Annotated in this window: 96 protein-coding genes, 2 tRNA genes and 2 pseudogenes (2 of these 100 running past the window's edge); 41 read left to right on the top strand and 59 right to left on the bottom strand. The window is 73.2% G+C overall.

The annotated features are described in order from the left end of the window. The 8 genes from mreB to K4G22_RS16550 all read left to right on the top strand — a co-directional run. Positions 1-466, top strand: partial view of a rod shape-determining protein gene (gene mreB, locus K4G22_RS16585; protein WP_228081015.1) — the final stretch only. It extends 563 nt beyond the left edge of the window; only the last 466 of its 1029 coding nucleotides appear in the window; its start codon lies beyond the left edge, outside the window; its stop codon occupies positions 464-466. Positions 467-605: 139 nt separating this feature from the next. Continuing rightward, a complete protein-coding gene (gene lpdA / locus K4G22_RS16580) occupies positions 606-2015 on the top strand; it encodes a dihydrolipoyl dehydrogenase (protein ID WP_228081014.1) in 1410 nt (469 codons plus the stop codon). A 69-nt stretch (positions 2016-2084) separates the two neighbouring features. Beyond that, a complete protein-coding gene (gene sigJ / locus K4G22_RS16575; RefSeq protein WP_228081013.1) occupies positions 2085-3029 on the top strand; it encodes an RNA polymerase sigma factor SigJ in 945 nt (314 codons plus the stop codon). Between the two features lie 101 nt (positions 3030-3130). Beyond that, positions 3131-4309 (top strand): NAD(P)/FAD-dependent oxidoreductase, encoded by a 1179-nt coding sequence (locus K4G22_RS16570; RefSeq protein WP_228081012.1) that lies wholly within the window; start codon positions 3131-3133, stop codon positions 4307-4309. A 119-nt stretch (positions 4310-4428) separates the two neighbouring features. Then, on the top strand, positions 4429-5616 hold the full coding sequence (locus K4G22_RS16565) for a sensor histidine kinase (RefSeq protein ID WP_228081011.1): 1188 nt from the start codon (positions 4429-4431) through the stop codon (positions 5614-5616). After that, positions 5613-6293: a response regulator gene (locus tag K4G22_RS16560; protein ID WP_228081010.1), complete on the top strand. Its 681-nt coding sequence runs from the start codon at positions 5613-5615 to the stop codon at positions 6291-6293. The genes K4G22_RS16565 and K4G22_RS16560 overlap by 4 nt, the downstream gene beginning before the upstream one ends. A 94-nt stretch (positions 6294-6387) precedes the next feature. Further along, positions 6388-7305 carry an ABC transporter ATP-binding protein gene (locus K4G22_RS16555; RefSeq protein ID WP_228081009.1) on the top strand — a complete coding sequence of 306 codons (918 nt, stop codon included), beginning with the start codon at positions 6388-6390 and terminating at the stop codon, positions 7303-7305. Continuing rightward, positions 7302-8126 (top strand): ABC transporter permease subunit, encoded by an 825-nt coding sequence (locus tag K4G22_RS16550; RefSeq protein ID WP_228081008.1) that lies wholly within the window; start codon positions 7302-7304, stop codon positions 8124-8126. Before K4G22_RS16555 ends, K4G22_RS16550 begins: the two co-directional genes overlap by 4 nt. 18 nt (positions 8127-8144) lie before the next feature. Here the strand turns inward: K4G22_RS16550 and K4G22_RS16545 are convergent, their stop codons facing one another. After that, positions 8145-9080, bottom strand: a complete 936-nt coding sequence (locus K4G22_RS16545) for a SigB/SigF/SigG family RNA polymerase sigma factor (protein ID WP_228081007.1) — start codon at positions 9078-9080, stop codon at positions 8145-8147. A 192-nt stretch (positions 9081-9272) separates the two neighbouring features. Between K4G22_RS16545 and K4G22_RS16540 the strand changes: the two genes are divergently transcribed. After that, entirely contained in the window at positions 9273-9692 is a 420-nt protein-coding gene (locus K4G22_RS16540; protein WP_228081006.1) for a DoxX family protein, read from the top strand. Positions 9693-9844: 152 nt separating this feature from the next. Continuing rightward, entirely contained in the window at positions 9845-10990 is a 1146-nt protein-coding gene (locus K4G22_RS16535; RefSeq protein WP_228081005.1) for a MarP family serine protease, read from the top strand. Positions 10991-10996: 6 nt separating this feature from the next. On the opposite strand, the gene K4G22_RS16530 is transcribed toward K4G22_RS16535, so the two are convergent. From K4G22_RS16530 to K4G22_RS16510, 5 genes are all read right to left on the bottom strand, one after another. Further along, complete coding sequence (locus K4G22_RS16530) at positions 10997-11587, bottom strand: histone deacetylase (RefSeq protein WP_228084108.1); 591 nt, start codon at positions 11585-11587, stop codon at positions 10997-10999. 94 nt (positions 11588-11681) lie between these two features. After that, the gene (locus K4G22_RS16525; protein WP_228081004.1) at positions 11682-11915 is read right to left on the bottom strand and encodes a hypothetical protein; all 234 of its coding nucleotides are present in this window, start codon (positions 11913-11915) and stop codon (positions 11682-11684) included. Between the two features lie 191 nt (positions 11916-12106). Next, positions 12107-12961, bottom strand: a complete 855-nt coding sequence (locus K4G22_RS16520; RefSeq protein ID WP_228081003.1) for a fumarylacetoacetate hydrolase family protein — start codon at positions 12959-12961, stop codon at positions 12107-12109. Between the two features lie 180 nt (positions 12962-13141). Next, positions 13142-14485: an MFS transporter gene (locus tag K4G22_RS16515; RefSeq protein WP_228081002.1), complete on the bottom strand. Its 1344-nt coding sequence runs from the start codon at positions 14483-14485 to the stop codon at positions 13142-13144. 60 nt (positions 14486-14545) lie between these two features. After that, positions 14546-15340, bottom strand: coding sequence for a VOC family protein (locus K4G22_RS16510; protein ID WP_228081001.1), 795 nt, complete (start codon positions 15338-15340; stop codon positions 14546-14548). A gap of 191 nt (positions 15341-15531) precedes the next feature. Here K4G22_RS16510 and K4G22_RS16505 point away from each other — a divergent pair, with 191 nt between their 5' ends. After that, positions 15532-16719 carry a cytochrome P450 family protein gene (locus K4G22_RS16505; protein WP_228081000.1) on the top strand — a complete coding sequence of 396 codons (1188 nt, stop codon included), beginning with the start codon at positions 15532-15534 and terminating at the stop codon, positions 16717-16719. 271 nt (positions 16720-16990) lie between these two features. Next, the gene (locus K4G22_RS16500) at positions 16991-18994 is read left to right on the top strand and encodes a glycosyltransferase (RefSeq protein WP_228080999.1); all 2004 of its coding nucleotides are present in this window, start codon (positions 16991-16993) and stop codon (positions 18992-18994) included. Positions 18995-19000: 6 nt separating this feature from the next. On the opposite strand, the gene K4G22_RS16495 is transcribed toward K4G22_RS16500, so the two are convergent. The 6 genes from K4G22_RS16495 to K4G22_RS16470 form a co-directional block, all read right to left on the bottom strand. After that, a complete protein-coding gene (locus K4G22_RS16495) occupies positions 19001-19414 on the bottom strand; it encodes a hypothetical protein (protein WP_228080998.1) in 414 nt (137 codons plus the stop codon). 138 nt (positions 19415-19552) lie between these two features. Further along, positions 19553-20287, bottom strand: coding sequence for an aspartate/glutamate racemase family protein (locus K4G22_RS16490; protein WP_228080997.1), 735 nt, complete (start codon positions 20285-20287; stop codon positions 19553-19555). A 49-nt stretch (positions 20288-20336) separates the two neighbouring features. Next, positions 20337-20855: a hypothetical protein gene (locus K4G22_RS16485; RefSeq protein WP_228080996.1), complete on the bottom strand. Its 519-nt coding sequence runs from the start codon at positions 20853-20855 to the stop codon at positions 20337-20339. 146 nt (positions 20856-21001) lie between these two features. Then, positions 21002-22228, bottom strand: coding sequence for a helix-turn-helix domain-containing protein (locus K4G22_RS16480; protein WP_228080995.1), 1227 nt, complete (start codon positions 22226-22228; stop codon positions 21002-21004). A gap of 243 nt (positions 22229-22471) precedes the next feature. After that, positions 22472-22735 (bottom strand): hypothetical protein, encoded by a 264-nt coding sequence (locus tag K4G22_RS16475; RefSeq protein WP_228080994.1) that lies wholly within the window; start codon positions 22733-22735, stop codon positions 22472-22474. A 104-nt stretch (positions 22736-22839) separates the two neighbouring features. Beyond that, positions 22840-24321 (bottom strand): MFS transporter, encoded by a 1482-nt coding sequence (locus K4G22_RS16470; RefSeq protein ID WP_228080993.1) that lies wholly within the window; start codon positions 24319-24321, stop codon positions 22840-22842. A 75-nt stretch (positions 24322-24396) separates the two neighbouring features. On the opposite strand from K4G22_RS16470, the gene K4G22_RS16465 reads away from it, so the two are divergent. Continuing rightward, positions 24397-25380: a helix-turn-helix transcriptional regulator gene (locus tag K4G22_RS16465; RefSeq protein ID WP_228080992.1), complete on the top strand. Its 984-nt coding sequence runs from the start codon at positions 24397-24399 to the stop codon at positions 25378-25380. A gap of 221 nt (positions 25381-25601) precedes the next feature. Here K4G22_RS16465 and K4G22_RS16460 read toward each other — a convergent pair. The 3 genes from K4G22_RS16460 to K4G22_RS16450 form a co-directional block, all read right to left on the bottom strand. Beyond that, positions 25602-25678: transfer RNA gene (locus K4G22_RS16460), tRNA-Met, on the bottom strand. 43 nt (positions 25679-25721) lie between these two features. Next, positions 25722-26651: an SMP-30/gluconolactonase/LRE family protein gene (locus K4G22_RS16455; RefSeq protein WP_228080991.1), complete on the bottom strand. Its 930-nt coding sequence runs from the start codon at positions 26649-26651 to the stop codon at positions 25722-25724. 22 nt (positions 26652-26673) lie between these two features. Further along, a complete protein-coding gene (locus tag K4G22_RS16450) occupies positions 26674-27663 on the bottom strand; it encodes an EamA family transporter (protein ID WP_228080990.1) in 990 nt (329 codons plus the stop codon). A 188-nt stretch (positions 27664-27851) separates the two neighbouring features. On the opposite strand from K4G22_RS16450, the gene K4G22_RS16445 reads away from it, so the two are divergent. Next, positions 27852-28424, top strand: coding sequence for a MarR family winged helix-turn-helix transcriptional regulator (locus K4G22_RS16445; protein WP_228080989.1), 573 nt, complete (start codon positions 27852-27854; stop codon positions 28422-28424). 29 nt (positions 28425-28453) lie between these two features. On the opposite strand, the gene K4G22_RS16440 is transcribed toward K4G22_RS16445, so the two are convergent. Beyond that, on the bottom strand, positions 28454-28960 hold the full coding sequence (locus K4G22_RS16440) for a GNAT family N-acetyltransferase (RefSeq protein WP_228084107.1): 507 nt from the start codon (positions 28958-28960) through the stop codon (positions 28454-28456). 98 nt (positions 28961-29058) lie between these two features. Next, positions 29059-29667: a gamma subclass chorismate mutase AroQ gene (aroQ, locus tag K4G22_RS16435; protein ID WP_228080988.1), complete on the bottom strand. Its 609-nt coding sequence runs from the start codon at positions 29665-29667 to the stop codon at positions 29059-29061. Positions 29668-29798: 131 nt separating this feature from the next. Here aroQ and solA point away from each other — a divergent pair, with 131 nt between their 5' ends. Then, entirely contained in the window at positions 29799-30965 is a 1167-nt protein-coding gene (gene solA / locus K4G22_RS16430) for an N-methyl-L-tryptophan oxidase (RefSeq protein ID WP_228080987.1), read from the top strand. 52 nt (positions 30966-31017) lie between these two features. Here solA and K4G22_RS16425 read toward each other — a convergent pair whose 3' ends face one another. Beyond that, on the bottom strand, positions 31018-32511 hold the full coding sequence (locus tag K4G22_RS16425; protein ID WP_228080986.1) for a short-chain fatty acyl-CoA regulator family protein: 1494 nt from the start codon (positions 32509-32511) through the stop codon (positions 31018-31020). 421 nt (positions 32512-32932) lie between these two features. Here K4G22_RS16425 and aceA point away from each other — a divergent pair, with 421 nt between their 5' ends. After that, on the top strand, positions 32933-34240 hold the full coding sequence (gene aceA / locus K4G22_RS16420; protein WP_228080985.1) for an isocitrate lyase: 1308 nt from the start codon (positions 32933-32935) through the stop codon (positions 34238-34240). A gap of 91 nt (positions 34241-34331) precedes the next feature. Here the strand turns inward: aceA and K4G22_RS16415 are convergent, their stop codons facing one another. From K4G22_RS16415 to K4G22_RS16395, 5 genes are all read right to left on the bottom strand, one after another. Then, positions 34332-35384 (bottom strand): iron-containing redox enzyme family protein, encoded by a 1053-nt coding sequence (locus K4G22_RS16415; RefSeq protein ID WP_228080984.1) that lies wholly within the window; start codon positions 35382-35384, stop codon positions 34332-34334. Continuing rightward, complete coding sequence (locus K4G22_RS16410) at positions 35381-35617, bottom strand: CDGSH iron-sulfur domain-containing protein (RefSeq protein WP_228080983.1); 237 nt, start codon at positions 35615-35617, stop codon at positions 35381-35383. Before K4G22_RS16410 ends, K4G22_RS16415 begins: the two co-directional genes overlap by 4 nt. Next, the gene (locus tag K4G22_RS16405; RefSeq protein WP_228080982.1) at positions 35601-36242 is read right to left on the bottom strand and encodes a HemK2/MTQ2 family protein methyltransferase; all 642 of its coding nucleotides are present in this window, start codon (positions 36240-36242) and stop codon (positions 35601-35603) included. The genes K4G22_RS16410 and K4G22_RS16405 overlap by 17 nt, the downstream gene beginning before the upstream one ends. 196 nt (positions 36243-36438) lie before the next feature. Then, positions 36439-38394: an elongation factor G gene (locus K4G22_RS16400; RefSeq protein WP_228080981.1), complete on the bottom strand. Its 1956-nt coding sequence runs from the start codon at positions 38392-38394 to the stop codon at positions 36439-36441. A gap of 231 nt (positions 38395-38625) precedes the next feature. Then, positions 38626-41526 (bottom strand): AfsR/SARP family transcriptional regulator, encoded by a 2901-nt coding sequence (locus K4G22_RS16395; RefSeq protein WP_228080980.1) that lies wholly within the window; start codon positions 41524-41526, stop codon positions 38626-38628. A gap of 412 nt (positions 41527-41938) precedes the next feature. Here K4G22_RS16395 and K4G22_RS16390 point away from each other — a divergent pair, with 412 nt between their 5' ends. From K4G22_RS16390 to K4G22_RS16350, 9 genes are all read left to right on the top strand, one after another. Then, positions 41939-42625 (top strand): Crp/Fnr family transcriptional regulator, encoded by a 687-nt coding sequence (locus tag K4G22_RS16390; RefSeq protein WP_228080979.1) that lies wholly within the window; start codon positions 41939-41941, stop codon positions 42623-42625. Positions 42626-42824: 199 nt separating this feature from the next. Continuing rightward, a complete protein-coding gene (locus K4G22_RS16385) occupies positions 42825-43622 on the top strand; it encodes a nucleotidyl cyclase domain-containing protein (RefSeq protein ID WP_228080978.1) in 798 nt (265 codons plus the stop codon). Further along, entirely contained in the window at positions 43619-45937 is a 2319-nt protein-coding gene (locus tag K4G22_RS16380) for a hypothetical protein (protein WP_228080977.1), read from the top strand. The genes K4G22_RS16385 and K4G22_RS16380 overlap by 4 nt, the downstream gene beginning before the upstream one ends. Next, positions 45930-47174, top strand: coding sequence for a hypothetical protein (locus K4G22_RS16375; protein WP_228080976.1), 1245 nt, complete (start codon positions 45930-45932; stop codon positions 47172-47174). Before K4G22_RS16380 ends, K4G22_RS16375 begins: the two co-directional genes overlap by 8 nt. Then, positions 47174-49522 carry a vWA domain-containing protein gene (locus tag K4G22_RS16370; protein WP_228080975.1) on the top strand — a complete coding sequence of 783 codons (2349 nt, stop codon included), beginning with the start codon at positions 47174-47176 and terminating at the stop codon, positions 49520-49522. The genes K4G22_RS16375 and K4G22_RS16370 overlap by 1 nt, the downstream gene beginning before the upstream one ends. Positions 49523-49537: 15 nt before the next feature. Continuing rightward, positions 49538-53212 carry a tubulin-like doman-containing protein gene (locus K4G22_RS16365; protein ID WP_228080974.1) on the top strand — a complete coding sequence of 1225 codons (3675 nt, stop codon included), beginning with the start codon at positions 49538-49540 and terminating at the stop codon, positions 53210-53212. After that, positions 53209-55725 (top strand): hypothetical protein, encoded by a 2517-nt coding sequence (locus K4G22_RS16360; RefSeq protein WP_228080973.1) that lies wholly within the window; start codon positions 53209-53211, stop codon positions 55723-55725. The genes K4G22_RS16365 and K4G22_RS16360 overlap by 4 nt, the downstream gene beginning before the upstream one ends. Beyond that, positions 55722-57737 (top strand): serine/threonine-protein kinase, encoded by a 2016-nt coding sequence (locus tag K4G22_RS16355; protein WP_228080972.1) that lies wholly within the window; start codon positions 55722-55724, stop codon positions 57735-57737. Before K4G22_RS16360 ends, K4G22_RS16355 begins: the two co-directional genes overlap by 4 nt. 65 nt (positions 57738-57802) lie before the next feature. Further along, on the top strand, positions 57803-59557 hold the full coding sequence (locus tag K4G22_RS16350; protein ID WP_228080971.1) for a hypothetical protein: 1755 nt from the start codon (positions 57803-57805) through the stop codon (positions 59555-59557). Positions 59558-59653: 96 nt separating this feature from the next. Here the strand turns inward: K4G22_RS16350 and K4G22_RS16345 are convergent. The 9 genes from K4G22_RS16345 to K4G22_RS16305 form a co-directional block, all read right to left on the bottom strand. Further along, a tRNA-Thr gene (locus K4G22_RS16345) sits at positions 59654-59727 on the bottom strand. 35 nt (positions 59728-59762) lie between these two features. Next, positions 59763-59969 carry a zf-HC2 domain-containing protein gene (locus tag K4G22_RS16340; RefSeq protein ID WP_228080970.1) on the bottom strand — a complete coding sequence of 69 codons (207 nt, stop codon included), beginning with the start codon at positions 59967-59969 and terminating at the stop codon, positions 59763-59765. A gap of 21 nt (positions 59970-59990) precedes the next feature. Beyond that, entirely contained in the window at positions 59991-61583 is a 1593-nt protein-coding gene (locus K4G22_RS16335) for an alpha/beta hydrolase (protein WP_228080969.1), read from the bottom strand. A gap of 46 nt (positions 61584-61629) precedes the next feature. Further along, positions 61630-62832: a DNA polymerase III subunit delta' gene (locus tag K4G22_RS16330; protein WP_228080968.1), complete on the bottom strand. Its 1203-nt coding sequence runs from the start codon at positions 62830-62832 to the stop codon at positions 61630-61632. 107 nt (positions 62833-62939) lie between these two features. Then, positions 62940-65948, bottom strand: coding sequence for a dTMP kinase (gene tmk, locus K4G22_RS16325; protein ID WP_228080967.1), 3009 nt, complete (start codon positions 65946-65948; stop codon positions 62940-62942). A gap of 250 nt (positions 65949-66198) precedes the next feature. After that, entirely contained in the window at positions 66199-69033 is a 2835-nt protein-coding gene (topA, locus tag K4G22_RS16320; RefSeq protein ID WP_228080966.1) for a type I DNA topoisomerase, read from the bottom strand. A gap of 198 nt (positions 69034-69231) precedes the next feature. Further along, positions 69232-70758: a DUF7059 domain-containing protein gene (locus K4G22_RS16315; protein ID WP_228080965.1), complete on the bottom strand. Its 1527-nt coding sequence runs from the start codon at positions 70756-70758 to the stop codon at positions 69232-69234. Between the two features lie 23 nt (positions 70759-70781). Beyond that, entirely contained in the window at positions 70782-71507 is a 726-nt protein-coding gene (locus K4G22_RS16310) for a small secreted protein (RefSeq protein ID WP_228080964.1), read from the bottom strand. A 187-nt stretch (positions 71508-71694) separates the two neighbouring features. Continuing rightward, positions 71695-72324 carry an HAD-IA family hydrolase gene (locus K4G22_RS16305; RefSeq protein WP_228080963.1) on the bottom strand — a complete coding sequence of 210 codons (630 nt, stop codon included), beginning with the start codon at positions 72322-72324 and terminating at the stop codon, positions 71695-71697. A 172-nt stretch (positions 72325-72496) separates the two neighbouring features. Between K4G22_RS16305 and K4G22_RS16300 the strand changes: the two genes are divergently transcribed. Continuing rightward, positions 72497-73036, top strand: coding sequence for an NUDIX domain-containing protein (locus K4G22_RS16300; protein WP_228080962.1), 540 nt, complete (start codon positions 72497-72499; stop codon positions 73034-73036). Positions 73037-73058: 22 nt separating this feature from the next. Here the strand turns inward: K4G22_RS16300 and K4G22_RS16295 are convergent, their stop codons facing one another. From K4G22_RS16295 to K4G22_RS16285, 3 genes are all read right to left on the bottom strand, one after another. After that, positions 73059-73997, bottom strand: coding sequence for a phosphorothioated DNA-binding restriction endonuclease (locus K4G22_RS16295; protein WP_228080961.1), 939 nt, complete (start codon positions 73995-73997; stop codon positions 73059-73061). Between the two features lie 69 nt (positions 73998-74066). Further along, positions 74067-76442: a sodium-translocating pyrophosphatase gene (locus K4G22_RS16290; RefSeq protein ID WP_228080960.1), complete on the bottom strand. Its 2376-nt coding sequence runs from the start codon at positions 76440-76442 to the stop codon at positions 74067-74069. A 249-nt stretch (positions 76443-76691) separates the two neighbouring features. After that, positions 76692-77516, bottom strand: coding sequence for a helix-turn-helix domain-containing protein (locus K4G22_RS16285; RefSeq protein WP_228080959.1), 825 nt, complete (start codon positions 77514-77516; stop codon positions 76692-76694). 87 nt (positions 77517-77603) lie between these two features. Here K4G22_RS16285 and K4G22_RS16280 point away from each other — a divergent pair, with 87 nt between their 5' ends. Continuing rightward, on the top strand, positions 77604-78077 hold the full coding sequence (locus K4G22_RS16280; RefSeq protein ID WP_228080958.1) for a nuclear transport factor 2 family protein: 474 nt from the start codon (positions 77604-77606) through the stop codon (positions 78075-78077). 144 nt (positions 78078-78221) lie between these two features. Here K4G22_RS16280 and K4G22_RS16275 read toward each other — a convergent pair whose 3' ends face one another. Further along, a complete protein-coding gene (locus tag K4G22_RS16275) occupies positions 78222-78641 on the bottom strand; it encodes an ATP-binding protein (protein WP_228080957.1) in 420 nt (139 codons plus the stop codon). A 129-nt stretch (positions 78642-78770) separates the two neighbouring features. Beyond that, entirely contained in the window at positions 78771-79112 is a 342-nt protein-coding gene (locus K4G22_RS16270) for an STAS domain-containing protein (RefSeq protein ID WP_052847650.1), read from the bottom strand. Between the two features lie 139 nt (positions 79113-79251). Between K4G22_RS16270 and K4G22_RS16265 the strand changes: the two genes are divergently transcribed. Then, on the top strand, positions 79252-81639 hold the full coding sequence (locus tag K4G22_RS16265) for a DEAD/DEAH box helicase (protein WP_228080956.1): 2388 nt from the start codon (positions 79252-79254) through the stop codon (positions 81637-81639). 36 nt (positions 81640-81675) lie between these two features. Here the strand turns inward: K4G22_RS16265 and K4G22_RS31830 are convergent. The 7 genes and pseudogenes from K4G22_RS31830 to ssd form a co-directional block, all read right to left on the bottom strand. Then, positions 81676-82023: pseudogene (locus tag K4G22_RS31830) on the bottom strand (Rv3654c family TadE-like protein); the annotation flags it as partial. Continuing rightward, positions 81983-82354, bottom strand: a complete 372-nt coding sequence (locus K4G22_RS16255) for a TadE family type IV pilus minor pilin (protein ID WP_228080955.1) — start codon at positions 82352-82354, stop codon at positions 81983-81985. The pseudogene K4G22_RS31830 and the gene K4G22_RS16255, both read right to left, overlap by 41 nt. Further along, positions 82308-82508: a DUF4244 domain-containing protein gene (locus K4G22_RS16250; RefSeq protein ID WP_228080954.1), complete on the bottom strand. Its 201-nt coding sequence runs from the start codon at positions 82506-82508 to the stop codon at positions 82308-82310. Before K4G22_RS16250 ends, K4G22_RS16255 begins: the two co-directional genes overlap by 47 nt. A 190-nt stretch (positions 82509-82698) precedes the next feature. Continuing rightward, positions 82699-83313: a type II secretion system F family protein gene (locus K4G22_RS16245; protein ID WP_228080953.1), complete on the bottom strand. Its 615-nt coding sequence runs from the start codon at positions 83311-83313 to the stop codon at positions 82699-82701. Then, positions 83310-84167, bottom strand: a complete 858-nt coding sequence (locus K4G22_RS16240) for a type II secretion system F family protein (RefSeq protein ID WP_228080952.1) — start codon at positions 84165-84167, stop codon at positions 83310-83312. Before K4G22_RS16240 ends, K4G22_RS16245 begins: the two co-directional genes overlap by 4 nt. Beyond that, complete coding sequence (locus tag K4G22_RS16235) at positions 84164-85363, bottom strand: TadA family conjugal transfer-associated ATPase (protein WP_228084106.1); 1200 nt, start codon at positions 85361-85363, stop codon at positions 84164-84166. Before K4G22_RS16235 ends, K4G22_RS16240 begins: the two co-directional genes overlap by 4 nt. Positions 85364-85449: 86 nt before the next feature. Then, positions 85450-86523, bottom strand: coding sequence for a septum site-determining protein Ssd (gene ssd, locus K4G22_RS16230; protein ID WP_228080951.1), 1074 nt, complete (start codon positions 86521-86523; stop codon positions 85450-85452). Positions 86524-87006: 483 nt separating this feature from the next. Between ssd and K4G22_RS16225 the strand changes: the two genes are divergently transcribed. After that, positions 87007-87858 (top strand): HAD family hydrolase, encoded by an 852-nt coding sequence (locus K4G22_RS16225; protein ID WP_228080950.1) that lies wholly within the window; start codon positions 87007-87009, stop codon positions 87856-87858. A 54-nt stretch (positions 87859-87912) separates the two neighbouring features. On the opposite strand, the gene K4G22_RS16220 is transcribed toward K4G22_RS16225, so the two are convergent. Next, positions 87913-88803: a Fic family protein gene (locus K4G22_RS16220; RefSeq protein WP_228080949.1), complete on the bottom strand. Its 891-nt coding sequence runs from the start codon at positions 88801-88803 to the stop codon at positions 87913-87915. Between the two features lie 106 nt (positions 88804-88909). Between K4G22_RS16220 and K4G22_RS16215 the strand changes: the two genes are divergently transcribed. Further along, positions 88910-89893: an ATP-binding protein gene (locus tag K4G22_RS16215; RefSeq protein WP_228080948.1), complete on the top strand. Its 984-nt coding sequence runs from the start codon at positions 88910-88912 to the stop codon at positions 89891-89893. A 20-nt stretch (positions 89894-89913) separates the two neighbouring features. Here the strand turns inward: K4G22_RS16215 and K4G22_RS16210 are convergent, their stop codons facing one another. After that, a complete protein-coding gene (locus tag K4G22_RS16210; RefSeq protein ID WP_228080947.1) occupies positions 89914-91173 on the bottom strand; it encodes a polysaccharide deacetylase family protein in 1260 nt (419 codons plus the stop codon). A 261-nt stretch (positions 91174-91434) separates the two neighbouring features. On the opposite strand from K4G22_RS16210, the gene K4G22_RS16205 reads away from it, so the two are divergent. The 5 genes from K4G22_RS16205 to K4G22_RS16185 all read left to right on the top strand — a co-directional run bounded on the left by K4G22_RS16205 (position 91435) and on the right by K4G22_RS16185 (position 98044). After that, positions 91435-93885 (top strand): SulP family inorganic anion transporter, encoded by a 2451-nt coding sequence (locus K4G22_RS16205; protein ID WP_228080946.1) that lies wholly within the window; start codon positions 91435-91437, stop codon positions 93883-93885. Between the two features lie 203 nt (positions 93886-94088). After that, positions 94089-96050: an acetate--CoA ligase gene (acs, locus tag K4G22_RS16200; protein WP_228080945.1), complete on the top strand. Its 1962-nt coding sequence runs from the start codon at positions 94089-94091 to the stop codon at positions 96048-96050. A gap of 276 nt (positions 96051-96326) precedes the next feature. After that, positions 96327-96764, top strand: coding sequence for a phage holin family protein (locus K4G22_RS16195; RefSeq protein WP_228080944.1), 438 nt, complete (start codon positions 96327-96329; stop codon positions 96762-96764). Further along, positions 96761-97696 (top strand): alpha/beta fold hydrolase, encoded by a 936-nt coding sequence (locus K4G22_RS16190; RefSeq protein WP_228080943.1) that lies wholly within the window; start codon positions 96761-96763, stop codon positions 97694-97696. The genes K4G22_RS16195 and K4G22_RS16190 overlap by 4 nt, the downstream gene beginning before the upstream one ends. A gap of 159 nt (positions 97697-97855) precedes the next feature. Further along, positions 97856-98044, top strand: a complete 189-nt coding sequence (locus K4G22_RS16185) for a hypothetical protein (protein ID WP_228080942.1) — start codon at positions 97856-97858, stop codon at positions 98042-98044. Between the two features lie 68 nt (positions 98045-98112). Here the strand turns inward: K4G22_RS16185 and K4G22_RS16180 are convergent, their stop codons facing one another. The 3 genes from K4G22_RS16180 to nth form a co-directional block, all read right to left on the bottom strand. Next, positions 98113-99300, bottom strand: a complete 1188-nt coding sequence (locus tag K4G22_RS16180; protein ID WP_228080941.1) for a MarP family serine protease — start codon at positions 99298-99300, stop codon at positions 98113-98115. 31 nt (positions 99301-99331) lie between these two features. After that, on the bottom strand, positions 99332-100054 hold the full coding sequence (locus K4G22_RS16175; RefSeq protein WP_228080940.1) for an NUDIX hydrolase: 723 nt from the start codon (positions 100052-100054) through the stop codon (positions 99332-99334). A 69-nt stretch (positions 100055-100123) separates the two neighbouring features. Then, positions 100124-100966, bottom strand: a complete 843-nt coding sequence (nth, locus tag K4G22_RS16170; protein ID WP_228080939.1) for an endonuclease III — start codon at positions 100964-100966, stop codon at positions 100124-100126. A 329-nt stretch (positions 100967-101295) separates the two neighbouring features. On the opposite strand from nth, the gene K4G22_RS16165 reads away from it, so the two are divergent. Beyond that, positions 101296-101970 carry a Crp/Fnr family transcriptional regulator gene (locus K4G22_RS16165; protein WP_228080938.1) on the top strand — a complete coding sequence of 225 codons (675 nt, stop codon included), beginning with the start codon at positions 101296-101298 and terminating at the stop codon, positions 101968-101970. On the opposite strand, the gene K4G22_RS16160 is transcribed toward K4G22_RS16165, so the two are convergent. Beyond that, the gene (locus K4G22_RS16160) at positions 101967-102815 is read right to left on the bottom strand and encodes an MBL fold metallo-hydrolase (RefSeq protein ID WP_228080937.1); all 849 of its coding nucleotides are present in this window, start codon (positions 102813-102815) and stop codon (positions 101967-101969) included. The genes K4G22_RS16165 and K4G22_RS16160 overlap by 4 nt on opposite strands. Beyond that, positions 102812-103723 (bottom strand): NUDIX hydrolase, encoded by a 912-nt coding sequence (locus K4G22_RS16155; RefSeq protein ID WP_228080936.1) that lies wholly within the window; start codon positions 103721-103723, stop codon positions 102812-102814. Before K4G22_RS16155 ends, K4G22_RS16160 begins: the two co-directional genes overlap by 4 nt. A gap of 110 nt (positions 103724-103833) precedes the next feature. On the opposite strand from K4G22_RS16155, the gene K4G22_RS16150 reads away from it, so the two are divergent. Further along, a complete protein-coding gene (locus K4G22_RS16150; RefSeq protein WP_228080935.1) occupies positions 103834-104469 on the top strand; it encodes an HAD family hydrolase in 636 nt (211 codons plus the stop codon). A 21-nt stretch (positions 104470-104490) separates the two neighbouring features. On the opposite strand, the gene K4G22_RS16145 is transcribed toward K4G22_RS16150, so the two are convergent. The 3 genes from K4G22_RS16145 to K4G22_RS16135 are packed head-to-tail and all read right to left on the bottom strand — an operon-like array spanning position 104491 to position 107785. Beyond that, complete coding sequence (locus K4G22_RS16145) at positions 104491-105618, bottom strand: potassium channel family protein (protein ID WP_228080934.1); 1128 nt, start codon at positions 105616-105618, stop codon at positions 104491-104493. Further along, positions 105615-106934 carry a molybdopterin molybdotransferase MoeA gene (locus K4G22_RS16140; RefSeq protein WP_228080933.1) on the bottom strand — a complete coding sequence of 440 codons (1320 nt, stop codon included), beginning with the start codon at positions 106932-106934 and terminating at the stop codon, positions 105615-105617. The genes K4G22_RS16145 and K4G22_RS16140 overlap by 4 nt, the downstream gene beginning before the upstream one ends. After that, on the bottom strand, positions 106931-107785 hold the full coding sequence (locus K4G22_RS16135) for an NTP transferase domain-containing protein (protein WP_228080932.1): 855 nt from the start codon (positions 107783-107785) through the stop codon (positions 106931-106933). Before K4G22_RS16135 ends, K4G22_RS16140 begins: the two co-directional genes overlap by 4 nt. A gap of 347 nt (positions 107786-108132) precedes the next feature. On the opposite strand from K4G22_RS16135, the gene K4G22_RS16130 reads away from it, so the two are divergent. Next, entirely contained in the window at positions 108133-108609 is a 477-nt protein-coding gene (locus tag K4G22_RS16130) for an Lrp/AsnC family transcriptional regulator (protein ID WP_228080931.1), read from the top strand. 105 nt (positions 108610-108714) lie between these two features. Next, positions 108715-109329 carry a dihydrofolate reductase family protein gene (locus K4G22_RS16125; protein ID WP_228080930.1) on the top strand — a complete coding sequence of 205 codons (615 nt, stop codon included), beginning with the start codon at positions 108715-108717 and terminating at the stop codon, positions 109327-109329. Between the two features lie 28 nt (positions 109330-109357). Here the strand turns inward: K4G22_RS16125 and K4G22_RS16120 are convergent, their stop codons facing one another. The 3 genes and pseudogenes from K4G22_RS16120 to K4G22_RS16110 form a co-directional block, all read right to left on the bottom strand. Then, positions 109358-110566, bottom strand: a complete 1209-nt coding sequence (locus K4G22_RS16120; protein WP_228080929.1) for a nitric oxide synthase oxygenase — start codon at positions 110564-110566, stop codon at positions 109358-109360. A 113-nt stretch (positions 110567-110679) separates the two neighbouring features. Then, positions 110680-111258, bottom strand: a pseudogene (locus tag K4G22_RS16115) (TetR/AcrR family transcriptional regulator); the annotation flags it as partial. Positions 111259-111343: 85 nt separating this feature from the next. After that, positions 111344-111556, bottom strand: a complete 213-nt coding sequence (locus K4G22_RS16110) for a hypothetical protein (protein WP_228080928.1) — start codon at positions 111554-111556, stop codon at positions 111344-111346. A 354-nt stretch (positions 111557-111910) separates the two neighbouring features. Between K4G22_RS16110 and K4G22_RS16105 the strand changes: the two genes are divergently transcribed. Continuing rightward, a complete protein-coding gene (locus tag K4G22_RS16105; RefSeq protein ID WP_228080927.1) occupies positions 111911-112594 on the top strand; it encodes an HAD family hydrolase in 684 nt (227 codons plus the stop codon). A 337-nt stretch (positions 112595-112931) separates the two neighbouring features. After that, on the top strand, positions 112932-113339 hold the full coding sequence (locus K4G22_RS16100; protein ID WP_228080926.1) for a VOC family protein: 408 nt from the start codon (positions 112932-112934) through the stop codon (positions 113337-113339). Here the strand turns inward: K4G22_RS16100 and K4G22_RS16095 are convergent. Both K4G22_RS16095 and K4G22_RS16090 read right to left on the bottom strand, forming a co-directional pair. Continuing rightward, positions 113336-114079, bottom strand: a complete 744-nt coding sequence (locus K4G22_RS16095) for a TrmH family RNA methyltransferase (RefSeq protein ID WP_228080925.1) — start codon at positions 114077-114079, stop codon at positions 113336-113338. The genes K4G22_RS16100 and K4G22_RS16095 overlap by 4 nt on opposite strands. Further along, positions 114076-115343, bottom strand: the 3' portion of a protein-coding gene (locus K4G22_RS16090; protein ID WP_425336795.1) for an HTTM domain-containing protein. 61 nt of this gene lie beyond the right edge of the window; only the last 1268 of its 1329 coding nucleotides appear in the window; its start codon lies beyond the right edge, outside the window; its stop codon occupies positions 114076-114078. Before K4G22_RS16090 ends, K4G22_RS16095 begins: the two co-directional genes overlap by 4 nt.

The following is a 115343-nucleotide window of genomic DNA, read 5'->3' as shown; positions in this document are numbered from 1 at the left end:
CGAGACCATCGACCGGGCGCTCCTCCAACACCTCCGCAACCAGCACGAGTTGCTGCTGCCCAGCCAGGCCGTCAGGCCGCTGCACACGGCGCTGGCCAGCTCCCACGACCAGATCGCCGAGGTGCACGGACGGGATGTCGCCACCGGCCTCGGCCGCACCGTCAAGGTCGACCCCGAGTCGCTGCGCGCCGCGCTGCGCGCCCCCCTGACCGGGCTGCTGGACGCGCTGCGCTCCGTGCTGCACCGCTGCCCGCCCGACCTGGTCGCCGACCTCACCGACCGGGGCATCGTGCTCACCGGCGGCGCCGCCGAACTGCCGGGCCTGGACGAGGCGGTGCGGCACAACACCGGGGTCCCCGTCACCGTGGCCGCCGACCCGGGGCTGTGCGCGGTGCTGGGCCTCGGCGCGCTGCTCGAAGGACGGATCACCGCCCAGGTGCCCGCGCCGGAGCCCATCCCGGCCTGACCCCGGCGGCGGCCGGCCCCCTCCGTGCCCCGCCGGGAGGGGGCACGGAAGGGGCGGCGTGGTCGTGGTGTCATGGGGTGGGCAGAAGAGAACGTCAAGACCACCACTGTGAGAGCGCGAGAGAAGGCGTGAGGCTTTCATGAGCACGCACTACGACGTCGTCGTCCTGGGCGCGGGGCCCGGGGGCTACACCGCGGCCGTCCGGGCCACCCAGCTGGGGCTGCGGACCGCGATCGTCGAGGAGAAGTACTGGGGCGGGGTGTGCCTGAACGTCGGCTGTATCCCCTCCAAGGCGCTGCTGCGCAACGCCGAGTTGGCCCACCTGTTCCAGCACGAGGCGGACACCTTCGGCATCCGGGTGGAGGGCAGCGTCACGTTCGACTACGGCGCGGCGTTCCAGCGCAGCCGCGAGGTCGCCGACGGCCGGGTCAAGGGGGTGCACTACCTCACGAAGAAGAACGGCATCACCGAGTACGAGGGTCGGGGCACCTTCACCGACGCGAACACGCTGGACGTGACGCTGACCGCCGGCGGCTCGGAGACCGTCACCTTCGACCACTGCGTGATCGCCGCCGGCGCCACCACCCGTCTGCTGCCCGGCACCAGCCTCAGCGACCGGGTGGTCACCTATGAGGAGCAGATCCTCAGCGAGACGCTGCCGGGCAGCATCGTCATCGCGGGGGCGGGCGCGATCGGCGTCGAGTTCGCCTATGTGCTGCGCAACTACGGCGTGGATGTCACCATCGTCGAGTTCCTGGACCGGCTGGTCCCGTTGGAGGACGTGGAGGTCTCCAAGGAGCTGGCCCGGCAGTACCGCAAGCTGGGCATCAAGGTGCTGACCTCGACCCGGGTGGACGGCATCGACGACTCCGACCCGAACGCCCCGGTGCGGGTGACCGTCACCGACGGCAAGGGCGCCCAGCAGGTGCTCGAGGCCGACAAGGTGCTCCAGGCGATCGGCTTCGCGCCCCGCGTCGAGGGCTACGGCCTGGAGCGGACCGGCGTCCAGCTCACCGAACGCCGCGCCATCGAGATCGACGGCCGGGGCCGCACCAGCGTCCCGCACATCTACGCCATCGGCGATGTCACGGCCAAGCTGATGCTGGCCCACGCCGCCGAGGCCATGGGCGTCATCGCCGTCGAGACCATCGCCGGCGCGGAGACCATGGAGCTGGACTTCACCATGATCCCGCGCGCCACCTACTGCCAGCCGCAGATCGCCAGCTTCGGCCTGACGGAGGCCCAGGCCAGGGAGCAGGGCTTCGCCGTCAAGTCGGTGAAGTTCCCGTTCACCGCCAACGGCAAGGCGCACGGCCTGGGGCAGCCCTCCGGCTTCGTGAAGGTGATCAGCGACGAGACCCACGGCGAGCTGCTGGGCGCGCATCTGATCGGCCCCGAGGTGACGGAGCTGCTGCCCGAGCTGACCCTGGCCCAGCAGTGGGACCTCACGGTCCACGAGGTCGCCCGCAACGTCCATGCCCACCCGACCCTGGGCGAGGCCGTCAAGGAGGCCATCCACGGCCTCGCCGGCCATATGATCAACATGTGAGCACCGGGAGTTGGGGCTTCCCGTTCCGGCCCCGGCCGGAACGGGGGGTCGGCGGGTAGGCTCGGTTCCATGGCCCTCAGCGCGGGTGACGTGGACCGGTTCGAGGCCGCCAGGCCGCGCCTGGCGGCCATCGCCTACCGCCTGCTCGGCTCCTCGATCGAGGCCGAGGACGCCGTGCAGGAGACGTTCCTGCGCTGGCAGGCCGCCGATGTCGACCGCGTCGAGGTGCCCGAGGCGTGGCTGACGAAGGTCCTCACCAACCTCTGCCTCAACCAGCTCGCCTCGGCCCGCGCGCGGCGCGAGACCTATGTGGGGCAGTGGCTCCCCGAGCCGCTGCTCGCCGGGGACCCGATGCTGGGCCCGGCCGACACCGCCGAGCAGCGCGAGTCCCTCTCGTTCGCGATCCTCACGCTGATGGAGCGGCTCTCCCCCGGCGAACGCGCCGTCTATGTGCTGCGGACGGCCTTCGACTACCCGCACCGGGAGATCGCCGAGATCCTCGACACCACCGAGGCGGCCAGCCAACAGACGTTCCACCGCGCCAAGAAGCATCTCGCGAACGGCCGCGCGCGCGTCGAGATCGACGAGGCCGCCGCCCGGCGGATCGTGAAGGAGTTCCTCACCGCGGCCACCAGCGGCCGGACCGAGCCGCTGGTGCGGCTGCTCACCGAGGACGTCATCTCGATCGGCGACGGCGGCGGGAAGGTCCCGGCCCGCGCCAAGGCGTTCGAAGGCGCCCAGGCGGTCGCCCGCTTCATGTGGGGCCTCTTCCGGCCGGCCGAGGCCAAACGGGCCCGGGTCGGCGGCGCGCCCGAGGTCCATGCCGCCATCGCCAACGGCGACCCCGCCTTTGTGGCGGTGGTCGACGGCCGGGTCATCGGCGTCGCGTGCCTGGAGATCACCGCCGACGGCATCGCCGCGTTCCGCAGCCAGGTCAACCCCGACAAGCTCGGACGCGCGACCGAACGGTGGGCCGCGACGGAGCACGGCGAACCGCTGCTCATCGCGTTCTGACCCCGCCGCCATGGTGTGAGGTGCCTCACAACGCCTTCCTGTCAGGAAACGGCCGGCTGCCCGGTTCAGGTGGTGAACCTCCCCACGACAGGAGCAAGGACATGCGGCATCGCATCATCGTCCTAGGAGCCGGATACACCGGAGCCGTCGCGGCCGGGCGTCTCGCCAGGCGGCTGCACCGCGAGGACGTCGCCATCACCCTCGTCAACGCCGAGCCCGACTTCGTCGAGCGGGTCCGGATGCACCAACTGGCCGTCGGCCAGGAGCTCAAGCCCCGGCCGCTCGGCGTGATGTTCGCCGACAGCGGCGTCGAGCTGAGACACGCCAAGGTCACCGGCGTCGACGTCGAGGGGGCGAGTGTCGACATCACGGGCGACGGCGGCGCGGAGGCGCTCACGTTCGACACCCTCGTCTACGCGCTCGGCAGCCGGTGGCACACCCATGGCATCCCGGGCGTCGCCGAGCACGCCCACGAGATCGCCAGCCGTCCCGGCGCGCTCCGGCTGCGCGCACGCCTGGCCGGTCTTGAAGCCGGCCAGGCGGTGGTCGTCGTCGGCGGCGGGCTCACCGGTCTTGAGGCCGTGACCGAGATCGCCGAGAGCCGCCCGGACCTCGATGTCGCCCTCGCCGCCCAGGGCGGACTCGGCGACTGGCTCTCGGCCAGGGGCCGGCGCCATGTGCGGAAGGTCTTCGACCGGCTCGGCATCACCGTGCACGAGCACTCCGCCGTCACCGCCGTCGAGCCCGACCAGGTCAGCACCGCCGACGGCGGGTCCCTGCCGGCCGCCGTCACGGTGTGGACCGCCGGCTTCGCCGTCCACACGATCGCCAGGGCCACCGCCCTTGAGGTCGGCGACAGCGGTCAGATCGTGGTGGACGCGACGATGCGCTCGGTCTCGCACCCGAACGTGTACGCCATCGGCGACGCCGCCCTGGTGGCGGGCCCGGGCGACAAGCCGCTGCGGATGTCCTGCGCCTCGGGCGTCCCCACCGCCTGGCAGGCGGCGGACGCCGTCGCGGCGCGTCTGACCGGCGGAAGGATCCCGAAGACGCGGGCGCGCTACTTCAACCAGTGCGTCTCGCTCGGCCGCCGGGAGGGCCTGATCCAGTACGTCAGCGCAGACGACGTCTCCCACCGGGCGGCCCTGTCCGGGCGGTTCGCCGCGCTCTACAAGGAACTGGTCTGCAAGGGCGCGGCCTGGGGCGTCGCCAACCCGACGCTGGGGCTGCCCACGCGGCGCCGCCGGATGGTGCGGGAGCTGATCCCCCAGGACCACTGAGGGGAACCGTCCGGGCCGGCGGGGCGGCGGTTCAGGGGTTGGGCGGGTCAGGGGTGGGCGGGGCGCGGCTACTCCCCACGCCGTACGCGGGGGGCGGGCCGCGCGCCTACCGTGGTCGGGTGACCACCAAGGACCTGGGGCGGGACCTGGCGCTGAGCGTGGGCGTGGGCTGTCTCACGGCTGCCGACCTGGCGTCCAACGTTCCCGGCTCGCGCGAGGACGACCCGCTGAGCTGGACGCTGTTCGCCGTCTCGGTGCTCGGCCTGGCCTGGCACCGGCGCCGACCGCTGATCGCGGTGGTGGTCACCGGAGCGGGCTCGCTCGGCTGGACGCTGATCGGGCATCTGGGCGAACTGCTCAACCTGCCCTGGATGGTGGCGCTCTACTTCCTCGCCGCCTCGGGCGAGCGGCGGCGGACCCTGTGGGTGGGGGCGATCGCCGTCCTCGCCTCCGGCGCCGCCTCCGTGCTGGCCGGGCAGGAGGTGGGGCGGCCGGTGCCCTCGCCCGTGTTGGAGATGGGTATCCCGGTGGTGCCGCTGCTGCTGGGCGAAGTGGTGCGCGGACGGCGCGAGTTGACCGCCTCCTACGCCGAACGGGCGCATCGGGCCGAGCGGGAGCGCGAACGGGAGGCCGAGCGCCGGGTACGGGAGGAGCGGATGCGGATCGCCAGGGAGCTGCACGACATCGTGGCGCACACCGTCTCGGCGATGACCGTGCAGGCCGGGGTGGCGCTGGACGCGCTCGATCGCCGGCCCGAGGTGAGCCGCGCGGCGCTGCGGCAGGTCCGTGCCTCGGGCCGGGAGGCGGTCAGCGAGCTGCGCACCACGCTGAAGGTGCTGCGCGACGAGCCGGACGAACCGGTCTCGCCGGCGCCCCGGCTGGCGCAACTGCCCGAGCTGATCGGCAGATTTCCCGAGGATCGGCCCCGGGTGCGCCTGCACGGGGGCGGCCTGCTGGACGACGGCGACGCGGTATCCCCCCTTGTCCAGCTCGCGGCCTACCGGATCGTCCAGGAAGCGCTCACCAATGTGGTGCGCCACTCGCGGGCCCGGCGGGCCGCCGTCTCCCTGCACCGCGACGAGCTCGGCGGCCTCACCGTCGAGGTGGTGGACGAGGGGCCGGCGCGTCCGGGGGGCGGTTCGGCCGAGACCGGCTTCGGTCTGCTGGGCATGCGGGAGCGGGCGCACGCGGTCGGCGGCACCCTGGAGTACGGGCCCCTGCCCGACGGCGGCTTCCGGGTGCGCGCCACCCTGCCGGACGAAAGGCCCGGAGGCGAGCACGGGACGCGGGAAGGGCGGACGACATGACGGCGGACCGGACGCGGGTGGTGCTGGCGGACGACCAGACCGTGGTCAGGGCCGGGTTCCGGGCGCTGCTCGACCTGACGGACGACCTGGTGGTGGTCGCCGAGGCGGGCGACGGCGAACGGGCGCTGGACGCGGTGCGCACCACCCGCCCCGATGTGGTGTTGATGGACATCAGGATGCCCCGTGTGGACGGCCTGGAGGCCACCCGCCGGATCGCCGCCGATCCCGCGCTGGACGCGGTCAGGGTGCTGGTCCTCACCACCTACGAGGCGGACGAGTATGTCTTCGAGGCGCTGCGCGCCGGCGCCGCCGGCTTCCTGCTCAAGGACATCGAGCCGGACGCGCTGCGCGAGGCGATCCGCGCGGTGGCCACCGGCCGGAGCCTGCTGGCGCCCGCCGTCACCCGGCGGGTGATCGAGGAGTTCGCCAGGCTCCGCGCCCCGCTGGACGACGGCGCCCACCGGCTGGCGCCGCTGACCGGCCGGGAGCGCGAGGTGATGGCGCTGGTCGCCGCCGGGCTCACCAACGAGGAGATCGGCGCCCGGTTGCTGATGTCGCCGCTGACCGCCAAGACCCATGTCAGCCGCGCCATGACCAAGCTCGGCGCCAGGGACCGCGCGCAGCTGGTGGTCATCGCCTACGAGACGGGCCTGGTGCGGGCCGGCTTCGCCGACTGAGCACCGCCGGGCGCCGACGGCTGCTCCCTGTGGTGTAGCAGCCGACTCCCGGCGGCGGATGGCGGGGCGCGGCGCGCGGCCTAGCGTCGGTCAGGTGATCGAAGCAGAGCGACTCACCAAACGCCATGGCGCGGTGACGGCCGTCGACCGGCTGTCCTTCGCGGTCCGGCCCGGCCGGGTCACCGGCTTTCTGGGGCCCAACGGGGCCGGCAAGTCCACCACCATGCGGCTGATCCTCGGCCTGGACACGCCCAGTTCGGGCAGCGCCAGGATCGGGGGGCGCGACTATCGGGATCTGCCGGCGCCGCTCGGCGCGGTCGGCTCGCTGTTGGACGCCAGGGGCGTGCACGGCGGCCGATCCGCCCGGGCCCATCTGGCGGGGTTGGCCGCGGCCAACGGGCTGCCGCGCCGCCGGGTCGACGAGGTACTGGAACTCGTCGGCCTCGACCCGGCGACGGCGGCCAAACGCACCAAGGGCTTCTCGCTGGGCATGGGGCAACGGCTGGGCATCGCTTCCGCCCTGTTGGGCGACCCCGAGGTACTGATGCTGGACGAGCCGGTCAACGGACTGGACACCGACGGCATCCGGTGGATCCGCGATCTGATGAAGTCGCTGGCCGCCGAGGGCCGCACGGTCTTCCTCTCCAGCCATCTGATGAGCGAACTGGAGCTGACCGCCGAGCATCTGATCATCATCGGACGCGGCCGGCTGCTGGCCGACACCCCGATGCGGGAGTTCATCGACGCCCACTCCCGGCCCGCCACCCTGGTCCGCGCGGCGGAGGCGGAGCGGCTGCGCGAGGTGCTGGAGACGGCGGGCGCCCGGGTCGGCGCCGACGCCCGCGGCGGCTGGCTGGCCGAGGGGCCGACGGCCGAGGCGATCGGCGAACTGGCCCTGGCCCATGGCGTGGCGCTGAGCGAACTCACCCCGCACCGCTCCTCGTTGGAGGAGGTCTACACCGCGATGGCCGCCGCCGCCACCGAGTACCAGGGACGAGGGATCACCCCATGACGTTCACCACTCCCCCCGCGACCACCCCGTCCACCTCGAACACCCCGAACGCCGCCGCCGGCGCCGGGGGCGGGGCGCGGGCCGGCTTCCGGCAGGCCCTGGCCTTCGAGTGGATCAAGTTCCGCAGCGTGCGCTCCACCGTGTACACCACGGCCGTGATGGCGCTGCTGCCGGCGCCCGGCGCGGTCTTCGTGGCCGCGACGGACAGCCTCCAGCCGGACGACACGGTGCTCGGCGCCGGCCTCACCCTCGCGCTGCCGGCGCTGATCCTGGCCGCCGTGGTCGGCGCGCTGGTGATCTGCGGCGAGTACGGCAGCGGCACCATGCGGAGCACGGTGGCCGCAGTGCCGCGCCGAGGTACCGTGCTCGCCGCCAAGGCGGCGCTGCTGACGGGGCTGCTCTACGCGCTGATGCTGCCCTCCTGCGGGGCCGCCTACCTGGTCGGGGACGCGATGCTGGACGGCTCGCACGCCCAGGGCGATCCGCTGCCGGCGCTGTTCGGCGTGGCGGCGGCCTTCCCGGTGGCCGGGCTGCTCGGCCTGGCCCTGGGCACGCTGATCCGGCACAGCGCCGGCGCGATCACCTCGGTGGTGGGGGTGCTGCTGCTCCCCGAGCTGTTCGGCCCGCTCTTCGGCGACGCCCAGCGCTGGGTCGCCGGGCTCTCTCCCACGGCGGCGCTACAGAAGCTGACCCAGACCTCGGACGCCACGGCCGAGACGGTCGGCTCGCTGGGCGGCTGGCCCTCCCTGCTGCTGGTCGCCGGCTACACGGCGCTGACCCTGCTGGCCGCGGGGACGCTGCTGGCTCGCCGGGACGTGTGACGCGGGCGCCGGCAGCGCTCAGCCGGCCGTCCCACCCCCGGAAGCCGCGTCGTCCTGATCGTCGGCCGCCGCGTCGGAGTCGGTGGCCTCGGCGGATTCCGCGGCCTCGGCGATCTCCTCGCGGAGTCGGCTCTCGATGCGGGCCAGCAGCCGGGAGACCTGCATCTGTGAGATGTTCAGCCGTTCCGCGATCCCGGCCTGGGTCATCTCCCCGAAGTACCGCAGATACAGGATCTGTTGTTCGCGTTCGGGAAGGCGGCGCAGGGTGGGGCGCACCGTCTCGCGGTAGAGCACCCGGTCGAAGCCGGGGTCGGCGTCGCCCAGGGTGTCCACCAGGGTGTGGCCGTCGCCCGGCTGGCTCAGCTCGGCGTCCAGCGAGAGCGGACGGAAGCTGTCCAGCGCGGAGAGGCCCTGCCGGACCTCCTCGGTGGTCAGCCCGGCGGACTCGGCGAGGGCCGACTCGTCGTCGGGCCGGTCGTCCGGGTGGTTCTCCAGGCGGCGCTGCGCGGCGCGCACCCGCTGCCGCAACTCCTGGGTGCGGCGCGGGACATGGACGCCCCAGAGGTGGTCCCTGAAGTGTCGTCTGACCTCTCCGACGATGGTCGGCACCGCATAGCTCTCGAAGGCGTGGCCGCGCCCGGGGTCATAGCCGCGCACCGCCTTCACCAGGCCGAGGGCGGCGACCTGCGCCAGGTCCTCGGCGGACTCGCCCCGCCCCCGGTAGCCGCGGGCGAGCCGCTCGGCCATCGGCAGCCAGGCGCTGGTCACTTCCCGACGGAGTCGGTCACGTTCCACCCCATCCGGAAGTTCGGCTATGCGTTCGAAGTCACCTCGGGTGTCGGGGGCGTCGTCGTGCGGGTGGCCACGCCGGGAGCGCGGCGCGGAAGGCGGCCCGTTCACCCGGGTGGTGGTGCGGTTCCTGGCGCGGGGTCCGCGCTGGTCGGCAGTCCTCATATCGGCTCTCCAAGACGGTCGGGGCTCCCGAACTCCGCTCGGGAACGTGCCTTTTGTCCCGAGCACGTCCTATGCCCCTGCCCGACCCTCCCCGCCACAAACGGGACGGGCCACGCCTCTCGACGCCGCTCGTCCGCGTTGCCCGCGGTGCGGTGCGGAAGCAAAGTGAACCAAGGCGTCTAGGAGGTGCCCATGGATGTTCTCGTGCTGATCGGTCGCATCTTGTTCGTGCTCCTTTTTCTCAACTCGGCGATCGGGCATCTGACCCAGACCAAGGCGATGGCCGGATACGCCGGCTCCCAGGGCGTTCCCTACCCCTGGCTGGCCGTCTTCGGCTCGGGCCTGCTCCAGTTGGTCGGCGGGTTGATGGTGCTGCTCGGCGTCTGGCCGGACGTCGGCGCGCTGCTCCTGGTGATCTTCCTGGTGCCCACGGCGTTGCTGATGCACAAGTTCTGGACGGAGGACGACCCACAGGCGAAACAGAACAGCCTGGTGCAGTTCCTCAAGGACCTCTCACTGGCCGGCGCGGCGCTGATGCTCTTCGCCTTCTTCGCCCATGTGGGCGACGATCTGGGCCTCAGCATCGCCGGGCCACTGTTCGACATCGACTGACCGTCCCCCGCCGGCGGGGGTCATCGGCCGATCCGGCTTTCCCCTTCGCCGACGCGGCCACCGCGTGATCCCTTACCTTTGGTGACGGCCGGGAACCAAGGCGAGCGCCCTGCCGTTCCATAACCGACGAACGGGGCGAAGGGGGCTGCTCGGTGAATCTGCTCGATGTGCTGCTGCTCGTGGCGGCGATCGCGGCGGCCGTCTCCGGATTCCAGCGCGGGCTGATCGCCGGAGTGGTCTCGCTGGCCGGCTTCGTCGGCGGCGCGGCGCTCGGTGTCTGGCTGCTGCCCTTCTTCGTCGACCAGCTCACCGCCGGATCGGTCGCCGCCACCGTGGTCGCGCTGCTGGTGGTGCTGGTGCCGGCGGCCGTCGGGCAGGCGCTGGCCTGGCCGTTGGCGCTGCGGCTGCGCAACGCGGTCCGCTGGGCCCCCGCCCGCTGGTTCGACGGCGCGGGCGGCGCGGTCTTCAACGCGGTGGGCGTGCTGCTGGTGGCCTGGATAGCCGCCAGCGCGCTGGTGCCGACGCCCTCGCCCGGGCTCAACCGCGAGGTGCAGGGCTCGGCCCTGCTCGGCGGAGTCCAGGACCGGATGCCGGCCACGGCGCCCACCTGGTTCAGCCGCGCCACCAACGCGCTCAGCGACGCCGGATTCCCCCAGGTGTTCAACCCCTTCGAGAACGACCCCACGGTCGATGTGCCGCCGCCGTCGGGCGACAACGTCACGGAGGCCGCGGCGATCGCGGCCGAGCAGAGCACGGTCAAGATCAACGCCACCTCGGGCTTCTCCGGCGGCCAGGAGGGCAGCGGATTCGTCTACGCGCCCGAGCGGGTGGTCACCAACGCGCATGTGGTGGACGGCGCCAGCGTGGTCGCGGTGCAGGTCGGCGGCGTGGGAGCGCGCCTGGAGGCCACGGTGCTGCTCCAGGACTCCGACATCGACGTCGCGGTGCTCGCCGTCCCCGGGCTCTCCGCGCCCACCCTGGAGTTGGCCGACGACGCGCGGCGCGGCGATCCGGCGGTCGTCGCCGGCTACCCGGAGAACGGCGGCCTCGACCTGCGCGCCGCCACGGTCGCGAGCCGCACCACGGCCCAGGGCCAGGACATCCACGGCCGGAACGTCGTCAACCGCGATATCTACGCGGTGCGCGGCCTGGTCCGCCCGGGGAACTCCGGCGGCCCCCTGCTCACCACCGAAGGCCAGGTGTACGGGATGGTCTTCGCCCGCTCGGTCACCCACTCCGAGACGGGCTATGTGCTGACCGCCGACCAGATCCGCCCCCATCTGGAACAGGCCGGCTGACCCGCGTCACGCTTCGCGCCGGGTGAGGAGCCGGCGGACGGCCTCAGCCGTCCAACGCCCGGCCGCGCCCGGCCGGGCGGCCAGATAGCCGGCGGTCGAAACGGCCGACCAACCGTGCCCGGCCATCAACCCCGAGCCCAACATCCGCAGATAGGCGGCGGCCGGCGCGTTCCCCGCCACCGCGTCCAGGCGCCAGGGCGCGGTGAACGTCACCATGGGGACGCCCTCGTGCTCCCCCGCCAGCACCAGCGTCTCGTACCGGCCGGGGCCGAGAGCGGCGCGGCCCGAGGCGCCGAGCAGCGCCGGCAGATCCAGATCCCGTCCGGGAGCGCGGCCCATCTCCTGCGCGGCGACATCGGAGAACTGACCGACCGTCAGCAGATGCGCGACCGCCGGCGCCCGTCCCGGCGCGTCCGGATCGAGGAACGCGCGCCCTCCCGACCAGACCGCCGACTCGGTGGCGAAGTACAGCACGCCTGGCAGCATCACGGGGCGGGTACGCGGCGGCGGGCTCGGATCGCGGCACCCCGGGTGGGCGACGCCGCCACCGGGCGGAGAGCCGCCCCGCAGATAGTGCCCGAGCCGCTCGACCGACATGTTGGACCCATAGGCCGCATACCAGACCAACCCCGACCCCTCGTCAGCCACCGGCCAGCCCCTTCCCTCACGATGTGACGCCCACCGACGCGGGTCAGCCGCCGGAGGCGTCCGTCGGGAGGTCGTCGATCCAGGCGTAGCGGGTGCCGCCGCCCTGGGTGGAGCGGAGTTGGTAGAGGCCGGAGCCGTCGCCGGCACCGCGGCGGGCGGCCAGCATCAGGGGCAGCGGCACCTGCCCCGTGATGACCAGGTCGACGGACCGGCCGTGGCGGGGCCCACCGTCGAAGCGGACGCGGATCACATGGTGCGTCGAGGAGGTCTCAGCCATGCCGCCAACCTAACCGCGCACCACTGACAGCCATCGCCCGCGCCGATCCGGTCCGCACCGCCATGACCCCGCCGTTCTCCGCCACCGCCCCGAGGGCGACCGTCCCCGACCCCACTCGAAAGAGTGACGTGGGGAACGTCCGTAGCACCCCGGGGAACGGAGGCGGAGACACAGGCGGAGACGCAGACGGGTCAGGGCGCGGGACGGAGGACGGACCGCTGGCGGCCCAGGCCCTCGATCTCCAACTCCACCACGTCGCCCGGCGCCAGATAGGGGAACCGGCCGGAGAGCGCGACGCCCTCGGGGGTGCCGGTGTTGATGATGTCGCCCGGCTCCAGCACCAGGTACTGCGAGAGGTGGTGCACCAGCACGGCCGCCGAGAAGATCATGTCACCGGTCGTGGAGTCCTGGCGCGGCTCCCCGTTGACCCAGGAGCGGAGCCGGAGCCGCTGGGGGTCGGGCACCTCGTCCGGGGTGACCAGGGCCGGGCCCAGCGGGTTGAAGGTCTCGCAGCTCTTGCCCTTGGACCACTGGCCGCCCGAGTCGTCGAGCTGGTAGGCGCGTTCGCTGACGTCGTTGCTGACCGTGTAGCCGGCGACATGCGCCAACGCCTCGTCGACGGAGCCGAGATAGCGGGCCCGACGACCGATCACCACCGCCAGCTCCACCTCCCAGTCGGTCCGCAGCGAGCCCCTGGGGATGAGCACGTCGTCGGAGGGACCGACGACGGTATTGGGCGACTTGTAGAAGATGATGGGCTGCTTGGGCGGCTCGGCCCCGGACTCGACCGCGTGGGCCGCGTAGTTCTGGCCGACGCAGACCACCGCCGAGGGACGGGCCACCGGCGGTCCGACGCGCTCCCCCGCGATCTCCGTGCGCGGCAGCAGGGAGAGTTCCGGCAGCAGGCCCGGGTCCTCGCTCAGCGCGGCGAGGAAGGCCCCGTCGATGTCGTCGGTGACCGGTCGCAGGTCGTAGTAGCCCGGTCCGTCCGGCGCGACCAGCACCGGACGTTCCCTTCCCGCCTCGCCGACGCGCATCAGACGCATGATCAGCTGACTCCCCTGGTTGGTTTCGCTGGTTGGTTTCGCTGGTTGGTTCGCTCGTTGATCCCGCAGGCACTCTCTCCCAGCTCGGTCCTTCGCTCAACCGTTTGGGTGCGAGAAGCGGAGGGGGAAGCGGAGCGAGCCCTCTTCGTCCACAGGCTGTGGATAACGCAACGGCGGGAATCAGCCCAGGTCCCGGGCGAGTTCGCTGGCGGGCGGCTCGTCGCCGTCCGGGGACGAGCCGTCCGCGGGGCCAGTCTTCCCGGCGCTGCCCGACGCCCTCGGACCGCCACGCGCGCCCTCCGGCAGCGACCGACCGAACGGCCGCCAGGCGACCAGGGTCAGCGCGGCCATCACCGCGAAAGCGATCCAGAACGGCCCGGTCACCCCGAGGGCGACGGCGATGGGACCGCCGATCAGCGCGCCCAGGGCGGCACCGCCCATGGAGAACATCATGAAGACGCTCTCCACCCGCCCGCGCAGCGCGTCCGGCACCATTCGCTGCCGCAAGGTCCGCACCACCACACCGAAGACGGCGTTGTGCGCCCCGAACAACAGCAGGACCGAGATCACCAGCCACACCGTCTGGGCCAGCGCGAGGCCCAGATGGGTGAGGGACTCCAGCACCAGGGCCGCCCGCAGCAGCGCGCTGGTGCGGAACCGTTCCGTCAGGCGCACCGCGCAGAGCGCGCCCAGCAGCCCGCCGGCGGCGCTGGCGGAGAGCAGCAGGCCATAGCCGATCTCGCCGAGTCCCAGCCGCTCCCTGGCGTAGAGCACCAGGACGGAGAAGCCAGCCAGCAGCGTGATGTTCATCAGCGCCAACGTGACGGAGATCATCCGGATCGTCGGTTGGTTCCACAGCCAGCGCACGCCCTCGGCGATCTCCCCGCGCACGCGACGGCGCTCGCGCGCCGGCTCACGCGCTGGCGCCTCCCCGTTGTCGCGCAGCGTCGAGATCAACAGCGCGGCCAGCGCGAAGGTGACCGCGTTGACGCCGAACGGCAGGGCGGCGGCCACCACGAAGAGCGCGGCGCCCAGCGGCGGCGCGGAGAACTGGTCGATCACATAGAAGACCACCTGCATCCGGGCGTTGGCCCGTGGCAGGTCCTCGCTCCGCACGGTCGCGGGGATCATCGCCGCCGAGGCGTTGTCGCCCAGCGTCTCGCAGGTGCCCAACAGGAAGCCGGCGACATAGATCACCGGCACATTGACCGCGTCGCCCCAGACCGCGAGCGCCAGCCCGCCGATCACGGCGCCCCGCAGCAGATTGATCACCACGATCAGCCTGCGACGGTCGAGACGGTCCACATAGACGCCGCTGACCAGGGAGAACAGCAGCCAGGGCAGTTGCTGCACAAACACGGCCCAGCCGATCAGCGCGGGGCTGGCGGTGACGGAGGCGACCAGCAGCGGGGCGGCGGCCTTCACGATGCCGTCGCCGACGTTGGAGACGGCGGTGGCCGCCCACAGCGTGTTGAACGGCCGCCCAAGACCCGCCCGCCGGGCACGGCGGCCTCCTCGTCGCATCAGCGCAGGCTATGCGTCCAACGGAACGTCCGGCCAGGGCATTTCGGGCCGGTGGGCGCCTCAGGGTTCGAGCGGCGGCGGCTCGCCCTTGGTGGTGGAGAGGTCGATCACCGAGAGCCCCGCGCCCTGGGGATCGCTGATGGTCGCCATCCGGCCGAAGGGGCTGTCCACCGGCCCGGTGTGCACCGTGCCGCCGAGGCGCTCGACCGTGTCCACGGCGGCGTCGCAGTCCGGCACCGCGTAGTAGATGTCGATGCGGGGCGCCGCGCTCGGCGGTGCCTCGGGGCCCGGCGCGTAGCGGCCACCGACCATCTGTCCTTCGACGTCCCAGACCCGGTAGTCCATGCCGTCGTCGTCTCCCATCCTCCGTGCGCGGAAGGGGAAGACGGCCGGGAAGAACGCGTCGGCCGCCGCCGGATCGCGGGTGGCGACCTCGCTCCAGCAGAAGCCGCCCGGCTGGTCGCGGCGGCCGAAGCCGCGGTGCCGGCCCGGCTGCCAGGCGCCGAAGAGCACCCCGCCCGGATCCCAGCCGAGCAGCACGGAGCCGAGGTCGCCGACCTCCATCGGCTCGGCGAGCAGCTGGCCGCCGTTCTCCCTGATCCGGGCGGCCGTCGCCGCGATATCGGGCGAGGCGTAGTACAGCACCCAGGCCGGCGGTACCTCCTGCCCCGGCAGCTGTGGCGCGAGCCCTGCGACCGGATGGCCGTCGGAGTACGCCACGGTGTAGTGCCCGTACTCCTCGGCACCCTCGTCGAAGGTCCAACCGAACAACGCGCCGTAGAAGGACCTTCCCGCGCCCAGATCGGGCAGGGTGGCATCGGCCCAACAGGGCAGCCCCTCGGGGAACTCGGGCATCTGTAACGACCTCCTGAACGGTCCCGCGTGCGTGCGAACGTCCCCCGATCACGACAGCCGATCCGGCGGTTTGTCCCGACTTCCACCGAAACCAGCGGTGAGGCGATGATGTCACCCTCCCGGGCCGCGCGCCCCCGCGCGCCGCTCATACCCCGGTGAGCCGGGTCGCCAGCGCGAGGAGAATGGGCGGGATGAGCACCGTCACGCCATCGGCGACCCCGGCCAGCCTGCCCGAGCCCTTCACCGACGCGTTCACCTCGGCGCCGCACGCCGTGCTCGCCGAGCTGCGCGCGGCGGCCCCGGTCCACCACATCGCGCTGCCCGACGGCTCCCCGGTCTGGCTGATCACCAGGGACGCCGAGGTCAGGCCGCTGCTGGCCGATCCGAGGCTGTCCGTCAGCAAACGGCACGCCCGCACGCCGTGGCGCGGTTTCGCGCTGCCGCCCGAGTTGGACGCCAACCTCCTCAACCTGGACGGCGCCGACCATCTGCGGCTGCGGCGGCTGGTCTCGCACGGCTTCACCCCGCGCCGGGTGGCCGCGCTGCGCACCGCGATCGAGACGGCGGCCCACCGTTACGCCGAAGGGCTGACGACGGACGTGGTCGCGGAGTTCAGCACCCCGCTGCCGCTGACCGTGATGAGCGACCTCTTCGACCTGCCCGAGGAGGACCGCCGGCCGTTCGCGCGCCGGATCTCCACCATGCTGGCGCCGCCGAGCCCCCGCGCCGCCGCCGAGGCGCTCGCCGAGGTGCACCGCTTTCTGCTGGGGCTGGTCGCCGCCCGGCGGGCCGATCCGCGGGACGATCTGCTCTCCACGCTGATCGCCGCCAGGGACGAGGCCGACCGGCTCAGCGAGGACGAGCTGGTCTCGCTCGCCTTCCTGCTGCTGGGCGCCGGCATCGAGAACGTCCAACACACGTTGAGCGCCGGCCTGCTGGCGCTGAGCCGGGAGCCCGAGCAGCTCGCCGCGCTCCGCGCCGACCCCGCGCTGCTGCCGGGCGCGGTCGAGGAGTTCCTGCGCCATGGGCACCCCAATCTGATGGCGCTGCGCCGCTTCGCGACCGAACCGCTCAGCATCGCTGGCGTCACCGTCCCGCGGGGCGACACGGTGCTGCTGGGGCTCGCCTCGGCCAATCGGGACCAGGACCGCTATCAGGACCCGGACCGCTTCGACATCCGCCGCGCGGAGCCGGCCGCCCAACTGGCCCTGGGGCAGGGGGTGCACTACTGCCTGGGCGCGCCGCTGGCCCGGCTGGAGATCGACGTCGCGCTCAGCGCGCTGCTGCCGCGCCTGCGCGCCGGCTGCTTCGGCCGGCCGAGCTGGACCACGAGCTTCCGTTCGCACGCCCTGAACCGGCTTCCGCTCGCCGCCGGGTAGAGCGCGTCCGAGGCGGGGCGTGGGTCGGCGAGCCGGGTGTCCGTTCACCGGTACGGATGAACCGTGGGCGAGGCGCGCGGGGCGCGGCGCGAGCCAGGACTACGGCCGACCGGGGGGATTCGGGCGTCGGCCAGCACTCACCCCGGGTACGGGGGCGCGTTCCCTGTGTCACCATCTGCGGCGTTCGGCACATCGTCGGGCGGCTCACTCGTCCCTTGCCCGCGCGTCCGCACGCGGCGGCGCGGTCTCACCGGAACTCAGGCATAGAACCGTGAAGATCACCTTTCTGCTCAACAACGCCTACGGCATCGGGGGCACCATCCGTTCCGTGGCGAACCTCTCCGCCGCCCTCGCCGAGCGCCACAGCGTCACCGTCGCCAGCCTCTACTGCCACCGGGACACGCCCGGGCTCGCCTTCGACCCCCGGGTGCGGCTGGTGGCGCTGATCGACCAGCGCGAGGGCTCGGCCGATCCGGAACTGCCCGCCGCCAGACAGCCGAGCGAGTGCTTTCCCGACTCGGTCGGCGGGGTCAGCGCGCTCAGCGACCAGCGGATGGCGGACTATCTCGGGCACACGGACGCCGATGTGGTGATCTCCACCCGGCCGGTGCTGAACGTGTACCTGGCGCGCCATGGCGTGCCGGGGCGGTATCTGCGGGTGGGGCAGGAGCACTCCACGCTCCAGGTCAGGGAAGAGGCGGGGCATCGGGAGCTCCAACTGGCGGCGGTGGCCGAGCTGGACGCCTTCGCGCCCGTGTCGAGCACCGATGCGGCGGCCTACCGCGAGGCCCTGCCGGCGGCGGCCACCCGGATCCGGCACATCCCCAACTCCTCGCCGGCGCCGGCCGTGGCGCGGTCGACCGGGGAGAGCAAGCTGGTCGTCGCGGCGGGCCGGCTGGTGGCCCAGAAGCGCTATGACGTGCTGATCGAGGCGTTCGCCCGGCTCCGCCAGGACTTTCCGGACTGGGAGCTGCGGATCTACGGGCGTGGGCCGCTGCGGGATCCGCTGCTGGCGCGCATCGACGCGCTGGGGCTCGCGGGCCGGGCCCGGCTGATGGGGGCGGTGTCGCCGATCGACACCGAGTGGGCCAAGGGCGCGATCGGCGCCGTCTCCTCCTCCTGGGAGTCGTTCGGGCTGACCATCGTGGAGGCGATGGCCTGCGGGCTGCCGGTGGTCTCCACCGACTGCCCCTATGGGCCGAGCGAGATCATCACCCCGGGCGAGGACGGGGTGCTGGTGCCGATGGACGAGAACGCCGACGTGCTCGCCTCCGGGCTCGCCGAGGGGCTGCGCGGGGTGATGGCGGACGCGCCGCTGCGCCGGCGGATGGCGGAGAACGCGCTGCGCACCGCCGCCCGTTACGAGCCGTCCGTGGTCGCGGCGGCCTATGAGGAGCTGTTCGCCGGCAGCCCGCGCGGCCGGGGCCGGCTGCGGCTGCGCACCCTGCTGCGGCGGCGCCAGGACCGCCGGCTGGTGGTGGCGGCGAGCGCCGACCGGCCGGCCCGGCCGGCGGCGCACTGCGTGGCCACGCCGGACGGCGGCTTCCAGGTGTCGCTGACGCCGGCCGAGCCGGGGGATCTGGTGCTGCGGCTGCGGGACGATCCGGAGGAGCGGAGCGTACGGCTGCCGCTGGACCGCGAGGGGCGCGGCACCGTGGGGCGGGCCGACCAGCGGCTCGCCGAGGGCCGTTGGGACGCGTATGTCACGGCCTCCACGGCTGCCAAGGCCCGCCGGCTGGTGGCGACCAGGGTGGAACAGGCGGCGCTGGTGGACGCGGTGCCATCGGTGGGCGAGCGGGGCGTGGCCTCCTGGATCCCCTATGCCACCAAGGAGGGGAACCTCTCGCTCCGCAGCTGGCTGCGGCCGACCCACGCGGAGGTGCTGGACATCGCGCTGGCGGAGGACGGGGCCACCGTCACCGCGACGCCGCACGGCCCCGGGGGCGGGGAGGCGCTGGCCGTCCTCGAACGGGAGCCGGAGGTGCTGGACTTCGCCGTCCCGCTGCGCGTGCTGTCCACCGGGCGGGTGCTGTTGACCATCCCCTATGAGACGGCCCTGGCCCAACCGCACGGGCGGTGGAACCTGCTGATCCGCGCGGCGGACGGGACGCTGATCCCGCTGGGCCGGATCGGCGGCGACATCGTGGACCGCAGGAAGACCGATCTCTATCCGGCGATCGTCCGGGGCGAGAACACCCTCAGGATCGGCTACACGGCCGCCCACGACCTGGTCCTGACCACCTCCCCGACGCGCCCGCCGCAGGCCGCGCACTGAGAAGGGCTACCGCCCGGAGCCGCGGGCGCCCCGCGGCTCCGGGATCGCCTGGCGCGTCAGCTCGGCGGCACAGCCGTCGCAGAGCGCGGTGATCCAGACCTCCCTGGCACCGCCGCGGAAGCGCGGGCGGCCAGGGCCGCCGCATATCTCGCAGGTCCGCTCGGAGGCCGTCTCGGTGGCGTCGGTGAGCTGGGTGGCGAGATCCGCCCACTGGCCGTCGAAGTCGCCCTGGTCGTCGAAGCGGTCGGCGACGCAGATCCGCAGGCCGCCCAGGCCGCGCTCGCACTTTTCGATCCGGTAGTCCGGAGCGAGGACAAGCAGCTGTTGGTGCAGCCGGACCAGCAGGGCCGCCCAACCGGGCCCCACGGTCTCCGTCCACGCCGGAAGCTGCCACTCATCGTGGATGACGAGGTCTGTCATGCTCTCCATGCTGGACCATGGGTCTGACAATTCCGCCGACGCGGTGCGGCCCACTTCCTGACAGGCGGCAATTGGCCAGGGTCGGCAACGAGCGGTGAAATAACGGACATTCGCACCGGGGTCGCTGATCAGGATCGGTCACCCGGGAGGCTGTACCGGGCCGCCCCGCCACGCGGGGAAAGACGCCCGCCCCACCGCGACCTCGAAGGCCGCGTCGGCCAACAGCCGGGTGGAGTCCAGCAGCGGCAGCGGCGACATCTCCGGCGTGACCAGCAGCGGGATTTCCGTGCACACCAGCGCCACCGCGTCGCAGCCGCGCTCGGCCAGCCGCCCGATGACCGCCGCGAACGCCTCCTGGGAGGCCGCCTCGATCTCGCCGTTCAACAACTCGTCGAAGATGGTTCGGTGGATCAACGCCCGGTCGGCCGACTCGGGGATGGCCGCCTCGATGCCCAACCGCCCCAGCGCGGTGGGGTAGAGCGGGCCGTCCATCGTGTAGCGGGTGCCCAACACGCCCACGCGCCGACGGCCGTCCCGCGCCGCGCGCGCCGCCACCACATCGGGCAGGTGCAGACCCGGCAGCGCCAGCGGCTCGCCCGGCGCCTCCAACGCCATATGCGCCGTGTTGTCCGCGCAGACGAAGAACTCGGAGCCCGCGCCCGCCAGCCGGCGCACGCTCTCCGCCAGCACGCCGCGCACCGCCGCGTGGTCCCCCGAGTCCCAGCCCGGCATGCTCCGCGCGAGGGCGATGCAGTCAAGGGTGACGTCCGGATGCTGATGCTCCCCCAACTCGCGGAATCCGCGCTGGCAGAAGGCGCGGAAACAGAGCGCGGCCCCCTCGGTGCTGTGGCCCAGAATGCCCAGATGTCTCATCCGTGGACCCTCTCATCTCCCGCGGCCTTCTCGCCCGGGTGCGGGCCGCTCAGCGCTCGTGGCACGAGCAGTCGCAGGCCAGATAGATCACCGGGATCCCGACCGGCGGGGGCGGCGCCACCCCCTTGGTACAGGAGCGGTGCGCCCCGATATGGCACTCCACCGTCCGATAGGCGTCCGGAGTGCGACAGCCGTTGACGACGACCGTCAACACATCGTGCAGCGCCACCGGATCGGTGAGACAGAACCGGCGGGGCGGGATCAGCCAGCGCACCGCCGGGCCCTCCGTGCGGGACGGCGGCGGCACGGAGAGGCTCTCGTCGGCGCCGAGGATCACGATGCCGGGGAGCCGCCAGCCGTCCGCCGAGCCGACCGGGACCAGCCAGAACATCGCGCGTTCGGTGGGCAGATGGATCACCGGCCCTGTCCGCTCGCCGAGCCGGGCGATGGCCCTGGCGCCCTCGATGCCCGAGGCCCTGACCGCGTCGAACCACCGGCCACACGGCAAGTCCCTGGCGCCCTGACGAGCGGACGGCACCCAGGCCGGGTAGGGGATATCGATCTGCACCAGACACCTCCGGCGTCAACGACGAACAACCCGCTACCGAGCGTACCCGCGCCATTACTATCGGCATGATGAGAAGGAATACGAGCAGCTCAACACATCCGATTCCGGCGGCGGTCGGGGTGCCGGTGGCCTCGTCCAACGCCCGGTCACGCGCTCAGATGGAAGCGGGCCGACATCCGTCGGAGCTGCTCGCGCACCCCCGTCCGCTCCCCGTAGACGATGCGCCGCAGCGTCGCGCGGGCGATCGGATGGTTTCTGATCAGCTGGGGCGCGATCCGTTCCGCCGCCGCCAACTCCGTGAAGGCGCGGTCGCGTTGGCCCGACCAGAGATAGGCGCGCGCCAGATCCATCCGGTAGTGGCCGCGCCGGGACGCCGGCAGCGCGCCCACGACCTCGGGATCCAGCCGTTCGTGGAGCCGCAGCGCCTCGTCCTGCTGGCTCAGCTCCAGCGCCACATTGACCCGGTGGATGCCGACATTGCCCGCGCTGAACGTCAACGAGTGCCGGTCGTCCACGGGTTGGGAGCCCGCGGTCACCCGCCGGGCGGACTCGTCGGCCAACTTCAGCCGGTGTTCGGCCTCGACGGCGTTCCCCGCCCTGGCCGCCGAGACGGCGGCGCGGAGTTGGAGGGAGCCCCAGACGCGCAGCGCCGGCGCCTCGCCCCGCTCATAGGCCGCCGACACCCCGCGCAGCGCCTTGTCCCCCAGGGCCAGCGCGTCGTCCCAGTCGGCGGTGGCCCACATGTCCCAGGCCCGCATCCAGTCCACCACGGCGGGCAGCAGCGGATCGCCCGAGCGCTGGGCCGCCCACCCCGCGCGCTCGGCGGCCAGCGTGATCAACTCCGGGTGGCCCAGCGCGTGCGCCGAGGTGTGCCCGAACTTGCACGCCACCGCGTAGACGGCGTACGCCTCCTCGCGTTCACGCCCCCCGGCCGTCTCGGCCAGGGCGCGGGCCTCGCGCAGCAGGTCGGGGAGGAGGGTGAGGATGGCGGTGTTGTCGGCCTCGTCCCGCAGCAGGTGGAGCTGGCGCATCGCCGTCCACAGCTCGGCGGCCGACCTGGGGGCCCCTTCGAAGGTCGGCGCCAGATCGTAGCGCCGCAGCTCGCGTAAGGTCAGGGCCGCCGAGACCTGCCACTGGTTCTCCGCGGTGCTGCCGGTGAACGGCCGCTCGATCAGCTCGTTGGGGTGGATATGGAGCACCCCGGCCAGCGCGTTGATCACACTGGCCCGGTCCAGCTCGATATCGCCGCTCTCCACCTTGGAGACCCAGCTCTGGGTGCGCCGCAGCCGGGCGGCGACATCCGCCTGGGTCAGCCCGAGCCGCAGCCGCGCGCGGCGCATCCGTTGACCGAGCGTCTCGGTCTCGTCCGCCATCACCGAGCCGCCGCCCGGGTAACCGCCTGATGGCGCAGGGGAGTTGTCCGGTCCATCCAGGGCCTCCAAGGAGCTGTCCGCCAGATCGCACCCCGGACGCTACCGCCACCCGCCAGGCCAGCACCCTCCTCGTTCCCCCCAGCGACACCCGTTCGACCTGACACCCGAACTACGCGGCGGCGCCGTGGTGTTCGACCGTCCCGGCCACGCGAAAGCGCCCCGCGCGAGGCGGGGCGTCCCGGTTCAGCGGGCTGGTGCGTCGGCTGACTCGCCGGCCTCCGCGGTGTCGTTCTCGCCCTGGTCGTCGTTCTCGGACTCGGACTCGGCGCCCTCGGCGGGCTCGGGGAGCCGTCCCTGTTTGGCGGCCTTGGCCGCCGCGCGGCGCTGGGCGCGGTTGCCGTTGGGGTCGGGCGTGACCTCCTCGGGCTCGGTGATGGGGCGGAAGCCGCCCCGCGCGGCCGGGGACTGGGCCCCGTTGCGGGAGGGCTGGGGTGCGCGCTTGGCCATGGAAAGGTCCTCTCCTCGATGGTGCGACGCTCCAGTCTGACGGCAACGGCGCGGGTCCGCCGCCATATATCCCTGCCGAGGTGCGGAACGAGCGTTCCCGCGGTTCAGGCCAGCGCGGGCTCCCGCTGGGAGGGCTCGACCGGATCCGCCGGGTCGTCGCTCTCGCCGGGGGCCGGCGGTGTGGTGGCCTCCCGGGCGCCGCGGGGCAGCAGGAAGCCGAGCAGAGAGGCCAGCAGGGTCAGCCCCAGGGCGATCAGGGTCACCTGGCGGGCGGCCGTCAGATAGTCGTCGACCAGCGGGGCGATCCCCACCGTCGAGAAGAAGACCGTGCCCAGCACCGCGACGCCGAGGCTCGCGCCCAACTGCTGGAAGGACTCCAACAGGCCCGAGGCGGAACCCACCTCGGCGTCGTCGACCTTCGCCATGATGATGTCGAAGAGCGGCACGAAGATCATGCCCATGCCGAGCCCGTAGACCAGGAGCACGGGGGCCAGGCTCCAACCGCCCAGCTCGGCGCCGGCCCCGTCGATCACCAGGTAGGTGCCGACCAGTCCCACGACCATCAGCGCGAGACCGAGGTGCAGCACCCGCCGTCCCATCCTGGCCATCGTCGCCGCGGCGAACCCGGAGCCGAGGAACCCCCCGACCGCCCAGGGGGCCATCGCCAGACTCGCCCCCAGCGGACCGAACCCGAGACCCAGTTGCAGCAGCAACGACATCACCAGGGAGAAGCCGACGATGGCGCTGAAGAACACCAGGGTGAACCCCACGCCGGCGGTGTAGGAACGCTTGGCCAGCACGCTCAGCTCGACCAGCGGAACCCGACCGGCCGCCGACCGCGCCCGCTGCCTGACCACGAAGCCGCCCAACGACAGGAGCGCACCCACCGCGAGGCCCGACAGCCAAGCCGGCCAGCCCAGTTCGCGCCCCTGCACCAGGGGGAAGATCAACAGGAACATGCCCACGCTGGCCAGCGCCGCCCCGAGGCCGTCCAGCCGAAGCGTCCGGTCGCCCCGGCTCCTCGGCAGCACCCGGGCGCCGACGACCAGCCCGAAGGCGGCGATCGGCAGGTTGATGAGGAAGACCATCCGCCAGCCGCTGCCCAGGAGATCGGCGTCCACCAGCACCCCGGCGACGATCGGCCCCAGCACGGTGGAAAGACCGATCACCGGCCCCAACGCGCCGAACGCCTTTCCGATCTCGTGCGGCGGAAACAGGTCCCTGATCAGGCCGAACACCTGCGGCACCATCACCGCGGCGCAGAGCCCCTGAAGCACCCGCGCCACGATCAACGCCTCCGGCGACCAGGCGGCGGCGCAGGCCAGGGAGGTGAGCAGAAAGCCGGCCTCCCCGGCCAGCAGCACCGTGCGCCGCCCCAGCATGTCGCCGAGCCGGCCGCCGGTCAGCAGCCCGACGGCCATCGCGAGCGGGTAGGAGGCGGCCGTCCACTGGAGGCTCGCCTCCGACCCGCCGAGATCGGCCCTGATCGCCGGCCCGGCCACCGTCACCACGGTGGCGTCCAGCAGGTTCATCAACATCGCGGCCAGCAGCGACCAGAGGCCGAGCCAGCGCAGACGGGTTCCCATCGCGTTCTCCATGTCCCGTACCCTCACAGGGAGATAGGAACGGATCGTTCCTGTATCGCGCGCAGGGTGGATCACATGCTGGAAACATCGGCTCGCCTGCTCCGCCTCCTCTCGCTGCTACAGACGCCGCGCGAGTGGACGGGCCCGGAGCTGGCCGAGCGGCTAGAGGTAACGACCAGGACCATACGCAACGACGTCGACCGGCTCCGCCGGCTCGGCTACCCGGTGGACGCCATCCGGGGTTCGATCGGCGGCTACCGCCTCGGCGCGGGCAGCACCCTGCCGCCGCTGCTGCTCGACGACGAGGAGGCGGTGGCGGTCGCGGTGGGGCTGCGCACCGCCACCGGGGGCGCGATCAGCGGCATCGAGGAGTCCTCGCTCAGCGCGCTGACCAAGCTGGAACAGGTGCTGCCGCCCCGACTCCGGCGCCGCGTCGGCGCGTTGAACAGCTACACGGTGGCGATCCCGGCGCGCGAGTCGGAGTCCAGGGTCTCCCCCGAGACGCTGACCACCATCGCCGCCGCCTGCCGCGACCGGGAGCGGCTGCGCTTCGACTATCTGAACCACGGGGCGGACGAGCCGGTGCGGCGGGAGGCCGAGCCCTATCGGCTGGTCAACTGGGGGCGCCGCTGGTATCTGATCGCCTGGGACATCGCGCGGGAGGACTGGCGCACCTTCCGGGTGGACCGGCTCACCCCCCGCGTCCCCAACGGGCCCCGGTTCGCGGCCAGACCGCTGCCGGACGAGGATGTCGCCGGCTATGTCTCCCGTGGGGTCGCGGCGGCGCCCTGGCGGGTGCGGGCGCGGGTGCTGGTGCACACCTCGGCCGAGCGGCTGGCGGAACGGCTCCCCGCGTCGGTCGGCGTGGTCGAACCGGCGGGGCCGGAGAGCTGCCTGCTGCACACGGGCGCGGACTCCGCCCAGACGCTGGCCATCTGGCTGGGCATGCTGGACGCCGACTTCGCGGTCCAGGACAACCCCGAACTCGTCGCCCACCTCCGGGTGTTGTCCCGCCGCTTCGCGGGCTCCGCGGAACGCCAGCCCGAAGCGCCCGCATAGGGACGGCAGCCGAAAGCGGCATCCCGGGACGGGACCGCGAGCACCTGACCACCCCACCGCCCACGGCCCAGACGCTCGCTGGTCCGGGCAGGGCCACGGGACGGCGTACCGGGCGGTGTTGGTCCGAGCCCTGGAACGGGGGTGGGGCGGGACAGGACGGGGTGGGACGGGGTGGGGGAACGCCGATGGGCCCGGCGCTTTCGCGTCGGGCCCATCGGTGGTGGTAGCGGGGACAGGATTTGAACCTGCGACCTCTGGGTTATGAGCCCAGCGAGCTACCGAGCTGCTCCACCCCGCGTCGTGAGACCTACCCTACGCCATGTCGGGGGGTGCTCGCTCCCTCAGGCCCGCGGCTGCGCCGAGGGGAGGGCCGGGAGGCCAGTGACGCTCATCATCAGCGAGTAGATCGAGGTGGTGCCGGCGATGAACATCCGGTTCCTGCGGAGGCCGCCGAACCGGATGTTGGCCACCACCTCGGGGACCAGCACGCGGCCCAGCAGCGTGCCGTCCGGGTGGTAGCAGTGCACCCCGTCGTCCATGGCCGCCGCCCAGAGCCGGCCCGCGTCGTCGAAGCGGATGTTGTCGAACTTCCCCCGGGCGCAGCTGGTGAAGAGGCCCTCGTCGTCGAGCGCGCCGTCGTCCCTGACCCGGAACCGGCGGATGTGGTTGGCCACGCTGTCCGAGACATAGAGCTGGGACTCGTCAGGGGAGAAGACCAGGCCGTTGGGGCCGCTGAAGCCGTCGGCGACCAGCCGCACCTCGGCTGAGCCGGGATCGACGCGGTAGACGTTGCGGGCGCCGATCTCGCTGGGGGCGCGATGGCCCTCGTAGTCGCTGGCGATGCCGAACTCCGGATCCGAGAACCAGATCGAGCCGTCGGACCGCACGGCCGCGTCGTTGGGGCTGTTGAGCCGCTTGCCCTGGAAACGGTCCGCGAGCACGGTGATCGACCCGTCGTGCTCCGTTCTGGTGACCCGGCGGTTGCCCTGCTCACAGGTGATCAACCGGCCCTGGCCATCGAGGGTGTTGCCGTTGGGGAAGCCGGCCGAGGGGCGGAACACCCCGACCTGGCCCGTGGTCTCGTCCCAGCGCAGCAGCCGGTCGTTGGGGATGTCGCTCCACAGCAGATACCGCCCGGCCGGCACATAGAGCGGGCCCTCGGCCCAGCGGGAGCCCTGATGGAGCGTCTCCAGCCGCCGATCCCCCGCCCCGCACCTCTCGCTGCGGAACCGCTCGTCCAGGGCCTCGTACACCGGCGTTTGTGCGCTCACCGCTGACACCTCTCCGTCCTTGTCATCCTCGGCCTTTGCCACACACCCCATCATCCGCGCCGGCCGGGGCGTCGGCCGGATCGGCTGGATCGGCCGGATCGGCGAGGGAGGGGGAAGGCGGGCCGCCCCTGGCCGCGAGACGCGCCGGCGTCGTGCGCTGGCCCGCTCGTTGGCCGAGGAACACCCCGGCGAGGACCAGGCCGAGCCCCACCAGCTGCCAGGGGGTGAGCGACTGACCCAGCAGCACCAGCCCGGCAAGCGTGGCGACGACGGGGTTGGTCAGGCTGAGGAAGGCCACCGATGCGGCGGGCAGGCGCTCTATGCCCCGGAACCACAGGGCGTAGGCCAGGGCCGTGCCGATCAGCCCGAGATAGACATAGCCGGCGAGGTGGCTCGCTGTCAGGGCGGGCGGGGCGCCCTCGCCGAGCCAGGCTATGGGCGCCAGCACGAGCCCACCGGCCGTCAACTGCCAGCCGGTGAAGGCGAGCAGAGAGGCACCGGGCGGACGCCCCCACCGCTTGGCCAGCACCACGGCGAGCGCCATCAGCGCCATGGCCACCAGCAGCGCCACCACCCCTCCGACATCGAGCGCGGCATCGGCGCGGAGCACCATCAGGGCGACGCCGACCAGCCCCAGCAGCGCGGCCGGCACCGAGCCGCGCCCCGGGCGGACCCGCAGCAGCACGACGCTCAACCCGACCACCACCAGCGGGGAGAGCGCGCCGATCGTGGAGGCGACGCCGCCTGGGAGGCGATAGGCGCCGTAGAAGAGCAGCGGGAAGAAGGCCCCGAAGTTCAACAGACCGAGGACGGCCGCCTTCCACCACCAGGCGCCGCGCGGCAGCCGCCGCGTGAAGGCCAGGAGCAGCAGCCCGGCCGGCAGCGCCCGCAGCGCCGCCGCCAACAGCGGCCGATCGGGCGGCAGCAGCTCCGTGGTCGTGACATAGGTGGTGCCCCAGGCGGCGGGGCCGACGGCCGCCAGCGCGGCCACGCCCCAATGCCCCGCCGACATCCGCCTCTTCGCACCGCTCCCGACCATGGACCCCACCCCTCTCGCGCGCTCCGGACGGGCGACCCTCCGGAGCGGGTATTTCAACGCCGACCTTCTCAACGTTGAACTAGCTATCCGCGAGTCTGCCAGGTAGACTCTGCGAACGTCAAGTATCTGAGTGCTGAGTTATCTCGTCCGGGAGGACTGCGATGAGCGAAGGGCCCCGGCAGCGGGCGGACGCGGTGGCCGCCGAGGCAGAGCCGGTGCACGCCGTGGGCGCCGTGGACGCGGTGGACGCGCTGCGCGCCCAGTGGGAGCGGGAGCGCCCCGATCTGACCGGGCTGGACGCGATGGCGCTGGTCGGCCGGATCAACCGGGCGTCCAGCCTGCTCTCCAAGGGCATGAAGCCGGTGTTCGCCGAGCACGGCCTGGAGCACGCGGAGTTCGACGTGCTGGCCACGCTGCGCCGCGCCGGCACCCCGCACGAGCTGACGCCCAGCGAGCTGGTGCTCGCCTCCATGGTCACCTCGGGCGCCATCACCAACCGGCTGGACCGGCTGGAGCGGAAGGGGCTCATCGAGCGCCATCCCGATCCGTGCGACCGCAGGGCCATCCGCGTCCGCCTCACCTCCCCCGGGCTCGGCCTGGTCGATCGCGCGATGGTCGCGCATGTCGCCAACGAGGAGCGGATGCTGGCCGGGATGGCGCACGAGGATCAGGCGGTCCTCAGTGCCGCGCTGCGCCAGTTGTTGATCGCGCTCGGCGACACCAGGCTCGGGTGAGCGCGGTGGGGGGCTTTCGGCGGCGCCGGCTACAGCGGTCTGCGCATCGCGATCCTGGGCCAGCGGTCGAGGCCGAGTTCGGCCTCCTGACGGCGGATGGCGCGCAGTCCGGGCGTCAGCTCCGCCGGGGTCAACTCCACGAATCCGCAGCGCCGGTAGTAGGGCGCGTTCCATGGCACGTCGGCGAAGGTGGTCAGGGTCAGCGCCGGGCTGCCGGCCGCGCGCGCGTGCGCGGCCAGCCGGTCCAGCAGGGCTCTGCCGATCCGCCGGTGCGCGTGTTCGGGCCGCACGGACACCTGGGCGACATGGGCCTCGCCGTCCACCCACTCGGCCACCAGATAGGCCGACGGTCGGTCCGTCTCGTCCACCGCCACCCAGGCCATGCCGGCCTGCCGATAGCGGCGCAGTTCGGCGACGGCGGGCGGTTCGTCGTCGGCGATCGCGTCCATCCCCAGCTGCCGGAAGGGTTCGCCGGCCGCCCGCTCGATCGCGCGCAGCAGCGGCAGCTCGTCCTCCCGAACCTCCCGCGTCCGCACCGCGATCCCGGTCCGTTCGGGCCCTGGCGTTCGTTCCGGCGGCCCTCGCATCCGGTCAGTCTCGCATGGCCCAGCGCGGCCTGGCGGAGGTCGGGGAGTCAGCCGGCGGCGGGGCAGACGGAGCGGAGCGCGTGGCCCAGCGCGCGGGTGTGGAGCGGGTCGAGGCCGCGCCGGTCGCGGGTCTCGTCCAGGGCCAGGCCGCGCTGGGCCGGGCAGTCGGCGCCGGCGCGGCCCTCGGTGGCCTCCGTCAGCTCCGCCAGCTCTGCCAGCTCCGTCAGGAGATCGGCGTTGAGCCGGTCGATCTCGGCGCGGACGGCGGAGAGTTCCCCCGCGTTCCCCCCGTCCCCCGCGGCGGGCGGGGCGGTGCCCGGGTCGGCCTGCCAGCGGCCGTGCAGGGCCCGTTGGACGAGCTTGTTGGCGTCGATCTGGTCGCGGAAGACCCGGGCCACGACGTCCGGGTCGGTCCCCGCCCGGCGCGCTTCGGCGCGGGCCAGGCGGATCACCTCCCGTTCCCTGGCGGGGTCGTCGATCGGGTCACCGCCGATCCACTTGGCGGCGGCCACCCGGTCGGCGGTGGCCAGCCGCTGGGCGGAGAGCTCGGTCAACGCGCGCAGCGGCGAGGCGGGTTCGGGCAGGAGGGTGGCTCCGGTGGCGCCGAGGAGGGCGAGTGCCGCCAGGGTGAGGCCGAGCCGGCGAGGGATTCTCATGCCCGGAGAACGACCGCCGACGGCCGGCGTCGCGGCCCGGGGCGATCATCCCGACGGACCACCCCCCGAGGACCATCCGAGACGCCCCTGGACGGCCCCCGGGAACACGGCAGTGACGAGAGGAGTGACGGATGGCTCGCACCAGCTATGACGTGATCGTGCTCGGTGTCGGCGGGATGGGCAGCGCCGCCGTCCATCAGCTGGCGGCGCGGGGAGCGCGGGTGCTCGGTCTGGAGCGGTTCGATCCCGCCCATGACCGGGGCTCCAGCCACGGCGGTTCGCGGATCATCCGCCAGTCGTACTTCGAGGGGGCGCAGTACGTGCCGCTGTTGCTGCGCGCCTATGAGCTGTTCGCGCGGCTGGAGCGGGAGACCGGGCGGGAGCTGATGGTCTCCTGTGGCGGGCTGATGCTGGGCACCCCGGAGAGCCGGACGGTGGCCGGCTCCCTGGCGGCGGCCGATGCCTGGGATCTCCCCCATGAGCTGCTGGACGCCCCGGAGATCAGGCGGCGGTTCCCCACGCTGAGCCCGCGCGCCGGGGAGGTGGCGCTCTGGGAGGCGCGCGCGGGTCTGGTGCGCCCCGAGGAGACGGTCAGGGCCGGGATCGAGCGGGCCACGGCGTCGGGCGCCGAGCTGCGCTTCAAGGAGCCGGTCACCTCCTGGGAGGCGCTGCCTGGCGGCGCGGGTGTGCGGGTGCGCACCGCGCTGGGCAGCTATACGGCGGGGCAGCTGGTGATCTGCCCCGGCGCCTGGGCCCCCGAGCAACTGGCCGATCTGGGCGTGCCGTTCACCGTCGAACGGCAGATCATGTACTGGTTCCAGCCGAGTGGCGGGGCGGGGGTCGAGCCGTTCCTGCCGGATCGGCACCCCGTCTACATCTGGGAGCGCCCCGACGACGGGACGCAGATCTACGGCTTCCCGGCGATCGACGGGCCCGAAGGGGGCGCCAAGGTGGCGTTCTTCCGGCGGGCGGGCGGCGCGTGCACGCCGGAGACCATCGACCGCACGGTCCATCCGGCGGAGGTGGCAACGATGGCCGAGCACGCCGGACGCCATCTGCCCAGCCTGCCGGGCGCCCTGCTCCACGCCGCCACCTGCATGTACACGACCACCCCCGACGAGCACTTCGTGATCGCCCGGCATCCGGCGCACGAGGCGGTGACGGTGGCCTGCGGCTTCTCCGGGCACGGCTTCAAGTTCGTGCCGGTGGTCGGCGAGATCCTCGCCGACCTGGCGCTGACGGGCACCACGGACCACCCCGTCGAGCTGTTCCACCCGAGCCGGTTCGCCGGTGCCTGAGAACCGGTGCCGAGAGCCGGCGCCCGAGAACCAGCGCCCGAGCGCCGGCGCCCTACGTCTCGGGGCGGCGGCGCACCGGATAGGGGACGAAGGTGCTGCTGTGCTCGTCCACGGCGAGCGGGACGCCGGCGGGGGGCGCGGCCCGCTGGGGGCAGTCAAGGCGTTGGCAGCTGCGGCAGCCCATGCCGATCGGGGTGGCCACGGAGGCGTTGCCCAGATCGAGTCCGTCGGAGTAGACCAGGCGCGCGGCGTGCGGGATCTCGCATCCCAGGCCGATGGCGAAGGACTTGGCCGGATCGCCCCAGCCGCCCTGGCGGCGGGTGACCGTGCGGGCGATCCACAGATAGCGCTCCCCGTCGGGCATGGCGGCGATCTGCACATGGATGCGCCCCGGGGCGGCGAACGCCTCGTAGACGTTCCACAGCGGGCAGGTGCCGCCGGTGTGGGAGAAGTGGAATCCGCTCGCCGACTGCCGCTTGGACATGTTGCCCGCCCGGTCCACCCGCACGAAGGAGAAGGGCACACCGCGCAGTCTCGGCCGTTGCAGGGTGCTCAGGCGGTGGCAGACCGTCTCGTAGCCGAGCCCGAACCGGCCGGTGAGCCGTTCGATGTCGTAGCGCGTCTCCTCGGCCGCTTCGTGGAAGGCGCGGTAGGGCAGGATCAGCGCGGCGGCGAAGTAGTTGGCCACCCCGATCCGGGCCAGAGACCAGCTGTCCGAGCCGGGTGGGAAGTCCTCGCCGGCCAGTTCGGAGAGCCCGGGGTCGTACTCCAGCAGGGCCAGCTGGGTGGCCATCCGGAACGCCTGCTGGCCCGGCAGCAGCCGCCCGGAGACGGCGAGCACGCGGTTCTCCCGGTCGTAGCGGTGCTGTTCGGGCCCCGCGTGGGGGACGACGCGCACGCCGTGGCGCTCGGCCAGCCGCGCCTCCAGCCGTCGCAGCACCTCGCCAGGGCGGACGCCGATCTCCTCGGCCAGCTCCTCGGCGGCGAGGTCGACCTCGTGGAGGTAGTTCCGGCGCCGGTAGAAGAACTCCCTGATCTCCTCGTGCGGCGCACCCGGCGCGCCCGGCGCACGCGCCCCGCGCGCGGCCAGCGGCCCTCCGCGCTCCCGGCGTTGGGCGTGTTCGGCGGTCTCAGCGGTCTCGGCGGTCTCGGCGCGCTCAGCGGTCTCGGCGGCCTCGGCCAGCCGGTTCGCCAAGGCGTGGTGGCGCCGGCCGAGTTCGAGCAGGACCTTGGCGACCGAAGGCAGCCGGGAGGCGAGTTCGCCGAGGTCGGACGGGGTCACCCGGCCCTCGGTCAGCTCGTCGGCGAGGGCCTCCCGCAGATCGGCGAGGAGCCGGCCGGTGTCCCGGGTCGAGAAGAAGTCCGGCTCGACGCCGAAGGTCTCGGTGAGCCGGAGCAGCACCGGAACGGTCAACGGGCGGGAGTCGTGTTCCATCTGGTTGAGGTAGCCGGGCGAGATGCCCAGCAGCCTGGCCAACTCGGTCTGCCGCAGCCCGCGTTCCTCGCGGAGCCGCCGCAGCCGTGGCCCCGCGTAGACCTTGGCCATCGCCAGCGCCCTCCTTCGCCATCGCCCGGCCGGTCGACGCCGACCGGAGACGTTCGGGGGATTCACAGCGATCCGCAGTGATTCGCGACGGTTCGCAACCTCAGCCGAACCCCACCGGAAGATTTTCAGAACTTAGCACCGATCCCCCCTTGATGGCACCCAGTGCCACCGTCACAGTGTGAGCACGGCCCGCCGGACTCCGGCGAACCGGCCGGGGAGCCATCGGGACCGTGCCACCCACGCCACGGCAACTCGACGCGCACACCGGACGATTGAGCCACTCGCCGGCAGCATTGCTCGACGTCACCATCCGGCGGGGTTCGGCGGGCCGTGCCTTTCCTCACCCTCCTCGGCACTCAGTGCCGAGCACCTCACAGTTCACTTCGATCATCATCAGGGCAGTTTTACAGCGGAGACGATCATGACGGTCATCACGCAGGCGGAAACATCCACCGCGACATCCCAGGCGGCCGAGGCGTTGGCCCGCCGGTGGGCCACCGATCCCCGGTGGCAGGGGATCGAGCGCACCTACCGGCCCGAGGACGTGACCCGCCTGGCGGGCAGCGTCCAGGAGGAGCACACCCTGGCCCGGCGCGGGGCCGAGCGACTGTGGCGGCAGTTGCACGAGTCCGACTACCTGCACGCCCTCGGGGCGCTCACCGGCGGCCAGGCCGTGCAGCAGGTCAAGGCCGGGCTCCAGGCGATCTACCTCTCCGGCTGGCAGGTCGCCGCCGACGCCAACCAGGCCGGCCACACCTACCCCGACCAGAGCCTCTACCCGGTCAACTCCGTGCCGCAGGTGGTGCGTCGGATCAACAACGCGCTGCTGCGCGCCGACCAGATCGCCACCGCGGAGGGGGACGGGGGCGCGCTCGACTGGCTGGCGCCCATCGTCGCCGACGCGGAGGCCGGGTTCGGCGGGCCGCTCAACGCGTTCGAGCTGACCAAGGCGATGATCGCCGCCGGCGCCGCCGGCATCCACTACGAGGACCAGCTGGCCTCCGAGAAGAAGTGCGGCCACCTGGGCGGCAAGGTGCTGGTGCCGACCTCCCAGCACATCCGCACCCTCAACGCGGCCCGGCTGGCGGCCGACATCGCCGGCGTGCCCACGGTGATCATCGCCCGCACCGACGCCCTCGCCGCCACGCTGATCACCAGCGATGTGGACGAGCGTGACGCGAGGTTCGTCACCGGGGAGCGCACCGCCGAGGGCTTCTACCGGGTGCGCAACGGGATGGCGCCCGCGGTCGCGCGCGGCCTCGCCTACGCGCCGCACGCCGATCTGCTCTGGATGGAGACCGGCACGCCCGATCTGCGGCAGGCCCGCGAGTTCGCCGAGGCGGTCCACGCCCAGTACCCGGACCAGCTGCTGGCCTACAACTGCTCGCCCTCGTTCAACTGGAAGGCCGCCCTGGACGACGACCAGATCGCCAAGTTCCAACGGGAGCTGGGCGCGATGGGCTACCGCTTCCAGTTCATCACGCTGGCCGGCTTCCACTCCCTCAACCACGGCATGTTCGACCTGGCCAAGGGCTACGCCGAGGAGGGGATGACGGCCTATGTCGACCTCCAGGAGAAGGAGTTCGCCGCCCAGCGGCACGGCTTCACCGCCGTGAAGCACCAGCGCGAGGTCGGCACCGGCTACTTCGATCTGGTCTCGACCGCCGTCAACCCGGCCTCCGCCACCACGGCGCTCGCCGGCTCGACGGAGGCCGAGCAGTTCGACTGACCCGAAGCCCCGGGCCGGCCCTTCCCCTTGAGCCGGCCACCGGGGACGAGTCGGCGGTCCGGGCCGGCAAGGCCACCGCTGGCCCGGACCGTCAGTCGACCGCCACCCGGGGCCGCGCCCCCGCCGGCTCCGCCAGGGGACGCCGCAGGGCGCGGCGCCCGGCGCGCCAGGCGGGCAGCAGCGCCCGGCCGAGGGCGTCCTCCAGCAGTGCGGTGGCCTCGATCCCGAAGACCACATCGGGCGCCAGGCCGGGCTCGTCGGCGAGCAGTCCCCCGACCACCTCGCGCCGCACCACCTGTTCGTGCACCGCGTCGGCCTCCACGTGTTCGTCGTAGAAGTGCTCGGCGGCGGGACCGGCGCCGGTGCGGCGCATGGCGTCGGCCAGCCGGCGCGAGCCGGGCGACGAGGTGACCTCGACGGCGGCGAAGTGCCCGACCAGCGCCCCGCGCAGTGCCCGCCGCAGCCCGAACAGGGACATCAGGTTGACGGTGGCCAGCGCCTCGGCGGGGGCCGCGTCCAGATACCGGCCATAGGTCGGGTCGAGGCCGAGATCCCGCATCAGCTCGGCGAAGAGCCGGGCGTGGGCGCGGTCGGCCCGGCCGGCGCCGAACTCGTCGAACTCGATGGCGACCATGGCGGCCTTGGCCCGTCCGCGCAGCCGGGGGATGACCCAGGCGTGGGGGTCGGCCTCCTTGAGGTGGTAGAGCGAACGCAGCGCCGCATACTCGCGCAGCTGCCAGAGTTCGCCCTCCCGCGACAGGAAGTGACCGACTCCGACCGTCTCGTCGGCGCCCGCGCCCCGGACCCCGACCGGAGTGACCGGCTCGACCAACAGCTCGGCCATGGCCTCCTGGACGCCATGGCCCGGTGGCAGCGCCGCGCGCAGGGCGGCGAGGAAACGTTCCTCGGCCGCCACCCGCAGTCCGATCAGCTCCGCGTCCCACTCCCTGGCGTCGGGGACGCCGGCGAAGCCCCGGTAGTGCAGCTCGTACAGCACATAGAGGGTCAGCTGAAGATCACCGCCGAAGGGGTCGGCCCCGGCGGCCGTCTCGCGGCTGGGGAGGGCCAGCGCGCCGTCGGCGAGCGCCGCGAGCAGTCCGGCGGACACCTCCCCCCTGGCCTCCGGCAGCTCGGGGCCGCTCACCGTTCGTTCTCCCGGGGAACGCTCCCCTCCGAGGGCCTCGACCGTTTCCGGTGGCTGGTGTCGCACCAGGGATAGCGGCGGCTGCGGCGGCAGGTGCAGAGCGCGACGGTGAACCGGTCGCTGCGGACCGTCCGCCCGTCCTCGAGCGTCACCTCCACCGGGCCCTCGACGAGCAGCGGCCCGTCCCGCTCGGCGGACACCCGGCGTGGCTGCCGGTCAGCGCTTCTCGCCACGGATCACCACCAGCTCCTCCGACTCCTCGTCCGGCGGGACCAGGCCACGGCGGCGCAGCCAGGGCAGCCGCTCGCGCAGCACAGGACCGAACGGGATCCGCGCGCGCTCGACCACGGCGGCCCGCAGCCCCGCGCGCTCCAGGCGCAGCAGGGTCTCCTCCTCGGCGCACAGGCCCGAGTGGACCATCAGCAGCACGCCGTGGGGGCGCAGCATCCCGGGCGCCGCCGCGCAGATCCGGTCCACCAGCGCCCGCCCGTCCCGGCCCGCCTCCCAGGCGCGGGCGGCGCCGGCGCGGGGCAGCGCTTCGAGTGGGGAGGGGACATAGGGCGGGTTGCTGAAGAGCAGATCGTAGGAACGGCCGGCGACTGCGGTGGTCAGATCGCCGCGCCGCACGGTCACCCGCCGACCGGCGAGCATCGCGTTGATCCTGGTGGTCAGCGCCGCGCGCCGCCCGATGTCCACGGCGGTCACCCGCGCGCCGAGCCGGGCGGCGTAGGCGGAGAGCGCCCCGCTTCCGGAACACACCTCCAGCACATCCATGCCAGGGCAGATCCGTTCGGCGCGGAGCGCGGCGGCCAGCAGCAGGGTGTCCGCCTGCGGCGCGTACACCCCGGGCAGCACCATGACCCGCCCGAGCGAGGGCGCGGGGCGGGCACCGGGAGAGGAACGAACGGGGGAACCAGCGGAGACGGCAGAACCAGTAGACCCGGCAGAAGCAGCCAACGAGCACCTCCAGCCCACCCCTCACCGACCCCGAGACCGCGCGCCGAGTACCCACCGGGGCGCGATTCACACCCCGCCGTCGCGGCGGATCAGCGGGTCAGGACGCCGGTGTGCGGTGGCTCAGGAAACGGGTGTACTCGGCCCGGTCGGCCGGGTTCCCGTCGGTGCGCTCCCGCCGGGGCGGGCGCCCCGCGACCTCCCGGTCGCCCGCCTGGCGCGCGTACCAGACGCCCTCGCCGCCGGTCAGGGTGGGCAGGGACCGCTGGAAGTCGTGGACCACCCGGGTGGGCAGCTCCCCGGTGAGCTGCCAGGCCGCGCCCACTTCGACGGGGGTGTCGAGCCGCGCGCCGATCCCGACCAGCCGCGCGGTGAGCGGGCCGAGCCGGTCGGCCGGCGCTTCGAGGTGGAAGGCGTGGCAGGGTTCGTAGACCCGGGTGCCGGCGGCGGCGAGCGCCTGGAGCAGCACATGCGGCGTCAGATCCCGGTAGGCGCCCGCGGTGCTGTACGGGCGCGGCCAGAATCCGCTGTGGGTGAGGGTGACCCGCACATCGGTGACCGGCCAGCCGTGGTTGCCCTGGCCCAGCGCCCGGTACACGGTCTCCTCGACCGCCGTGTGGAAGGAGACCGGCATCGAGCCGAGCTCCACCTCCCGGTGGTAGCTGACGCCCTCGCCCGGTTCGACGCGGAGGCCGACCGTCGCGAGGAAGCCGTTGCCGATGAACTCGACCGCCGAGCCGACGCCGGCCGGGCGTTCCCGATGCACCACCCGGGCCGGTGCGAAGACGGCCTCGATGCCATGGGTGTCGGCGAGGGTGGTGGCTATGACCTCCCGCTGCACCTCTCCGTACAGCAGCAGCCGGGTCTCCCCGTCCGGGGTGACCCGCGCCTGGATCAGCGGATCCTGGTCGGCCATGCTCAGCAGCGCGGCGTGCAGGGCCCCTGACCGTGCGCCGTCGCGCGCGGTGACCACGGTCTCCAGGCTGGGCGGCGGAAACCGGGGGCGGCGGTCGACGGCCTCGGGGGAGCCCAGTTCGTCGCCGATCCTGACCTGGGCCAGCCCACGGACCCGGGCGATATGCCGGGCGGTCAGCCGGTGTTCGCCCCCGGCGGGCGCCCCCACCACCCGCAGCCCGCTGACCCGCGCCCGATAGGAGCCGACGGTGCCGTCGGCCTCCTGACGGTAGCCGGTCACGCGTTGGCGTTCGCGCAGCTCGCCGCCGTAGGAGCGGAGATAGGCGACCTTCTCCCCCGAGACATCGCGGTCGATGGCGAAGACGCGGCAGCGCAGCCGGGCCTCCGGGGCGGGCCCGGGGGGCAGCAGTTCGGCGATCGCGGCCAGCAGCGCCGGGATGCCGGCGCCCGACAGGGCCGAGCCCCAGAGCAGGGGGAACGCCTTGCCCTCGGCGACCTGCGCGGTGAGTGCCTCGGCCAGCCGGGCGGGTTCGACGGTCCGCTCCTCGACCAGGGCGGCGAGGATCGACGCGTCGTGTTCGGCCAGCACGGGCGCCCAGGCTTCGGCCACCGCCCCGCCGGTGACGGGGAAGGCGTCGAACGCGGCACCTGGGGTGCCCGTCCCCCGCACGGTGCCCATCGGCACCACCTGGGCGGTGAGCGACCGACGGATGTCCGCCACCAGTTCGCCGGCGCGGGCGCCGGGGCGGTCGATCTTGTTGACGAAGATCAGCGTGGGCAGCCGCAGCTCCTTCAGGACGCGCATCAGCACCCGCGTGTGGGCCTGGACGCCCTCGACGGCGGAGAGCAGCAGCACCGCGCCGTCCAGCACGGTGAGCGCCCGTTCGACCTCGGCGACGAAGTCGCTGTGGCCCGGGGTGTCGATCAGGTTGACCTGGCGGTCGTCGATCCGGAACGAGGTGACCGCCGAGCGGACGGTGATGCCCCGGCGGCGCTCGATATCGGTCGAGTCGGTCTGGGTGGAGCCGGCGTCGACGCTGCCCAGCCGGTCGATACGGCCGGTGTCGTAGAGCAGCCGTTCGGTCAGACTGGTCTTGCCGGCGTCGACATGCGCCAGCACGCCCAGGTTGACGATCCGCACAGCCGTCCTCTCCTGCCGCTTCCGTTCCGGCGGCCCTCGCGCTCCCGCGCCTGGCCGCGTCGGTCAAGGCCGCGTCGGTCGGCGGGGAGGGCTCGGCGGTGTGGACGGGAGGGCGGGCCGTGCGGCGACATGGCGCGGCTCCCGAGGGTCCCACTTCCCGACCGGTTCGCAGCCTGCTGGTGATCACGCGGCCCTGTCAACCGAGTTGGGAACCGGGAAGCGCCGCGCCCGTCAGGTCCTGGCCGCCCGCTGATCGCCGCCGCGCGCCAGAAGGTCGTCGATGGCCGCCCGCACCGTGGCCACCCCGGGCGCGTGGTCGGCCTCCCGCGCGACGGCAAGCGCCTCCCGGTAGGTGGCCAGCGCCCGCTCCTGGTCACCCGCGGCGCTCCGGCTGGCGGCCAGGGCGCTGAGCGCCCCCAGCACGGTGTGCCGGGAGCCGATCGAACGGGCCAGGGCCACCGCCTCCTGATGGCGGAGCAGCGCCGTCGCGTGGTCCCCCGCGGTGCGGGCGACCACGCCCAGCAGGCAGAGACAGTCCACCTCGACGGCACGGAACCCGTACTCCCCGGCGAGCGCCAGCCCGTCCCTGGCGTACGCCTCCGCCTCCGCGTCCCGCCCGGTCAGCAGCGACAGATCGGCAAGGCCGGTGAGCGCGTTGGGCAGATGGGCCCGGTCGTCGTGCTCCCGGCAGCGTTCGAGCACCTCGAAGAGACACGTCAACGCCTCCTCGTACCGCCCCAGTTCCTTCAGGCAACGCGAGAGGTTGACCAGGGGCGCGCGCCGCAGCGGCCAGTGTTCCGCCGTGCCGGCCAACGCCAGCGAGAGCTCGAACTCCCGGATCGCCGCGCCCAGGTCGCCGCGACGCCCAAAGGCGATGCCCAGGTTGTTGCGCACCGCCGACTGCCACGCGGGCAGCCCGGCCCGCTCGAACGCGGCCAGCGCGCCGCGCAGATGGTCGAGCGCCACCGTGCCGTTCAGCCCGAGCTGGTCCATGGTCTTGCCCAGGTTGCTCCTGGCCCGCGCCTCGGCGATCGGGTCCGCCAGCGCCCTGGCCGCCGCCAGTTCCCTGGTGTAGAGGTGCATCGCCTCGTCCGGGAAGCCGCCGAGGAAGAGATAGCGCCAGAGGGTCTCGGCCAGTTCGACGGTGCGGCGCGGTTCGCTGATCCTGGCCAGCTCCAGCAGGTTGGCCCGCTCGGCGTCCAGCCAGGCCCTGGCCTCGTCGGAGGACGCGAACGGGGGCGCGGCGCCGGGCCACTCGGGCGGCCGTGGCCGACGGAAGGACTCGGCGGGCAGGAAGACGTCCATCGCCGCCAGGGCCGTCGACAGGTAGTAGTCCGACAACCGGCCGAGCGCCGCCGCCCGTTCGGCCGTCCCGCCGCCGTCAGGCGTGCCGGTCAGCTCGGCCGCGTAGGCGCGCAGCAGGTCGTGGAGGCGGTAGCGGCCCGTCGGCGACCGCTCGACGAGATGCCCGCGCACCAGCACCTCCAACGCGCGCCGCGCCGCGCGCGGCTCCACGCCGACGAGCGCGGCGACCGCGTACTCGTCCACATCGGGTCCCGGATAGGGGCCAAGACGCCGGAACACCGACGCCACGGCCGGCTCAAGCCGCCGGTAGGACCAGGAGAACACGGCCCGCACCGCCGTGTGCGGATCGTCGATGTCCAGCAGGTCGAGCGCGCGCCGCCGTGGCCCCAGCGCCCCGGCCAGCTCGGCGACGCCGCCTGGCCCCGGGTGCGAACGCACCAGCTCCGCGGCGATCCGCAGGGCCAGCGGCAGCCGCGCGCAGCGTTCGACCAGCTCGTCGACCGCCGCCGGCTCCGCGGCGAGACGGGCGTCGCCGAGCAGCCCGCGCAGCAGCTCCCGCGCTTCGGCGCGGCTGAGCCGGTCGAGCGCCAGCCGGCGGGCGCCCTCCCTGACCACAAGACCGGCCAGCGCGTCCCTGCTGGTCACCAGGGTGACGCAGGACGGGCTGCCCGCCAGCAACGGCCGCACCTGGGCGACCTCGGCCGCGTTGTCCAGCAGCACCAGCATCCGCCGCCCCGCGACCAACGTGCGGAAACGCGCCCCGCGTTCGTGGAGGTCGTGCGGGATCGCCGAGCCCGCGAGGCCCAGCGCGCGCAGGAACCCGGCCAGCGCGTCCTCGGGCGCCAGGGGCTGGTCGGGGCCGTAGCCGCGCAGGTCGACATAGAGCTGGCCGTCGGGGAACCTGTCCCGCCGCCGGTGCGCCCAGCGCACCGCGAGGGCCGTCTTGCCGACGCCGGCCGTGCCGGCCACCGCGGCGATCACCACGGGGGCTGGAGAGGAGGACACCAGGACGTCCAGCTCGTCCATCTCGGCCTCCCGCCCCACGAAGCCCCCGACCTCCGAGGGGAGTTGACTCGGCAGCACCGCCCCTCCCGGGGCCGGCCCCGGCGACGGGGCCCGGCCCGACCGCAGCCGGGCCGCCGACTCCCTCAGCTCGGCGCCCGGCTCGACGCCCAGCTCCTGGGCGAGCGTCCGGCGGGCCCGTTCGTAGGCGGCCCGCGCCTCCTCCCGCCGACCGGCCCGGTCGAGCGCCGACATCAACAGGCTGTGGAAGCGCTCGCGCAAGGGGTGGGCCAGCGCCAACTTCTGGAGCCCTTCGACCAGTTCGGCGCCCGCGCCGCAGGCGAGCTCCGCCCGGTAGAGCGACTCCCAGGCCGTCAGCCGCCGTTCCTCCAGGCGGTTGGCCCAGTCGCCCAGTTCGGCGGCGTCGACGCCTCGGAACGGCGTGCCGTGCCAGAGCCCGAGGGCGGTCCGCAGCAGGCCGGCCGACTCCCGGGGCTCCCGCTCCGCCAGGTCGAACCCCTCGGCCACCAGCCGCTCGAACCGCTCCGCGTCCAACTCCCCCTGGCGCACGCGCAGTCGGTAGCCGTCGTCGATCCGGCTCAGCCGCTCGTGCTCGCCGAGGAAGCCCCGCAGCCTGTGCACATGGAGGTGCAGTCGCTGGTGGGCGCGGGCATCCTCCCGCTCGCCCCACAGGGCGTCCACCAACACGTCGGCCGACACCACCCGTTCGGCCCGCGCCAGCAGCACCCCCAGCAACGTCTGCCGCAGCCGCCCGGTGACCGGCCACCGCTGGTCACCCTTTTGGACCTCCAAGGGCCCCAACACCTGGAACTCCATCGCTCTTCCCCCTGGTCGGTCGGCACTCTACGCCCGGCCGCCGGCCACGGGGGCAGGCGTCTCAGCGGGAGCGGGCGCCACCCGTCACCGGGCACCCCCGCCCACGGGTTCGCACAGGAGATCGAAGAACGGGGTCGCCGCGCTTTCGGCATCCACGACGGCCCTATATCTTTTCGAAGGTCACCGCGAATTCTCCGCAGGTACCGCCGTTACGTGCGGGGTTTCTGAACCAGGACGCATTCTCTGTTGCGTTTGGTGTGAACCGCCTTGCGGGGCCCCGGGGTTGGGCCTACGCTCAGCTACCTCGCGCACGCGTGGTAGATGACTTACGGGGGAATCCGGGTGACGATCGACATCGTGAAACATATGCCTCGCCAGATCGTTCATACCGGGAATTCATATGAGCCTATTCGGTCAGGGGCGTGCCTTCCTTGATGCTCTTCCACCACAGGACCGCAGGGATTTGATCGGTCTGGGGGCCCTGCGCAGCTATGCCCCCGGGGAGGTCATGATCCAGGAGGGCGATCGCACCACCTTCGTCCTGGTGATCCTCTCCGGTTGGTCGGTCGCGCAGGTCAGCACCGACCGGGGGAGCCGGCTCATCCTCGCCCTGCGGGGAGCGGGCGATCTGGTGGGCGAGCTCGCCGCCGTGGACGACAGGCCGCGCAGCGCGACGGTGAAGGCGCTGGGCGAACTGCGCGCGACGGTCCTGCCCGGGGGACGCTTCCGTGGCTTCCTCGCCAGCCGCCCGGTGGCCACCACCCTCGTGATGCGGCAACTCAGCTCCCGGCTGCGCAGCTCGGACCAGGAACGTCGCGAGCTGGCCTCGGGAACGGTGCTGCGGCGCCTGGCCATCCGGCTGTTGGAACTCACCGAGAGGACGGGACGCGAGGTGGAGGGGGGAACGGTCGTGGATCTGCCGCTGCCGCAGCACGATCTGGCGGCGGCGATCGGCACCAGCAGGGAGGCCGTCGCGAAGTCGCTGCGGCTGCTGCGCGAGCAGGACGTCATCCGCACCAGGCCCCGGCGGCTGGTCATCTCCGACCTCCCGCTCCTGCGGCTGCTCGCCGAGGGCGGAGAACTGTGACGAAGCGGGCGGGGCGCTGAGCGAAACGCGGTCCACGGGAACGAACTCGTAGCGGGAGGACGGGGGAGACAGGGGTGGCGACATGCGGGGGAAGCGATCACGGGGGCGGTTCCGCCCCAGTGTGTAAACGGCCACATCGCGATGGGGAGCGGGTGAGCAGACTCGCTGGTGACGCACCACCACGCGAAGGGGCGGGACGATGAGTGCTGGGAGAGCGCCCGACGGCGGGCCGGGGGAACACCGTCGGGGAGCTTCGGGGAGGGCCCTCACCCGGCTGGTGATCTCCGTCGACGCGTGCGGCTCGGGCCGGCTCGCCATCGACGCCAAGAAGAGCCTGCGGCGCGCGATGTACCGGGCGTTCGAGGAGGCGGGCGACGCCGTCGGCGTGCTCCCCGGTGAGCTGCGCAAGGAGGACAGGGGCGACGGGATCCTGGCGACCGTCGAGCCCTCCGTCCCCCAGGTCGACCTGGTCGGCCGGTGGGTGGAGACGCTGCGCCAGGGCGTCAGGGAACACAACCGCGCCGGCGGGGTGCCGCTGCGATTACGGGTCGCAATGCACGCGGGTCCGGTCGTGATCGACGCCGAGGGGCTGGTGGGACGCGCCGTCGACCTCACCTGTCGGCTGTGCGACAGCGAGGCGGCGAAGCGGGCGATCGACGAGGCGGGCGCTGACTTCCTCCTGGTGGTCTCCGACCCGCTCTACCGCACGGTGGTACGCGAGGGGGGCCGCTACATCGAACCCGACGACTACGTCCCACACCGGGTCGGCAACAAGGAGACGGACGAGACCGCCTGGTTCCTGCTGCCCGGCCGGCGGGACCGCCAGGGCCCCGCGCCGGACCGCGCCGGCACCACGGCCCCCCGGGCCCGGGGCCAGGTGTTCCAGGTGGCCGGCGACAACCAGGTCTTCAGCGACAACGTGTTCCAGGGCCCGTTCACCGGCATCGCCAAGGCGCCGGCCAAGGCCCCCGAGGACGACGGGAGGGGCCCGGCGTGAGTGACCAGGAGGAGCCGGAGGCGGAGTCCCCCGCCGATGAGCCGGCGGACGCGGCAGGACCCGGCGCGCGCGAGAGGGACGGCGCCCGCGAGGGGGAGCGCGCGGGGGCCGACCAGGACGGCTCGGCCGGCCATGGGGAGGAGCCGCCCGACCCGTTCCGCTCCGCCGTCGGCGGCCTCGGCGACGGCGAGGACGCCGGCGGCGCGAGGACGGCGCGCGCCGCCCGGGACAACCTCGCCCGCCACCGCACCATCAGCGTGGGCCGCGACAACCAGTACTTCGAGGGCAACTACTTCTTCGTCGGACCGACACCGGGCGGCCCACCCGCCCTGCTGGACGGCCCGGTGCCGGCCGAGGCGCTGGCGCGCCTCGACGCCGTCTACCTCCAGGCACCCGGCTACCCGCGGATGAAGGAGCGGCTGCGGGCCGGCAACCTGCTCGTCCTCTGCGGCGAGCCGGGCAGCGGGCGCGTCTCCACCGCCCTGACGCTGCTGGCCGAGCTGGCCACCGACGGCGTCAACCGGCTCGACCCCGCCACGGATCCGCGCGTGCTGACGGAGGGCGTGTTCCGCGCCGGCACCGGCTATCTGCTCAAGCTCCCCGACGAGGAGACGGTGGCCGCCACGGCCGCGGCCGGCGGCCAGGACGCCCCCGACGCGGGGGGCGCACCGCTGACGGAGATGCATCTCGACCGGCTCAGCGCCCAGTTGGCCAGGGTCGGGGCGTTCCTGGTCATCGTGGTGAGCGGTGGCGACCTCGCCGACCGGCTGCTGCGCGGACGCCATGCCGCCGGGTTCGTGCCCCCGCCGGCCCGGGAGGTGCTCGGCCGTCATCTGCGGGAGCGGCTGCGGGGCGCCCCCGCCGGCTCGCTGCCGGCGGCCGAGGAGTTGGCGCGGCGCGCCGACGTGCTGGAGGCCATCGGCCTCCAGGAGCCGCTGCCGGCCGAGGCCGCCCACCTCGCCGACCATCTCGCCCGGCACCTGCTGGGGGAGCTGACGGACGAGGAACTGCGCGCGGCCTGCGCGGGCTTCGCGACCCGGCAGGCGCGGCTCTGGTTCGCCGGCGCCGACCGGCCCGGGCAGCTGCCCGCCGCGATGCCGGTCATCCGCACCGCGGCCTTCCGGATCGCGGTCGCGGTCTTCAACGGCTCGCCCTACGGGCTGGTCACCGAGGCGGCCGACCAGCTGGCCTGGGAACTCGGCGTCACGCTCGACCCGGAGAACCCGCCCGGCCGCCGGATCTTCGGCACCCATGCCGAGCTGCGGCCCGCCCTGGCCCGCGCCGAACTCTTCGACGACGAGGTGGATCTGGGGCTCACCCAGGCGCCCGCGCGGGTCATCGCGTTCCGGGGCCACGGGCTCGCCACCGCCGTGCTGCGCGAGGTGTGGGAGGGCCACCACTCCGCGCGCGGTCCGGTCGGGCACTGGCTGCGCGAACTGTGCGAGGACCCGCGCCCCCAGGTGTGGGTGCGGGCCGCGGTGGCCGCCGGGGTGCTCTGCTCCTGGGACTGGCTCCACGGCTACGGCGACATCGTGCGGCCCATGGCCCTGGGCAACCCCGACGGGCCACGGCTCGCCGTCGCGACCGTGCTCGCGCAGGCCGCCCACGAGCCGACGATCCAGCCGGCGGTGGGGAGCCTCCTCAAGCAGTGGGCGAAGGGCGCCCACCTCGGGCTGCGGGAGGCCGCGGCCGTGGCCCACGGCTACGGCCTCGCGGCCGGCTCGGTGGCCGCCTCGCTTGAGGAGCTCGGCAAGGCGATCCGCCGCGACGAGGACGGCACGCTGCTGGCGACGGTCTCGCTGAGCGTGACCCGCCTGCTGGCCGGCCCCGAGCCGGAGGTGGTGATCGAACGCATGGGCCGCTGGCTGCGGGACGGCCGCCGCGCGTACGCGGACCTGGTGCTGCTGACCATGCTCAGGGCGATCCGCACCCCCGTCACGTTCCTGTGGGGCCTGCGGGACAACCAGGAGCTGGAGCGGCGCTCGGACTGGACGCTCTGCGGAGCGCTGATCGCCACCCGTCCGGCGGTGGCGGGCCGGGTCGCCGACCTGGTCGGACACACGCTCGCCACCCCCAGGTCGGCCGCGCCGGGGCTCGACGGGATGGGCAGCTGGATCCGGCGGGCCGCGGCGGACGAGGAACAACTGGCGACGCTGGCCGGCTTCCTGCCGCGCCTCGCCATCGAGGGCCGGGACCGTGATCGGCTGCGCCATCTGCTCGACCGGCAGGTACGCGATCCCGACCGGCCGTTGGACACCGACGTCGCGCACCGGCTGTGGCACGCGGCACGAGGAAGGAGACCCACCGGTGAGTGACAGGGCAGCCCAGGCCGACCGCGAGGAACGGCGGGCGGACAAGGGGAACGCGCGGAACGCGAACGGGCGGGACGAGAACGTCAGGAGGGAACCGCCGGGGGCTCGCCGGCGGCCGGGGCGCGGGGCGGGCAGGAAGGCCCCCATCGGGCCGCTGCTGCGGGAGTGCCCCACCCCGTACCGCCAGGAGAGCGGGCAGGTGATCGCCGTGCTGCGCTACCGCAACGGTGGCCGCACGGTGCTCTGGCCGGACCGGCGCGAGGACTACGACAAGCCCCTGTTGCGGGGCCCGTTCACCGCGTTCGAGGTGGCGCTCGGCCGGCATGTGACCGAGTTCGGCATCAGTCTGCCGGCCGCGGGCGACGCGGAGTTCTTCGAGGCCGAGGCCCGCGTCCACTGGGAGGTGGAGGACCCGTCGCTGGTGGTGGACCGCCAGGTGTGGGACGCCGCCGAACTGCTCCGCGACGATCTGCTGGAGCGGCTGCGCGACGTCTCCCGGCAGTACGCGCTCACCGAGGCGGAGCGGGTCGACCGGGCGGTGCGGGCCGAGCTCGTCTCGGGGCGGTTCGCCCTCGGCGAGGACCTGGGGCTGCGGACCAAGGTGCATGTCTTCATCGACCTCAGCGAACGGGTCGCCGACCGCGAGCGGGAACACACCGATCTGGAGCACGAACTGCGCGTCTCGGGCCGCCGCGAGGAGTGGGAGTCACGAAGGGTCGCCGCCCGCGCCGAGGAGTTCGAGCAGATGCTGCGGCGCGGCAACATCGGGCAGATCGCCGGGTTCATGGCCAGGGAGCCGGGGCGGGAGCTGGAGATCCGCAACCTCATCCGCCAGGAGTGGCGCGAGGAGCAGCAGGTGTCGATCGAGCTGTTCAGCCGGATGCTCGACAGCGGACACCTGGAGCGGCACGACATCGGCGAGCACATGTACGAGGTCATCCAGTATCTGCGGTCCAGGTCGGGCGGCGTGGTCGGCAACACCATGGACCAGGTCCTCGCCCCTCGCCTCCCCGCCGGCCGGCTGCCCCCGTCCGACGGCGCCCCCCACCGGCCGCCGCCGTTCTGGGCCGGGGACGACGGGCCGGAGGCGGCGCCAGGCGCCCGGGGCCCGAACCCCGGCTCCCCCGACTCCCCCGACGACCGGGACGACCGGGACGACCGGGAGGACCGGGTGGGCCGCGGGGGCGCGGCGCGCCCCGGCGGGCGCGCCAGCGACGACTTCGACGACTGGGACGCGTGATGGGCGCCCCAGCCACGGGACGTGGCACGCGCCGGGTCGGCCTGCTGGCGGCGGGGCTCGCCCTCGCGCTGAGCGCCGCGCTGGCGCCGCCCCCGACCCCGGCCAACGCGCAGGACGACGAGGAGACGGGGGCGGGCTCGGGGGTCGCCCCCATCGACTTCGCCATCGTCGTCGACCAGTCGGACAGCCTCTCGGACGAGGACCTGCTGCGGGAGGTCGACGCGGCGACCACCATCGCCCAGGCGGAGCTCTCGGAGGAGTCCCAGGCCATCGTCATCGGCTTCGGCAGCGCGGAGCGGGAGGGCCAGGTCGCGGCGGTCGAGGCGTGCCAGCGCACCGAACTCGACGCCGACGGACGGCAGTTGATCAGCGAGTGTGTGCGGGGCCTGGCCCGTCCCGACCGCGAGGTGATCGGCCCGGGCACCGACCATCCGGCGGCCCTCGCCCAGGCGGTGGGCCGGCTGTCCGAGGGCGATCCGGACACCCCCCGGGTGATCTTCCTGCTGACCGACGGCCGGCTCGACGTCCGGGACAGCCTCAACTACGGCGACTCCCCCGAGGCCCGCCAGAACAACGCGGGCGCCGCGCTGCGGGCCACCCTCGCCGAGGCCAGGGCGAACAACGTCCAGGTGTGGCCGCTGGGCTTCGGCGACCAGATCGACGAGGCGGCGCTGCGCGAGATGGCCGAGGGCGGCTACGCCGAGGGCTGCGCCAACCTCCCCGACGCCGTACCGGAGATGAGGGTCGTCCAGAACTCGGGGGATCTGCTGGACGCGCTCCAGTCGACGTTCGCCTCGGCCCGCTGCGCGGCGGTCCAGATCGGCGACAAGGGCGTGCCGCCCGTCGATCTCGACGTCGTGATCCCCCCGATCGCGACCGACGGCTCGATCACCGTCGCCAAGGGCGCGCCCGGGGTGCGCGTCACCTACCTCGACCCGGACGGGCGCGAGGTGCCGAGGCAGGGCACGTTCGAGGGGTCGACCTTCGAGATCAGCGGCCAGAACACCGCCGTCGAGGCGCTGCGCGTCAGCGATCCCAAACCCGGCACCTGGACGGTGCACCTGGAGCCGGCCGAGGACGGCCCCGCCATGGAGGCGGCGGTCAGCGCCATCTGGCAGGGCCGCGTCCTGTCCTTTGTCACGGTCGAGCCGCCCTCGCCCAACCCCGGGGAGACGGTACTCGTCGAGGCCCAGCTCCAGACCAGGGAGAACGTCACCATCGACGACCCGGAGCAGCTCGCCGGGCTGTACGCCAACGCGCGGCTCACCGGCGAGGGCTTCGAGCCGGTGGAGGTCCCCCTCGGCGACGACGGGCGAAACGGTGACCGGCGGGCGGGCGACCTGGTGTTCACCGGCGAGATCACCGTCCCCGAGAACGCCGTGGGCGCGCTGGCGTTCACCAGCGAGATGGCGGCCCCCGGGGTGGTCGCCGACGAACGCCCCTTCCCCACCCGGGTGACGGAGGGACCGCCGCTGGTCCAGGGCATCGTCACCGTCGAGGACGGCGAACTGCACCCGGGCGGCTCGATCGACGGCTCGCTGCGGATCGAGAACAACGACGGCCGGCCGCACGAGCTGCGCCTCGAACTGCGGGACACCGGCGAGGGCGCCGTACGCGTCGAGCCGCCGACCGTGGTCGCCGAGCCGGGCAGCGCCAGGACCGTCCCGTTCACCATCACGTTCGGCTCGGACGTGCCGCTCGGCGGCGTCGGCGGCACGGTCGTCGTCGTCGACGAGACCGAGGGCGACCTCGTCGTGCACCAGGCGTTCCTCAACGCCACCGTCACCGCCCCGCCCACCTGGTGGGACCGGTACCGGTGGGCGGTGATCACCGGCGTCGCGGCGCTGGCGGTGGCCGCGGCGATGGGCGGCGCCTGGTTCCTGGCCCGCCGACGCGGCCTCGAACTGACCGGCCACACCGTGGAGTTGGGACAGAACGACCGCACGGTCGACCAGCAGCCGATAAGGGACAGGCCGCGGGTCTTCTACTTCCGGGTGGAACGCGGCAGAAGCGGCCACGCTGGGCTCACCAAGGCGCACTCGGGCGGCGGCTCCGTCTACGAGCTGAGACGCCGGCCCAGCGGCGTGCTCCGGCTCAAGCCGCCGCGCGACCCGGCGCGTGACCTGCGCCCCGACCAGCGGTTCCCGGTCGGCGACGAGACCTGGATCGTCGTGCGGGCGCCCGTGCCACGCCAGGGCGCCAAGGGCGGGGGCCGCAACGGGGGTGGCGGCGGCGACCCGTTCCGCTCCTTCCTCCGCCGGCCCCCGGGGCGAGGGCGGGGAAGGGCCGGCGGCCCGGCGGACTCCCGGACCTCCCGCCCCCGGCCGGACGCCAACAGCGACTTCTGATGTGAGGGACGAGACATGAGGATCTACCAACCCATGCTGTTCGTCGGCCTGGGGGGCACGGGGAACCGGATCGGTGCGGAACTCGAACGCACGCTCCGCCGTGAACTCTGCGGCCCGGACGGCACGTTGCTGACCAACAGCGGCCAGCGCGCGCCGTTCCAGCTGCCGGACTGCATCCAGTTCGTCTACGCCGACTACAGCGACGCGGAGCTGAACCAGCTGCCCCATCTGAGCACCAGGGGCGCCGAGGCCGCGCCCTACACCCACACGGCGCGGGCCATCCACGATCTGCTGCCCGCCGGCATGAGCGGTTCGCCTGAGGTCACCCGGGCGCTGCGGGTCACCATCCACGACGACGTGTCCGAGTGGCTGCCGCCCGCGATGGGCGAGCCACGGGTGGCACCGCTGCACGCCGGCGCCGGACAGCTGCCGACGGTGGGCAGGGCCGCGCTCTTCGCCACCCTGCGCGAGGGCCTGGAGCCGGTGCTCCGGCCGCTGCGGGACGCCATCGGCGCCATCGGCCACTCCGGCGGCGATCTGCGGGAGTTGGGCGGCGGACACATCAGGGGCTGCGACGTGTTCGTCGCCTTCTCCGTCTCGGGCGGCACCGGGGCCGGCATCTTCTACGACTTCCTGCACCTGATCGGGCGCGAGTTCCAGCGCTCGTTCAGGCAGTCCATGGACGGCGTGAAGATCTACCCGCTGGTGGTGATGCCCTCGGCCTTCCCGCCGGAGGCCGGCGGCGGCCGGGCGGCGGAGCTGAACGCCAGCCGCGCGCTGGTGGACATCTCCCGGCTGGTCGACAGCCAGAACGCGCCCGACGCCCCCGAGCAGTTCGGGGACGTGATCCAGCCGAGCGGGGCCGGGGTGCGCTTCCCCGGCGGCGGACTGGTCAACCTGCGCCCCTCGACCATGCAGACCGCGATCCTGTTCGGCCGGCCGGTCGGCCTCCAGCCCGAGGACCTGCGCCGCTCCATCAGCGCCATCGTGATGTCGCTGATCGGCACCGAGCTCGGCGACGACCGGGCCAGCGGCCGGGCGGAGGGCGACTACCAGTCGTTCGCCGCCAGCTTCGTCAACAAGGCGGTCGAGCGGGCCACTCCGTCCCGCTCGGGCATCGGCCACCGGGGCATGTCCACCAGCCTGGCCGCGTCCCTGACCGTGCCCGTCGACGACCTCGCCGAGATCGTGGCGGGCCGGCTGCTCGCCGCCGGCGTCCGGGACATGGCCGAGGCGGCCCGCCGCCCCAGCGCCGAGGGCGCCCGCCGCGTCACCGAGATGTTCCGGAACGCCGGCATCGGCCCGCTGTGGGAACGCGAGCCGCGCTCGGTCGCCGACCCCGACCCGCTGCCCAGGGGCGGCCGGGCGATCGGGCAGGCGCTGCGCGACCGCCAGGACGACATGGAGGACGCGCTGCGCCGCCTCGAACACGACCTCAGCCGGGACATGCCCCGGCTGGTGGAGGAGTTCCGCCCGGCGGCGGCCGTCCGGGGGGCGCTCCCCCAACTCGGGCCCTTCCGGCTGGAGAAGGTGCTGACCGGGATGCCCGATCACGAGGAACGGGTCGCCCAGGCCGGCCTCGTCGGGATGCTCGACAACCGGCGCAACCAGCCGGAGCGGCCCAAGAACGTGCAGTTCGCCCCGCCGAGCGTGCCGCCGATCCGCCGGAGCCTCGGCGGCATCACCCCGGCCCGCTGGGGCGACGCGGACGTCCAGACGTGCGTCGCCGAGCAGAACGCGTGGTACCGCTACCGGGCCAACCAGCTGTGGCACGCGGCGTGGAAGGAGTACGAGATCCGCTGGCGCCCGCAGTTGGGCAGGGCCATGCGGGAGGTCGGCGAGCTCGTCAGGGCCCTCATGGCCCACGAGGACGAGGAGGGCCGGATCTTCGCCGACCGGCGCAAGGAGCTCTACCGGGACGACCGCAAGGGCGTCTCCTATCTGCTGCCCCCGCAGGACTCGCTCCGCTCCTTCTACGACGCGGTCTTCGAGCGGCTGATGCAGCAGTACGGGCTCCCCGAGGGCTCGGACTCGGCGGGGCTGCTGGAGCGCATGATCGAGCCGACCACCTGGCAGCGCTCCCTCGACCTGGTGCGCCGGTCGCCGCGCGAGGCGGTCAGGGAGGTCAAGCAGGTCATCGAGGGGCGCGTGAAGCGGCTCTTCACCGAGCCGAGCGTGGTCGACGAGCGGCCCCTGCTGCCGTCCCTCGGCGAGCTGCTGCTGGCGGCGGCGGGCGAGGTGGAGATGGGCTCCGTCGTCGACGAGCTGTGGCTGGCGCAGTTCCGTTCGCAGCTGGCCGGACTGCTGTCGGTCGGCTTCGTGCCGGACGGCAACGGGCCGCTGAAGATCCTCATCGTGCACCCGTCGACCCAGGCGTTGACGCGGGCCGAGCGCTATCTCGGGCAGGCGCTGAGCCTGCCGAGGGAACCGGGCCAGACCATCGAGTTCCGGGCGGTGCCGACGGACTCCATCACCGTGGTGCTGTTCCGCAGCGGGATGAGCCTCACGGACATCTCGGAGGTCGGCAAGGTGCTGCGCCTCTGGGCGGAGGCCAGGGACGAGGCCAGCCCGGAGGACGCCCTCGACTGGCGGCAGCGGCTCGGCTACGAGGACGACTGGCTGGCGAGCACGGAGGAGGACCGAAAGCGCATCCTCCACCGGCTGCTGTGCATGGTCTGGAACGGCCAGGTCACCTGGCGTGGCGACCCGGCCTCCCCCAGCGCCCTCAGGTTCCGGCTCCAGGACGGCGGGGACGCGACGATGACCCTCGAACTGGACGAGGCGGAGGACGGGGTCTCCAGCTGGGTAAACCTGCTGCGGGCCTACGAACGCTTCGCGCTGCTGGACGAGGGCCAGATCGTCGACGAGGTCTGCGAGCAGCTGATGCGGGCCCAGCCGAACGGGCTGACGAAGTCGCCGGTGGCGCCGTCGCCGCTCTTCCAGCTGCTGGTCCACGAGGTCGCGCCCGAACAGCACGCGCTGATCCAGGAGTTGGCCGAGGAGCGGGGCGAGGAGGGCGAGTCGTGGCTCGCGCCGACGCGCCACTTCTGGGCCGAGACCTTCGAGGGCGCCCTCCAACTGCCCTTCCCCGGGGTCAAGAAGGCGACCCGCAGATCGCTGTGGGAGCTGTTGCGCGCCGCGGACCGGAAGAAGCGCGGCCAGGCCGCTGGCCGTGGCCGGCCGCGCCGCGCCACCGAGGCGGACGGGTCCCCCAACGGCTACGGCGGCCGGGCGTTCACCCCGCACGAGCACCGACCCCACGAGCACCTTCCCGAGGACGACCGCGACGACCGCGACGACCACGACGACCACGGGGGCCGGGGCCGGCCGCCGCAGCAGCAGCAGCGGCCACGGCAGCGGTGGCAGGACGAGTGGCAGGGGGAGGAACAGGGACGGCGGCGGCGGGCGGAAGCGGAAGAAGAGTGGCAGGAGGACGTCGAGGGCCCGGAGCCAGGCCGTCCGCCGTCCGCCCCCCGCGCCGGCCTGGGGAAGGAGCGACCCACCCACGACCGCTCCGCCCACGACCGCTCCACCCACGACCGCTCCGCCTACCGCCGGTCCACCGACGAGTGGTCCGACGACGAGCGGTCCGCCGACGAGTGGTCCGCCGACGCCCCCTTCACCGACCGCCTCGCCGACGACGAGCCGCTGGACGACAGCGCGGGTGGCACCAGGGAGGAAGCCTCGTGACGATCCCGATCCACCGTCTCGACCTGCGCGGCGGCCACGCGCTCGCCGTGGCGGCCGTGGCCGAGGCGCGGCAGCGGGAGACGGACCGGTTCCTGGTGCTGGACTCCTTCGCCGAACTCCCAAGCCACGAGCGTCTCTACGAGGATCTGCTGGCCCATGACGCGGTCCCCACCCTCTGCGTGGCCGTCGGCGCCCCCGACGACACCGGCGAGCCCGCCGACGAGCCCCCTCCCGCCGGCCGGCTCGCGCCCGCCCTGCTCCGCCGCCCCATGCCGCTGCGTCCCCCGAGCGCCGGGGTGGTGTGGGTGCCCGATCCGACCTGCGGCGACAGCCATATCGCGATGGGCGACGCGCTTCGCCCGCTGATCGACCTGCTCGCCGAACCCGAGGTGTTCGACGCCGTGCTGGACGCGCTGGCGCAGATCGCCGAGGGCGTGGCGGTGCTCGCGCTCGACGTGCTGGAGCAGTCCCTCTCGGTGGCCGCCCGGGGGCGGGTCTGGCGGGAGGCCGTCGAACGGCTGGTCGGCCAGGAGACCCCGGTCGCGGCCTTTGTGACCGGCGCCCTCGGTGACGCGCCAGCCCCACTGGCTCCCCTGGTGGGCCAGGAGGTGCCGGGGAGCCTCGCCGGACACCCCTGGCTCGTGGGGGAGCTCCGGGATCGGCACGAGGCGTGCGGCGCCGCGCTGACCGCCGCCCAGGACTCCTTCGACGTGGTCCGACATCCCCTGGCGCCGTTCACCGGCGCGGTGCGGCAGGTCGATCTGCCCACCAGGATCTGGGAGTTGGTGGACACCCTCGACGCCTACCAGAGGTCGGCCGTCGAGGCGTTGCGGCGAGGCGACACCGACGAGGCCAGGGCCGACCAGCGGGAACGCCTGTTCCATCTCGGCATCAACCTGCCCGACTCGGCCGAGGGCTCCCGCGAGCCCGTGGGGCCGGCGCTGCGCTCCTACACCGAGGGCCATCTGCGCCGTGGGGTGTCGCTGCGGTCCGCCGCGGCGCGGCTGGCCGCGCTCGCGCAGCGCGCCTACCCGACCGGCAGCGCCGCCCGGATTCCCGACCTCGACGAGGCGTGCCCGGCGGAGGAACGGGGGGAGCTGCGGCGCCCCCAGCCCTTCCCGCTCGGCTCGCCCAACCCCCGGGTCAACGCCGCCGAGAGCGGGGCGGTGGCCCTGCTCGCCGGGCTGTGGCCGGGGGCCGGCTGGCTCCTCGGCCCGGCGATGGGCCTGGCCTGCGCCGGTCTGGCGGCTTTCCTCGTGCGCCGACGCCCCAACCGCGACACCGACGGCGGCACGGACGGCGGCGTGGTGGGCACGGAGGGCCGGCTGGCCGGCGGGCTCGCCGGCGGCCTGGCCGGCGCGTTGCTCGGGCAGCTGCTCGGCCCGCCGGCCCTGCTCGCGGGCCTCACGCTGCTGCTGTCGATCGCCGGCCTGGTGTTCCTCGGGCAACGCTGGTGGACCAGGGCGGTCGAGGACTGGTGGGAGGCCACCGCCGCCGAGCGGGCCGGCGGCTGGCGGCGGGCGATCGCCGATGTGCTGACCGAGGCGGCCATCAGGGACTGGTTCCTCCACGACGCCAGGGAGTACTGCGCCGCCACCGCCGACAGCGTGGGACGGACCCTGCGCACCATGGCGGACACCGCGGAGCGGCACGCCATGGCCGACACACGCCGGACGGACCGCCACGAAGACCGGGACCAGGGGGAACCCCCCGACCCCGGCTGGGCGGCGGACGCCGACGACTGGGCCACCGACCCGGGCGGGCACGGGGGTTGGGACGCCGAGGACGGCCACACGGCCGGCGACCGCGGCGACGTCGGGGCCCAGGACGGCGGCCCCGGATCGTCCGACTGGGACAGCTGGGACCGCCTGGACGACGACTGGACCGTCCAGGGCCAGGGGACGGACCCGGCGCCCGAGCCGGTGGGCGGCGAGGCGCCGGTGCCCCGCTGGCTGCGCCGCGAGACCGGCGACGGCGGCAAGGCGCTCGTCGAGACCCTGGCGGGCGACCTCACCGCGGGCACCGTCCATGTGCTGGGCGGACTGTGGGGCGCCCTGGAGGCCGCGCCCGACGACTTCGACACCGGGGCCGTCCACCAGCGGATGACCGCGCTGCTGAACGAGGAGACCCAGCGTCTCGCCGACGATCCGGCGCCCCCGCCGGCGTTCCTGCCCAACTCGGGGCAACGCCCGGGCCCGGCCGCCCTGTTCGGCCTCAACGACGAGTCGGCGAGGGCCATGGTGGCCGCCCGCGCCGAGACGGAGGGCCGGCCGCTGTCCACCCGCGCCCACCGCAACGCCCTCTCCCGCGACCCCACCGCCGCGCGCCGCGTCTGCTTCGCCCCCGCCTCGGTGCGGCGCGACGACCGGGGCTGGCCGGCCGGCTGGGACACCGCGGGGGAGGACGTCGTCTGGACCAGGAGCGGACGGTTCACCGGCGTGGTGCGGCTGTTGCCGCTGCGCCGGGGCGCGGTCGGCACCCCCCGCGGCGAATCGGAAGGACCCACGTGGTGAACGGCCCCGACGGCTCAGCCGACTTCGATCACGAGGACCTGGAGTTCGATACGCCGACGGGCGGCCCGGTGCGTTTCAAGGCCGAGTTCGGCCCGGACAAGGTGCTGCCGTTCCGGGCGCCCGTCGTCGGCCGGCTGGTCAGGCTGGGCCGGGGCTGGGTGGTGCGGCAGTACCGGCTGCCCCGCTCGGCCCAAAGCGACCTGGGCGCCCGCGAGGCGCTGGAACACGAGGTCAACGCGGCCGTGGCGATCGAGCGGGCCCACCAGCGCGGCGAGCACCCGGGGCTCTTCCTCCGCGTCGTCGGCCACAACCTGGACGCCGAGGAGCCGTTCCTCCTCTACGAGCCGCCGCCCCCACGCGCGACGCGCCTGCTCTCGGCCCGGCCGAGCGGCCGTCGCCTGACCGAGACCATGGGACAACTGCTCGTGGCCGCCCGCGTGTTGGAGCGCACCGGGCATGTCTGCCGAACCATCGCCCCCAGCACCGTCTGGTGGAACGGGCAGGGCATCAGGCTCGGCGAACCCTACGCCGCGGTGCCGATCGGGCACCCGAGGGAGCCGGTCGGCGAGGCCCCCTGGGCATCGCCCGAACAGCTCGCCGGCCACGGCCACAGCGACCCGCGCGACGACCTCTGGAGCGTGGCCCGGGTGCTGTACGCGGTGGTCTCGGGACAGCCGGGACCGGCCGCCGAACCACCCCCCGAGCTGGGCGCCTACCCGCAGTTGACGGCCCTGCGCGAGGCCCGCGCCTTCGCCGGCGGCTCGGCGGAGCGGCGCACCGTCGCCGAGATCCTGCGGGCGCTGAACCACCCCGACCCCGTGCCCACCCGCGACCGCGCCGCCCCCGAGAACGGCGAGTACACGAGGCTCGTCGAGGAGAAGCGCCGCCGGTTCGGCGTCGAACGGCGCCCGCGCCCGCCGGGCGAGGGAACCCGGGGACCCGGCCGGCGGGAGACGTCCGAGGTGCTCTGCCCCTACTGCCTCGGCCCGGTCCGCTACGACGAGAGCAACCTCCATCTCCCCACCGACCAGGGCGAGTACGAGCCGTTCGTCCCGGCCGACGAACCGGCGGAGCTGCGGCGGGACGACATGCTGCGCCGCGCCTTCCAGCGCTGCCCCAACCCCAGCGGCATCGGCGACCACCACCTGCCGGTGCCCTATCTGAGGAACGGCCGTCCGCTCACCGTCGTCACGGTCGGCGGCTCGCTCACCGGCAAGACGCACCTGCTCGCCGCGATGATGAGCGAGATCGAACAGGGCGGCCTTGAGCCGTACGGCATCACCGCCGAACCCCTCAGCCCCGAATGGCACCAACGCTTCGTGCGGGAGCGGCTCCAGCCGCTGCGCGACGGGAAGGTGCTGCCCAGAACCGCGTCGACGCGGTTCGCCCAGTTCGCCGACGGCCTGCTCCTGACCACGCGCGGCCAGACCCGTCCGCTGATGTTCTTCGACCTGGCCGGCGAGGATCTGTCGGGGCACGACGAGGCGACGCGTTTCCTCGCCGGCGCGGGGGCGTTCATCTTCGTCGTCGACCCGCTGCGCGCGCTGCGGCTGCCCGAGCTCGACCCGCACCGCGAACGCATCGGCATCAGGGAACGCGACCTGGGCGACGAGGCGTTCGCCGCCGTGCTCTCCCGGGTGCCCCGCTCCGACGGCCTGGTGATGACGCCGTCGGCCGTGGTGCTCAACAAGAGCGATCTGGTCCGCTTCGAGCCGGCCGTGGCGTCCTGGCTCCTCAACCCGCCGCCGACGGGGCGGATCGAGGAGACACTGCGGCGCGAGAGCGAGGAGACGTACGCCTTCCTGCGGCGCCACGGCAGCGGCGCCTGGCTCAGGCCGTTCACCGACAGCGCCAGATGCACGCTGCACTTCGTCTCGGCGACCGGCCGCCAGGAGCGCGGCGGTTCCTTCCCTCACGGGGTCACACCCCGCCGGGTCCTGACACCGCTGCTGTCGATCCTCGCGATGGCCGGCCTGGTGGAGGAGACAGACCCGGAGGAGGTGGGCCTGTGACTCCTGGCCCGACATCAGGCGCGAACGAGACGAACGACACGAACGGCGGGAGAGGCGCGGGGCGCATGGACGACGCGATGGAAACGGTGGACCAGTACGTCTTTCGCTGGGACGCGGCGAATCCGTCCGGCGGGACGGGCTTCGGAGCCGTCGCCTGGTCGGGCGACCACCACACGGCGCGGGGGATCCAGCGTTCCCTCGGCTCCACCCTTGAGGTGGCCGGGGAGAACGCGGTCCCCGGGCTGGTACGGGTCGAGCGGAACGACAGGGTGCTGCTCGGCCGCCGGACCCTCGGCAGGGACCCGGGCGGCAGGGCCGGCACGATCTGCCACGCGCTGGTCGGCCGGAAGGACGGTCTCTCGACCGTCCGTTGCCTCGCGCTGCACGCCTGGCGCTGGCAGCGGGCCGACGTCCCGGTCGAGATCGTGCGCGGAAGCCTCCCCGCCGTCCCCCTCGACCTGCTGACCCTGGGCCGGGACGAGGAGTTGGACCGGCTGGCGGACGAGCTGCGGGAACCGGCGACCGTCCGGGCGCTGGTCGCCCTCACGGCCGAGGTCCTGCGGGACCCGGACCGCCGCTTCTCCGTGCTGGACCCGTCCGCCGGCAGGGAACCCCACGCCCTCCTGCTGGGGCTGTGGCGGGTGTTCGGCTCGCTGCTGGAGAACCACCCGCTGGGCTGGTCGTTCGCCACCCACGACACGGACGACGCCAAGCCGCTCCGCTTCGTCTTCCTCACCACCTGGCCGGCCCACCCCCCGTCGAACGATCAGCATCTCCGCCTCGACCCCTGGAAGCCACGCGCGGGCCGGACCGACCGGGCGGACGCGGTCGCCACGGAGCTGGTCGCATGGATCCTGGAGGCCGTACCAGGGACGGTCAACAGAACCCTGGCCAGGCACGTGCCCCGGGAGCACCCAGGGCGAGGCAAACGGACATGGCTGCTGGAGGCGGCCGAGCGGGCCCTGAGACGCGACTCCCCCACCCCACGGCGCGGCCCCAGCCCCCCGCCATCGCCCTCGCCCCGTACCGAAGCCCGGCCACCGACCTACACCCCGCCCCCGGCTCCGAACCCCGCCCCGGCCCCGACCCCGACCAGGCCCCCGGCAAGCCCGCCGGCCGGGACCTGGCTCGGCTTCGAGGGAGCACAACGCGCCGTCGCCGGCACGCCCCCCGACGACCACGAGGCGGAGGAACTGCTCGAAGCGGTCCGCGTCATGGACGGCAGCGACCCGGGGCTGCCGGCCCTCCTCGCCAGAATCCAGGACCGCCAACCGCGCTGGCCGCAGAGCCTGCGGCTCCACTACTGCTGGACGCTGCTCAACCGCCGTCTCCTGCTGCACGCGTGGCTCGGCGACACGGACTCCGAACGCGCCACCGCGGTGGCGAAGCTGTACCAACAGGCCGTGCGCCCGTTCGCCGAGGAGCCGGACGTCTCCGACAAGCTGACGGAGGTCCTCCTTGAGGAGCGACGGCTCTCCCGAGAACACCCGGCGGCCCGAGCGGCCCTGACCCACATCGTCCACGACGGAACCGGCCTGCCGAGCGAGCACCTGTCAGAACTCCTCGCCCACATCTGGTCCGAGGAGCCCCCCCGAACCTCCTCCCCCCCACCCATGACCGGCTGGGACGACCGCCCCATCCCCCCAACCCCGGAACCCCCACCCCCCAACCCCAGGCCCCACCCCCACGCTCGGGTCACCCAGACCAACCGCCGCTGGGGCGCCTCGAAGTTGGAATCACCGGAGAAGGTGATGGTGGCCATCGGAAGCGGCGTGGTCTTCCTGTTCATACTCCTCTTCACCCTCCTCCTGACCCGCTGACCCCCCTGCCCCCACACACGATCCGGATGACGAAGCAAGCCGTCACACAACACAGAAAACCCCAGGTCACGGGGCATGTGACCTGGGGTTTCGCGGAGCCGCCTAAGGGAATCGAACCCTTGACCTACGCATTACGAGTGCGTCGCTCTGGCCGACTGAGCTAAGGCGGCGGGGCGCCCGTGGAGGGCGCTTGGCGGGGGTTAGTCTACACGGGTTTGGGGGGTGCCCCCGTGGGGCGGCGGCGGAGGAGGTCGTCGGTGGTGGCGCGGAGGGTGCTGAGGTGTTTGGACCAGCGGCGGCAGTCGAGGCAGCTGGTCAGATGGTGGTCGAGCAGCTGCTCGGTGATCTCCGGGGGCAGCGCGGTCCCCGCGGTTCTTGCCGATATGGCCGAGCGGTAGCGGTTACAGGGCATGCCCATGATCATCCCAGCCGATCAGCAGGTCGTACCCTCCTCGGGAGTGGTATGCGCCAACAGATAGTCGTTCACCGCGGCGTCCACGCAGGCGCTGGTGCCGCCGTAGGCGGTGTGGCCGTCGCCGTCGTAGGTGAGGAGGACGCCGGAGGAGAGCTGGTCCGCCAGCCCCTCGGCCCAGGCGTACGGGGTGGCCGGGTCCCGCGTGGTGCCGACGACCAGGATGTCGTCGGCGCCGGCGGCCTCGATGGAGACCGGGCCGCCTGACGGCTCGACCGGCCACGCGGCACAGAGCAGGGTGTCCCAGGCGAAGTCCGCGCCGAAGGTGGGCGAGGCCTCCTGGTAGGAGGCGAGTTGCTCCCGCACGGCGTCCGCGTCGGCGTTGCCCGCCGGGCTGTCCAGGCAGCTGATGGCCCGGAAGGCGAACATGTCGGTGGCGTACTCGCCGCCGGGCCCACGCCCGTTGTACTCGTCGGCGAGGCGCAGCAGTTGGGCCCCGTCGCCGTCCTCGACGGCGGCGGTGAGGGCCTCCCGCAGCGTGGGCCAGAGGTGTTCGGCGTAGAGCGCGTAGGCCACGCCGGTGTTGGCCAGCGATTCGGTGAGCGGGCGGTCCTCGCCGGTGGGCAGCGGCTCGGCGTCGACCTGGGCGTAGAAGTCGAGCAGCCGCTCGGACGCGCCGTCGGCCCCGTCCTGGCCCAACGGGCAGTCGTCGCGGGCGGTGCAGTCCTCGGCGAAGGAGCGGAAGGCCGTCTCAAAACCGCCGGCCTGCTGGCGGTCCGTGCTGAGGGTGTCGAGGCGGGGGTCCATCGCGGCGTCCAGCACCAGGCGCCCCACCCTGCTGGGGAAGAGGCCGGCGTAGACGGCGCCGAGCTTGGTGCCGTAGGAGAAGCCGACGTAGTGCAGCCTGTCGTCGCCGAGCACCTGGCGCAGCACATCCATGTCGCGGGCGGACTCGATGGTCGAGACGTGTTCGAGCAGCCGGCCGGCGTTCTCCTGGCAGCCCTGGGTGAACGTCTCGTTGCTGGCGATCAGCTCCGCCACCTCGGCGTCGTCGTCCGGGGTGCGGTCGGTGAGGCTGTGCTGGTCCATGGCGGGTCCGTCGAGGCAGTCGACGGGCTCGCTGCCGCCGGTGCCCCGGGGGTCGAGGCCCACCATGTCGTAGCGGGCGCGCACCTCGCTGGGGAAGAGGTATGCCGCTGAGCCCTGCGCGAAGTCGACGGCCGAGACGCCGGGGCCGCCCGGGTTCATCAGGAGGGCGCCGATGCGCTCCCCCGAGTCCGTCGCGCGGGAACGGGTGACCGCCAGCTGGATATCGTCGGCGGCGTCGGGGTTCTCGTAGTCCAGCGGGACCTGCAGCACGGCGCACTGGAACTCGGAGTGGCCGCAGGCTCCCCAGTTCAAGTCCTGCTCGTAGTAGGGGAGAAGGGCCTCGGGGATGTCCTCGGACAGCGGTTCGAGGGGTGGGGCGTCGGGTGGTTCCGTGGTCGTCGAGCCGTCGGAGGCGTCGACGTCGGGGGCGCGTTCCTCGGGGCGCTCGCCGTCGGACGAGCAGCCGGAGACGAGCAGCGCGCCCGCGGCGACCAGGGCGAAGACGACACGGCCTGTGGTACGCATGGGGCCCCCGTGATGGATGTGCGCGGTACTCGGTGGAGCGTACCCGTCAGCGCAGGGCCATCGTCATCGCCTCCACGGCCAGCAGGGGGGCGACATTGCGATCAAGGGCCCGCCGGCAGTCGAGGACGGCCTCCATCCGGCGGAGCGTCTGCTCCGGACGGGTGGCGCCGGCGACCCGGCGCACCGACTCCTCGCTCTCGCCTCCGGCCAAGCCCCCGGAGAAGCTGAGCTGGTGCGCCAGCACATCGCGGTAGAAAGCGGTCAGATCCGTCAACGCGAGATCGAGCGCGTCGCGTTGGGTGCGGGTGGCCCGGCGTTTCTGGCGGTCCTCCAGATCCTTCATCACCCCGGCCGTGCCGCGCGGCAGGCGCTTGCCCTCGACCGCCCCCAGGGCGGCCCGCAGCTCCTCCGTCTCCTTGCCGTCCAGCTCCTCGGCGACCTGCTTGGCGTCCTCGGCCGCCGCGTCCACCAGCTCCTGGGCGGCCCGCAGCGCGCCGCCGATATCCGCGACCCGCTCGGGCAGGCGCAGCACGGAGCGCCGGCGCGCCCTGGCCCGCTCGTCGGTGGCCAGCCTGCGGGCCCGGTCGATATGCCCCTGGGTGGCCCGCGCGGCTGCGTGGGCCACCTCGGGCTCGATGCCGTCGCGCCGGATCAGCGTGTCCGCGACGGCGGCCACCGGCGGGGTGCGCAGCGGCAGTTGACGGCAGCGGGAGCGGATGGTGGGCAGCACATCCTCCGTGGACGGCGCGCAGAGCAGCCAGACGGTGCGAGGGGCCGGCTCCTCGACGGCCTTGAGCAGCACGTTGCCCGCGCCCTCCGTCAGCCGGTCTGCGTCCTCAAGGACGATCACCTGCCAGCGTCCGCCGGCGGGCGAGAGCTGGGCCCGGCGCACCAGCTCCCTGGTCTCCTTGACGCCGATGCTCAGCAGGTCGGTGCGCACGATCTCGACATCGGCGTGCGTGCCGACGAGGGAGGTGTGGCAGCCGTCGCAGAATCCGCAGCCGGGCTGACCGCCCAGCGCGCGGTCCGGGCTGACGCACTGGAGGGCGGCGGAGAAGGCGCGGGCCGCCGTGGGCCGCCCGGAGCCGGGCGGCCCGGTGAACAGCCAGGCGTGGGTCATCGACGAGCCGGACAGCTCGGGCTCCTCGCCCCGCGCGACCGCCGTGACATAGGCGTCCGCGTCCCGGGCGGCGGCGGCCAACCGCTCCGCCGCCTGGTCCTGACCGACCAGGTCGTCCCAGACCGTCATCGCGCTCCCTCCGCACCGCCCACGGGGCCTTCCACGGGCACGGGGACCATTGTGCGGCAGACCACTGACATCCCCCGCCGGCGCCGAAGCGGCGGCGGGGGGCGCGGTCAGCGGTCGCGGCCCCTGGAGCCGCCGTCGCCCTCGGGCTCGTCCGCTTCGTCGACGACGGGGCGCGGGCCGAGCAACTCATCGGCGAGCGTGGGCACATCGTCGAGCGGGGTCTCCTCGGCCCACTCCGGCCTGGCCCGCCGCGGGGCGGCCGGGGGCTCCTCGTCGATCCTCGGCAGCTGGCGCGTCCGGTCGGAGTCCGCCGCGTCCTCGGGGCGCGGGAGAACGGCCGTCTCCTCGCTGTCCGCCGGACGGCCCCCCTTGCCGTCGTCCTTGCCGTCGTTCTTGCCGTCGGTCGTGCCCGTGGTCGTGCCCGCGGTCTTGCCTTCGCCCTTGTCGGGGCCCGGGTACGCGTGCGGGATCTGCACCGTGGTGGCGTTGTCGGCCGCGGCGAGCCTGGCCTCCTCCGCGCGCAGCAGCGCCTCCTCGGCCTTGCGCTGCTTCTCGCGGCGCCGCTCCTCGGCCTGGGCGCGCAGCCTGGCCTCCTCCTCGGCCCGGGCGCGCAGCCGCTCCTGCTCCTCGCGGCGCAGCTGCTCCTCCGCCTCCCGGCGACGGCGCTCCTCCTCCGCGATCCGGCGCGCCTCCTCGGCGCGCAACCGCGCCTCCTCGGCCTTGCGGGCTTCCTCGATGCGGCGGCGCTCCTCCTCCTCGCGGCGCTTGCGCTCCTCCTCCTCGGCGCGGAGCCGGGCCAGCTCCTCCTGGCGCTCGCGCTCCAGGCGGGCCTCCTCCTCAAGGCGCTCGCGCTCCAGGCGCTCCTCTTCCTCCTTGCGCTTGCGCTCCTCCTCGGCGAGCCGGCGCGCCTCCTCCTCGGCCTTGCGCCTGGCCTCCTCCTGGGCCCGCAGCTCGGCCTCGGAGAGCGGCAGCATCTGGTCGAGCCGGTGCCTGGCCGCCGTGGTGACGGACTCCGGGTCCTGGCCGGCGTCGATCACCAGATAGCGGCCGGAGTCGCTGGCGGCCAGGGCCAGGAAGCCGGCGCGCACCCGCTGGTGGAACTCGCTCGGCTCGGACTCCAGGCGGTCGGGGGCCTCGGTGAACCGCTCGCGCGCGGTCTCGGGGGAGACGTCGAGCAGCACCGTCAGATGCGGGACGAGACCGCCGGTGGCCCAGCGGGAGATGCGGGAGATCTCGACGGCCGACAGATCGCGGCCCGCGCCCTGGTAGGCGACGGAGGAGTCGACATAGCGGTCGGTGATGACGACGGCGCCGCGCTCCAGCGCCGGCGTGACCACGGTGGCCACGTGCTCGGCGCGGTCGGCGGCGTAGAGCAGGGCCTCGGCCTGGTGCGAGAGGCCGCCGGAGGCGACGTCGAGCAGGATGCCGCGGAGCCGCTGGCCGATCGGTGTGGCCCCGGGCTCCCGGGTGACGACGACCTCGTGGCCCTTGCCCCTTATCCACTCGGCCAGCGCCTCGACCTGGGTGGACTTGCCCGCGCCGTCACCGCCCTCGACGGCGATGAAGAAGCCGTTCTCGGCGAGCGCCGTGGTCGGCTCGACGGTGCGGACGGCCTCGGTGAGGTCCCGGCGGAGCGGGACGCCCCTGCGGTCGTCCGTGCGGCCGAGCACGATCGCGGCCACCGGCAGCAGCAGCACGCCGACGATGACCAGGGTGTAGGCGGCGCCGCCGTGGTCGAGGACGAAGTCCCCGCGCTCCACGCGGTGCGGGCCGATCAGCCCGGCGACCAGCGGGGCGACGACCAGCGCCAGGGCGATGGCGACGCGGACCACCGCGTGCAGGTGTTGGGTGAGCCGGGCGCGCCGGAACTCCTCGGTCTCCTGGTCGAGCAGGGTGTGCCCGGTGCTGGCGGCGATGCCGCCGAGCGCGCCGGTGAACGCGGTGGTGAACAGCACGGTGGCCGGGTCGGAGATCAGGCCGACGGCGAAGAGGCCAAGACCGGTCAGCGCGATCGCCAGCGCGAACAGCCGCCGCCTGGAGAGCGCGGGCAGCGTGTGCGGCGCCACCCGCACGCCGGCCACCACGCCGCCGGTGAGGCCCAACGTGAACAGCCCGAAGGAGACCGGGCCGCCGCCCATCTCGATGATCCGCAGCACGCCGAGCGCGCCGGCGGCGGCGATGGCCGCGGCGACCGTGGCGCAGCCGAGGACGAGCACCGGGATGGCGCCCGTGCGGCCCTTGTCCGGCGTGGTGCCGGCGGCCGGGCGCCGCAGGCCCTCCAGCGGGGAGACGGGGCGCCTGGACTCGGTGGCCGGCAGCCGCAGGAAGTACAGGACGGAGATCGAGGCGGCGAAGTAGCCGGCCGCGACGTAGGAGGCGAGCGCCGACTGGTGGGTGTCGAACCAGTCGAGCCCGGTGGCCAGCAGGTTGCTCACCAGACCGGCGGCGACCAGCGTGACGGCGGCGACCGGGATCGCCAGATAGCCGCCGCGCAGCCACAGCCGACGCAGCGCGTCGTGGTGGTCGGGCAGCGGGCGGATGGCCGCGCCCTCGGGCGGCGGCGGGGGCAGCAGCGCGGGCGCGACGCTGTCCCGGCAGGTGGTCCAGACGCGCTCGGCGACGCTGGTGACCAGGATCGTCAACAGGACGTAGATATAGGCGTCGTCGGGCACCCAGTCGATCCACAGCGGGGCGACGATCAGCAGCGCGGCCCGCAGCGCGTCGGCGCCGATCATGGTCCAGCGGCGATCCAGGGCGCCGGTGGGGCCCAGCAGCCCGGCGATCGGGCCGAGCAGCAGCACGCCGGCGAGGCCGGTGCCCAGCAGGCGCACGGCGAAGGCGGCGGTGACGGCCAGCGCGAGCCCTCGGTACTCGCCGCCGAAGAGCGACTCTCCGGTGGCCGACACATGGAGGGCGGCCTGGGCGGTGAGAAGGACCAGCACCAGCAGGGCGAGGGCATCGCCTATGCCGCTGGTGAACTGCGCCTCCCACAGGCGTCGCAGGGACGGCACCCGCAACAGGGCGGCACGGGCGCGGTCACGGGAGTCCGCGGCGAGCGCCTCGTCGGTGGCGCCCGGGGTGGGGTCAACAACCTGGGGTTGCTCTGCTCGCGTCATTCGGCCAGCGTAACCTTCGGGATCTGAGGGGAACCGTCCGCCCGAACACCTGCCCGGGTAACGGTCGTGGGGAGCACCGAGATTACTCCGCCCCACTGACAGCCGCCCGGCCGGCCGGGGACTTTCCCCGCGCCGAGCGGTGCACGCCCGGCGCGGGGGCCGTTCGTTCCCCCGCCCCCACGCCCGTTGACCAGCCGCTTCGCCCCGGTCGGCCGGCGGCGCCCGTCCGGCGCCGCAAGCCGACGGGGCCTCAGTCCCCGGCGCTCTTCCTGGCCGTCGCCTTCTTCGCCGGTGCCTTCTTCGCGGTGGACTTCTTGGCCGTGGTCTTCTTCGCCGTGCTCTTGGTCGCGGTGGCCTTCGCCGTGGACTTCTTCGCCGTCTTCCTGGCGGCGGTCTTGGCCGGCGCCTTCTTCGCGACCTTCTTCGCCGGCCCCTTGGCCCGCCGCTCCGCCAGCAGCTCGAAGCCGCGCTCCGGCGTGATGGTCTCCGGATCGTCGTCCCGGCGCAGCGTCGCGTTGGTCTCGCCGTCCGTGACATACGGGCCGAAGCGCCCGTCCTTGACCACCACGGGGCGCCCGTTCGTCGGGTCCTCGCCCAGCTCCTTCAGCGGCGGCTTGGCCGCGGCCCGCCCGCGCTGCTTGGGCTGGGCGTAGATGGCCAGCGCCTGCTCCAGCGTGACCGTGAACATCTGTTCCTCGGTCTCCAGCGAACGCGAGTCGGTGCCCTTCTTCAGATACGGGCCGTAGCGTCCGTTCTGGGCGGTGATCTCCTGCTCCGACTCGGGATCGACGCCCACCACACGCGGCAGGGAGAGCAGCCGCAGGGCGTCGTCAAGGGTGACGCTGTCCAGGGACATCGACTTGAGCAGCGAGGCGGTGCGCGGCTTGACGGCGTTCTTCCCCGTCTTGGGCGTGCCCTCGGGCAGCACCTCCGTGACATAGGGGCCGTAACGCCCGTCCCGCGCCACGATCTGCCGGCCGCTCGAAGGGTCGGCGCCCAGCTCGAAGTCCCCGCTGGGCTTGGCCAGCAGCTCCTTGGCCAGATCGACGGACAGCTCGTCGGGCGGCAGGTCGTCGGGGACGTCGGCGCGCTTGCCTGGCTCGCCCTCCTGCCCGGGCTCGGGCGGCGCCTCCACGTACGGCCCATAGCGGCCGACCCGCAGCACGATGCCGTCGCCCACCGGGAAGGAGGAGATCTCCCTGGCGTCGATCGCGCCCAGGTCGGTGACCAGCTCCTTCAGCCCGCCCAGGTGGTCCCCGTCGCCGTTGCCCGCCTCGGCCGCCGTGCCCTGGCCCTCGCCGACGCCGAAGTAGAAGCGGCGCAGCCACGGCACCGCCTCGGCGTCGCCGGTGGCGATCCGGTCGAGGTCGTCCTCCATCTTCGCGGTGAAGTCGTAGTCCACCAGCCGGCCGAAGTGCTGTTCCAGCAGGTTGACCACCGCGAACGAGAGGAAGGACGGCACCAGGGCGGTGCCCTTCTTGAAGACGTAGCGCCGGTCCAGGATGGTGCCGATGATGCTGGCGTAGGTGGACGGGCGGCCGATCTCCCGTTCCTCCAGCTCCTTGACCAGCGTGGCCTCGGTGTAGCGGGCGGGCGGCTTGGTCGCGTGCCCGTCGGGGGCGATGGCGCGGGCGGCCAGCGCGTCGCCCTCGGCGACGGCGGGCAGCCTGCGCTCCCGGTCGTCGAGCTCGGCGTTGGGGTCGTCGGCGCCCTCCACATAGGCCTTGAGGAAGCCGTGGAAGGTGATCACCTTGCCGGTCGCGCTGAACTCGCAGTCCTGCCCGTCGGCGCTCGTCCCCGCGACCCGGACGGCCACCGACTGGCCGACGGCGTCCTTCATCTGGGAGGCGACGGTGCGCTTCCAGATCAGCTCGTAGAGCCGGTACTGATCGCCCGTCAGGCGCGTCTCGGCCGGGGTGCGGAAGCGGTCGCCCGAGGGGCGGATCGCCTCGTGCGCCTCCTGGGCGTTCTTGACCTTGCTGGCGTAGACGCGCGGCCGGTCCGGCAGGTAGTCGGCGCCGTACAGCTGGGTGACCTGCGATCGGGCCGCCGCCACCGCCGTGTCCGACAGCGTGGTCGAGTCGGTCCGCATATAGGTGATGAAGCCGTTCTCGTACAGGCGCTGCGCGACCTGCATCGCCGCCTTGGCGCCCATCCCCAGCTTGCGCGACGCCTCCTGCTGGAGCGTCGTGGTGCGGAACGGGGCGTAGGGCGAGCGGCGGTACGGCTTGGACTCGACGGAGCGCACCGCGAACGACGTGTCGGCCAACGCGGCGGCGAGCGCCCGCGCGTTCTCCTCGCTGAGCTGCCGCACCTGCCCCGGGTTGCGCAGCTCGCCGTCGGCGCCGAAGTCCCGCCCCTGGGCGATGCGCCGGCCGTCGACGGAGGTGAGCCTGGCGTCGAAGGTGCCGGCGTCGCCGCTGGGGGCGAAGGTGCCGGTGAGGTCCCAGTACTCGGCGGACCTGAACGCGATCCGCTCGCGTTCCCGCTCGACCACCAGCCGAGTGGCGACGGACTGCACCCGGCCGGCCGACAGCCGGGGCATGACCTTCTTCCACAGGACCGGCGAGACCTCGTAGCCGTAGAGCCGGTCGAGGATGCGCCGCGTCTCCTGGGCGTCGACGAGCAGTTGGTTCAGCTCGCGCGGGTTGTTGACGGCGGCTCGGATGGCGTCCTTGGTGATCTCGTGAAAGACCATCCGCCGCACCGGGACCTTGGGCTTGAGCACCTCGCGGAGGTGCCAGGCGATCGCCTCGCCCTCCCGGTCCTCGTCCGTGGCCAGGTACAGCTCGTCGGCCTCGGCGAGCAACTGCTTCAGCTTGCGCACCTGGTCGCGTTTGTCGCTGTTGACCACATAGAGCGGCTGGAAGTTCTCCTCCACATTGACCCCGAGCCGCGCCCAGGGCTGGCCCTTGTACTCGGCCGGCACCTCGGCGGCGCCGCTGGGGAGGTCACGGATGTGCCCCACGCTGGCCTCGACCACATATCCGGGGCCGAGGTAGCCCTTGATCGTCTTGGCCTTGGCGGGCGACTCGACAATGACGAGTCGCCGTCCGCTGTCGGCGGTGTCGCTGCTCGGGGACAACTTCTCGCTCTTCTCTCCAGCCCGGGGGGAACGTGTCGTCGGTGCGGAGTGTGACGGTACATCCCTGCTGCGTGTCAAATGGGAAAACCCCGCAACGCATCTCGAACGGTAACCCGAGAGCGGCCCCTCCCGCCGCCCGGTGACACCGGGGGTGTTGTCCGTACACCGCCATGGAGCCGCTCTCCCACCCCCGGACGATCAGCTCGCCGGAAGGAGAAACCCCTGCTCAACGAGGGGGCGCAGCCACTGGGGAGCGGTCGCGCGCAGGCCGGCTGGATCCTCTTCGATCAGCTGGGCGATCGCGTCCAACAGCGAACCGGCGGCGAGGCTTCCGTCACAACTGCCGGCGAAACCGGCGCTGACGGTGTCCATCGCGGTCGCCCGCAGCATGCCGTGCCGCTGGCGCAGCACCACATGCTCGGGGTGCTCGGCGCCCGGCTGGCCGAGTTGCTCCTGGACCACCCCGTCCGCGAGGACGTAACGGGCGGCCAGCAGCGCCTCGTCGTCGTGGTCGCGCAGGAAGTCGAGCCGCTCGAAGTGCGCCCGTACGGTCGGCCCCAGCGGCTGCTCCACCGGGTGGGTCCACTCCTCCACCAGCACGGAAGGCCGCTCGGCACCCGATCTGCGCAGCGCGATCCAGCCGAGGCCGACCGACCGGACGGACCGTTCGGCGAACTCGTCGAGCCAGGCATCGTAGGCGAGCTGGTACTCGGCCGGATCGCCGCGGTGTGCGCCGGCGTCCCTCAGCCACAGCTCGGCGTACTCGTTGACGTCCTGTTCCTCCCGGCGCACGATCCAGGCGTCGCACCCGGGCGGCACCCATGAGGCCAGCCGCTCGCGCCAGTCCTCGTCGGCCGACTGCTCCCAGTTGGCGAGCAGTTGGAGGTACCCTCCGGGAGCCAGCCGGTCGGCCGCCTCGTGCACCAGGGTGCGGCAGAGCGCGTCCCCCGGCAGGCCGCCGTCCCGATACGTCAGGCCGGCACCCGGGGTGGAGGGGGAGATCACAAAGGGCGGGTTGGAAACAATCAGATCGTAGGGTTCGTCAGTCGCCACCGGCTCGAAGAGCGAACCGAGCCGGGCATCGACCGCCGGCGCGTCGGAGAGCGCCAGGGTGAGCGCCGCGATCCGGAGCGCGCGCGGGTTCACATCGGTCGCGGTGACATGCTCCGCGTGTCGGCCCAGATGCAGGGCCTGGACGCCGGACCCGGTGCCGAGATCGAGCGCGCGCCCGACCGGCTCCCGCACCGTGAGCTGCGCCAACGTGGTGGAAGCGCCGCCGGCGCCGAGCACCACGTCCCGGGACTGGCCATGGGCGCCGGCACCGCCGCCGACCGCGCGGCCCGGGTCGGAGACGATCCACCAGTCCTCGCCGGCGTCGCCCGCGTATGGCCGGATATCCACGCTCGCCCGAAAGGTCTCGGCCACCGCGTCGTCGCCGGGCACCAGCCAGCCCTCGTCCACCGCGGGCGCCATGGGCAGCGCGGCGCGCACCCGGTCCACCGGGACCGACCGCCCCAGCAGGAACAGCTGGACCAACGTGGCCAACGGGCCGGCCTCCCCGTGGGTGGCGCGGAGCGCGGGGACGGATTCGCCCCGCGCGAGCGCCGCGTACGCGGGGGCGCCCAGCAGGTCGAGTACGCCGTCGGGGGTGAAGGACGCCTTCAGCAGCGCCTCGCGCAGCCGAGCGGTGCCGGGGCCGGGGACGGGAAGACCATGGATGCTCACCCGCCCATTGTGGTCACCAGCCGTCAACGGTCCGACTCGGGCTCCGCCCCCACGGCCTCCTCGGTGCCCTCCTCGTCCGCCGCGCCGTCCTCGTCGGCGCTCCCGGCGTCGTCGGCGTTCTCGTCGGTCTCGTCGGTCTCAGCGCTCTCGTCGGTCTCGTCGGCGTCGTCGGTCGGCGCGCCGTCGTCGTCGCCCTCCCCTGGCGACGAGGGGCTCTGGCAGCCGTCCTGACGGGCCATCGCCTCGCCCAGTTCACCGGACTGCAACTCGTTGAGGGCCTCGTCGCCGCTCTGCCCCAACTCCTCCAGCTGGCCGGCGATGTCCTGGAGGCCCTCGGCGAACTGCCCCTGGTCGGAGGTGTCCAGACCGGCCATCGTCTCCTGAAGGCCGCCATAGGCGTCCGAGATGCCGCGCAGCTCGGACACGGCCTCCTCGCGCAGCCGCTCGCCGTCGTCGACCGGCGGGTCGCCGGCGCCGTCCACGGCGTCGGCGAGGGAGCCATAGGCGTCGGAGATGTTCCGGAACGCCTCGGAATCGGCCTCCTGAACCTCCTCGGGGGACCGGCTGCCGTCGCTGGCCTCAGCGATCGCCACATTCGCCTGCTGGATCTTCTCCACCTGGGGCTGCACCTGATCACAGACGTTCTGCGCCCACTCGTCGACCTTGCTGTCGTCGTCGCCGCCACACGCGGCCAGCGTGAACACCAACGCCGCACAACCCGACAGTGCCACCGGGAGCTTCTTCTTCACGTTTCTCGTCCCTTCGTGCCGCTCGGGCGGGAACTTACACGTCGAACATCCCTCTTCCGAGTGACGGCCGGCAGCCATGTCCTGATGTGCAGCCATTTGCATCAGTCACCCGGCGGAGTGGAACAGCGGCCTCCACGACGCCTGGCGGCACCGGAACTCCGGCCGTGGGCAAGGGGATCGACGCCGCTCACCCCTGGACGACCGGGCCCAGCGCGGCGCGCAGATCCGCGATGCCCCGGTGGTGCACGGCGGTCATCCCCAGCCGCTGAGCGGCCGTCACATGGCCGAGCGTGTCGTCGACGAAGAGGCAACGGTCCACGGCGACGCCCGCCCGTGCGGCGGCCACCAGGAAGATCCCGGGATCCGGCTTGGCCACGCCCTCGCGCGCCGAGTTGACGACCGCGTCCACCGCGCCGGTGAGACCGAGGGCCGCCAGGTCGGCGTCAAGTCGCGTGGTGGCGTTGGTCACAAGAACCACGGGCACCTGCCGGCGGGCCCGCGTCAACAGGGCGAGCGCTTCGCCATCCACCGATCCCGGGGTATCGGTCCACGCCGCGACCAGCGCCCGCGCCCGCTCGGGCGCCCCGCACGCCGGCGTGAGATGGACGGCGACCGCCTCCCGCCACGCCTCGTCCGTGATGGCCCCTGTCACCGCGGGAACCAGCCGGTCCGCGTGGAAGGCGGCTGCCGCGAGAGCCCCGTCAGGCAGCCCGAACTCAGCGTCCAACCCGCTCATCAGGCCGGGGTCCCAGTGCCGCAGCACCCCGTCCAGATCACAGAGCACGGCGTCGAAGAAAATCTCCTGCCGCTGCGCCACGGTCGCTCCTCTCGTCCCCTAAGCCTCACCGTACGCAGGTAAGTCCTATAGCCACACGGGACTGTCGTGCAAGAAGATCGGGAAGCACGGAGATCGGGATACGGGACGGTCGGCACGTGGGACGGTCGGGGGCTCCGACGGCGATCCGACGACGTCAGCGAGGGGCGGCACAGTGCGGTGGCGGATTCACGGCGAGCGGCAGATCTATGACAACCCATGGCTCGATCTCTGGCTGGTGGATGTGGAGCAGCCCGACGGTCACCGCTACGAGCACCATGTGATCAAGCTGCGGCACCTCGCGGTGACCGCGCTGCTGGACGAGGAGCGGCGGGTGCTGATGCTGTGGCGGCACCGCTTCGTCACGGACACCTGGGCCTGGGAGCTGCCCATGGGCCTGATCGAGGACGGCGAGACGCCCGAGGAGGCCGCCGCGAGGGAGGCTGAGGAGGAGACCGGCTGGCGGCCCAAGAGCCTGCGCCCGCTGGTCTACGCCGAGCCCGCCAACGGCATCACCGACGCCGAGCACCATGTCTTCCTGGCCGAACGGTCCGTCTGGACAGGCCCGCCGACCGAGGTGAACGAGGCGGAGCGCCTCGCCTGGGTGCCGCTCTCCGAGGTCCGCGAGATGATCAGGCGCCGCGAGATCGTCAGCGGGGCCACGCTGGTCGGCCTGCTGGCCCTGCTCGTCGACCAGGCGGCACCGGGGAGTTGACGAGCGGGCGCGCGCCCGGGGGTCAGGCGACGGGTTCGCCGTCCCGTTCGGCGCTCTTGAAGACCTCCGCGCTGTGCCAGGCGACGAACGCCCGCCCGGGCCCGGGCTGTCCGGGCGCCGGCTCGGCCAACGGGCGCCCGTCCAACTGGCGGGTGGCCCGCCCGGCGGCCGAGCGCGCGGCATAGAGCCCGGACACCCGGACCCGCCCCTCGACCGTCAACCCCAGCGCGCCGAGGTCGAACAGGGTGTGGTGCAGGGCGCACAGCGCCAGTCCGTTGGTCAGCAGATCCGGCCCCCGCTGGCTGTGCCAACGGATATGGGCGGCCTCGATCCCGACCGGACGCCGGCCGAGCGTCCCGTCGAACCCGCACATCGCGCAGGCGTAGCCGTAGGCCCGCAACACCACATCGGCGAACCCGGCGTTCCTGGCGCGCCGCACGCCCCCCACCGTGACCAGCCGGGCCGCCGCCACCTCCAGCTCGGTGAGGTCCAACCCCACGGCCTCGACGATCAGTTCCTCCAGGGCCGGGGTGAAGTGCGTCTCCAGCAGCAGCGTCACCGCGGCGGCCAGCGTGCCCGGCTCGGCGAGCGCCCGCTCCACCTCGGGGCGCAGCCGGCCCCTGGCGCCATGGGCCCGCAACACCGTGCCGCGTCCCGGTGTGTGGGAGTCGAGCGGTCGGCCCTGGGCGTCGCGCAGCTCCCACAGGGACCGTTCCAGATGGACGAACGGCAACGCGGCGCGCTGCCCGGCCTGGCTCGGGGAGCGCACGGCCGGGCCGAAGTCGTTGATCAGAGCGGACACCGGCTCCTCGGCGTCGGCATAGCTGACCTCGGTGCTGCCGTCGGTGGCGAACCGGCCCAGCAGCCAGAGCACCAGCAGCGGCTTGTGCGGAGCGCGTTGGCCGGCGACGCGCGCCCGGCGCAATCCGGCGAGCTGGGCCAGGAGTTGGTCACGGGTCACATGTCCCAGCCTGCCAGAGCGGCCTGGCTCGGCGCCCGCACCGGGTGGGGCGGGCGCCGAGGGGCCTGATCAGCCCGTGGTCGGCCGGTTCGCCACCTTCCCTGCCACGCCGTCGCCGTCAGCCGGGCCGTCCTCAACGGCGATGCCGCGTCTCCGTGAGACATGGACCGCGGCGACGATCACCGCCACCGCCACGCCCGCGATCAGCCCACGGGCCCAGGCGCTCGCGTCGTCGCCATAGCTGAGCGTGATCACGGCGGGCGCGATCAGCAGCGCGACCAGGTTCATCACCTTGAGCAACGGATTGATCGCCGGCCCGGCGGTGTCCTTGAACGGGTCACCGATGGTGTCGCCGATCACCGTCGCCTCGTGCGCCTCGCTGCCCTTGCCGCCGTGATGGCCGTCCTCGACCAGCTTCTTGGCGTTGTCCCAGGCCCCGCCCGAGTTGGCCAGGAAGACCGCCATCAGGATGCCCGTGCCGATGGCGCCGGCCAGATAGGCGCCCAGCGGGCCGACGCCCATGCTGAAACCGACGGCTATGGGGGCCATCACGGCGAGCAGCCCCGGGGTCGCCAACTCGCGGAGCGAGTCCCTGGTGCAGATGTCCACGACCTTTCCGTACTCGGGCTGCTCGGTGTAGTTCATGATCCCGGGACGCTCCCGGAACTGCCGTCGCACCTCGTAGACCACCGAACCGGCGGACCTGGACACCGCGTTGATCGCCAACCCGGAGAAGAGGAAGACCACGGCGGCCCCCATGATCAACCCGACCAGGTTGTTGGGCTGGGAGATGTCCAGGCTGAGCGCGGTCTCGGCGAGCACCTGCTCCGCCGTCAGCCCGGCGTCCGCGATCGCCTCGGCGACCGCGTCCCGGTAGGAACCGAAGAGGGCCGCCGCCGCCAACACGGCGGTGGCGATCGCGATGCCCTTGGTGACCGCCTTGGTGGTGTTGCCCACCGCGTCCAGATCGGTGAGCACCTGGGCCCCCTCCCCCTCCACATCGCCCGACATCTCGGCGATGCCCTGGGCGTTGTCGGCGACGGGCCCGAAGGTGTCCATCGCGACGATCACCCCCACGGTGGTGAGCAGCCCGGTGCCGGCGAGCGCCACCGCGAAGAGCGCCAACATGATGGTGCCACCCGCCAGCGTGAACGCGGCGTAAACGCTCAGGCCGACCAGCAGCGCGGTGTAGACGGCGGACTCAAGGCCCAGCGAGAGCCCGGCCAACACCACCGTCGCCGGGCCGGTCCGGGACGTCTTGCCGATATCCCGCACAGGGCGCCGGCTGGGCTCGGTGAAGTAGCCGGTGAGCTGCTGGATCAGCGCGGCCAGCACGATGCCGATGGCGACAGCGGCCAGTGCGAACAACCTCGGATCGGCGTCATGGGTGGCGATCCCGGCGTCGGTGATCCCGTCCAGCTCGGCGAAGCTGGACGGGAGATAGACGAAGGTCGCGATGGCCACCAGCACCAGGGAGATGCCAGCCGACAGGAAGAAGCCCCGGTTGATGGCGGTCATGCTGGTGCGGTCGGAGCGACGCGGGGCGACCAGGAAGATCCCGGCCATCGCGGTGAGCACGCCGATCGCCGGGACGAGCAGCGGGTAGGCCAGGCCGGCGTCGCCGAACGCCACGGTGCCCAGGATCAGCGCGGCGACCAGGGTGACCGCGTAGGACTCGAAGAGGTCGGCGGCCATGCCGGCGCAGTCGCCCACGTTGTCGCCGACGTTGTCGGCGATGGTGGCGGCGTTGCGCGGATCGTCCTCGGGGATGCCCTGCTCCACCTTGCCGACCAGGTCGGCGCCCACATCGGCGGCCTTGGTGAAGATGCCACCGCCGACCCGCATGAACATCGCGATCAGCGCGGCGCCCAGGCCGAATCCCTCCAACACCTTGGGCGCGTCGGCCGTGTAGACCAGCACCACGCAGGCGGCGCCCAGCAGCCCCAGGCCGACGGTGCACATTCCGACCACGCCACCGGTGCGGAAGGCTATGCGCATCGCCTGGTGCCGCACCGAGACGAGATCCTTTTCGCCGGCCTCACGCGCAGCAGCCGCCACACGGACATTGCTGCGCACCGCCAACCACATTCCGAGATACCCGGTGCCGGCGGAAAAGACGGCGCCGATCACGAAGAACAGCGAGCGGCCGATGCGTTCGTTCCAGTCGTCGGCCGGGAGTAGCAACAGCAGAAACACCACGACGACCGCGAACCCCGCGAGTGTGCGGAGTTGTCTGGCGAGATAGGCGTTGGCACCCTCCTGAATGGCCGCGGCGATCCGCCGCATGTTGTCGGTGCCGTCGGACGCGGCCAGCACCTGCCGCACCAGCACGACCGCGAGCCCCAGTGCCGCCAGGGCGACCACCGCGATCAGCAGGACGAGGGACCGGTTTCCACTGGTGAGTTCGACGGCGTCAGCTGCCTGCATGACATGGGGATGTGCCATTCGTCCTCCTTGACGCTCCTGCGTGATCCGGAAAACAGACAGACGTGGCGGGAGTGTAGAGAGAGAAACCGAACCGGCACAGGGGACGGGACAGAAGAATGGCCAGGTCGAGGAAGATCGATAAACGAGCGAGAACTGCGGCCGGCGCGGAAAGATCAAAAAGGAAGATCGATACGGAGACCGAGAGGGTGATCGATAAGGAGACCGATGAGAAGATCACCAAACGGAATCAGAAGGCGAATCTCCTGATCAGCGGCCGTTTCCACACCTGATGCACCGCGGGGAACCGTCGTCGGCCGGGGCGCCGCCCCCCGGCTGGGTGAAGTAGGCGGCGGTCTCGGCGTCCGCCGGGTAGTACGACTCGACCGCGACCTCGTCCAACGTGATGTCCAGCGGCGTGCCGAACGTGGTGATCGTCGAGAACAGGCGCAGCTCGCGCCCGTCGAGGCGGAAGATCATCGGGATCACGATGTCGGACGCGCCACGTCGGTCGGGCGCCTCGCCAGCGTCGTGCCCCAGCAGCTCCTCGTACAGTGCGGTGAGCTGGGCGTCGGGAGCGACGGCGAGCTGATGGGCGATCCGGCCGCGGAACACCGCGCGCACCTCGGCCAGATTGACGATGTACGGGGCGAACCCGCGCGGATCGAGCCCAAGACGTGCGAAGTTGACGGGCGGTCGCAGCAGTTCGGGAGCGACCTGGGCGAAGAACGGCCGCACGGCGCGGTTGGTCATCACGATGTCCCAGCGGCGGTCGAAGACCACCGCCGGATACGGCTCGTGCGCGCGGATCACCCGGCCGAGCGCCTCCCTGGCCGCCGACAGCGCCTCGCCGTCGAGCGACCGCTCGGCGTACCGGGGCGCGAAGCCGGCGGCGAGCAACAGCCGGTTGCGGTCCCGCAACGGCACATCGAGCTGATCCGCGAGCCGGAGGACCATCTCGGCGCTCGGATGGGACTTGCCCGTCTCGACCAGGCTCACATGACGGGCCGACACATCGGCCGCGATCGCCAGATCGAGCTGACTCAGGCGCCGGCTGTGCCGCCACTGCCGCAACAGCTCCCCCACGGTGTTCACGACCGTCCAGGCTACTCACGGTGGCGCCGAAGGCCATGACATCGGAGTTCATCGACATCCCCCGTCCCCGACGGAAACACTCCGTCCATGGGCACACAGAACCTGAGCACGGAGAATCCGGACACCGGGAACCCGGACACCGGGAACCTGACGAGGGAGGGGGCCGGTTCGGCGGGCGCGGCTCCGGCGAACAGGAGCATCGTGGAGCGGGCGCTGACGGAGCTGGTCAGGACGGGCGATGTGGACGCGCTGGCAGCGCTGCTGCACGACGATTTCGTCCACCACAGGCCCGGGTTGACCTCGTCGACCAAGGAGGAGTGGCTCGCCGCCGTGCGCGCCGTGCCGATGACCGATCTGCGGGTCGAGATCCACCATCTGCTGGCCGAAGGGGACCATGTGGTGACGCACTCGCGCCGCCGACTTCCCGATGCCGGCCCCGGCATCGCGGGCGTCGACATCTGGCGTCTCGACAACGGGCTGATCGTCGAGGGATGGGAGGTCATCGAGCCGGTGAACCGGGCCGCCGAGAACATGCGCTGGTGGAGTTCGACCGAGCGCTGACCCGGGCGTGTCGCCTCGGGCGACGGACGCCCGGGGCGGGCGGTATCGGGGGATCGCCGGCGATTCGCGGCATTGCGGGAGGTCCCGGACAGCCTCAGGGGACCTCGGGGGACCTCGGGGGACCTCAGAGAATCTCGGGGGACCTCACGGGAACGAAGCCGTGACGGTCGGCCAGCTCATCCTGATCAGACCGCCGTTGGCGGCGGCGAGAACCTCGACATCGTCCACCAGGCCGCTGATCACGGCCAGGCCCAACTCGTCGGAGTCCTCGGCGGCCTCGCCGGCCGACGACTCCCGGGGAGCCGGGATGGAGCTGGGCGCGTCGTCGCCCACCTCGATGGAGAACGTCTTCTCCCCCTCGGTGAGAACCACCCTCACCGGGCTGGTCAGGCCATGGATGGCGTGCAGACCCACCGCGCGACTGCACGCCTCGCCCACGGCGAGGCGCAACTCGTCCAGCACGGACTCGTCGACCCCGGCCCGCCTGGCGACCGCGGCGGCGACGAGCCGCGCGGTGCGCACATGCTCCGGGGAGGCGCTGAAGCGGAGTTCCACGGTGGCCATGCCATCCCCCTTGGTGGATGCGGACAGACCGCCCCGGCCTTCGTACGACGGCTGAACAGCCCGTCGCGGCCGGGGCGGCTCGCTGGCAGATCTTTTTCGGACTTCTGGTCGGTGACCTCGCGACACGTTTCAGTCAGTGGCGGCGATCGCCTCATCCACGGACTCATGGATCGGGAAGACCTTGGTGAGGCCCGTGATCCGGAAGATCTTGAGAATGCGTTCCTGGTTGCACACCAGACGCAACGAGCCCTCCTGGGCTCGCACTCGCTTCAGGCCACCAACCAGCACGCCGAGCCCCGTGGAGTCCAAGAAGTCAACGCGCTCCATGTCCACCACGAGGTGGTGGTTGCCGTCGTTGACCAGCTCCACCAGCTGTTCGCGCAGTTTGGGCGCGGTGTATACGTCGATCTCGCCACCGACCTCGACAACCGTACGGTCGCCAACGGTTCGGGTCGAAAGGGACAGGTCCACGGATCGTCCTCCAGCACCTTGCTAACGAGCGGTCGCCCCCCATGGATCGGCAGCCGCCAGGGCATTCAACCACTTACCTCATGCCCAGCACGACGTCTTACAGCCATTGTCCGTCGGACCAGTGACAGACTCGTTCCTCATGCCCCACTACCAGCCACCCCCGAACGCCGCCGAAGCGGACGGCCGCGGTCGGTCGCCGCTCGCGGTGTTGGCACGGCTGAGCGAGCCCGGGGAACGGGCCCTCCGCATCACTCATACGGAGCAGCTGCCCGGCCGAGTCGCGTCCCATGCGAACTGGCCGGATGACGTACGCCACGAGGTGTTGGCGGCCCTGGGCGCCATCGGCATCGAGCGTCCGTGGGCCCATCAGGCCGAGGCCATCGAGCACGCGGTGCGCGGCGATTCGGTGGTGGTCTCCACCGGAACGGCCTCCGGCAAGTCCCTGACCTACCAGGTGCCGGTGCTCAGCGCCCTGCTCGACGGGCAGCGGGCGCCCAACCGGAGGGGGGCGACCGCGCTGTACCTGGCCCCGACCAAGGCGTTGGCCGCCGACCAGTGGCGCGCGATACGCGCCCTTTCCCGCCCACTCGGCGCGGCGGTGCGGCCGGCCGTGTACGACGGCGACACGCCGCCCGAGGCCCGCGCCTGGGCCAGGGAACACGCGAACCTGCTGCTGACCAATCCGGACATGCTGCATCGCGGGGTGCTGCCGGCCCACCGGCGCTGGTCCTCCTTCGTGCGCGCGCTGCGCTATGTGGTGATCGACGAGTGCCATGTCTATCGCGGGGTGTTCGGCTCGCATGTGGCGCAGGTGCTGCGCCGGCTGCGCCGGGTCTGCGCGCTCTACGGCGCCGAACCGGTCTTCCTGCTGGCCTCGGCGACCACGGCGGAGCCGGGCACGGCCGCCACCAGGCTCACCGGGCTGCCGGTCGCCGAGGTGACCGAGGACACCTCCCCGCGCGGCGAGTTGGTGTTCGCGCTGTGGGAGCCGCCGCTGACGGAGAGCCGCGGCGAGCGGGGCGCCCCCGTGCGACGCACCGCGACAGCCGAGGCCGCAGAGCTGCTGACCGACCTCGCCGGCGACGCGGTGCGGACCGTCGCCTTCGTCCGCTCCCGCCGTGGCGCCGAGCTGATCGCGTTGATCGCGCAGGAGCGGCTGGCGGCCAGGGACCGTGCGCTGGCCGGGCGGGTCGCGGCCTATCGGGGCGGCTATCTGCCGGAGGAGCGGCGGGAGCTGGAGCGCGCCCTGCACCAGGGGGAGCTGCTCGGCCTGGCCGCGACCACCGCGCTGGAACTGGGCGTGGACATCGCGGGGCTCGATGCCGTGCTGCTGGCCGGCTATCCGGGCACCAGGGCCTCGCTGTGGCAGCAGGCCGGGCGCGCCGGCCGGCGGGGGCAGGGCGCGTTGGCCGTGCTGATCGCCCGCGACGACCCGTTGGACACCTATCTGGTGCACCATCCGGAGGCGCTGTTCCGCCAGTCGGTGGAGAGCACCGTGCTGGATCCGGGCAACCCGTATGTGCTGGCTCCCCACCTGTGCGCCGCCGCCGCCGAGGCCCCCCTGACCGAGGCGGACTTCGCTCCCGACGCGGCGATGTTCGACCCCACGGCCGCCGAGCTGCTGCCCAAGCTCGCCGAGCGGTCGCTGCTGCGCCGGCGGGGGGACTCCTGGTACTGGACGCGGTGGGAGCGGCCGGCCGATCTGGTGGACATCAGGGGGCAGGGCGGCGACCCCGTGCGGGTGGTGGAGTCCGGCACCGGCCGGCTGTTGGGGACGGTGGACTCGGCCGCCGCGCACACGGCCGTGCACCAGGGCGCGGTCCATCTGCACCAGGGGCGCAGCTATGTCGTCCAGGAGCTGGACCTGACCGACTCCGTGGCCCTGGTCGAGGAGTCCAGCCCGCCCTGGTCCACCTCGGCGCGGGAGGTCACCGAGCTGACCGTGCTGGAGACGGACGTCACCCGCCCCTGGGGCGAGGCCCAGCTGTGCTTCGGATCCGTCGAGGTGACCAGCCAGGTGGTGTCCTTTCTGCGGCGCCGGCTGCTCACCGGCGAGGTGCTCGGCGAGACGCGGCTCGATCTGCCGCCCCGCACGCTGCGCACCCGCGCGGTGTGGTGGACGATGCCGGAGGAGCGGCTGACGGATGCCGGGATCGCCCCGGAGATCCTGCCCGGCGCCCTGCACGCGGCGGAGCACGCGGCGATCGGCATGCTGCCGCTCTTCGCCACCTGCGATCGGTGGGACATCGGCGGCGTGTCCACGGCGTCGCACCCCGACACCGGGCTGCCCACCGTGTTCGTGCACGACGGGCACCCGGGCGGCGCCGGCTTCGCCGAGCGGGCGTTCCACACGGCGGGGCGGTGGCTGGCCGCCACCAGGGACGCGATCGCCGCCTGCGAGTGCGAGACCGGGTGCCCCTCCTGCATCCAGTCGCCGAAGTGCGGGAACGGGAACGAACCGCTCCACAAGGCCGGCGCCCTGCGGGTGTTGACGCTGCTGCTGCGAGGAGAGCCGGACGGCCCCTGACCGCGCCGGGTCGGGGACGCCGGCGGGGGCGGCCCTCGCTCTGACCCTGACGGTGCGGAGCCCGGCGTCGGCCTCGACCGTGAGATCCGCGACCTCCGCCACCAGATGGCAGCGCACCAGCCGGGCGCCCTGCGCCCGGGCCACCCGGCCGGCCGCGCCGCACGCCTCGACCGGACCGCTGGTCGAGTGGTCGGCCGCGGCCAGCGCCGCCAGGTCGGCCGCCGTCGCGGCGCGGTGTCGTGCCGTCAGCGCCTGTTGGAGCGTCAGCACGGCGCCGAAGAGGAGGCACAGCAGCACGGCGACCATCGACGCCCAGACCGTGGAGCCACCGCGATCGGCGGGCTCAACGCGGCTCCGCACGCGCCACCGCCTCCCCGGACACATCGAACCCCAGCAACTCCGTGCCGAGGGCAGGCGCGGTGACGGAGACCCGGTGCAGATCGCCCTCCTGGGTTGTCCGCACCCGTGCTCCGCCGGGCGCGGCCCGCCGGGCGGCCTCCAGCACCACGTCGGCCGGCTCGCCCCGGGCGGCGGCCCTTGCCGCCGCCCGGGCGCCGTCCTGGCAGCGTGACTGTGCGGCGACCGCCCCCAACGCGCCCAGCAGGACCGTGAGGAGCAGCACCAACACCGGGATGGCCAGCGCTGTCTCGACGGTGACATAGCCGCGGTCACTGCGGCGCGGCGAGCGCCCGTTCGACCAGGTCGCGCAGGGCATCGCTCACCGCCCCCGAAGTGACGACCTGGTACAGCACGGCGGCCAACGCCGCGGCGGCGATGGTGCCGACGGCGTACTCCGCGGTGCTCATTCCCGCGTCCCGAAGTTGGCGACGCCGGATGTCCCGGATGGCGTACCACGCTTCTTTCTTCATGACCGTTCCCGTTCGTAGGCGTTGGTGACGTTGGTGACGTTGGGCGATGACGGCGGCGCGGGTGTTCCCCGCGCGCCGTCGTGGTGGCTCCGTGTTCCCGGCGAGGCTCGGCTGGCGGGCTCGCCGCGCGGTGGTGCGGCGATGCGGGGTACAGCGATGCGGTGCGGTGGTGCGGTGCGTTGGGCATCGGTCAGACCAGCTCCGCGGCCAGGCCGAGCACCACGGGGGCCAGGCCGATGAGCAGGAAGGCCGGTAGGAAGCAGAGGCCCAGCGGGGCGGTGACCAGGACCCCGGCGCGCCGGGCCCGCGACTGGGCCATCCTGCGGCGCCCGGCTCGGGCGTCGGCGGCCTCGGCGGCCACCGCCCCGACCACGGGGGCACCGCTGACGTCCGCCAGCTCCAACCGCCTGGCGAGCCTGCCGGCGCCGGGAAGCTCGCCCAATCGGGCCCAGACCACGGCTGGTTCACCGCCGAGTCGCAGCTCCGACGCGGCTCGGCCGAGCGCCGCCCCGACCGGGCCCTCGATCGAGGCCCCCACGGCCCGCGCCGCCGCCGCCGGCTCGGCACCGGCGGCCAGACAGGCGGCGAGCAGCTCGGTGGCGAGGGGCAGCGCGCCATCGGGCCGTTCGCGTCCGCCGGCGCTCGCCCAGCGGGGCCGCCACCGGCGGGAGGCGACCGGCCGTCCGCGCAGAGCCGCCAACCGGTCGCGCAACCGCAGGCGGCATCTCACCTCCCCGACGGCCACCGGCACGGCCAGGGCCAGAAAGCCGAGGACGAGCCATCCCCGCGTCAACTCGGCGGTCATCGCGCGGCCCGTTCCGCCGACCGGACGATGGCCCCGACCCACGCCACGCCCGCCCATTCCAGCAGCGCGCCCGCGCAGAGGCAGGCGAACCCGAGAGGCGTGCCGAGCAGCACCTGGAGCGGAGCCACTCCCATGGCGGCCCCCAGCAGCAGGCCGAACAGCGGCAGCGCGGCCAACACCAGTGCCGAGGCCCGTGGGCCCGCCAACTGGGCTCTCAGCTCCTCTTGTTGATCCCGCTCGGCGCGGAGGGCCGCAGCCACCCGCTCAAGCCCGGCGGCGAGCGAGGCACCGCCCTCCACCGCGACCTCCCAGCAGGCCGCGACACCGCCGAGCCCCTCGGCCCCCGGCCGGCGCGCGGCCGACCGCAGCGCCGCCGGCACATCGCCGCCGTACCGCGCGGCGGCGAACAGCGCGCCAGCCGCCGAGCCCAACTCGGCCGGCCGGGCCGCGATCAGCGCCTGCCCGGCGGGCCTCCCCGCCCTCACCTCCCCGGCGAGCACGGCGCAGAAGTCCACCACCGCGTCCCGCCGCCGCTCGGCCTCGCGCAGGGCGCATCGGCGCCGCCACCAGCGCAGCGCCAGGGGCGTCGTCAGCAGGGCGACGAGGAGCGGCAGCGGCGACCGGCCGCCCAGGGCCAACAGCGCGCCTCCCACGGCGCAGCAGGCCAGCACGCCCCACGCGTCCCCCCTCGGCCAGCGCGGCCGGCGGCTCGGGCGGCCCGGCTCGGGCGCGGCCGGCTCCCGCAGGGCGGCGCGCAGCCGGGCCGCACCCATCCGGTGGTGGACGCCCGTCAGCAGCCAGGCCCCGGCGCCCGCGCACAGCGCCGTGCTGAACTGGGCCACCTGCCCGATCACAGCGGCTCACCTCCGCCGCGCGCGCAGAGGCCGGAAAGACCCGCCCAGCCCGCTTCCCTGACCAGGCGCCCGCCGTCCCAGCGGGCGGCGGGCACCGTGTGCACCAGGCCGTCGCCGTCCTGCCGCAGCAGGTGGATCTCGGCGAGGACCCTGAGGCCCGAGGAGTGCTCCCTGACGAGGTGGAAGACCACGGACAGCGCCGCCGCCAACTGGCTGTGCAGGGCGGCTCTGGGGAGCCCTGCGGCGCCTCCGAGCGCCTCAAGGCGGGCCGGGACATCAGCGGCGGCGTTGGCGTGCAGCGTCCCGCAGCCGCCGTCGTGGCCGGTGTTGAGGGCGCTGAGCAGCTCCGTCACCTCGGCTCCGCGCACCTCGCCGACCACCAGGCGGTCGGGCCGCATGCGCAGGGCCTGACGCACCAGATCCCGCAGGGTGACCAGACCGGCGCCCTCCTGGTTGGCCGGGCGGGTCTCCAACCTGACGACATGGGGGTGGTGGGGCCGAAGCTCGGCGGAGTCCTCGACCAGGACCATCCGCTCCCGCCCCGGGACCAGGCCGAGGAGGGAGGCAAGCAGCGTGCTCTTCCCCGATCCAGTGCCGCCCGTGACGAGAAAGGAGAGCCGAGCCGCCAGCACGGCACGCAGCACCCGCTCGCCGCCCGGCGGCAGCGTCCCCTGCCGGGTCAACTCCCTGAGGCTGAAGGGTCGGTGACGGACCACCCGCAGCGAGAGGCAGGGCGCGCCGACGGCCACCGGCGGCAGCACCGCGTGCATCCGGGTGCCGTCCGGCAGCCTGGCGTCCACCCAGGGCCTGGCGTCGTCCAACCGACGGCCGGCCGTGGCGGCCAGCCGCTGCGCGAGACGGCGGATGGCCGCCGCGTCACGGAACCGGACATGCGCCCGCTCCAGCCCCCGCCCACGGTCGAGCCACACCTCGTCCGGGCCGTTGACCAGCACGTCGGTGACCTCGGGGGCGGCGAGCAGGGGCTGGAGGGGGCCGGCGCCGACCAACTCGCAGCGCAGCGCCCGCACCACGGAGAGCACCGCGCTGTCGCCCAGGAGCCGCCCCTCGGCACGGAGCGCCGCCGCCACCCGACCAGGCGTCGGCTCGGCGCCCTCGTCGGCCAGCCGGAGCCGCACCGCGTCCAACAGCTCGGGGAGATCCGGCAGTTCGGGGAGGGCGCGCGGCGCACGCGGCATGGGCGGGCCCGTCGGCGGCGGATGCTCGGCGCCGCCGGACGGCTCGGCCGGATGCCCGGCCGCCTCGGCGAAGATGTCTACGCCGCTCATGCGCCGACTCCGGCGGTGGGCAGGACACGGTCGAGCAGGCCGGAGCAGAACATGGCGAGGGCACCCCGGGGGTTGGCGCCCGGTGGCTCCCCCATCTCGGCCGCCGTGGCCAGCCCGCGCTCGTCCGGCACCTCCCCGGCCAGGGGAAGGCCCAGCAGCTTGGCCAGCTCGCTGCCCGGCAGTCCGTCGGCCGGGCGCCTCCTGGCCACCACCCGGAGATCCCGCACCAACGCGCCCGCGGCACCCACCACACGGCGCCCGGCCGCCATCGCCCGGAGCTCGCCAGGGACGACCAGCAGACCGAGATCCAGCCGGGTGAGCGCCTCGGCGGCGCTCTCGTCCACGGCGCGGGGCAGATCGAGCACCAGCACCCCGCCGCCCCTGCGCGCCGAGGACAGCACCGACCGCATCGCGTCGACCGGCACCCGGACGCCGCTCCGCCGATCCCAGCTGAGCAGGTGGACGCCGTGCAGGGTGGGCAGCGCCTCGTCGAGCGCGGCGCCGGAGAGGCGGCCACGGGCGGAGACGAAGGCCGGCCAGCGCGAGCCCGGCGTCCGCTCCCCGCCGAACAGGACGTCCAGGCCGCCGCCCAGCGGATCGGCGTCCACCAGCACGCTGCGGTGCCCCTGGCGGCCCGCCGTGACCGCGAGCGCGCAGGCGAGCGAGGAGGCGCCTGCGCCGCCGCGACCGCCCAACACCCCGATCGTGAGCGCCGGTTCTCCCGGGCGCTCGACGGCGTCCGCGATGCGCTCGCCAAGCCGTGGCTCGTCGTCGGGCAGCCGCAGCACCTGCTCGACGCCGATCTCCACGCCCCGGGCCCAGACGGTCTGGTCGCCCAGATCCGTGCCCACCAGCAGCACCCCGTCGCGCCTGGCGGGCCATCGGGCCTCGCGGGGATGGACACGGGCGCGATCCTCCCCGATCAGCACCAGTGGCGCTCGGCGCCACTGGGCGGCGGACGGCGAGGCGCCATGCGCCACCTCCGCCTCGGCGCCGGCGGCGGCGCACAGGCGCAGGAGATCGTCGAGGAGTCTCTCGTCCTCGGTGAGGATCAGAATGGAATCGGCCATGGCGGAGCCCTTCGCGTCGGGCGCCCGGTCCGTTGCCGAGCGCGCCTGGACAACACGCCCTCACGGTGACGCGATCCGGGCAGTCATGGGGATCTCGGCCCAAATCTGTGGATAACCAGGCCCCTGTGGAAAAGTCCGTCACCCATAAGAAGGACAACGGCATACGCCGAGAGCACACCAACACGAAGAGTTACTATGTGCGGGGTGCCCGCCGGGGGGAACTCACCGGGGTACGCCCTCACGCGGCGGAGGCGAAAGGAGTCGCTCATGGACGATCCAGCAGCAGGCTCAAGGCGCTGACCAGGCAAAATGCATCCGGACAGGCGACGACCCCCGCCGGGGGGGAGAGCGGGGGTCGTCTTCCACGGCCGACTCGGGGGGGGAGGAGCCGGGCCGGGTTAGCACGGTCGCGAACGATCCGTGACTTCCATGGTGTACCCGAGAGCCTTCTCAGGCAAACCCACGCGCCCCAGGGTACGCCGAATGGCGGGCCCTTATGCTCGGGGCGTGGATAACCTGCCGCAGCCCCGCACCGCCGCGTTCTTCGATCTCGACAAGACGGTCATCGCGAAGTCGAGCGCGGTCACCTTCAGCAGGTCGTTCTATCAGGGCGGGCTGATCAACCGACGTGCCGTACTCCGCACCGCCTACGCCCAGTTCCTCTATCTGCTGGGCGGCGCCGACCACGAGCAGACGGAGCGGATGCGCGAGTACCTCTCGGCGCTCTGTCGCGGCTGGAACGTGCAGCAGGTCAGAGAGATCGTGGCCGAGGCACTGCATCAGGTCATCGATCCGATCATCTACGACGAGGCGGCGTCGCTGATCGAGCGGCACCACGCGGCAGGTCGGGACGTGGTCATCGTCAGCACGTCCGGATCCGAGGTGGTGGAGCCCATCGGCGAACTGCTGGGCGCCGACCGGGTGGTGGCGACCCGGATGGTGGAGGCGGACGGCTGCTACACCGGCGAGGTGGAGTACTACGCCTATGGCCCCACCAAGGCCGAGGCGATCGCCGAGCTGGCCGCGTCCGAGGGATACGACCTGGAACGTTGCTACGCCTACAGCGATTCGGTGACCGATCTGCCGATGCTCCAGACGGTCGGGCATCCGCACGCGGTCAACCCCGACCGGGCGCTGCGCAAGGAAGCGGCGAGCCGGGACTGGCCGGTGCTGACGTTCGAACGGCCCGTGCGGCTGCGCCAGCGCGTCCCGTCCCTCGGCATGCCGTCCCGGCCGGCGCTGGTGGCGACGGCCGCGGTGGCGGCGGCCACCGCCGGTGGGCTGGTGTGGTGGTATGCCAACCGCCGCCGGGGGGCCGGCCGCGTCCTCACCTGAGCCGCGCGCCAGGGCGCCGTCAGCCGGCAGCCGGCAGCCGGCAACTGTCAACCGTCAGGCCGCGCCGCGCTGCAACGCCTCGCAGACCGCCGTCGACTCGCGCGCGCCCAGCTCCACCGCGCGGGCGCAGTGCGCGATCCAACCGGCGACCCCCGCCGGAGTGCCCGTCAGATAGCCGCCCAGCGCGTCCAGATAGACGGCGCGCCCCTGTTCGGCGTGGCCGAGTTCGGCCGGGGTCACCCCCTTGGGGTCAAGACCGCCGCCCACCAGCACGACTCGCGCCGCGGCCCGGGCGACCAGCCCGTTGTGGGTGACGAACGGGCGCAGCGCGAGGAGCTCGCCCTGCACGATGGCGGCCATGACCAGGGCGGGCGCCGATGAGCCGGCGACCACCAGAGCACTCAGGGCCTCAAGTCGAACCGCGACCTCCTCGGCGTCGGGCGCGGTCGGCAGCTCGGCGAGGCCGGACTCGTCGACGGCCTCCCCGGCCAGCCGGGGACGGCCGACCGAGTCCCGCGTCGCCCGCGGCGCCGGTTCGGCGGCGGCCACCAGATGGAGACGGGCGAGCACCCGCAGCGGGGAGGATGGCCAGATCGACAGCGACTCCCCGGCCTCGGCGGTCAGCCGCAGCGCGGCCCCGACCGTTCGCGCCTCGTCCGTCGCCCCGAAGTCGCTGCGGCGGCGCACCTCCTCCAACGGCCAGTCCGCGCCGGCCAGCGCGGCGGAGGCGCGGGCGCCGCGCAGCGCGGCCTCGGCCGACACCTCGGGGCTGCGGCGGCGCATCACGCGGTGGCCGTAGATGGCGTCCACCGCCTGACGGACGCCCGCCACGGCCGCTGGTACGCCGGGCAGTTCGGCCAGCGCGGCCAGCGGATCGGCCCGCGGGGCGCGCCGGGGATCTCTCGGAGGATCGGTCTGCGAATCGGTCAAAGGCCAGGGGCTCATAGCACCGAAGCCTAGGACGAGTCCAGCGATCATCGTCGACTCGTTCGAGTGGACTTCTCCACTCCCCGCGTCAAGGCACCCCTCGCCCGCCACTACGCTAATGAACATGAAGATCGCTTTCGTAGGCAAGGGGGGCAGCGGCAAGACCACGCTGTCCTCGCTGTTCGTCCGGTATCTGGCCGCGCGACGCATCCCGGTGACCGCGGTGGACGCCGACATCAACCAGCACCTCGGGGTGGCGCTCGGCCTCGCCGACGAGGAGGCAGCGGCCCTGCCCCCGCTCGGCGCCCGGCTCCCGCTGATCAAGGACTATCTGCGCGGCGACAACCCCCGGATCCAGTCGGCCGAGACCATGATCAAGACGACCCCGCCCGGAGCGGGCTCGCGGCTGCTGCGGCTGGCCGAGGAGAACCCGGTGTTCGCGGCGTGCGCCCGCTCGGTGCCGCTGGACGACGGCGCCGCGCGGCTGCTGGCCACCGGCCCCTTCACGGCCGACGACCTCGGCGTCGCCTGCTACCACTCCAAGACGGGCGCGGTCGAGCTGTGCCTCAACCACCTGGTGGACGGGCGCGACGAGTACCTGGTGGTGGACATGACCGCCGGCAGCGACTCGTTCGCCTCCGGGCTCTTCACCCGGTTCGACATGACCTTCCTGGTCGCCGAGCCCACCCGCAAGGGCGTCTCCGTCTACCGGCAGTACCGCGAGTACGCCAGGGACTACGGGGTGGCGCTGCGGGTCATCGGGAACAAGGTGCAGGGGCCGGACGATCTCGCGTTCCTGCGGAGCGAGATCGGGGACGATCTGCTCGTCACGCTGGCGCACTCGGACTGGGTCAGGGCGTTGGAGCGCGGCGTGCGGCGCCCGTTCGCCGAGCTTGAGGAGGCCAACGAGGCGGCGCTCGACACCATGTACCGCACGGCGGACGCCGGCTATCCGGACCGGGACTGGGAGCGCTACACCCAGCAGATGGTGCACTTCCACCTGAAGAACGCGGCGAGCTGGGGCAACGACCGAACCGGGGCCGACCTGGCGGCGCAGGTCGACCCCGGTTTCGTGTTGTCGGAGGCGAACAGTCCGCAGCCGGCCTGATCCCTCCGCCCGGCTCGGGATCAGCCGGCCAGGAAGGTCTCCCAGCCGCCGGGCGGGGCCTCTCCCACGCCCAGGCCGCGCAGCCGGTCCAGCACCTCGGGGTCCTGGACGTCCAGCCAGTCGACCAACTGCCGGAAGGACACGCATTCCACGCCCTCGCGTGGGCACAGCTCGGTGATCACGTCAGCGACCGCGTCCATGTAGATGCCGCCGTTCCACTGGTTGAAGTGGTTGCCGATGATCAGCGGCGCCCGGTTGCCCTCGTTGGCGCGGTCGAAGGCGGCGATCAACCCGTCGTGCATCTGGGCCTGCCAGGTGGGCCACATGGCGGGGTCGCCGCTCTCGGGGCCCGACTGGTTGACCATGAAGTTGTAGTCCATGGCGAGGGTCTCGAAGCTCCGCCCCGGCATCGGTACGGACTGGAGCGAGATGTCCCAGACCCCGTTCCGCTGCCCGGGCCAGACCTGTTGGGCGTTGCCGCTGGAGTCGTAGCGGAAGCCCATCTCGGCCGCGGCCGACAGCAGGTTCTCCTGGCCCTCCAGGCAGGGCGCGCGACCGCCGATCAGCTCCTCCTCGTAGTCGAAGGGCAGCGGGTCCGCGTCCGTGAGCCCCGTGGTGCTGCGCCAGTTCTGCACCATCCACTTGGCCTGTTCGATCTCGCTGCGCCAGTCGTCGACCGACCAGCTGTCCACTCCCGTCGGTCCGCAGAAGTGGCCGTTGAAATGGGTGCCGATCTCGTTCCCCTCGTGCCAGGCGAGCCGCAGTTGGTCGAGGGTGTCGGCGATGTGTTCATCGGAGAGATAACCGATGTCGGAGGCGCCCGGCACATGGCCGGGCGGCTCGTATCGCAGGCGCTCGCTCTCCGGCAGCAGATAGATACCCGAGAGGAAGAACGTCATGTCGGCGTCATACCGCTCCCCGATTTCGCGGAATCGGGAGAAGAGTTCGGTGCCGTCCTCGCCGGCGCCGTCCCAGGAGAAAACCACGAACTGTGGCGGCTCCTCACCCGGCGCCAGCGGTTCGGGGGGCGGGGGCTGGTCGGGTTGGGGGCCGGTCACGGCGGTGGAGCCGTCGCCGATGAGCTGGGGCGCGGCTCCGGCGTCGTCCGCGTCCGGGTCCTGACCCGTGTCGCCGCCCTCGCCCGGGGTGGATTCCCCCTGGTCGCCGCCCCGGTCCTGGCCCGGCTCCGCCCCGTTCTCCGCCGAGCAGCTCGCCAGCCCCAGGGCCAGCGCGCCCGTCGCCACCAGGGTCGCCGTCAGCCTTGTCGTACGTCTGACCACCTTGCGTCCTCCCGTTGATCACGCAGCGGTTTGTCCGGTTCGCGATGCATCGCCGCAAACTCTTCCTCTCATCCTTAGAGATGTTTGTATGACAAGCGGTTCCCATGACTTTTTCGCTCCTTCGGAGTAATTCAGCGGCTAAACGAGGGCGCGCTCTAGTACAGCCCTTTGCGCGGCATTACCCTTCATTTACCAAGACTTGGTAAATGCCATAACACCAGTAACGCCGGGGTTTTCTCCCCTCACGGACGGAGACGGAAGATGTCCGCCTGCGCCCCCACTCCCGACTCGACCCAGCCCGATGACAAGACCGCGCCCATCCCCTCGCCGGGCGCCGCGTCAGGGCCACCGCCCATCCCGACCCCAGCGGCCGAGAAGCACTCATCCGCCGGGCCCCCTCGACCGCCCGACGCCTCGCCCGCCGAGCGTCGCCGCGCCGACTTCTCGGCCTCGATCTCCGTCTTCCTGATCGCGCTGCCGCTCTCCCTCGGCATCGCGCTGGCCACCGGCGCCCCGCTCCAGGCGGGGCTGGTGGCAGCCGCGGTCGGGGGCATCCTGGTGGGCGCCCTGGGCGGCGCCCCCCTTCAGGTCAGCGGCCCGGCGGCCGGGCTCACGGTGATCACGGCCGATCTCATCCAGCAGTACGGCTGGCGCACCACCTGCGCCATCACCGCCCTGGCCGGCGTCACCCAGCTCGCGCTCTCCGCCCTGCGCGTGGCCCGATCAGCCCTGATGGTCAGCCCGGCCATCGTGCACGGGATGCTCGCCGGCATCGGGGCCACGATCGCCCTCTCGCAGCTGCACATCGTGCTGGGCGGCGAGCCGGAGAGCTCCGCGATCGACAATCTCGCCGACTTGCCGGGGCAGTTGGCCGACCCACAGCTGGCCCCGCTGACCATCGGCGGGCTGACCGTGGCGGTGCTGCTGCTCTGGCCCCGGCTGCCCGGGCGGGCCGGTGGGCTGACGCGCAGGGCCGTCCCCGCCGCGCTGGCCGCCGTGGTGCTGGCCACGCTCGTCGCCTGGCTGGTGTCCCTACGGGTGCCCCGGGTGGATCTGCCGTCGTGGAGCAGCCACGCGCTGCCGGAGCTGCCCGATGGTCCGGTGCTCGGCCTGCTGGCCACCGTGCTGACGATCACGCTGGTGGCCAGCGTGGAGTCCCTGCTCTCCGCCGTCGCGGTGGACAAGCTGGCGGCTGCCAGGCAGCGGGCCGGCGGCGTCCCGGTGCCGCGAGCCGATCTCGATCGGGAACTGCGCGGGCAGGGCTTCGCCAACGTGGTCTCCGGCTCGCTCGGCGGCCTGCCCGTGACGGGAGTGGCGGTGCGCAGTGCGGCCAACGTCGCGGCTGGCGCGGTCAGCCGACGGTCCACGATCCTCCACGGCTGCTGGGTCCTGCTGGCGACGGGCCTGCTGGTCGGGCTTCTGAAGCAGATCCCGCTGGCCACCCTGGCCGCCCTGGTGATGGTGGTCGGCATCCAGATGGTGAACATCACCCATATCCGCAGCGTCACCAAGCACCGCGAAGTGCTGGTCTACGCGGCCACGGCCCTCGGGGTCACGCTCTTCGGGGTGCTTGAGGGGGTCGGGATCGGCATCGCGATGGCGGTGGCCGTCGCCCTGCACCGGCTGACACACACCAGGATCAGCCAGGAGGTGCTCCCGGACGGCTCCCATCAGGTGCGGGTGCGCGGCCAGCTGACGTTCCTCGCGGTCCCCCGGCTGACGAGGGTGCTGAGCCACATCCCGGAGAAGGCCAGGGTGACGGTCGAGTGCGACAGCACCTTTATCGACCACGCCGCCCACGAGACCCTCCACGACTGGTGTGCCGCCCATCGCGCCCAGGGCGGGACGGCGGAGCTGCCCGGCGAGCTGTCCCAGTCCAGGGGCGAGTTGACGCCCCGGCACCGCTGTCCGCCCTGGCAGTCCTGGCGCAACCACCGCTGCACGGCCGGCGAGGACGAGGCCGGCACGGTCGACTCCTCCAGGACAACACCGGACCAACTCCTCGGTGGCCTGCGGAACTTCCAACGCCGCACGGCGCCGGTGGTCCGCAAGGAGCTGGCCAGGCTCGCGCTCGAAGGGCAACGCCCCGGCCAGCTCTTCCTGACCTGCGCGGACTCCCGCCTGGTCACCAGCATGATCACCTCCAGCGGTCCCGGCGATCTCTTCACCGTGCGCAACATCGGGAATCTGGTGCCCCCGCCCGGCGCGGAGGCCGGGGACGATTCGGTCGGTGCCGCCATCGAGTACGCGCTCACCGAGCTGGGCGTCACCAGCATCACCGTCTGCGGACACTCCGGCTGCGGCGCCATGCGCGCCCTGCACACGGTGGATCAGGGGCAGCGGCCCGCGCCCCCCGGATCGCTCGGCCGCTGGCTGCTGCACGCGCGTCCCAGTGTGGAACGGCTGTCCGCCGGCGCTCCGCCTGGGCTCGACGACAGCCAGGAGGCCGACCCCATCGAGGCGCTCTGCCTCGCCAACGTGATGCAGCAGCTGGATCATCTGGCGCGGTACGAGCGGGTGGCCCAACGGGTGGCCGATGGCACGCTGGAGCTGCGCGGCATGTACTTCCATGTCGGCCGGGCGCAGGCCTATGTCCTGGGCCAGGACGGGGCCAGGGCTCCCGTGTTCGTGGCGGTGCTGCCCGACGGCGGCTCGGGGGTGCCACGAGTGTCGCCGAACGGCGGTCCAACGCCCGTTCGTCGCAGCGGCTGACCGTTCGTCGCGCTGCATACGGATGGCCTTGTCAAAGCCGAGTGGGACTGATGGGGTGTGCTCTGGGACACAATTGACGCCGCGCGGGAGACTGCCGTGTGCGACGGGCGCTGGCCGTCTGTCCTGGCCGACTCGTTCGCATCGTCACCCCGGACGGAGGTGACACCGGCCGCTGACCGTGGCGGGGCGAACAAGGAGGCGTTGTGAGTAACGAGAGCCTGGCCAACCTCATGACGGAGAGCCGGAGGTTCGCGCCTCCCGCCGAGGTGGTCGCGGGTGCCAATGTGACCGCGACCTCCTATGAGGCGGCGGCCGATGACCGGCTGGGATTCTGGGCGGAGCAGGCCCGACGGCTGAGTTGGGAACGCGAGCCCACGCAGACGCTGGACTGGTCCAATCCGCCCTTCGCCAAATGGTTCGCCGACGGCAAGCTCAACGTCGCCTACAACTGCGTCGACCGCCATGTCGAGGCCGGCCACGGGGATCGTGTCGCCATCCACTTCGAGGGCGAGCCGGGGGACTCCCGCGCCATCACCTACGCGGAGTTGCAGCGTGAGGTGTCGCAGGCGGCCAACGCGCTGATCGAGCTGGGGGTCGCCACCGGCGACCGGGTCGCCATCTATATGCCGATGATCCCCGAAGCCGTGATCGCGATGCTCGCCTGCGCCAGGATCGGCGCCCCGCATTCGGTGGTCTTCGGCGCCTTCTCCGCCGACGCCCTGGCCACCCGGATCGAGGACGGCGACGCGCGGGTGGTGATCACCTCGGACGGCGGCTACCGCCGAGGCGCCCCGTCAGCGCTCAAGCCCACCGTGGACGAGGCGCTCACCCGCCCCGGCGCCGCCGAGGTGCGCAACGTCGTGGTGGTACGCCGCACGGGTCAGGACATCCCCTGGACCGAGGGCCGCGATCTGTGGTGGCACGACGTGGTGGGCCGCCAGTCCGAGGAGCACACGCCGGAGGCGTTCGACGCCGAGCACCCCCTCTTCATCCTCTACACCTCGGGCACCACGGGTAAGCCCAAGGGCATCCTGCACACCACCGGCGGCTACCTCACCCAGACCGCGTACACCCACCACGCCGTCTTCGACCTCAAGCCGGAGACCGACGTCTACTGGTGTACCGCCGACATCGGCTGGGTCACGGGCCACTCCTACATCGTCTACGGCCCGCTGGCCAACGGCGCCACGGAGGTGCTCTACGAGGGCACCCCCAACACCCCCCACAACGGCCGCTGGTGGGAGATCGTCGAGAAGTACCGGGTCACCATCCTCTACACCGCGCCCACCGCCATCCGCACCTGCATGAAGTGGGGCGACGACGTTCCCGCCGGGTTCGACCTCTCCAGCCTGCGGGTGCTGGGCTCCGTGGGCGAGCCCATCAACCCCGAGGCATGGATCTGGTACCGCAAGCACATCGGCGCCGAGCGCACCCCCGTGGTGGACACCTGGTGGCAGACGGAGACGGGCGCGATGATGATCAGCCCGCTGCCCGGGGTCACGCTCGCCAAGCCCGGCTCGGCGCAGACCCCGCTCCCCGGGATCAGCGCCACCGTGGTCGACGACGACGGCGTCGAGGTCGCCAACGGCTCCGGCGGCTATCTCGTTCTCACCGAGCCCTGGCCCTCGATGCTCCGCACCATCTGGGGCGACGACCAGCGGTTCCTCGACACCTACTGGTCCCGTTTCGAGGGCAAGTACTTCGCCGGCGACGGCGCCAAGAAGGACGACGACGGCGATATCTGGCTGCTGGGCCGCGTGGACGACGTGATGCTGGTCTCCGGGCACAACATCTCGACGACCGAGGTGGAGTCCGCGCTGGTCAGCCACCCCCGGATCGCCGAGGCCGCCGTGGTCGGCGCCACCGACCCGCAGACCACCCAGGCCATCTGCGCCTTTGTGATCCTGCGCGGTGGGGTGCCCCAGGAGGAGGGCCTGATCGAGGAGCTGCGGGCGCATGTCGCCAAGGAGTTGGGCCCGATCGCCAAGCCCAAGCGCATCCTCGCGGTCGACGAGCTGCCCAAGACCCGCTCCGGGAAGATCATGCGCCGGCTGTTGCGCGATGTCGCGGAGAACCGCGAGTTGGGTGATGTCACCACGCTCACCGACCCGGCCGTGATGGATCTGATCCAGACCAAGCTCCCCTCCGCCGCCTCCGAGGACTGACGGCCGGAAGCTGACGGCCGGAAACTGACAGCCGGAACTGACGGCCGAGGACCGCCGGCCGAGAACGGGGCTTCGAGAAGGGGGCTTCGAGGCCAGGCCGCGCGCGAACGGCGCGCAAGCGCGCTCAGGGGCGCCCGATCACCGATCGGGCGCCCCTATAGCATGTGGCCCACCACTCCCCAGGGCGACGAGGTGTCGCGACTGACGCATCACCACGGCACTACTACTGTCACGTGCACCTACCGCAATCACGCCAGGAGAGAAAGAGGGAACGCGATGAGCGCAGCCGACGAGGGGCGCAGCCTCGGAGAGTTGGTCGCCTCGGCCACCAGCGAGCTGTCCGGCCTGGTGCACGACGAGATCGCACTGGCCAAGGCCGAGATCCGACAGGACGTCAAACGCGCCCTGTTCGGCAGTGTCGCCGGGGTGCTCGCGGCCGGTCTGCTGCTGTTCGCGGTGCCGCTGCTGAGCTTCGCCCTGGCGTTCTGGCTGCGCAACTGGTGGGATCTGCCGCTGGCCATCGCCTGCCTGATCGTCGGCGGCCTGTATATCGTGATCGCCCTGCTGCTCGCCCTGTGGGCCAAGGTCAAGATCGGCCGGATCTCGCCGCCGGAGCGCTCCATCCGCTCCGCCAAGGAGTCCGCGGCCGTGATCTCCCGCGCCAGGCCGCACCCACGTCCCGCTCCCCAGGACCGTGCGGGCTCCCCCACATGAGCAACGCCGACCAGTCCGGGATGCGCTCCTCGGTCATCCTTCGGGAGGGGCCGTGGACCCATCGTGACGTCGCGGCCAACGGCGCGCGGTTCCATATCGCCGAGTTGGGCGAGGGGCCGCTGGTCCTGTTGTTGCACGGGTTTCCCCAGTTCTGGTGGACCTGGCGGCATCAGTTGACGGCGCTGGCCGACGCCGGGTTCCGCGCGGTGGCCATGGATCTGCGCGGAGTGGGGGGCAGCGACCGCACCCCCCGGGGCTACGATCCGGCCAATCTCGCGCTCGATGTCACCGGCGTCATCCGCTCCCTGGGGGAGCCGGACGCCGCACTGGTCGGTCATGATCTGGGGGGCTATCTCGCCTGGACGGCGGCGGTGATGCGGCCCAAGCTGGTGCGCCGGCTGGCCGTCTCGTCGATGCCCCATCCGCGCAGCTGGCGTTCGTCGCTGCTGCGCGATCCGCGGCAGACCGCGGCGAGTCGCTATATCTGGGGGTTCCAGCGGCCCTGGCTGCCGGAGCGGCAGCTGGTCGCCGACGAGGCCGCCGAGGTCGGCGAGCTGCTGCGCGCGTGGTCGGGGCCGCGCCAGCCGGAGCCGGCCGATGTGCTGGCCTACCGCCAGGCGATGTGTGTGCCCTCGACGGCGCACTGCGCGATCGAGCCCTACCGCTGGATGGTGCGGTCCATCGCCCGTCCGGACGGCGTCCAGTTCAACCGGCGGATGAAGCGGCCGGTGCTGGTGCCCACGCTGCATCTGCACGGCTCGCTCGATCCGGTGCTGCGCACCAGGAGTTCGGCGGGCTCGGGGGAGTACGTCGAGGCGCCGTACCGCTGGCGGCTCTTCGACGGCCTCGGCCACTTCCCGCACGAGGAGGACCCGGGGGCCTTCAGCACCGAGCTGATCGACTGGCTGCGGGACCCGGAACCGGACCGTTAGCGACGTCCGGCGGTCAGGCGCCCCGTGCGTACCTCGGGCCCCCGGCGCACCCCGCTCGTTCCCACCTGGTGACAGTCCGTTGGCAACTGCCAGACGCATACGCCTACGGACTTCGCTGCCGGGAGATTACTGACCTTGGACCACGGGCAGGGACGAGTTATGGGCTGGACGCACGAATACCGTGACGTGGCACGTGAACCAAGCGGCAATGGAGCCGCCACCCGGGCGCGAAGCACCGCTCGTAGCATTCGGGGTGGCCCATTGCCTGATCCGGAGATCGGCTTTCCGGATATCCTGCGTCGTCGCGCACGCTGGGTCAGCGTGCGCCTGCGACACCCGCGCGGCTGAGCCCCACGCTCCGCTCCCGCGTACTCGACCAATCCTCCGACACCCCCCACATCGCTTCCGAACGGCCGTCATGTCGGCGTGCAACGCCCGCTGTTCACCGGCCGTTCGGCGGCGTGCCCACGCGCGGCCACCTCCCTGACCTCGTCGGCGGTGAGCGCGTAGCCCGTGCTGCCGTCGTCCAGGGAGCGGGCGAAGACCACGCCGAGCACCTCGCCCTCGGGGCTGAGCAGCGGCCCGCCCGAGTTGCCCGGCAGGACGGTGGCGTGCAGGGCGTAGACGTCCCTGCTCACCGCGCGGTCGCGGTAGATGTCGGGGCCCCTGGCGCTGAACCGGTCGGCGACACGGGCCGGGCCGACGTCGAACGGGCCGCTCTCGGGGAAGCCGGCGATGGCCGCGTCGTCTCCCGAGACCGCGTCCCTGGCGCTGAACCTGAGCGAGGGCGCCGGCAGGCCGGGGACGTGGAGCACCGCGAGGTCCCGCGCCGGGTCGTAGAGCACCACCTCGCCGAAGAACGGCTCGCCCTCGCCGCCGATCCGCACCAGCGGTTCCACCACACCGCCGACCACATGGGCGTTGGTCATGACCTTGCCGTTGGCGAAGACGAACCCGGTGCCCTCCAGCGCGCGCCCGCAGGCGGGCGCCACCCCCGTCACGCTGACCACGGACCGCCGCGCCGTCCGGACCAGCCGCTCCCCCGCGACGGCCGGATCGGGCGGCGGCACCCGGGTGGCGGGGGCGGTGCCGAACGGGGCGAACACCTGGGGCAGCCCTGACGGCGCCAACAGGCCGCGCACCCCGGCGACCCAGGAGTCGGCGGCGCCCGGCACCGCGCGGGAGACGCCGAACAGGACACGGGACGAGCGCAGTTCCCGGCCGAACGCGCCCGGCGTCGTCAACGCCAGCGTCGAGCCGAGCAGCCAGGCGATCAACAGCAGGGTCAGCACATGCGCCAGGGCGCCGCCTGCGGCGTCGGCGACCCTGGCGGGGGACCAGGCGATGCGGCCCCGCAGCCCGTGCGCCCAGCGGCTGGCGAGGGCCTGCCCGAGCACCGCGGCGAGCAGCGCCAGCAGCCCGGCGCCCAGGGCGCCGGCCGGCCCGATGTCGCCCGGCCCGAGCGGTGTGAGCGCCAGGCTCACCAGCAGCGCGCCGGCCAGGAACCCGATGGCCGAGGAGAGCCCGACGAGCAGCCCCCGGCGGTATCCGACGACCGCGAGACATCCCGCCGTCAGCACCAGCAGGACGTCAACGGCGTTCACCCGGCCACGGTCTCACGCGGCCGGGCGGGTCTCACGCCGAGTGATCCAACGGGACCACGCGCTCGTCGTCCCAGGGCAGCTCCCAGCCCGCGTAGTGGAGGATCCGGTCGATGACGCCGGCGGTGAAGCCCCAGACCAGGGTGTCGGCGACCAGGAAGCAGGGCCCTCGGTAGCCGCTGGGGTGCACCGCGGTCGCGCGGTGTTCCCGGTCGGCCAGGCGGGCCACGGGGACGGTGAAGACGCGGGCCGTCTCCGCCGGATCCACGGGCGACACCGGCGTCGGCTTCTGCCACCAGCCGAGCACGGGGGAGACCACGAACCGGCTGACGGGGATGTAGAGCCTCGGCAGCGTGGCGAAGATCCGGACGCCGGCCGGATCGAGGCCCGTCTCCTCCTCGGCCTCGCGCAGCGCCGCCCGCCAGGGCCCGTCGCCCTCGGGGTCGCCGTCCTCAGGATCCAACGAGCCGCCGGGGAAGGAGGCTTGGCCGGCGTGCTGCCGCAGGCTGCTGGCCCGCTCAAGGAGCAGCAGCTCGGGCCCGTCGGGGCCCTCGCCGAAGAGCACCAGCACGGCGGACGGGCGCCCGCCGTCGGCCGGCGGCAGGAAGTCGCTCAGCTGCCGGGGCTCGATGGTGCGCGCCGCCAGGGCCAGCGGCTCAAGCCAGCCGGGCAGCTCGACCCGCCCGCCGTCGGGCAGGGCACCGGGGGCGAAGCCCCCTGGCTCCCGGAACGGGGCGGGTTCGTGGGCGCTGGTCATGGAGGAGGGCTCCCTCGGCAGGGGTCGGGTGGCTGCTGCGGGCCGGGACGGGGCCGGCCCGAGGCGCCGTCAGCCGGCCGTGGCGGCGCCGAGCGGCGGCGCGGGGCGGCCCGGATAGTCGGGCGGGGGCTTGAGCCGCTGGCCGGGCTGCCCGCCCATCTCGTACTTCAGAAGCTTGCGCGCCTTCTCCGGATCCGTCTCGCCCTCGCCGAACGAGGGGCAGAGATGCGCGATGGGGCAGACGCCGCAGGCGGGCTTGCGGGCGTGGCAGATGCGGCGGCCGTGGAAGATCACGCGGTGCGAGAGCATCGTCCAGTCCTTCCTGGGGAAGATCTCGGCCACCTCGGCCTCGATCTTCACCGGGTCCTGCGCCCGGGTCCACTGCCAGCGGTGGACCAGCCGCTGGAAGTGTGTGTCGACCGTGATGCCGGGGCGGCCGAACGCATTGCCCAGCACCACATGCGCCGTCTTGCGGCCCACGCCCGGGAGCGTCACCAGATCCTCAAGCCGGCCGGGGACCGTGCCGTCGAAGCGGTCCCGCAGGGCCGTGGAGAGGCCGATCAGGGACTTGGCCTTGTTGCGGAAGAAGCCCGTGGGGCGGATGAGCTGCTCCAGCACCTCGGGCTCGGCCGCCGCCAGATCCTCGGGCGTCGGGTAGGCGGCGAACAGCTTGGGCGTCGTCTGGTTGACCCTGAGGTCCGTCGTCTGGGCGGAGAGCACCGTGGCGACGAGCAGCTCGAAGGAGTTGTCGAAATCCAGCTCGGGGTGCGCGTAGTAGTACACCTCGCCCAGCGCGCGGTTGATCCTGCGGGCCCGGCGCACCATGGCCAGCCGGCTCTCCGGCTGGCCTCCCCGGCCAGCGCCACCCGGCTTCGGGGACCGCTCGGCGGCTCCGACCGGGGACGTGCTCACCCGTCCGGCCTTGCCTCGTTCGCCCTCAGCGGAATCCTGACGTGCGTTCACCCGGGTGGCCCTCACTTTCTCCTGCCTCACCGCCTGCGCGCCATGCGCCCGTTGGCCACCCGGCCAGCGTAAACGGCTCCTGCGACATTCGCCCTTCCCCTGGCGAAATCACCGTCCGAACGGGCCCCTGCCGTGGGCGGGTGCGGATCGGTGCGTCAGACTTGTACCTGCTGGCAGGGGTGAGTCATCCGGCATGATGAGAGGGGCAAAGCGTCCCCAGGCCGCCCGCCCCGGGGGCTTGAACCGCCGGCCTCATCGGCCGACAAGGAGAGGAACTCGTGGACGACGTACTGCGGCGTGCCCCGCTCTTCGCGGCACTCGACGACGAGCAGGCCGCCGAGCTGCGCGCTTCCATGGCCGAGGCCACGCTGGCCCGCGGCGACACCCTCTTCCACGAGGGCGACCCGGGCGACCGGCTCTATGTCGTGACCGAGGGCAAGGTGAAGCTCCATCGCACCTCGCCCGACGGCCGGGAGAACATGCTGGCCGTGCTCGGCCCCGGCGAGCTGATCGGCGAGCTGTCGCTGTTCGACCCAGGGCCGCGCACCGCGACCGCCACCGCCGTCACCGAGGTCCGGCTGCTCGGCCTGGGCCACCCCGATCTCCAGCCCTGGCTCAGCGCCCGCCCCGAGGTGGCGTCCGCGCTGCTGCGGGCCGTCGCCCGGCGCCTGCGGCGCACCAACGACAGCATGTCCGACCTGGTCTTCTCCGATGTCCCCGGCCGCGTGGCCAAGGCCCTGCTGGATCTGTCGCGCCGCTTCGGGGTGCAGTCGGAGGAGGGCATCCATGTGGTGCACGACCTCACCCAGGAGGAGTTGGCCCAGCTGGTGGGCGCCTCCAGGGAGACGGTGAACAAGGCCCTCGCCGACTTCGCCGCCCGTGGCTGGCTGCGGCTTGAGGCCCGCGCGGTGATCCTGCTGGACATCGAACGCCTGGCCCGCCGCTCGCGCTAGCTCTCGTCCTGGGGGAGCAGTCCGCGCTCCCGCAGATACTCCAGCTGGGCGCGGACGGAGTACTCGGCCGCGGGCCAGAGCGCGCGGTCCACATCGGCGTAGACGGTCTCGACCACGTCGGTCGGCGTCCGCGCGCCCCGCTCCACGGCCGTCTCCACCTGCGCCAGCCGGCTGGCGCGGTGCGCCAGGTAGAAGTCGATGGCGCCCTGGGCGTCGGCCAGCACCGGGCCGTGCCCCGGCAGCACGGTGTCCGCGCCGTCCTCCCCCTCGGTGAGGGAACGGAGCCGGCGCAGCGACTCCAGGTAGGCGCCGAGGCGTCCGTCCGGGTGCGCCACGATGGTGGTGCCCCGGCCCAGCACGGTGTCCCCGGTCAACAGGGCGGCGTCGGCCGGGAGATGGAAGGACAGCGAGTCCGAGGTGTGCCCCGGGGTGGCGACCACCCGGAGTTCGAGGCCGCCCGTGGTGACCACCTGGCCACCGGCCAGGCCCTCGTCGCCCAGCCGCAACGCCGGGTCGAGCGCCCGGACGGGGGCGCCGGTGAGCTCGGCGAACCTGACGGCGCCCTCGGCGTGGTCCGCGTGGCCGTGCGTCAGCAGGATCTGGCCGACGGAACGTTCCTCCCGCCGTACGGCCTCGACGATCGCGCGCAGATGGCCCTCGTCCAGCGGGCCCGGGTCGATCACCACCGCCTCGGCGGCGTCGGGCTCGGCGACGATCCAGGTGTTGGTGCCGTCCAGCGTCATCGCGGACGCGTTGGGCGCGAGCACGCTGACGGCGCGCTCGGTGACGCGGCCCTGGGGCGCCTGGCCACTGGGACGCCCGGGGAGTGCCGAGGCAGCTGTCATCTTCCGTCACGCTCCATCTGGGTGGGCTGCTCCCATGCCTCCCCGACGACCGGGTCGACGACGACCGGGTCGACGGCCGGCGCGGGGGCGTTCGGGGCGCGGTCCCCGGGCACGCGCTTCTCGAACTCGCGGTGTCCTGGCCAGCTCAGCACGACCTCGTCGCCGACCAGCCGGGCCTGGGCCAGCACCGGGGTCATGTCCCGGTCGGCCGCGGCGGCCAGCGCCGCGTCGGCGGTGGCGTGGGGCGCGAGGGCGCGCAGGGTCGCGATGGTGGGCGGCATCATCGTCAACGCGCCGCGGTCATAGCCGGCGACGGCGTCGGCCGGCCGCAGCCAGGCGATGTGGTCGGCCTCCGTCGACGCGTTCCTGGTGCGCTGGCCGGGGGGCAGGGCGGCTACGAAGAACCAGGTGTCATAGCGTCGCGTCTCGAACTCCGGGGTGATCCAGCGTGCCCAGGGGCGCAGCAGATCGGCGCGCGGCACCAAGGAGCGGCGGTCCAGGAGGGCGCTGACGGACAGCTCGTGGGCGGCCAGGGCGCGTCGGTCGGCCTCCCAGTCGGGGCCGCTGACATCGGCGACCAGCTCGCCCGGGGTCGGCCCGGCCAACAACACCCCGGCCTCCTCGAAGAGTTCGCGCAGGGCGGCCCGGGTGACCAGCTCGGCCGGCTCGGTCGCGGCGGCGCCGTCGCGCGGGTCGACGGAGCCGCCGGGGTAGGCGTAGGCACCGGCGGCGAACGCCATCGAGAGCCGCCGCCGCAGCAGGAACACCTCAAGCCCGGCCGACCCGTCCCGCAGCAGCAGCACGGTGGCGGCGGCGCGCGGCTCGGGCGGCGTCAACTCGCCCCGGGCGAGCGCCCGGATCCGTGCGGGCCACTCGGCCGGATACCACTGCCCGTCGCTTGATCCCATGCCGGGATGCTACGCGCCACCCCCCGGCCGGAAACAGGCCACCGGCGCCTCGTGGGCCGGCCCACCGGGTAGCCATCGCGTGGGGTACCTGAGAGACGGAGGGGTGGGGCATGGCGGAGCGGGCCTTTCGCGCGCTGATCCTGGATTTCGGTGGGGTGCTGACGGCGGGGGTGAGGGAGTCGGCGGACGCCTGGTGCACGGCGGAGGGGCTGCCCCCTGGCGCCTGGGGCCGGGCGCTCGACGCCCATCCCGAAGGCCGGGCGCTCTACCGGCGGTTGGAGTCGGGCGCGCTATCCCAGCGGGAGTGGAACGCGGCCATGGGGCCGTTGCTCGGGGTGGCCCCCGACAATCTGATGGGGCGGGCCTGGGCGCGGGTGCGGCCGGCGACGGGCATGGTGGAGCTGGCGAGACGCGCGCGCTCCGACGGGTACGTGGTGGCGATGCTCTCCAACAGCTTCGGCCTCGCCCCCTACGACCCGTACGCGCACACCGACGTCTGGAACCTGTTCGATGTGACGGTGATATCCGAGCGGGAGGGTGTCGCGAAGCCGGAGCCCGCCATCTATCAGCTGATGCTCGACCGACTCGGCCTGCCAGGTGCGGACTGCGTCTTCGTCGACGACCAGGCGAGGAACCTACCGCCGGCCGAGGCACTGGGCATGACGACGCTGCTGGCCACGGACGAGGGCAGCACGGTGGCCCGGCTCACCGACCTGCTGGGCGGCCGGCCGGCACCGCCCCCCTGACCGGTCAGGACCCGGCAGGGGTCAGCGGCGGGGGATGCGCCAGGAGCCGGGGCCGTGGTCGTGGGGGCGGCGAGGGGTGGGGTGCTCCTCGTCCGGGGGGACGCGGCGGATGACGACCAGGCGGTCGGTGAGCTCCAGGGTCGCCACGTCCGGGTCGTCGTACGGGAGCAGCCGGTGGCCGCGTATCACGGAGACGACGAGGTCGGCGCAGTCGCGGGGGGAGCGTCCCGCTTCCTGGCTGGTGACGGGGCGCTCCTTGAGGGAGAGGCCCTTGCCGTGTTGGATCAGGTCCTCCATCACGGCGCCCGAGCTGGGGCTGATCATGGAGAGGCCGAGGAGTCGGCCGACGGCGCTGGCGCTGGTGATCACGGAGTCGGCGCCCGACTGTCGCAGCAGCGGGACGTTCTCCTGTTCACGCACGGAGGCGACGATCCGCAGCTGTTTGCTCAGCTGGCGGGCGGTGAGCGCCACCAGCACGGCGGTGTCGTCCCGCTGGGTGGCGATCACCACCTGGCGGGCGCGGTCGGCCCTGGCCCTGACCAGCACGTCGCTGCGCGTGGCGTCGCCGACGACGCCGGCGTAGCCCAGGGCGTTGGCCGCCTCCACCACCTGCGGATCCGGGTCGACGACCACGATCTGGTCCTGGCCGAGCCCGCCGCTCATCAGCGTCTCGGCGGCGGATCGGCCCTTGGTGCCGAAGCCCACGATGACGGTGTGATCGCGCAAGTGCTTCCTCCAGTGGGAGAGTCGCCACTGATCGCGGGTGCGTTCGGTGAGCACCTCAAGGGTGGTGCCGACCAGGATGATCAGGAAGGCCACCCGGAGCGGGGTGATGGCGAACGTGGTGAGCAGCCGGGCGCCGTCGGATTCGGGGACGATATCGCCGTAGCCGGTGGTGGAGAGCGAGACCGTGACGTAGTAGAGGACGTCGGTGAGGCTGACCTCGTCGTCGTGGTTGTCGTGGTAGCCGCGCCGGTCGAGATAGACCAGCACCGCCGCCAGCGCCATCACCCCGGTGGCCAGCAGCAGTCGGCGGGCGACCTGGATCAGCGGGCCGGCCGCGTAGCGCGGCAGCCGTACGCCGGGGGAACGGTCCGCGAGTTCGGCGCGTTCGGATCGTTCGGCTGGGGAGGGGCTTGGGAATCTCATGCCGGTGGAAGGTCGAGGAGGCGCACCTCGGCACGCGCCTCGGCGCCCCCCGGCGGAATGACCGCCAGAGCGGACGCGGCGGCGATGCCGCGCAACATGGCCGGGCCAGCGTAGCTCAGCGGGCGGGCCGTGGTCGGGTCGAGGCAGTGGACGGGCACCAGCCTGGTGTCCCTCGGATGCCCGGTGACCCGGTCGGTCAGCCAGCCGGTGCGGTCGGCGGGTGGCGGCCGGTCGGCCAGGGCGCGCAGCAGCGGGGCGGCCAGCGTCAGCAGCCCGGAGACCGCCGCCAGCGGGTTGCCCGGGAGGCCGATCAACGGGACGCCGGCCGGCAGTTCGGCCAGCAGCATCGGGTGTCCAGGGCGCACGGCGACGCCGCTGACCAGGGTGTGGGCGCCCAGCTCGCGCAGCACACCGCGCAGCTGGTCGACCGGCCCGGCGGCCGTGGAGCCCGTGGTGACCAGCAGGTCGGCGCGAGTGGTCTCGATGGCCTCGCGCAGCGCCTCGGCGTCGTCGCCGAGGCGCCGGGTGACCAGCACCTGGGCGCCGAGGGCGGCCAGCCAGGGGCCGACCATCGGCCCCAGCGCGTCGCGCACCCGCCCGTCGTGCGGCAGGCCGCGGAAGAGCAGTTCGTCGCCGAGGACCAGCACCTCGGCCCGGGGCCTGGGCCGGACCGCCAGCTGGTCGTAGCCGGCGGCGGCGGCGAGGCCGAGGCCGGCCGGGGTGAGCTGGCCGCCGGCCGGCAGCAGCTCGACGCCGCTGCGGCACTCCTGGCCGCGCGGCCTGATGTCGCCGCCCGGCTGCGGGCTCTCACCGGTGAGCTGGCCCCGCTCGACCGTGCCGTTCTCGGTGCGCAGGACGGCGGTCGCGCCGTCGGGGACGCGGGCCCCGGTGGCGATGGGGACGGCCTGGCCGTCGGTGAGCGGCTGGCTGAGCGGGCCGCCGGCGAGCGCCGTCGAACGGCCGGTCAGCCGCCAGGGCCCCGGCCCGGCGACGGCCCAGCCGTCCATGGCCGAGGTGTCGAAGGCCGGCAGGTCGGTGAGCGCGGTCAGCGGGGAGGCCAGGGTGTGGCCGAGCGCGTAGTCGATGGGGAGCCGGCGGGGCGGCAACGGGCGGACGGCGCGGTGCGCCAGCTCGCGCGCGCTGTCCCAGCCCGGATGGTCGGCGGTGGGGCGGTAGGGCCTGGCGACGTCGTCGGCCCAGGGGTCCTGGGCCGACGCCTCGCCGGGGGCGTGGCCGCGGCCGGCGGTCTGTGGCTCGGCCGGCGGTGGCACCGGGCCGTTGGCCAGGGCGATGGCGTCGTCGAACTCGTCGATCACGGCTGGCCCTCTCTCGCCCAACTCTCGGCGAGCGCGGAGATCCTGGCGGCGGCCTCGGCCGGCGGGAGCCCCGACCGGCCGGCGGCGTAGCCGATCAGAAAGGTGGTCAGCGGGGCGGCCGGGCGGGCCACCCCGTGGGCGGCGTCACGTGCGGCGTCCAGCAGGGCTGTGATGTCCACGTCGAGTTCGACGCCCAGCTCGACCTTGACCGCTTCGATCCATTCCTCAAGCACCCGCCCATCGTCCCTGATCCGCGCGCGGGCGGCGGCGATGTCGGTCCAGGTGTCGCAGTCCCGCGCCTCGGGCCCCGGCAGTCGCCGCAGGTCGAGGCGGGCGAGCAGGGCGCGCAGCGGCATGCCGGCGAGCGTGCCGTCCGGCGCCTTCCCGGTCAGCTCGGCCAGCGCGCGGCGCAGCGCCGCGGCGCGGTAGACGGCGGTCAGCGGCTGGTCCCGGCCGGTGCCGTCGATCAGCAGCGCGCCGTCGCCCCGGGGCGGGACGGCCGCGGCGAGCCGGGGCAGCGCGGCGGGGTCGAGGAACGGCAGGTCGGCCGCGAGGACGGCGACCAGCGGCTGTTCGGCCAGCGCGACACCGCTGGCGAGCGCGGCCAACGGGCCGCCGCCCGGCGGCTGTTCGCGGGTCCAGCGGACCTCGCGCGCGGTGCGGCGGGCCGGGCCGACGACGATCGGGGGCCGCGTCGTGGCCGGGGCGGCGGCGAGCACCCTCTCCAGCAGGCTTCGGCCGCCGATCCGTACGGCGGGCTTGTCGACGCCGCCGAGCCGCCGGCCGGCGCCGCCGGCCAGCACCAGCACATCGAGGGCGGGCGCGCGTTCGAACCCCGAGGGGGAACTCATGGCGTCACGGTACTCCCGGGGCCCGGGGCGGGGCCCCGCGCGGGGCCCGGCAAAAGGCCGGGCGCCCGGCGCGGGGCTGCCCACAGGGGGGCCGCCGGCCGACCTGGGGCTGGCCGACGGGTGGGGGATCGGCCGCGCTGTGGGCGGCGGGTCGGCGCGCGGCGGCCCAGTGCCGCGAACCGACCGGGTCGGTGCCCGTGCGAGTCGGGGGGAACACGCACGGTTTCTCTCCACCGATTGTTCGATCGATGGCGCCCGCTGGCTAGGTGCGGTCACACCCTGTGGACAGACGGCCGGATTTGCCGTGATATGGGGGCAGGATGTCCAGGGAGGGGAGGCACCCGGGTATGCCGGACGACCAGTTGCCCATGGGGGGCGAACGGCCGCTCGACGCCATCGACGAGGCGATACTGCGCCTGCTGCGCCTGGACGGACGGGCGTCGATCCGTTCGATCGCCGAGCGCGTGCACATCTCGCGTGCCAACGCGTACGCCCGGGTCAACCGACTGGTGGAGAGCCAGGTGATCCGCGGCTTCTCCGCCAGGATCGACCATGAACGGGCTGGTCAGGGGGCCTGCGCCTACATCACGTTGAAGATCGTCCAGGACAGTTGGCGGACCGTGCGCGAGGAGCTCGCCCGGCTGCCGGGGGTGGCGCATATCGCGCTGGTCAGCGGCGACTTCGACGTGCTGCTGCTGGTGCACACGGCGGACAACCGGCAGCTGCGGGAGCTGGTGCTCACCCGCATCCAGGCCATCCCCGAGGTGCTGAGCACCCGGACGCTGCTGGTCTTCGAGGAGACCGATCCGCTCCCCGAGCCGTGACCGCGTGCCGCTTTCCGGTCGCGCCGGGGGCCACACCGGGTGACGGTGGTCTCCCGACGGTGTCCGCGGCGGGTCCGTCGGCAGGATGTGAAGGAGCGCAGAGGCATGAAGCTCACCCTGACCCAGTTCATCTCGCTCGACGGCGTGGTGCAGGCGCCCGGCGGTCCGCAGGAGGACACCAGCGACGGCTTCACCCGGGGCGGCTGGGTGGTGCCCTACGCGGACGAGGCGATGGGGCGGCTGGTGACCGACTGGTTCGCCGCCGCCGACGCCTTTCTGCTGGGCCGCAGGACGTACGACATCTTCGCCGCGCACTGGCCGCTGATCAGCGATCCGGACGACATCGTGGCGACCCGGCTCAACGGCCAGCCCAAGTACGTCGCCTCGCGGACCCCGCGGACGCCGGCCTGGCAGGGGTCGAGCGTGCTGACCGGCGACGTGGTCGCCCAGGTCGCCGAGCTCAAGGAGAGCCCGGGGCGGGAGCTCCAGGTGCACGGCAGCGGCGACCTGGCGCAGACGCTGCTCGGCGAGGGCCTCGTCGACGAGCTGCGGCTGCTGGTCTTCCCCGTGGTGCTGGGCGGCGGACGGCGGCTCTTCCCCGAGGGCGCGCGCCCGGGGGCGATGCGCCTGCTGGGCACGGACAGCACGCCGACGGGGATCGTGGTGCAGGTCTACGAGCCGGCCGGCGAGCTGGGCTTCGGCTCCTTCGAGCTGTCCTGACCGCTCCGGCGAAGGGGTCGCCACCCGCTCAGGGAAACGTTCCGCCCGCGTCGTGGTGTCTGACCGGGCAGCGGCCCTTGCTCAGCTCCACGGCCTCGTCGTCCAGATAGAAGTTGGGCCGCTGGTCCGCCTCGTCGTAGTAGCGGTGGAAGACCGGGGTGATGCCGCCGGAGATCGGCGGCACGATCCAGCTCCAGTCCGTCGGGGTGATCCGGCCCTCCCGCTCCTCGCGCTCCAGATGGGTGAGGAACCGCTGGGACTCGGTGTGGTGGTCGCTGATCTTGACGCCGGCCCGCTCGAAGGAGTGCAGCACCGCCACGTTCAGCTCGACCAGCGCCCGGTCCCGCCACAGCGTGCTCTCGCTGCTGGTGTCGAGGCCCATCATCCTGGCCATCACCGGCAGCAGGTTGTAGCGGTCCGGGTCCACCAGGTTGCGGGCGCCGATCTCGGTGCCCATGTACCAGCCGTTGAACGGGGCCAACGGGTAGTCGACGCCGCCGATGGTCAGCCGCATGTGGGAGATCGCCGGCACCGCGTGCCAGCGCAGCCCCAGCTCGGCGAAGGCCGCCAACTGGGGATGCGTCAGCGGGACTTCGAGCACCAGCTCACGGGGCACGTCGAACAGCTGCGGTTTGTCGCCCGGCGCCTCGACCACCAGCGGCAGGATGTCGAACCAGCCGCCGGGGGCCTGCCAGCCCATCCGCCGCACCGTGTCGGTGAACTCCAGATGCCCGGGGTCGCCCATCAGTCCGCCGGTGGTGGTGCGGTAGCCGGCGTAGCGGATCAGCTGGCTGTTCCACACCCTGGGCGCCGGGCGCTCCGGGGTGGCCGGCGCGAAGACGGAGATCACCGGGCGGATCCGGCCGCTGTTGGTGGCGACCCGGATGTGCTCCAGCAGATGGCCGTGGATCGCTTCCGCGGTCAGCGCGTCCCTGCGGTCCAGGACCCGCAGGCTCTTCCAGTACAACCTGCCGATGCAGCGGCTGGCGTTGCGCCAGGCGACCCGGGCGCCGAACTCCAGCTCGGCGCGGGTGTGCCGGTAGGTGCCGTACTGCTCAAGCTGCTCCCTGACCTGACGCAGCCGCATCGGCAACGCGACCGGCTGCTCGGGCTGTTCGGTGTGGAAGCGCCGCAGGAAGTCCTCGGCCTCGCCCCAACTCGGGGGCTCCCACGCGGGAACGGTCGGCGCCGGCTTCCGCCGCGGCAGCCGCGGACGGGTGGCGCGGTCGTTGATCATGGACTCCCCGGGTCACCTGCGACTCCTGCGTCACCTCCGTGCCCGGTCAGCGTAGTCGACCGACCACGCGTCGACGCCGACGCCGCCGGGTCCGGCGCCGGACGGGCGCCCAACAGGCCATGGAAAGCGGTGGATATGACGGCTTCGACCACCTCGGGGGAACCGGCCGCACCACGCGGATGTGGCCTATACCACTCCACCACCGAGTTGATCATCCCGAAGAGCAGCCGGGTCGCGACCCTGGGGTCGGTTCCCGGCCGCAGATCCCCCTCCGCCTCGGCCCGCACCAGGAGTTCGGCGACCCGCCGGTCGAACTCCCGGCGCCGCGCCAGGGCCAGCCGCTCGGTCTCCGTGTTGCCGCGCACCCGCAGCAGCAACGTCACCTCGGGCAGCCGCTCCATCAGCACCTCGGTGGTGCGCCGCACCACATGGGTCAACCGGTCGACGGCGCGTCCGGCGCGGGACTGCGGCTCGGCCAGCACGCCGAAGAGCCCGTCGAGGGCGGCGTCCACGGCACGCCGCAGGAACTCCTCCTTGCCGGCGACATGGTGGTAGATCGACGATTTGGAGATCCCGGCGGCGCGCGCCAGATGCTCCATCGACGTGCCGTCGTAGCCCCGCTCGTTGAACACCTCGACCGCCACCCGCAGCAGACTCTCCGGCGTGTGACTCTCCCGCGCCCGCGGCACCACGCGACCACCTCCGCGGCGAGCCTAGGCCCTGTCCCCTGCCCGCTGGCGTCGAGCGGGATCGTTTCGCCTTGTGCGCGGCGGGAGTTCAGGCCGGTCGCCAGAAGCGCCAGTTCTCGTCCAGCACATCGGCGTTCCGCTGTTCCCACTCCGTGGCGGCGCGCACCACCTCCGTCGGGCAGTGCCAGGTGCGCCCCCTGGTCAGCGGACGCAGTCTCAGCCGCGGGCCGATCCGCCCCGCCACCCGCCCGACCCTCCCGGTCCGGGTGTCCACCACACAGGCGCCGTCGGTCCAGGCCATCGACCGCTCCCTTGCTCTCAGTAGCCGTTCCGTCACGCATACACCGGAGACCACTCTGCGCGCTGTCGAGGGGCGGAAGGCGCGAGGTTCCACCGCATTGCGCAACGGAGAACCCCTTCGGGGGATCGTGCGCGAGTGAGCCCTCGCCACCTGTTCGATATCCACGGGCTCCCGGAAGGGCGTGCGGTGGGGTTCCCTGGCGGGGTGACGCGGAGGCTCCGGGTGCGGGGTACGCGAGTGCTGGGCGCAGCATGCCCCATCGCGGTGCGCGGCGTCCCGAGTTCGCCGGGAGACCGCCCGTATCGGGGACGGCCCCATGCCGCTGGGGCGTTCCGGCTCTATACGCTGCCGGCCATGATTCGAGCGGTGGTGTTCGACGTGGGTGAGTGCCTGGTGGACGAGAGTCGGGAGTGGGCCGGCTGGGCCGCCTGGCTCGGGGTGCCTCGGCACACCTTCTCCGCGCAGTTCGGGGCGGCCATCGCCCAGGGCCTCGACCACCGGGAGACGTTCGAGGTCTTCCGGCCGGGCTTCGACCTGGCCCTGGAACGGGAGAAACGGACGGCCGCCGGGGAGCCGGAGTGGTTCGGCGAGAACGACCTCTACCCGGATGTGCGGATCACCATCAGGGTGATGCGGGAGGCCGGCATGTGGCTGGGGATCGCGGCCAACCAGAGCCCCGCCACCACCCAGCTGCTGCGCACGCTCTTCTCCGGCTACGCCGGGCTGATCACCACGTCGACCGATCTGGGGGTGGCCAAGCCCGACCCCCGGTTCTTCGAGCTCCTCGTCGACGAGCTCGAAGTGGCCCCCGAGGAGATCCTCTATGTGGGCGATCGGCTGGACCACGACATCCGGCCGGCGGCGATGGTCGGCCTGCGCACCGCGCTGATCCGCCGTGGCCCCTGGGCGATGCTCCAGCAACACCACCCGGACGCCGCCTCGTTGCCCACCATGCGGATCAACGGCCTGCGCGAGATCCCGGAGCGGGTGTCCGCGTTCAACGAACGCTTCGCCGAGGGGGCCGAGCTCTCGGGCTGAGCGCCGGGTTACGTCCTGTCCTGCCGGTCTTGTCGGCTCAGCCTGCGGCTCCCCCAGCCTGGCGGCTGGGGGAGGTGCTCGCCAGGCCCTTGGGGGCCTGGGGGAGCCGGATCGCAGCTCGTACTCCCCCGGACGAAGTCCAGGGGAGTGCTCGCGCGATTCGGTAACGCAGCGAGGTTCCTCCAGGCCCTTGGGGGCCTGGGAGGTGCCCCCATCCGCTGGGGGCACCTCCCAGACGAAGTCTCGGGGAGTCCCGAGCGCGGCAAGATCGGCAGGACAGGGCTTACGCTCGACCGGAACGCGGCCGTCGTCCGTACGGCCCGGGAGAGGTGCCCCGATGCCGGCCAACGGTCAGGCCAAGCTGCGGATCGCCCGCCCCTCGCTGGATCTGGCGGCGGCGCGACGTTTCTGGGTCGACGGGCTCGGCCTCTCCGTGCTGTACGAACACGAGGCGGACGGCACCCCCGGGCAGCACGCGCTGCTGATGGTGGGGTGGCCGGACGCCGGCTGGCACCTGGAGCTGACGTACGACCCGGGGGCGCCGACGGAGCCCACGCCGACCCCGGAGGATCTGCTGGTGGTCTATCTCGCCGAGCCGGTGCCCGAGGAGTTGATCGTCGCGTTGGAGCGCGCCGGGGGCGCGCGAGTGCCCGCGCACAACCCGTACTGGGACACCTGGGGCGTCACCCTCCAGGACCCGGACGGCTACCGCCTGGTGCTCTCCACCCGCGACTGGTCCCTCTAGCAAGGCCCGTGGCCCGCCTGCCAGTGGTAGAGCGTCATGGCCACGCTGGTCGCCAGGTTGTAGCTGGAGACGCCCGCCCGCATCGGCAGCGCGACCAGGGCGTCCGCCCGCGCGCGCACCTCGGGGGAGAGGCCGGCGCGCTCCGAGCCGAAGGCCAGCACCGCGTTGTCGGGGAGGCGCAGACCCCGTAGGTCGTCGCCGTCCGGATCGAGCGCGAGGAGCGGCCCGGCCGGCAGCTCGCCCGGCTCCGCCCGGCCGACCCGGGTGGCGAAGTGCAGCCCGGCCGACGCCCGGAGCACCGTCGGATGCCAGGGGTCGACCGTTCCCGTGGTCAGCACCCCGGCCGCGCCGACGCCGGCGACCAGCCGCACCACCGCGCCGACGTTGCCCAGATGGCGCGGCTGGTCCAGCAGCACCAGCGGCGCCTCGCGCGCCTCGGCGGCCGGCGCGGGCCAGGCGTTGTCCCGCACCGCCAGCGCGGCCACCCCGGTCGGGTGCGGCCGGCCGACGAGGCCGCGCAGCGTCTCGGGCCCGACCTCGACCAACGAGGCGGCCAGCGGCTCGACGACATCGGGCGCCAGCCGCGCGGCCAGCGCCAGGGCCGCCGGCCGGTCGGTGGCCAGCGCCAGCGGCACCTCCGCGCCGAACCGCAGCGCGTGCTTGAGCGCGTGGAAACCGTCCAACAGCACCGTGCCGGGGGCGAGTTCCGCCCAGCGCGCGGCCGGCGAGGGGGCGGTCACGCCCGCTCGGCCCAGGCCGGCCGGGCGGGCGCCGGCTCGACGCCCTGCGGCGCCTCGTCGACCGCCGCCCTCTCGGCCGGCCGCCGCCAGCGCCCGGTGAACCGGGCCAGCGGCGCCGTCACCCGCTTGGAGCGGCTGCCGAGCCAGACCAGGAAGGCGGTGGGCAGGAAGACGGCGTCCATCGCGATCATCGCCATCGAGAAGAACGGCAGCCCCAACAGCACGGCGATGCCGACGTGTTCGCCCATCATCAGCACCAACAGCACGTTCTTCGCACGCCGGTTGAACAGCGCGAAGGGGAACACGACCTGGAGCATCACAGTGCCGTAGGTGAGCGCGAGCACCAGCATCCCGCTGCCGGTGATCAGCGAGCTCAGCTCCGGCCAGGCGTTGAAGTAGTCCAGCTCCAGCGGGTAGTAGACGGCGGTGCCGTCCTGCCAGCGGGAGCCCTGGATCTTGTACCAGCCGGCGGTCGAGTAGATGATGCAGACCTCGAACATGATCACCAGCAGCGCCGCGTTGTGCACGAGGTTGCCGATCATCTCGGAGACCACGCGCGGCTCGCCCGGGGCGTGGCGGCGGATCAGCCACCAGTAGGCGTGCACCAGCCACATGCCGAGGAAGAACGCCGTCCAGACCGGGCTGTCCAGCTTCCCGCTGGCCAGCGCGATCGCCAGCGCGGCGCCGAGCACCGCCCACAGCACGATGCCCGTGGTGTCCCCGGCCGCCCCGCCGGCCGCCCGCTGCCGGGCGCGGCGCCGCGCGTCCAGCGACCAGACCTGGCCGCAGCGCGTCACCACCAGGTACATCGCCATCAGATGGATCACGTTGTCGCCGCCGTCGTGCATGAAGACGCTGCGGTTCTGCAGCGAGAGCACGCCGATCATGAAGAGCACCGAGCTGGCGCGGGTGCGCCAGCCGACCAGCAGGGCCACGCAGAAGACCATGGTCAGGTGGTAGACCAGCTCGAACCACAGCCCGGAGTCGGACCAGAGCAGCAGCGTGAACGCGCCGCTGTCGTCGACGAACCGGGTGGCCAGGTCGTAGCCCCAGGGGCTGTCCGGGCCGTAGAGGGTGCCCCGGTGGGGCCACTCGCGCAGCAGGAACACCAGCATCGTGACGGCGAAGCCGATGCGGACGATGGCCGTCTGGTACGGGCCCAGCGCGCGGCGGGTGATGTTGCCGATGCCGCGCAGCAGCGCGGAGTCGAAGCTGCGGCCCATGCCGGCGAACGGGGACGGGGGTTCGGCCGCTTCGGCCGCTT

The sequence above is a fragment of the Streptomyces profundus genome (assembly GCF_020740535.1).
Lineage (GTDB): Bacteria > Actinomycetota > Actinomycetes > Streptomycetales > Streptomycetaceae > Streptomyces > Streptomyces profundus.
Note: the sequence above shows the minus strand (reverse complement) of the source record. Positions and strands in the feature narration are given on the sequence as shown.

Coding starts and splice junctions, on each gene's coding strand:
- lpdA (WP_228081014.1), top strand. CDS start 606: ATGAGCACGCACTACGACGTCGTCGTCCTGGGCGCGGGGCCCGGGGGC.
- sigJ (WP_228081013.1), top strand. CDS start 2,085: ATGGCCCTCAGCGCGGGTGACGTGGACCGGTTCGAGGCCGCCAGGCCG.
- K4G22_RS16570 (WP_228081012.1), top strand. CDS start 3,131: ATGCGGCATCGCATCATCGTCCTAGGAGCCGGATACACCGGAGCCGTC.
- K4G22_RS16560 (WP_228081010.1), top strand. CDS start 5,613: ATGACGGCGGACCGGACGCGGGTGGTGCTGGCGGACGACCAGACCGTG.
- K4G22_RS16550 (WP_228081008.1), top strand. CDS start 7,302: ATGACGTTCACCACTCCCCCCGCGACCACCCCGTCCACCTCGAACACC.
- K4G22_RS16545 (WP_228081007.1), bottom strand. CDS start 9,080: ATGAGGACTGCCGACCAGCGCGGACCCCGCGCCAGGAACCGCACCACC.
- K4G22_RS16540 (WP_228081006.1), top strand. CDS start 9,273: ATGGATGTTCTCGTGCTGATCGGTCGCATCTTGTTCGTGCTCCTTTTT.
- K4G22_RS16530 (WP_228084108.1), bottom strand. CDS start 11,587: ATGTCGGTCGAGCGGCTCGGGCACTATCTGCGGGGCGGCTCTCCGCCC.
- K4G22_RS16525 (WP_228081004.1), bottom strand. CDS start 11,915: ATGGCTGAGACCTCCTCGACGCACCATGTGATCCGCGTCCGCTTCGAC.
- K4G22_RS16520 (WP_228081003.1), bottom strand. CDS start 12,961: ATGCGTCTGATGCGCGTCGGCGAGGCGGGAAGGGAACGTCCGGTGCTG.
- K4G22_RS16515 (WP_228081002.1), bottom strand. CDS start 14,485: ATGCGACGAGGAGGCCGCCGTGCCCGGCGGGCGGGTCTTGGGCGGCCG.
- K4G22_RS16510 (WP_228081001.1), bottom strand. CDS start 15,340: ATGCCCGAGTTCCCCGAGGGGCTGCCCTGTTGGGCCGATGCCACCCTG.
- K4G22_RS16505 (WP_228081000.1), top strand. CDS start 15,532: ATGAGCACCGTCACGCCATCGGCGACCCCGGCCAGCCTGCCCGAGCCC.
- K4G22_RS16495 (WP_228080998.1), bottom strand. CDS start 19,414: ATGACAGACCTCGTCATCCACGATGAGTGGCAGCTTCCGGCGTGGACG.
- K4G22_RS16490 (WP_228080997.1), bottom strand. CDS start 20,287: ATGAGACATCTGGGCATTCTGGGCCACAGCACCGAGGGGGCCGCGCTC.
- K4G22_RS16480 (WP_228080995.1), bottom strand. CDS start 22,228: ATGGCGGACGAGACCGAGACGCTCGGTCAACGGATGCGCCGCGCGCGG.
- K4G22_RS16475 (WP_228080994.1), bottom strand. CDS start 22,735: ATGGCCAAGCGCGCACCCCAGCCCTCCCGCAACGGGGCCCAGTCCCCG.
- K4G22_RS16470 (WP_228080993.1), bottom strand. CDS start 24,321: ATGGGAACCCGTCTGCGCTGGCTCGGCCTCTGGTCGCTGCTGGCCGCG.
- K4G22_RS16465 (WP_228080992.1), top strand. CDS start 24,397: ATGCTGGAAACATCGGCTCGCCTGCTCCGCCTCCTCTCGCTGCTACAG.
- K4G22_RS16450 (WP_228080990.1), bottom strand. CDS start 27,663: ATGTCGGCGGGGCATTGGGGCGTGGCCGCGCTGGCGGCCGTCGGCCCC.
- K4G22_RS16445 (WP_228080989.1), top strand. CDS start 27,852: ATGAGCGAAGGGCCCCGGCAGCGGGCGGACGCGGTGGCCGCCGAGGCA.
- aroQ (WP_228080988.1), bottom strand. CDS start 29,667: ATGAGAATCCCTCGCCGGCTCGGCCTCACCCTGGCGGCACTCGCCCTC.
- solA (WP_228080987.1), top strand. CDS start 29,799: ATGGCTCGCACCAGCTATGACGTGATCGTGCTCGGTGTCGGCGGGATG.
- K4G22_RS16425 (WP_228080986.1), bottom strand. CDS start 32,511: ATGGCCAAGGTCTACGCGGGGCCACGGCTGCGGCGGCTCCGCGAGGAA.
- aceA (WP_228080985.1), top strand. CDS start 32,933: ATGACGGTCATCACGCAGGCGGAAACATCCACCGCGACATCCCAGGCG.
- K4G22_RS16405 (WP_228080982.1), bottom strand. CDS start 36,242: ATGGTGCTGCCCGGGGTGTACGCGCCGCAGGCGGACACCCTGCTGCTG.
- K4G22_RS16390 (WP_228080979.1), top strand. CDS start 41,939: ATGAGCCTATTCGGTCAGGGGCGTGCCTTCCTTGATGCTCTTCCACCA.
- K4G22_RS16385 (WP_228080978.1), top strand. CDS start 42,825: ATGAGTGCTGGGAGAGCGCCCGACGGCGGGCCGGGGGAACACCGTCGG.
- K4G22_RS16370 (WP_228080975.1), top strand. CDS start 47,174: ATGGGCGCCCCAGCCACGGGACGTGGCACGCGCCGGGTCGGCCTGCTG.
- K4G22_RS16365 (WP_228080974.1), top strand. CDS start 49,538: ATGAGGATCTACCAACCCATGCTGTTCGTCGGCCTGGGGGGCACGGGG.
- K4G22_RS16350 (WP_228080971.1), top strand. CDS start 57,803: ATGGACGACGCGATGGAAACGGTGGACCAGTACGTCTTTCGCTGGGAC.
- K4G22_RS16340 (WP_228080970.1), bottom strand. CDS start 59,969: ATGCCCTGTAACCGCTACCGCTCGGCCATATCGGCAAGAACCGCGGGG.
- K4G22_RS16335 (WP_228080969.1), bottom strand. CDS start 61,583: ATGCGTACCACAGGCCGTGTCGTCTTCGCCCTGGTCGCCGCGGGCGCG.
- K4G22_RS16330 (WP_228080968.1), bottom strand. CDS start 62,832: ATGACGGTCTGGGACGACCTGGTCGGTCAGGACCAGGCGGCGGAGCGG.
- tmk (WP_228080967.1), bottom strand. CDS start 65,948: ATGACGCGAGCAGAGCAACCCCAGGTTGTTGACCCCACCCCGGGCGCC.
- K4G22_RS16290 (WP_228080960.1), bottom strand. CDS start 76,442: ATGGCACATCCCCATGTCATGCAGGCAGCTGACGCCGTCGAACTCACC.
- K4G22_RS16280 (WP_228080958.1), top strand. CDS start 77,604: ATGGGCACACAGAACCTGAGCACGGAGAATCCGGACACCGGGAACCCG.
- K4G22_RS16275 (WP_228080957.1), bottom strand. CDS start 78,641: ATGGCCACCGTGGAACTCCGCTTCAGCGCCTCCCCGGAGCATGTGCGC.
- K4G22_RS16265 (WP_228080956.1), top strand. CDS start 79,252: ATGCCCCACTACCAGCCACCCCCGAACGCCGCCGAAGCGGACGGCCGC.
- K4G22_RS16255 (WP_228080955.1), bottom strand. CDS start 82,354: ATGCCCTGCGCGACCTGGTCGAACGGGCGCTCGCCGCGCCGCAGTGAC.
- K4G22_RS16250 (WP_228080954.1), bottom strand. CDS start 82,508: ATGAAGAAAGAAGCGTGGTACGCCATCCGGGACATCCGGCGTCGCCAA.
- K4G22_RS16245 (WP_228080953.1), bottom strand. CDS start 83,313: ATGACCGCCGAGTTGACGCGGGGATGGCTCGTCCTCGGCTTTCTGGCC.
- K4G22_RS16235 (WP_228084106.1), bottom strand. CDS start 85,363: ATGCCGCGTGCGCCGCGCGCCCTCCCCGAACTGCCGGATCTCCCCGAG.
- ssd (WP_228080951.1), bottom strand. CDS start 86,523: ATGGCCGATTCCATTCTGATCCTCACCGAGGACGAGAGACTCCTCGAC.
- K4G22_RS16225 (WP_228080950.1), top strand. CDS start 87,007: ATGGCGGGCCCTTATGCTCGGGGCGTGGATAACCTGCCGCAGCCCCGC.
- K4G22_RS16220 (WP_228080949.1), bottom strand. CDS start 88,803: ATGAGCCCCTGGCCTTTGACCGATTCGCAGACCGATCCTCCGAGAGAT.
- K4G22_RS16215 (WP_228080948.1), top strand. CDS start 88,910: ATGAAGATCGCTTTCGTAGGCAAGGGGGGCAGCGGCAAGACCACGCTG.
- K4G22_RS16205 (WP_228080946.1), top strand. CDS start 91,435: ATGTCCGCCTGCGCCCCCACTCCCGACTCGACCCAGCCCGATGACAAG.
- K4G22_RS16195 (WP_228080944.1), top strand. CDS start 96,327: ATGAGCGCAGCCGACGAGGGGCGCAGCCTCGGAGAGTTGGTCGCCTCG.
- K4G22_RS16190 (WP_228080943.1), top strand. CDS start 96,761: ATGAGCAACGCCGACCAGTCCGGGATGCGCTCCTCGGTCATCCTTCGG.
- K4G22_RS16185 (WP_228080942.1), top strand. CDS start 97,856: ATGGGCTGGACGCACGAATACCGTGACGTGGCACGTGAACCAAGCGGC.
- K4G22_RS16175 (WP_228080940.1), bottom strand. CDS start 100,054: ATGACCAGCGCCCACGAACCCGCCCCGTTCCGGGAGCCAGGGGGCTTC.
- K4G22_RS16160 (WP_228080937.1), bottom strand. CDS start 102,815: ATGACAGCTGCCTCGGCACTCCCCGGGCGTCCCAGTGGCCAGGCGCCC.
- K4G22_RS16155 (WP_228080936.1), bottom strand. CDS start 103,723: ATGGGATCAAGCGACGGGCAGTGGTATCCGGCCGAGTGGCCCGCACGG.
- K4G22_RS16150 (WP_228080935.1), top strand. CDS start 103,834: ATGGCGGAGCGGGCCTTTCGCGCGCTGATCCTGGATTTCGGTGGGGTG.
- K4G22_RS16145 (WP_228080934.1), bottom strand. CDS start 105,618: ATGAGATTCCCAAGCCCCTCCCCAGCCGAACGATCCGAACGCGCCGAA.
- K4G22_RS16135 (WP_228080932.1), bottom strand. CDS start 107,785: ATGAGTTCCCCCTCGGGGTTCGAACGCGCGCCCGCCCTCGATGTGCTG.
- K4G22_RS16130 (WP_228080931.1), top strand. CDS start 108,133: ATGCCGGACGACCAGTTGCCCATGGGGGGCGAACGGCCGCTCGACGCC.
- K4G22_RS16125 (WP_228080930.1), top strand. CDS start 108,715: ATGAAGCTCACCCTGACCCAGTTCATCTCGCTCGACGGCGTGGTGCAG.
- K4G22_RS16120 (WP_228080929.1), bottom strand. CDS start 110,566: ATGATCAACGACCGCGCCACCCGTCCGCGGCTGCCGCGGCGGAAGCCG.
- K4G22_RS16110 (WP_228080928.1), bottom strand. CDS start 111,556: ATGGCCTGGACCGACGGCGCCTGTGTGGTGGACACCCGGACCGGGAGG.
- K4G22_RS16105 (WP_228080927.1), top strand. CDS start 111,911: ATGATTCGAGCGGTGGTGTTCGACGTGGGTGAGTGCCTGGTGGACGAG.
- K4G22_RS16100 (WP_228080926.1), top strand. CDS start 112,932: ATGCCGGCCAACGGTCAGGCCAAGCTGCGGATCGCCCGCCCCTCGCTG.